Here is a 113,064-nt window from a genome sequence, read left to right on the forward strand (position 1 = left end):
GCCGAGCACTTGATCGGCCACGGCGCCACGATCGAGGCCGCCGCCCGAGCCGTCGGCTTCGAGGACGCCCGCATGCTCCGCCGCCTCCGCTCCCGCGGGGTAGACCTAGGCCCACCTTTGTTGGGGGCCTGAAGCTCCTGAGTTGGCGGGCCGATCGCGACAGGCTCGACGCAGCGGGCAGAGTGCCTGGGCGGGGTCGGCGAGAGGTAGAACATGAGCAGGGGATCGATGACCGTGCGTGCCGCACGGTGGAGTGCGACTCATCCGTGGCGAGCGATCGGCCTCTGGCTGCTGCTCGTCGTCGTCGCGGTCGGCTTGTCGGCCGCCGTTCCGAAGCAGCAGACCAAGGCCAAGGACACCTGGACCGGGCAATCAGGTGTCGCCGCCCAGCTGATCGAGCAGGCCGGACTCGCCGATCGCCCGAGCGAAACTGTCCTCCTGACAGCTCCCAACGGTCCGCTGAACAAGGCCGCCACGACGGCCGCGATCAACCAGTTGCGCCAGAAGCTGACCGCGATCGATGCCGTCGGCAAGGTTGACGAGCCGGTCTGGGCCGAGAACGGCAAGGCAGCCTTGCTTCCGATCGAGTTGAAGGGCACGCCGGACGACGCGGCCGACAACGTCGACAAGCTGATCGCCGCGACCGCCGAAGTACAGCGGGCGCATCCGGAGCTCTCGATCAACGAGACCGGCGAAGCCTCGTTGAACAAGGGCATCTGGAAGCGGGTCGGTGCGGATCTTGCCAGCGCGGAGAAGTTGAGCCTGCCGATCACGTTCGCGCTCATGTTGCTTGCCTTCGGCGCCTTGATCGCGGCCGGAATCCCTGTCCTGCTGGCGTTCTCGGCCGTCGGCGCGGCGCTCGGCTTCTACGCTCCGCTCTCGTACCTGTTCCCCGACGGCGGTTCGGTGGCGAACGTCGTACTGCTGATCGGGATGGCCGTCGGCGTCGACTACTCGCTGTTCTACCTCAAGCGCGAACGGGAAGAACGACGGCGCGGTCGCAGTACGCTCGACGCGGTGGAGATCGCGGCCGCCACCTCGGGACACTCGGTGGTCGTCTCGGGCCTGGCCGTCATCGTCTCCATGGCCGGCCTGTACGTCGCGCAGGACGCCACCTTCTCCTCGATGGCGACGGCAACGATCGTCGTCGTCGCGGTCGCCGTCCTCGGCTCGCTGACGGTGCTCCCCGCCTTGCTGGCGAAGCTCGGCCATCGCGTCGACCGGCCGCGCGTTCCGCTGCTCTGGCGGCTCAACCGGCGGATCGGCCCGGCCGGGATCAGCCGGCGGATCCTCGCGCCCGTACTGCGGTTCCCGCGCGTCGCGCTGCTGGTCGCGGTCATCGGGGTGGCGGCGCTCGCAGTACCGGCGATGGACATGAAGACCGCACCGGCTGGGCTCGACACACTGCCGCAGAGCATCCCCGAGGTACGCACGATGACGGCGTTGCAGGAGGACTTCCCGTCCCGCGGAACGTCGTACACGGTGGTGGCCAAGGCATCGAGCGGAGCGGCTGCCGCTGCGGGATTGGCGAAGCTCGAGTCGGCGGCGGTGAAGTCGGGGGAGCTGGTCGCGGTACCTGGGCAGAAGATTCGCCAGTCGGGCGGTACCGCGGTACTGAATCTGGTGTCGCCGCATAGTGAATCGAGTGCTGAGGCGAAGAATGCGTTGACCTCGCTGCGCACAAAGCTGGCTCCGGCGGCGTTGAATTCCTTGCCTGGGGCAACTTGGGCGGTCGGTGGCGAGGCGGCCTCGCAGAGCGACTACGGGCAGCACCAGCGGGACAAGCTGCCGTACGTGATCGCGTTCGTGCTCGGGCTGACCCTGGTGATGATGGCCTTCACCTTCCGGAGCCTCGCGATCGCGGTGGTGACGACGCTGCTCAATCTGGCTTCGGTGGCCGCCTGCTTCGGCGTACTGTCCCTTGTTTTCCAGCACACCTGGGCGGAGGGGTTGCTCGACTTCACTTCACCTGGGTTCGTGGTGTCGTGGATTCCGCTGTTCCTGTTCGTGATCCTGGTCGGGTTGTCGATGGACTACCACGTGTTCGTGCTGGGACGGATCCGGGAGGGCGTGGTCGAAGGGCTGTCGCCGCGCGACGCGGTCCGGAAGGGGATCACCGAGTCGGCCGGGGTGGTGACGAGCGCGGCGGCCGTGATGGTGTCGGTGTTCGCCGTCTTCGCGACGCTGGGGATGATCGAGATGAAGCAGATGGGCGTCGGGCTGGCCGTCGCCGTACTGATCGACGCGACGTTGGTCCGGATCGTGATGCTGCCGTCCATCATGGTGCTGCTGGGCCGCAAGGCTTGGTGGCCGAACAAGATTCGGACGGCTGCTCAGCCGGAGCCGGAACGCGAGCTGGTCTCGGTCTGAGCCTGGCTGCATGAAAGCAAGGGCCGGCGGAAATGTTCCGCCGGCCCTTGCCCGTTCGACGCTGCTGTCAGTGCAGCTTGTACGCCGCCGCCAGCTTGCTGATCGCGGTGCTCAAGTCGCCGGTGAGCGCCAGGTGGGCCGCGTCGGAGGTCAGCTTCGAGGTGGCCTCGTCGAGGTTCTGCCCGATCTGGTCCTGCGCGATCCAGCGGGCCGCACCGACCACGGCGTCGTCGTCCGCGAACGAGTCCACCTTGGACTTCTGCAAGAACTTCCCGGCCTGGCCGAGCGCCGCCAGCGCGCCCGGTGCCTGCGGACCTGACCAGTCCTTCACACGCAGCGCCAGCTCGAGATAGACCACCGCCGCGAGTGCCGCGGCGTCTCGGGAACCCTTGTGTAGCAGCTCCTTCTGCGCCGTCGCCAACTGCTGGCGAGCCGCCGCCTGCGTCGTCAGACCCCAACCGAACGGGTACTGCGGGTTGTAGGCCGCGTCACCGACGTTCAGCGGCTCCTGGTCGAGGGCGCGCGGCCAGGTCACCGGAAGCCGGCCGCTGAACGGGCTCTTGCCGAACAGCACATCCGCGACACCGTCGCCTTCGGTGCCCGGCAGCCAGGACGCCACCAGGGCGTCGATGTCGCCGAGCTGGTCCGCGATGACCTGCGGCCGGCCGGAGACGACCAGGACGACACACTTCATCGCCGCGCACACCTTGCTCACCGTCGCCTTGTCGGCGTCGGTCAGCCCGAGGGTGTGGCCGTTGTTGCCGACATCGCCGATGCCCTCGGCGTACGGCTTCTCGCCGACCACGACGACCCCGACGTCGTACCCGTCGGTCGGTGCCGAGGCGTCCTGGCTGAACGTTGCCGTCGGCACATTCTTCTTGATGCCGTCCAGGATCGTGGTCCCGGTCGTGGTGTTGCCGGAGGCCCCTTGCCAGGTGATGCTCCAGCCGCCCATCTGGTTGCCGAGATCGTTGGCGTTGCTGCCGGCGACGTACACCTTCTGCGTGGTTGTCAGCGGCAACAGGTTGCCGTCGTTCTTCAGCAACACCTGGGACTTGGCCGCTGCCTCGCGGGCGATCGTCCGATGCGCGGCCGACCCGACCTGGTCGAACCTGCTGGTGTCGGTGTACGGGTGCTCGAACAGGCCGAGCTTGAACTTCTGGGTGAGGATCCGGCTGACCGCGTCGTCGACTCGGGCCTGGGTGACCCGGCCGGCCGTGACCTCGGCGGTGAGACCGGCGATGAAGTCGACGTAGTTGGTCGGCACCATGATCATGTCGAGGCCGGCGTTGATCGACGTACGGATGTCGCTCGGGTAGTCGCCGGGCAGTTGGTCGATCGCCTGCCAGTCACTGATCACGAAACCGTCGAAGCCCATCCGCTGCTTCAGCACACCGTTGATCAGAGCGGCGTTGCCGTGCATCTTCACCGGGCCCTGGTCGTCACCGATGATGTCGACACTCGAGTACGACGGCATCACGGAACCCACACCGAGATCGACCGCCGTCTTGAACGGATCGAGGTGGATCGCCTCCAACTGCTGCTGGGTGACCTCGGTGACGCCCTGGTCGATCTTGTAGTTGCCGGTCGTCGACGACCCGTACGTCGTACCGCCGTCGCCCACGTAGTGCTTCGCGGTCGCCAGTACATGGTTGCTCTGGGCAAGCTCAGTGCCGTCGGCCTTGCCCTGCATGCCGGTGATGACCGTGGCCATCGCCTTCACCAAGGCCGGGTCCTCGCTGATGCCTTCGTAGGAGCGGCCCCAGCGGTCGTCGCGGACCACGCAGACGCACGGCGCGAAGTCCCAGGGCACGCCGGTCGCCCGGACCTCGGTCGCGGTCAGTTCGCCGGCCCGCCGGGACAGGTCCGGGTCGTGGGTGGCGCCCATGCCGATGTTGTGCGGCAGGATCGTCGCGCCCACCACGTTGTTGTGGCCGTGCACTGCGTCGACGCCGTAGATCAGCGGCACCTGCAGCCGGGTCGCCTGCGCATTGAGCTGGAACGTGTCGATCATTGCCGCCCACCCGGCCGGGGTGTTCGGTGTCGGCACGGAGCCACCACCGGACAGCAGCGAACCGAGCGCGTACGTCGCGATGTCGGACTTCGACTTGAGTGCGTTCCGCTCGGCCTGGGTCATCTGGCCGACCTTCTCGGCCAGGGTCATCCGGCTGAGCAGGTCCTTGACCCGGAGTTTCACCGGAAGCCTGGGGTTCAGGTACGGCAGGTCGTGTGCGTTGATGATGACCTGGGGCGTGGTGCTCGGCGCCTTCGCGCCGGTGACTGTGAGTTCGAGCGGGATCGTCTCGGCGACCTCAGGGGTGCGGTCCTTCTTGGTGACCACGCTGACGACCTGGGTGGCGCCGGACGGCGTACCGGCTGGGAAGGTGAACGTTCCCGAGACGGGGGTGTAGTCGCCGGCTCCCGCAGTACCGGTTGCGGTGCGGTAGTCGACCGTGACGGGTTCCTCCAGCGGCGTACTGCCCGTGGTTGCGACAGTCACCTTGACTTGGGCGGTGCCACCTTCTTTGACGGGGTAAACCCCGGCGTCGGTGACCACGCTCGCCTTGAGCGCCGGGTCGGCCTTGCCGTAGACCTCCACCTGGTCGATCGCGAACTCACCAGGAGTCCCGACCGGCATGGTGATGGCATAGCCCCACATCTGGGTCAGGTTCAGCACCTGGTCGATGCCGCCGACCGGCTGGTAGTCACCGCGGTAGTTGAGCTCCGCGAACGGGATCTCGACCAGGTGCCAGCCCTCCCAGTCGTCGGTGAAACTCGTGTTCCACAACTCGGACGCCTCGGCATTCGCGCCGCCGTCCTTGATCTCGAAGAAGATCCGCTTGCCGGAACCAGGCGGAAGAGGTGCCGTGTTCTGCCCGTACCACCAGAACCGGATGCCCTTGTGCGCCGACCAGTCGCCGGGGTTCTGGTCGAAAGTGACGTCGTGCGAGAAGCCGCCGTACCCACTGATGTTGTACGTCCCGTGCAGCACCTTGTCGCCCTGCGGCGCATCGGCCCTCGCCTGCAACTCCATCGTCGGCGGGTCGTCGGCGTCACTGCCCCACCCGAAGATCCCCGCGCTCGGCGGCGACGCGAACGGCTCCGCCCCCTCGAACGAGGCCAACACGATCGGATCCGGGTCATCGGCAGCCGCCTGCCCGGCGACACCGAGCGGCAGCAATCCGGTCAACAGAGCAGCAGCAGCGATCAACGCCGTACGCCGACCGGGCCGACCGGATCGTCCAGCCGTACGCCGACCGGGCCGACCGGATCGTCCAGCCGTGCTCAACCGCCCGGCCGGCGAGGGTGAGCAGGTTCGTCGGGGATGGATGGCAGTCCACCTGAGCATGGGCGACTCCTCAGTTGCAGCGCGAGCCGCACGCCCGCGTCGCGCCCGACTCTCAGCCCTCCCCGCCCCCCGGTCAAGACCCCACCGGTTCCGGAACTAGAGCGCTCTCACTCCGCAGATCCCCCACGCAGGCTCCTCCGTCGCCGGCTCCCGCCCGCCCGGGGTCGCGGCTCCTGCGTCGCCTGCTCGGTGACAGATTCCCCACGCCGGCTCCTGCGTCGCCCGGCTCCCGCCCGCCCGGGTCGCGGCTCCTCCGTCGCCGCTCGAAAGGCGTCGCGTCCGGCACGATCGTCAAAGGCTGCCGCTGTCGACGGTCCACCCGCCGGTCGCAGGGAATCCCCGCGCACCCGTCCTAGTCGTGCGCGGGAGACAAGGCGGGACTAACCGTCTACAGATAACTTTATCTGTGTACACTTAGTCCCACGGCGAGGGGAGGCTGACGGATGGCGGCGACCGCAAGAAGGCGGGCAACGGCAGACCTACCGGACACCTTCACGGCTGCCCGAGCGAGAACCTCCGGGCTGAGCCGTAGGCAACTCTATACGCTGCGTAACCATGGCTCGATCGAACCGCTTGCCAGAGGGCTGTATCGCAAGCGCGACGCCCCTGCGGCTGATCTTGACCTCATCGCGGCGGCCCGGAAGGCGCCGCTCGCCACGCTTTGTCTGACAACAGCCCTGGCTCGTCACGGTCTGACGGATGCGATTCCGGCGACCAACGACATCGCGATACCGCGCGGAACTCGGCGCCCGGCGATCAACGCGCCGATTCAATGGCATTCGTTCGACGCGGCAACCTTCGAGCTCGGAAGAGGCTCCGTCGAACTCGACGAGACCACCTCGATCGGCATCTACTCGGCCGAGCGCAGCATCGTCGACGCGTTCAGAACCCGAGGCCTCGAAGGCCACGAGCTCGGCTACGAGGCGCTCAGACGTTGGTTGAGGCGACCCGGCAGTCAGCCTGGCGAACTGCTCGACCTGGCAAATCGCCTACCTCGAGCCAGCGGGCCTTTGCGGCATGCTCTCGAGGTCCTGCTGTGAACTGGCCGACGAGGCAGAGCCGCGCCTACCTAGCCTTCACAACCTGGCCAGTTGCAGTTGACGGCCACTGACGAAGTCCTCGCGCTCTCTGCGCTAAAGGCTGCAATCGCGGTGGCGCCACGTCCGGGCGAGACGTTGTTGTCCCGCGAGAGATCTCGGCTCTGGCCGAAACCTGTCCCGTTCGGTGCCCCTGAAGTCCGTGGTTGGCCTCTGCGTTTTTACGCCAGCCATAGACAGCCCGCACCGGCGGGGAGCCGCGACGGAGGAGCGGCGGGGTGGGGCGGGTGGGTTGAGCGTCGACGTAGGAGGCGCGAAGCGGGTCGGCGGACGAGGGTTAAGCGGTGAAGACCGTGACGGTGGTGGAGGAAGGGCCGGTGCGGCGGACGTGGGTGGCGGCGCCGGGGCCGTGGATGGTGGGGGTGGTGTTGGGGGAGAGGGTGAGGACGGTGTTTTCGTCGATGGCCCAGCCTTCGCGGCCGGTGGCCAGGACTGCGTGGGTCAGGCGGTAGAGGGTGCCCCATTGGGCGGCGTGGATGTCGACGATGAAGGGGACCAGGCCGAGGCCGGGGAGGACCGTCAGGTGGTCGAGGTCTTCGGCGAGGTCGGAGTCGCAGACGTCGAGGGTTTGGTTGCCGTACAACGTTTGCCAGCCGCCGACGAGGGCCTGCTCTGCTGCGATGGCGGAGCCGGCTGAGAAACCGCAGTACGGCAGGTCGTTGGCGCGGGCCGCGTCGAGCCAGTCGGTGCCGGCGTCGACGAGAATGTCGCGGTACGCCGGGGTCAGGCCGCCGGCGACGTAGACGCCGGCCGCGTCGGTCAGGTCGGCGGGACGCGGCGGGCGGGTTGGGGACACCGGTACTACGGTGACTTCGGCGGCGCCGGCGTCCTTCAGGGTTGTTTCCCACCTGGCGATGTCGAGCTCGTCGTCGTCGAGCGCGTAGGCCACGATCGGGCCGTTGCCGCAGGCCCGGACGAACGGTTCGTGGGCAGCCCGGGCGGCGCGCCCGCCGCCGATCAGAAAGATCTCCATGACGCCGGACGATAGCCGGTCCGAAGGCGGCGATGCCGCGCCGACAGATCCCACTGACATGCCCTGGTACTGCGATAAAAGGTGCGTTTGCGCCAGCCATAGACAGCCAGCACCCGCGGAGGAGCGGCGATCGGGGGCGGGTGGCGCGAAGCGGGTCGGCGTAACGGGGCGGGCTTTGGTGGCGCGAAATAGCTGGGGGGTGTTGTGCAGGGATTCCCCTGTTGTTGGGGGTGGGGCTGGACAGGGCGGGTGGGGTGGGTGAGTGTTGGGCTCGGGTGGGGCGTGGGGTGGGGGGTCCGCTCACGGTTGCTGTCTCACCCGTCGGCCGATGCCCGTCGGCGTTGGTCCTCCGGAACGCACTGGGAGGAACTGTGAGGAAGCTTTCGTACGCGTTGGGCAGTGTGCTGCTCATCGTCCCGGCGGTGGTTGCCGCCGCTGTCCAACCCGCGTCGGCCGCGCCGAGCGCCGATGCCGCGAAGCACAGCCCGTCCAAGGTCCCCTCGCTGTTGCGTGACAGCGCCAAGGTCGCGGCCGCGGCGGCGAAGGCCAGGTCGGCCACGCCGCAGGCCCGGTCGCTCGGTGTCGACAGCGGTGGGCGGATCGGAGTACAGCTGTACTCCGCTGCGCCGGTGACCGCGGAGCAAGAGGCATCCTTGGCCTCGCTCGGCGTCTCTGTGTTGAAGAACTCCGCTGACTTCAAGCAGGTGGCCGGCGCCGACTTGCCGAGCACCGGCCTGCTTTCGACCTCGGTGCCGTACGACAAGCTCGACGCGGTCGCCGGCCTCGGCTGGGTGACGGCGATGCGACCGTCGCTGCGGCCGGCCGTCGACGTCGGGCCGGTCACCACCGAGGGTCTGCAGTTGCACAAGGCCGATGTCGCCCAGGCGCGCGGATTGACCGGGCGCGGGCAGAAGATCGGCGCGATCTCCGGCGACGTCGACCACCTGGCCGAGTCGGTGGCCCAGGGCGAACTGCCGGCCGATGTCCAGGTACTGCGGCAGGGTGACTACGACGATGACGAAGGCACCGCGATGCTGGAGATCATCCACGACCTCGCGCCGCAGGCGAAGCTCGCCTTCGCCAGCACCAGGGACACGACGGCCGACTACGTCGAGGCGTTCCACGTCCTGGCCAACGCCGGCGTGACGATGATCGCCGAAGACATCGCGCTGGACGACGACCCCGCGTTCCAGCAGGGCATCGGCGCCGCCACCGCGGAGGGGCTCGCCAAGCACGGCATCTTCGTCAGTTCGTCGGCCGGCAACCTCGGTGGGCGGCACGCCCCGCGAGTCACCGCGGTCGGGACCGGCAGCGGGCCGGACGGCGCGGTCGGACCCTTCACCGGCTGCCCGAACGCACCCGACAACGTGGTGAAGCTGCGCGGCGACGACACGACGTACAACCTCAATCTGCTGCCGGGGGCGACCGTCATGCCGACTCTGCAGTGGAGTGAGCCGCGGGCGGTGTTCCCGACCGCGGGTCAGGGCGGATTCACCGATCTCAACCTGTACCTGATGGATGCCAGTGGAACCCAATGCCTGGCTTCCAGCGCCAACGTTCAGGCTGACGGTGTCGGCGACACCATCGAGCAGTTCATCTACGAGAACACGAGCGGTGTGGCGCAGCCCGCCAAGCTGGTCGTGGATGTCCAGGGCACTTCGTCGGCGAAGAAGCCGCCGGTGCTCGATCTGCGCTGGCGCGCGCTGTCGGCCGGCGTACAGACGATCGACCCGCCGGAGCGGGCCGGTTCGATGAACCCGGACTCCAACTACCTCGGCTTCGCCACCAGCGCCGGCGCCGTCAACGCCAGCGTCTCCGTCGATCCGGCGACGACCCCGCTCGAGGCATACTCCGCGGCCGGTCCGACCCAGATCGTCACCACCACCCGCTGCCCGGGCGGTAAGCCCGGTCCGTGCAAGGGCGTCTCCGGATCGTTGCCGGTCAGCTTCCCCGCGCCGTACTGGGTGGCTTCGGACGGTGTCTCGGTGAGTGGCGTCGGGCCGTTCGGCTCAGGTACTTGTCCGACCGCGGTGCAAGGACAATGCCGCTTCTTCGGTACTTCGGCGTCGGCGCCGAGTGCGGTCGGCATAGCGGCTCTCACGCGTCAGGAGTTCGGCGGCCGGATCGCTCCGGTTCTGCTGAACGCGATCCTGGCGGCCAGAGCCGTTCATCGCGACGGAGCCGCCTTCGGAGCCGGCGTACTGAGCGCCCGCTGACCCGTCGAACTACTTCGGCCGGGGTTTTGGGCCCCCGGCCGGAGTAGTTCTTCGGATCCGGCAGGTACGGGTGTGACGGCAGGCCGGGTGCACGGCGTCAAAAGGTCTGAGATGTCTCTGTGATTCGCACAGGACGCCTGACCTGGAGGATCCGCTGTGACGCAACTGAAGGCCCGAGCCCGAACATCCGCCGTCGCGGCACTCGCCGCGGTCACGATCGTGACCGGCTCCGCCTTCGCCGCGGCACAACCGCTCGAGCCGCTGAACTGGACGCCGACACCGACCAGGAGCGGGCCGTCCGTCATCAACGACATCGATGCGAAACCGGCCGGAACGTGGGCGGTGGGCAGCGATCTGGTCGACGACTTCATGGTGCAGCGCCCGTTCATCCTGCACTGGGTCGGCGGCCAGTGGAAGAAGACCCCGCAGCCGATGCACACGAACTCGGCGTTGCAGCGCATCGCGGTCGCCGGCGCCAACGACGTCTGGGCCGTCGGCGAGGACCGCGCCGATCCCGAGCAGCCGAAGCCGCTGGTGATGCACTGGAACGGCACCGCGTGGAAGGTCGTCCCCGCACCTGCCGTGCCGACCGGCTCGTTCGACGAGGTCAAGATCGGTCCGGACGGCACGCCGTGGGTGACCGGCTGGGCCAGGATCGGCACGGAGGAGCCGGCCGTCGTCTACCGGTACGTCGCCGGCAAGTGGCAGGCGCTGAACACCGGGCTGGAAGGCGCCATCAACGGCAACACCCTGACGGTCATCTCCAGAAACGACGCCTGGATCGGCATGAACCCCGGTCTCGCCCACTTCGACGGCAAGAGCTGGAAGCTGGTCGATGCCCTGCCCGAGGACGGCTCCAAGATTCCGACCGCGCTCGCGGCGGCCGGCCCGAAGGACATCTGGCTGGTCGGCGTGGGGCACAAGGGCGGACCCGAGGGCGAGACGCCGCTGGCCATGCACTACGACGGGGTGTCCTGGAAGAGCGTGCCTACCCCGAGTGGATCTGCGCAGCTGTACGACGTGGCGCTCTGGAAGGGCCGTCCGGTCGCAGGCGGTGAGAGCTTCACGAGCTCGGGAAACATCATCACCTCGCACCCGTACGTCCTCGACTACCGGGGCGGCAGGTTCGTCAAGGCGAAGAGCCCGGTCACCGGCAGCGGCACCGTCGCCACCGTGTCGGCGGCCAATGGACGGCTCTGGGTCGGCGGCCTCATCGCTGCCACCCCGACCAGCCAGTACGCCGCCTTCGCCGCCTTCACGAGGTAGTCAGGCGCGCTCCGGTTCCGTCTCGTCGTAGGTGCTGTGGACCTGTTGCCGAGGCGGGCCGGGGCGACCTGGTGAACTGCTGAAAGGCGTCCGGGCGAGGAGCTCCGGGCGCATGTAAGGGCGCTCGGAGTGTGCGGCGTGGTGGAAGCGGACGAGCTCGGCAGCGGCGATTGTCTCGGCGCCGAGGGAGTGTTCACGATGCGCCGCGATCCAGTCGATCAGAGCGGCCGGCTCGGCGATGTCCGTGGTGAAGTGGATCAGGTTCACGTACCAGATGTCGCGGCGGCCGTAGGGGAGTTCGAGCCAGGCATCCGTGCCGAGTTCCTCGGCCAGTCGATCCAGGAAGAGGTCCACCTGGTCGTCGAGCGCTACGGCGGCAGCCATCACGGTCCTGTCGGTCAGCGTGAGTCCGACGACCTCGATCCGGGCAGGTCCGCACTCGGCGGCCGCGCGCTCCATCGCGGCTCGGTAGCGGTGGATCGCAGGTTCTTCCGGGTCGACGATCGCCCGGTACCACTCGAGTGCACGGACCGTGAGATGGGCGGACCCCGGTTGGCCGGTGTGCCAATGGCCCGGTCCCGCGAGATCCGCGGCCTCGCGGGTCAGTGCGTCGAGGTTCTGGCTGAGTACCCCGCCCGCGGCCGGCCGCAGTACGACGCTGACCGGCCACCGGCCGCCTTCCTCGGGCACCGTGTCACGACGGTGACGCCCGCTCGCGATCAGCGGTGCGGCGTCGGCGTACAGCTCGTCGAACTTGCTCGGTCGAAGGTGTGTCGGCTTGATGATCGTTCCTCCTCGGTGGCACCACTCGACCGGGTACGACGCCGCTGACGGCCGGGTGGTTCGGTGCAGGAGCCGTTGTTGACCAGGCAGTCGGGCCGCGGGTAGCGTCGTCGGCAACGTGGCAGGGGCCGCGTCGAGACTCGCCGGAAGGCTGGAAGCCACCCCCGCTTGGTCAACGGTCGAAGTGGAGTCCACAGCTCCCTTGTGGCCCGTGCGAGTCCGGGCGCGAGAGGACGCGCTGTGAGATTTCTGCCTGATAAGCCCAGTCTCGGGTTCCTTCGCAAAGAGGCCAAGGATCTGCTGGCCGCGCTTCGCGAATCGAGTCCTGATGCCTCGCTTGCCGATGCCCAGTTGGCGCTGGCCGCGGAGTACGGGATGCGGGACTGGCATGCACTCAAGTCCGAGGCCGAGCGGCGAGCCGCCGAGTTGCCCGTCGCACCCGAGGGACTTGCCGATGCGCTGGCGGCGAGCTTCGGTCTAGGGCGTATCAGCAAGCCTGCGGTGCCTGTCGCCTTCACTCCGATGGGTCGTTGCTGGTCGCTCAGTACCGATCGCGGTCGCTGGCTGGCCGTCACCGTTTATCCGTGGATCGTCGAGGCGCAGGCCGAACTCGGCGCGCAGCTTCGTGATGCGGCTGTTGCCGCCGGCATCGGTGCGCCCACTCCGGTGCGCAGTCCTGAGGGCCGGCTGATCGAATCCGTGCAGGGCCAGAACTGGCGGGTGCACGAATGGATCCAGGTCGGGCCGTCGCCGGTGGCTCCGACCCCACTGACAGTTGCCCGAGGCATCGGTTCGACGTACGGAACCCTGCATTCCTTGGCGATTCCGAGTACTGCGCCCGTCAATCCGTATCTCACGCGGCGTGGGTCCGATGCGGACTGGGAGCGGCTGGTCGAGCGGGCCTCTGGAGCCGGGAAGCCGTGGGCTGAGCAGCTGACCAGGGTCCTGCCGACGCTGTACGAGCTTCGGGCGATCGACGCCGAGATCGACAGCGAGGCGATCATCCTCTGCAACTGCAACCTGATCCCCGAGCACGTCCGCACCGGGCACAACGGCGAACTGATCGTCACCGAGTGGGACTTCGCCGGTTCGCTGACTCCCGAGCTCGAACTCGGCTCGGCGCTCACCCATTGGGCGCTGCGACCCACGATCAACCACAAGACGGTCGCGGCGTTCCGCGACGGGTACGCCGACGCAGCCGGCCATTGGCCGCAACTGAGTTTGGCGTCCTTCTCCATCGCGGTGACCGGGTACCTCAACTGGACCTACAACACCGTCTGCGAAGCCATCACCCCCGCGGACCCCGACCACGCCACCTTCGCCGACCGCGAGACCGTGGACCTGTTGACCAAGCCGATGACGCGCGCTGCCCTGGAGAAGCTCCTGACCACCCTCGACGCGTAGTACTCAAACCGACCGGCCCACCGTCGCGAAGGTGCGGCGGTAGGCCGTCGGCGTCGTGGCCAACGTCTTGGTGAAGTGCTGGCGGAGAAGAACGGGGCTGCCGAAGCCGCTGGCCGTCGCGATCTGGTCGACTGTGAGTTCGGTGGTCTCCAACAGTTCCTGGGCCCGGTGAATCCGAAGGCGGATCAGCCACTGCAACGGGAGTACTGCCTGTCTGGGCACGGAACTGACGGCTGAGGGTTCGCGTACTCATCGCGGCCTGCCCGGCGATCGAGGCGACGGTGAGCGGTTCCGTCAGATGCTCCTGCATCCAGCGCATCACAGGTTCGAGGGAGCCTTCGTCGCCGCCGACGAAAGGCGCGGTCAGGTACTGCGCTTGGCCACCGTCGCGATGCGGCGCCATCACCAGCCGGCGAGCCACGTCGGTCGCAGACGCGTACGTCGTACAGGGGATCTCCGCCGGCCGGGTCGTACGCCGCCGCGAACACCTGGCAGGCGCCGGCCAATTTCACTCCGACCGCCCCGTCGGGAGCGAGTACCGCAACGATCCGCATGGCTCGAATCTAACGAACAGCGTCTTTCAAGCCACTCCTCGGGCGCTTGGTGGGCAGGCAGGCTGAACTCCATGCGAATCGACGTGCTGGCTTTCGACGGTTTTGCCGAAGTGGACGCGCTGGCGACGTACGCCGTGTTCGCGAACGCCCGGCGTCGCGGGCTGCCGGTGGAAGCGGCGTTGGTGACAGCCGACGGCGCGACCGAGGTAACGGGTTGCTACGGCACGAAGTACGCGGATCTCGTGCCGTGGGATCCATCGTCGGCGCGGGTGCTCGCGGTGTCCGGCGGCTGGATCCGGGAGGAGATCGACCGAGGCGTAATCCCGCGACAGCCGGCCTCCTCACCGGCCGCCCGGCGACCACCCACCGGACGGACTACGAGTGGCTGGCCGAGTGGGCCGAAGTCGTCGACGCCCGCATCGTCGACGACGGCGACCTGATCACCTGCGGCAGCGGCTGGCTGGCCGGGATAGACCTCGCCTACTGGCTCCTGGAACGCGAGCTGGGCGCCACTGAACAAGTCGTCGCCATGCAACAGTGGATCGGCCGAGACCGCAAGGCACGGTCTGGAAACGCTGACCACACCAAGCCGACCAGGTCGACTGGCGAAGGGCGACGGCTTCAGGCGGATTGGCGTTCCTGGCGGCGTTTCACCAGTTCTTCGACCGGGGTGGGGAGGGTGGTCTCGAAGTCGATGAGTTTGGCCCAGGTGGGGGTGACGACGATCCGGACCATGCCGTCGACGTAGAGCGAACGGACCTCGGCCTCCCACTCGACACGTTGTTCGGCGGTCATCTCGTAGGTGGTGTTCGCTTCGAGGTACTCGGCCGGGATGCCGTCGGTGTAGTCCAGTTCGGCGCGGCCGCGGATGAGCAGGATCTTGGGCGGGTGGACCTCGGTGTCGATGGTCAGGGCGACCATCGGGTTGGTGCGGAGCGCTGTGAGTTTCGGCGCGTTCTTCGTGGTGCACATGACGATTTCCGAGCCGTTCCAGACGAACGCGATCGGTACGTTGCGGGGCGTGCCGTCCTTGGCGACGTAGGCCACTCGGGTCACGTCGCGTGCCAGCAGGTCCTGGCTGGTCGGCCGGTTCAGCACCTCGGCGATCTCGTTCGCTTGCATGGTCATCCCTTTCACTTGGTTTCCGGATCCGGCCGGCATCAGCCGAGCTGCTGGGCCAGGCCGACGATGATGCCTTCGGGCCCACGGACGTAGCAGAGCCGGATGCTGTCCTCGTACTGCGTGATCTCTCCGACGAGCTCGGCACCGTGCGGGCGCAGCCGGGTGACGACGTCCTCGATGTCGTCGACAGCGAACATGACGCGATGCATGCCGATCGTGTTGTGCGGCGGGCTCGGCGGTGTGGCGGCGAGGGCCTCGGGGGAGCGGTAGCTCGCCAGCTCCAGCCGGCTGTGACCGTCCGGGGTGCGCATCATCGCGATGTCGCAGCGGACGCCGTCGAGTCCGACACAGCGGTCCACCCAGGAGCCCTCGACCTGTCCTTGGCCTTCGAGTTCGAGGCCGAGTTCCTTGAAGAACGCGACCGCAGCGTCGAGGTCCGCCAGGACGATACCGACGTTGTCCATCCGCTGAATCGCCATAGTCATTTCTCCTGTCGTCGTGTGCCGGGTTCGCCGGGGGATTGACCAGGCTGTACCCCGGGCGCTGACCACCAGCCTTCACTGCCGACAGCTCTGCCGGTAGGTGACGATGTGGACAGTCCGAGATGACACATGTCATCGACCGGCGTGACACCGCCGGCGGCGCGCCCGGATGGGCGACGCACGCCGGAGTACGGGCGATTAAGAAGAAATGGTTGGGGAATTGAGAAGGGATTCAGTGGGTGGAGTGCTGGACCGGTTCAGGGGTGGGCCGGTTGGATGGGTGGTATGACAACACGATTCGGCATGTTCGTGCCGCAGGGCTGGAAGATGGATCTGGCGGGATTCAGTGACCCCGTCGAGCAGTGGGAGGCGATGACCGCGGTCGCCAAGAAGGCGGACGAGGGGTCGTGGGACTCGATCTGGCTGTTCGACCACTTCCACACGGTGCCGGACCCGAGCACGGAGAGCACCTTCGAGTGCTGGACCACCACGGCCGCGCTGGCGCGGGACACCAAGCGGGTGAACATCGGCCAGATGGTCGGCTGCAACGGGTACCGCAACCCCGCGCTGTACGCCAAGATCGCCTCCACCGTCGACGTCGCGAGCCACGGCCGCCTGTACGCCGGAATCGGCGCGGGCTGGTACGAGCACGAGTGGAAGGCCTACGGCTACGAGTGGCCCGAGCTCAAGGACCGGATGGGCGCGTTCCGCGAGGCCACCGAGATCATCTACAAGATGTGGACCGAGGACGAGCCGGTCTTCAACGGCAAGTACTACTCGATCGACAAGCCGATCAACGAGCCGAAGGGCGTGCGCAAGCCGCACCCGAGTCTGTGGATCGGCGGCGGCGGTCCGAACGTCACGCTGAAGCTCGTCGCGAAGTACGGCGACGCGGCGAACATCGGTGGTGGCAACCCCGAGGTGATCAAGGAGAAGGCGGCCATCCTCAAGGGGCACTGCGAGACGATCGGGCGCGACTACGACGAGATCATCAAGTCGACCGGGATCAACGCGTTCCCGATCGACAAGGGCGACGACCCGAAGCGGGCGACCGAGAAGGCGCTCGGGCCGATGGACTGGGAGCGGTTCTCCAAGGACAACCTGATCGCGACGGAGGACGAGATCGCCGGCAAGGTCGAGGCCGCCCTCGAAGCCGGCGCGGACTACATCATCTTCTACGTCCCCGGTGTCGCCTACGACCTGGACCTGGTCACCCGGATGGAGCAGATCGCCAAGCGCTTCGCCTGAACCAGCTGAAAAAGTTGGCCCGTCGACCCAACCGAAACGGGGCGGCGGGCCGGGCTTTTGTCCGGTCCTGACTGGTATCGGTCATGGCGGATGTAGGCCAGGTGAATCGATGGACCGTGGCCGGGGGCAACTGCCAGGGTCGGACCGATGGCCTCGCGCCCGACGGGGCCTCGGGAGGTTCCCCTGTGAGGTCGTCACGTTTCGCCGTCACCCTGTCCTGGGCAGTGACGGTCGGCGCCCTGCTGGCGTCGGCCGCCGTCCCAGCTCAAGCGGTGACTCCACCTGGCGCCACGCCACCAAGCGCAGGCGCCACCATCCATTCGACGCCCGGCGCGAGTACGCACCGGATCACGCTCGTCACCGGCGACGTCGCCGAGTTGACGACCACCGCTGACGGACAGCGCTCCGCGAGGCTGGTCGACGGCGGCAACTATTACCTCAGTGACGTCAAGAACGAGTTGACCCTCGTACCGGCCGCGGCCTACCCCCTGCTGGTCAGCGGCCGCCTCGACAGTCGCCTGTTCAACCTGACCGAACTGGTAGCGGACGGCTACGACGACGCCAGCACCGACAGCCTGCCGATGCTGCTCGCCGCGCCCGCCACGGCACGCAGTACGGCGAAGGCTCCCGTCGCACCGCCGGCCGCGACGACCCGCCGTACGCTGACCAGTCTCGGCACCACCGCGGTCACCGTCGCCAAAACCAAGACCAAGGACTTCTGGAGCGGCATCCAGAGCACCAGCCTTCGTAGCGCGGTCGGCAAGATCTGGCTCGACGGCCGGACCCACGCGACCCTCGACCGGTCGACGAAACAGATCGGTGCCCCGACGGCCTGGCGCGCCGGGTACGACGGCAAGGGTGTCAAGGTCGCCGTCCTCGACACCGGCTACGACGCGAACCACCCGGACCTCGCCAAGCAGGTCGTCGAATCACGAAGCTTCGTCCCCGACGAGGCCGTCCAGGACGGCCACGGCCACGGCACGCACACCGCGTCGATCGTGGCCGGCCTCGGTACGGCGTCAGCCGGCAAGCGCAAAGGTGTCGCTCCGGGCGCCAAGCTCCTGATCGGCAAGGTGCTCGACAACAGCGGCGGCGGCCTCGACTCCGAAGCCATCGCCGGGATGGAATGGGCCGTCCAGCAAGGCGCCAAGGTGATCAGCATGAGCCTCGGCGGGATGCCCTCCGACGGCACCGACCCGATGTCCGAGGCCGTCGACCGGCTCTCCGCGTCCAGCGACGCTCTCTTCGTAGTTGCCGCAGGCAACTCCGGCGCCGAGGAGACAGTCGGTACGCCGGGCGCTGCCGCGGCCGCGTTGACCGTCGGCGCAGTGGACCGCGACGACAAGCTCGCACCGTTCTCCAGCCGCGGACCCCGACTCGGCGACGGTGCCCTGAAACCCGAAGTCACCGCGCCGGGGGTCGAGATCGCCGCGGCGCGCGCCGCCGGAACCGCAGAAGGTCACGAACTCGGCGAGTACTACACAGCAATGAGCGGTACTTCGATGGCAACGCCCCACGTCGCCGGAGCGGCCGCGATTCTCGCGCAGCGCCATCCGAGCTGGACCGGCGAGCAATTGAAGGCGGCGCTGGCGGCAACCGCAGTACCGAGCCAGGGCGCAACCCCTGTGCAGCAAGGGCTGGGACGCATCGACATCCCGAAGGCACTCGAACCGGCGATCCTGCCGGACACCGCGAACCTGTTCTTCGGCAACCTGTCCTGGACCGGGACCGCACCGCCACCGGTCAGCCAGAAAGTGGCCTATAGCAACAACTCTCAGAAGTCGGTGACCATCAAGCTGACTGTCGACGCGACCTCCCCAGCAGGTGTCCACGCAGCCGTCAAGGTCACCCCGTCGAGTCTGACCATCCGGCCCGGCGGCACAGCGTCGGCCACAGTGACCCTCGATCAGAAGAAGACGAGCCCGGCCAAGTACTCCGGTGTTCTCCTCGCCAGGGCAGGCAGTACGGCGTACCGGACGGGGCTCGGATTCGCAGCGGGCGGCCGGCTGAACAGGGTGACCGTGAAGGCGCTCGACCGCTCCGGCAAGCCTGCGGCACCCACGCCGTACGGAGCGAGTGGAGTGCAGTTGTGGAACCTGGACACCGGCGGTGTGGACGCGATCGTGTTCGACGAGACCGGCAGTCGCACGCTCGACGTGCCGACCGGGCGGTACAGCGTGATGGCCTTCGTGATGGGCGGCGACGAGATCGGCTGGACCAACTCCGTCACGCTGCTCGGTGATCCGGAAGCATCCGTCGACAGTGACCGCACCTTCACTTTCGATGCGCGCAAGGCGAACAAGGTGACGGTGCGGACCCCGCAGCGAGCGGATGCGCACAGCGTCGGGATCGCCTGGCATCGCAAGGTCGCCGGCCGGGATGCCGTGCAGGGCTGGGGATTCGGCAAAGAAGTTGCCAACGGCATCTACGTGCAGAACTTCGGCAAGGTGAAGAACGGCTCGTTCCAGGTCGTCCAGCGCTGGGATCTGGCCCAGCCCAAGCTGACCGTCGACGTCACCGGTCCGGGTGGTCTCCGGTTGCCGACACCGGACGAAGGATCGGACCGGACCGTCTACGTCGGCAACGAAGAACTGTCGCTGGTCGACGCCGGCGACGGAACGCCGGCCGAACTGCAAGGCGCGAAGGGCAAGGTGGCGCTGATTCGCTGGCGCGACTGGGATCTCACCCGCGAGCAGGTGCAGGCGGCGAAGGACGCCGGCGCCAAGGCGGTGTTCATGTACAACGACCAGCCCGGCTTCTGGAGCGACGGTGCCGATGTCGGTCTTCCGCTCTATCTGCTTCGTCAGCCTGAGGGGCAGAAGCTTCTCGACCTGCTGAAGCAGAGGCCGGTCGCCCTGCGGTTGAACGGATTGCTCGACAGCACCTACCGGTACGACCTCGCGATCGGGCCGTCAGTGGTTCGGGGACCGTTGGTGTACGACTTCGCCCGGATGCGACCGGCTGCGGTGACCACTGACTTCCAACGCAACGACGCCTGGTTCCTGCATACCGATCAGCGGGTGGCTCACCTGCCCGGACTGGCGACGGGGATGACGGCGACCCGGGCGGTGACCGGGCCGGTGAAGCGCACGGATTACCTGGCGAGCGACGTACCGGGGGTCAGGTGGGACGAGAAGACGTCAGCAGGGGAGTGGAACGAGAGCGGCTTCGAGTACAGCCTGCCGAGAAGCTATCGGCCGAACGAGACTGTCACCCGCGACTGGTGGTCGTCGATCGCACGGCCGGCGATTCCGGCGGCGACCGGGAGCGAGACCGAGGGGCTGCCGGTTGCCCGGTTCGAGAACGCGGTGCGAGTGGCGATTCCGCAGTACGTCAACGGCGATCGGACCGTGTACGGCTGGGGAGACCGGGGTGACGAGACGCTGCTCAAGCTCAGCAGCAACGGCAAGGAGCTGGGCAGCAAAGACTGGTCGGTGGCGCAGTTCCCGGTGCCGGCGAAGACCGCGTGGTACGACCTGAGCCTGGACGTGAAGCGCTCCCCGGACAGCTGGGCGAAGACCTCGACCACCACGCACATGGACTGGCATTTCCTCTCACTGCCGACGAAGTCCAGGGCGGTGTTGCCGCTCGTGCAGGTGGACATCCAGCGACAAGGTCACCGGCTGATCCTCGAGCCCGGCTACCAACCCGGTGCGCACGGCCCGGGCTGGTTCAGGACCACGGCGGAAATCTCGTACGACGGTAAGACGTGGCAGCGACTCGGTGTCGGCAACCGGATCCCGGCCGCCGCGGCCGCCGTCAGCCTTCGGGTCACCGCCGTCGATCTGCTCGGCAACTCGGTCCGCCAGACCATCGAGAACGCTTGGCCGGCCGGAAAATGAGAGAAGTTCAAGTAAGCGCTTGACCATGAAAAGGGCGACGCCACGAAGCCGGGGGGAGGTGCTCCGTGGCGTCGCCACTGGCGCGCCGAGGGAGGGGTGGGGGCAGGCGCGCCGGTCAGGGGTGGTCAGTGGGTGATCAGTGCCCGAGGATGCCTCCACCGAGCAGGCCGAGCAGACCCAGCAGGGACAGGATGTTGCGGATCGCCTGGTCGACCGCGGCGGTGCCGCCGGTCTGGTAGGCCGTCACGCACTTCTGCAACTGCTCCTGGGTCGGGTGGGTGATGGTGACCTTCGACAGCTCCGACTGGCAGTACGTCGTGGCGTGGGTGAGCTGGGTCAGCGTGCTGCCGACCGTGCCCACGATCAGCCCGGCAGCCGTCTGCAGGGTGGCGACGCCCGGCTTGGTCGGGGTCGTCGTCGGAGGTGGCGTGGTCTTCGGGGGCGTCGTCGGCTTGGTCGTCGGCTTCGTGGTGCTGCCCGGCTTGCTCGGCGTGGTCGTCGTCGTGCTGCCGGGCTTCCTGGTCGGGCTCGTCGTCGGCCGGTCGCCACCGTCCTGCGTGGTGGTCGGGGTCGGCTTGACGCCACCCGGGTAGACCGGCAGATCGATCGCCTGGGGCAGGTTGTTGTCGGCCGGGGCGTCGATGGTCTGGTCGCCGATCTGGTCGCCGGCCGTGTCCACGCCCTGGCCGTCGCTCTCGGTGCCGTTGCCGACCGCGATCCAGCTGCCACCGGCGTACGCCTTGGCGATGCTGACCACCAGGTCGACATACGACTGGGAGTGGTTGTAGCGCAGGACGGCCTTGTTCAGGTCGCTCGGGTCGGACAGGTTGGTGTCACCCGAGCACAGGTAGACCGCGGTCGACATGGCCGCGTCGTCGATGTCCTGCGGGTTCTTGACGCCGTCGCCGTCCCCGTCGACACCGACCGACCGCCAGGTGCCCGGGATGAACTGCATCGGCCCGACCGCCCGGTCGAAGGCGGCGTCACCGTCGAGCTTGCCGGCGTCGGTGTCGCTGATCCGCGCCGTACTGGAGCCGTCCAGCCGGGGGCCGTAGATGCCCGGCACGGCGACGCCGCTGGTGGTCAGCGCGTTGCCGCCGAAGCGGCCGTGGTTCGACTCGACCCGGCCGATCGCGGCCACCAGGGTCCACGGCAGCTTGCAGGACGGGTCGACCTGGGTCATCACCTGCTGGGCCCGCGAGTACGCCTTCAGGGCCGCGGTCGGGATGCCGTTGCGGGACAGCCCGCCGATCACCTGGGTCGGCTGCTCACCCGGGTCGACGCCGTTGCCGACCTTGCCCGGGACGGGGATGTTGGCCGGGTCGGCGATCGCCTGGTTCGGCACCACCACCGGGCTGTTCTTGCCGAGCCCCTGGCCCAGTGCCGCCGTCGCGACCGCCGGATCGTCCGTGGCGCTGACGGTGAACGCGCACGCGAACAACGCCAGCGGCACCAGCGGCGCCATCTGGCGCCACCCACTGCTCATGGCGCGACGCTTGCCCTTCGCCATCGATGATCCCCTCCGTGACTCATCGACCTGCCCCGCCCCCACGCTGCGGACACGTCTTGTCTTCGGTCCCGGCCGCCGTCCGTCACTTCGTCTAACGTCCGTCCCGTGCGTGGGGTTACGAGCGGACGCTGACAGTGCTCGGGCGGTCACCCGGGTACCCATACTGGCGCGTAACAACGCACAAGTGAAGCCCCTGATCGCTACTGACAGCGAATCGAGTCCGTCCCCGCCCACCTGGCGCACTGGTCTGTCGGGGAGAATGGCGGCCGTGTCGAATCAGACCGAACTTTCCGCCAGCCTGTTCGAGCGAGCCTCCGCCGTCACCCCGGGGGGAGTGAATTCGCCGGTGCGGGCCTTCCGGGCCGTCGGCGGCGTGCCGCGTTTCATGGCCTCCGGTGACGGATGTCACATCACCGATGTGGACGGCAACACCTACCTGGACCTGGTCTGCTCCTGGGGCCCGATGTTGCTGGGCCACGCCCACCCCGAGGTGACGGCCGCCGTCCAAGCGGCGGTCAGCCGCGGCACGTCGTACGGGACACCGACCCAGGCCGAGGTCGAGCTCGGAGAAGAGATCGTGGCCCGTACGCCGGTGGACAAGGTGCGCCTGGTGTCCTCGGGCACCGAGGCGACCATGTCGGCGCTGCGCCTGGCCAGGGGGGCGACCGGCCGGGACAAGATCGTGAAGTTCGCCGGTTGCTACCACGGTCACGTCGACGCGCTGCTGGCCCAGGCGGGCTCCGGCGTGATCACCCTCGGCATCCCCGGTACGCCGGGAGTCACCGAGGCCACCACGGCCGACACGATCGTGCTGCCGTACAACGACCAGGCCGCCGTGAGCGCCGCCTTCGCGCAGTACGGCGACCAGATCGCCGCCGTGATCACCGAGGCCTCGCCCGGCAACATGGGCGTCGTCCCGCCGCTCGACAACTTCAACGCCTTCCTCGCCAGGACCTGCAAGGACAACGGCGCGCTGTTCATCTCCGACGAGGTGATGACCGGCTTCCGGATCACCCGGTCCGGTTGGTACGGCGTCGACGGCGTCGTGCCGGACCTGATGACGTTCGGCAAGGTGATGGGCGGCGGTTTCCCGGCCGCCGCGTTCGGCGGGCGCGCCGACATCATGAGCCACCTCGCGCCGGAGGGCTCGGTCTACCAGGCGGGCACCCTGTCCGGGAACCCGATCGCCACCACGGCCGGCCTGACCACGCTGCGGCTGGCGACCGACGACGTCTACGCCAGGCTCGACGAGACCTCCCGGACGATCCAGCGGCTGGTCGCGACCGCCCTGGACAAGGAGGGTGTGCCGCACGTCATCCAGGCCGCCGGGAACCTCTTCAGCGTCTTCTTCGTGGACTCGGAGGAGGCAAGCGGTCCGATCCGCGACTTCGCCGGGGCCGGGGCCCAGGTGCTGCCAAGGTTCGCCGCTTTCTTCCATGCCATGCTGGAGGCCGGCGTCTACCTGCCGCCGAGTGCTTTCGAGGCGTGGTTCGTGAGTGCGGCGATCGACGACGACGCGTTGGCCGCGCTCGAGACCGCACTCGCCCCGGCCGCCCGCGCGGCCGCCGCCGTACAGAACTGAAAGGGAACGGCTCAGTGACCGAAACGACGGTCGTGCACCTGATGCGTCACGGCGAGGTGCACAACCCGACCGGCGTGCTCTACGGCCGGATCCCCGACTTCCACCTCTCCGAGCTCGGCCGCAAGATGGCCGAGCGGGTCGCCGACCACGTGGCCGGCCGCGACATCGTGCACCTGGTCAGCTCGCCGCTGGAGCGGGCGCAGGAGACGATGGAGCCGATCGCGAAGGTGTTCGGGCTGACCCCGGAGATCGACGAGCGGGTGATCGAGGCGGCGAACCAGTTCGAGGGCAAGAAGTTCGGCGTCGGCGACGGCGCGCTGCGGCAGCCGAGTGCGTGGTGGCTGCTGCGGAATCCGTGGAAACCGTCCTGGGGCGAGCCGTACCAGCAGATCGTCCGCCGGATGCGGGATGCGATCGAGACCGCCCGCGAGAAGGCCGCCGGCCACGAGGCGCTGATCGTCTCCCACCAGTTGCCGATCTGGATCGTTCGGTCCGCGATCGAGAACCGCCGGATGCTGCACGACCCGCGCAAGCGGCAGTGCAGCCTGGCCAGCCTCACGTCGTTCACGTTCCACGGCGACACGATCGTCTCGGTCGGCTACGCGGAACCGGCGAAAGATCTGTTGCCGGTGAAGAACCCGAAGAAGTTCTCGGGCGGCGCGTGATGCGCAGGATTCGCCGTACGCCGCTCCTCGCCGCCGCGGTGCTGCTGGCTGTGACGGGCTGCAGTTCCGGCCAGGACGCCAGCCAGAACCGGAGCGGCCAGACCGGCTTCGTCAGCGGGTCGGGCCGGGTGTCCACGTTCGCGCCGGACAAGCGGGAGAAGGCCCCGGACTTCAAGGGCACGACGCTGGACGGCAAGGAGTGGGACTTCGCCGACCAGGCCGGCAAGGTCGTCGTGCTGAACGTGTGGGGTTCATGGTGCCCGCCGTGCCGCAAGGAAGCGCCGGACCTCAGCGCGGCGGCCAGGGAGCTCGGTTCGTCGGTGCAGTTCATCGGGCTGAACACCCGAGACCTCGACAAGGCGCCGCCGCTCAAGTTCGTCCAGGAGTTCGGTGTCCCGTTCCCGAGCATCTACGACCCGAACGGCAAGCAGTTGCTGCGGTTCCGCGGCCAGAAGATCTCGGCCAGCTCGATCCCGTCGACGCTGGTGATCGACAAGCAGGGCCGGGTCGCGGCCCGGGTGCTGGGCGCGGTCACCAAGGACACCCTCATCGGCATGGTGAAGGACGCTGAGTGACGCCGCGATGACCGACAACGCAGCAAGGATCAGCGATGGGTGAGTGGTTCGCCCAGTCGATGACGGGCTCCATGCTGGTCGCGTTGCCGATCGCCGTCCTGGCCGGCGCGATCTCGTTCTTCTCGCCCTGCGTGGTCCCGCTGCTGCCCGGCTATCTCTCCTATGTGACCGGCCTGTCGGCGGCCGAGCTCGGGTCGGAGCGGCGCGGCCGGATGCTTGCGGGGACCGGGTTGTTCGTCCTCGGCTTCTCGGCCGTCTTCATCCTGACCGGCGTACTGTTCGGTGCCGTCGGCAACGCTTTGATCGACCACCAGACGGTGATCACGCGGGTGCTGGGCGCGGGCACCGTCGTACTGGGCCTGATCTTCCTTGGTGGGTTCGGTTTTCTCCAGCGCGATCTGCGCGTGCACCGGGTGCCGGCGGTCGGGATCGCGGCCGCGCCGTTGCTCGGCGTGCTGTTCGGGTTCGGCTGGACACCTTGTATCGGCCCGACCCTCGGCACCGTGATGGGGTTGGCGACGACCGAGGGCAGTACCGCGCGCGGGGCTACCCTGGCGTTCGTGTTCAGCCTCGGGCTGGGCCTTCCGTTCATCATCGCCGCACTGGCGTTCCGGCGGATGCTCGGCGCCGTCGCCTGGGTGCGCAAGCACCAGTTGCTGGTGATCCGGATCGGCGGCGTCCTGATGATCGCCGTCGGACTACTGCTGCTGACAGGGGTATGGGATTCGATGACCGCCGACTTGAGGCAATGGGTCGCCCAGTTCGGGACGGCGGTCTGAGATGACGGAGATCAAGGACCGCGTGGTCGCGCCGTCGGAGGAACCGCCCAGCGAACCGCCCGCACTCGGCCTGCTCGGCTGGCTGCGCTGGACCTGGCGGCAGCTCACCTCGATGAAGACGGCCCTGGTGCTGCTCTTCCTGCTCGCGCTCGGTGCCGTGCCCGGATCGCTGATCCCGCAGACCGCGATCGACCCGGTCAAGGTCGCCGACTTCTTCGAGGCGCATCCCAAACTCGGTCCGTTCTACGACAAACTCGGCCTGTTCGCGGTCTACAAGTCGGCCTGGTTCTCGGCGATCTACCTGCTGTTGTTCATCTCGCTGATCGGCTGCGTGGTGCCGCGGCTGCAGGTCTACCTGAAGGCGCTGCGGGCCCGGCCGCCGAAGCCGCCGCGCAACCTCAACCGCCTGCAGGGCTACCAGAGCTTCGAGGTCGACGCCGACACCGACGTACTGGCTGCCGCCGCCACCGAACTGCGCCGCCGCCGGTTCCGGGTCGAGTCGTACGACGGTGCGCTCGGCGCCGAGCGTGGCTACCTGCGCGAAGCGGGCAACCTGCTCTTCCACTTCTCCTTGATCCTGGCACTGATCGGTGTCGCGTGGGGCGCGTTGTTCGGCTACCGCGGCACGGTTCTGGTTGTCGTGGGCAAGGGATTCGCCAACACCGTGGCGCAGTACGACGATTTCACGCCGGGCCGGGTGTTCACGCCCGACGACCTACCGCCGTTCACGCTGGACGTGAAGGACTTCGAGGCCAAGTTCCAGACCGACGGCCCACAGCGCGGGGCCGCCCGCGAGTTCAACGCGAACATCACCTACTCCGAGACGCCGGACTCGCCGGAGAAGTCGTACGACCTGCGGGTGAACCATCCGCTCAAGGTCGACGGCACCAGCGTGCACCTGCTCGGCCACGGGTACGCGCCGCGGGTGACGGTGAAGGACGGCAAGGGACAGGTCGCCTTCTCCGGACCGTCGCCGTTCCTGCCGCAGGACAGCAACTTCTCGTCCTTCGGCGTGGTCAAGGCACCCGATGCCCGACCGGTCCAGCTCGGCTTCGAAGGCTTCTTCCTGCCGACCGCCGTGATCGACCAGCGCGGACCGACGTCGGTCTTCCCCGACGACCTCAACCCGGCGCTGGTGATGACCGCGTACTACGGCCGCCCGGCCACCGAGGACGGCAAGCCGGAATCGGTGTACCAGTTGGACAAGTCGAAGCTGACCCAGTTCGGCGACGGCAAGGGCGACAAGCTCCGGTTCCAGCTCGCCCCCGGCCAGAGCATCACCCTGCCGAACGGCGCCGGCTCGCTCACCTTCGACGGTTACAGCCGCTGGGTGAAGCTGCAGATCAGCCACACGCCGGGACTGAACCTGGCGCTGGCCGGGATCTCGCTGGCCATCCTCGGCCTGATGGGCTCGCTGTTCATCCACCCCCGGCGTACCTGGGTGCGGGTGCGAACGAAGGACGGGCGTACCGTGGTCGAGGTCGCCGGGCTGGACCGGGGGCCCGAACGCGGCCTCGGTGCCGAGATCCAAGCCATCGCAGAAGTCTTGAAGAAGAAGCAGGAGCAGCCATGAGCCAGGAGACCTTCGCGCACGTCTCGAACCTGGTCATCCCGACTGCCACGGTGATCTACGTCCTGGCGATGATGGCGCACGCGATGGAGTGGGCGACCGGCCGGGCGGCCAAGGCCCCGGCCACCGCGGCGCCGGCCGAGCAGCCTGCCGAAGTGCTGGTCGGTGCGGCTTCGCCGGTCGGTGGCGCGGGAGCGGGAGAGTCTGGCTCCGGTGGCGCGGCGGCCGACGTAGTACGGGCTGGTGCCGGGGATGCTGCCGAGAAGGCTGCGGCTGCGAGCCGGGTCGGTCTGCTGCTCACCTGGCTCGGTTTCGTGCTGCACCTGGCGGGCGTGGTCACGCGTGGTCTCGCGGCGGGGCGTGTGCCGTGGGGCAACATGTACGAGTTCTCCATCACGTCGTCGCTGGCGGTCGCGGTGGTCTACCTCGCCTTCGTGCACCGCTACAAGCTGCAGTGGCTGGGACTCGGCGTCACGCTGGTGATCGCCGCCGTGCTGGGCCTGGCGACGCTGCTCCTCTACACGCCGGCCGGCCCGCTCGTGCCCGCGCTGCACTCGTACTGGCTGGTCATCCACGTCTCCGCCGCGGCGATCTCCGGCGGCGCGTTCACTGTCGGCGCACTGATCTCGATCCTCTACCTGGTGAAGTCCCGCGCCGAGCGCCGGGTGCTTGCCGGGGGCATCATGTCTCCGTCCCTCAAGCGGCTGCCGAGCGCCGAGGCGATGGACGGTACGGCGTACAAGGTGCTCGCCTTCGCCTTCCCGCTGTGGACCTTCGGTGTCCTGGTGGCCGGGCCGATCTGGGCGGAGTACGCGTGGGGCCGGTACTGGGGCTGGGACCCCAAGGAGGTCTGGGCGCTGGTCACCTGGGTCGTGTACGCCGCCTACCTGCACGCGCGGGCGACCGCCGGCTGGCGGGGACGTCCGGCGGCGACGATCGCGATCGTCGGCTGGCTCGTGTTCCTGTTCGACTTCGTCGGGGTGAACCTGCTGGTCTCCGGGCTGCACTCGTACGCCGGGGTCTGAGATGAAGGAATTCGCGATCTACACCGGGCTGCGGCTGGTCCTGTTCGCCGCATCCTTCGGGATCCTGTGGGTGGCGCTGCACAGCTGGCTCGGGATCTTCCCGCTGCTCCTGCTGGCCTTGATCGTGTCCTCGATCCTGTCGATCTTCGTCCTCCGGGCCGCCCGCGATCGCCTGGCGGCCAATATCGAACGCCGCGCGGGCCGGATTGCTTCCCGCATCGAGGCGGCCCGCTCCGCCGAGGACGACGACTGATTTCAACCATCCCGCTCAGCCGGGCCGGTTTTCGTGGTACCAGTGCTCTACTGGTACGCAGAGTGACTTAGGCCACCCTGCCTTTTCCCGAAAAATCGTTTGTGCATTCCTTCACATCAGTCTTATCGTGGTTGATGAAACGAAACCGTTTCGTTCTATCGGTATCCGATCAATCACACAGGGTGATCAACGAGCTATGCCAGACACAGCCGAAACCGGTACGCGTCAGCGGCCCAGGGTCGAAGGCGGGCGCGAGGACGAGATCCTCGACGCGACCGTCGTGGTCGTCGCCGAACTCGGCTACGACCGGTTGACCATGGACGCGGTGGCCACGGCCGCCAAGGCCAGCAAGGCCACGCTGTACCGGCGCTGGTCGACCAAGGCCGAGCTCGTGGTCGACGCGATCAGCCGGGCGAAGGGCTGCCCGGTGCCGGACGACGTCGACACCGGCAGTCTGCGCGGCGACCTGATCTCGCTGTCGTGTGAAGAGGGCGGGTTCACCTCGGAGATGCCGATGTCGGTGATGGCCGGTCTGCTGACCGCGCTGCACCGCGACGCGGATCTGCAGAAGGCCTTCAAGGAGCGCTTCCTGGCGCCCCGGCTGGCCGTCGTGAACAAGATCTACGAACGCGCCGTACGCCGGGGCGAGATCGCCGCCGACGTCGACGTCGACCTGCTCTCCCAGACCCTGCCCGCGATCATCATCCACCACGCCTTCGTGCTCGGCGTCGAGCCGACCGAGGACCTGATCCTGCGGGTCATCGACCACGTGATCCTGCCTGCGGCGCGGGGGTCGCAGGCGAGCTGACCGGTGTGGGGCCGGACTCAGCGACCAACAAGCCAGTAACACCCAAGAGGGGAAATCTCAGAATGTCAGAAGACGTCATCAAGGCTGATCCGCCCGAGGGCCGGCCGGTCGACTCGGTGGCTGAGCAGGCCGCGCACGGTCACCGCAACCTCGGCATCGCGCTCGCGCTGATCAGCATGGCGCAGCTGATGGTGGTGCTGGACGGCACCATCGTCAACATCGCCCTGCCGCACATCCAGCTCGACCTCGGCTTCACCAACGCCTCGCTGCCGTGGGTGGTCAACGCCTACGCGCTGGCCTTCGGCGGCCTGCTGCTGCTCGGCGGCCGGATCGGCGACATCCTCGGTCGCCGCAAGGTGTTCATGTTCGGCGTCGTGCTGTTCGGCGTCGCCTCCTTCCTGGGTGGTATCTCCCAGAACGAGACCCTGCTGCTCGCCAGCCGGATCCTGCAGGGCGTCGGCGCCGCCGCCGCCTCGCCGAACGCGCTGGCCCTGATCACCACGACCTTCCCGGCCGGCAAGGAGCGCAACCGCGCGATGGCCGTGTACGCCGCGATGTCGGGTGCCGGTGCCGCCGTCGGCCTGATCCTCGGTGGTCTGCTGACCGAGGCGTCCTGGCGCTGGACCTTCTTCATCAACACCCCGATCGGCCTGGTCGTCGCCTTCCTGGCGATCCGCTACCTCGGCGAGTCGGCCCGCCAGCACGGCAAGTTCGACATGCCGGGCGCCATCACCGGAACCGTCGGTCTGACCGCCCTGGTCTACGGCCTGACGCACGCCGGCCAGGACGGCTGGGGCAACTCGGTCACGCTCAGCTTCATCATCGGTGGTCTGGCGTTGATCGCCGTCTTCCTCACCATCGAGGCCCGGTCCCGGCACGCGCTGATGCCGTTCCGGATCCTGGCCAACCGGACCCGCGGCGTCAGCTTCTTCGTGATGCTGATCGTCGGTGCGGCGATGTTCTCGATGTTCTACTTCCTGGGCATCTTCGTGCAGAACATCATGGGGTACAGCGCGCTGAAGACCGGCTTCTCGTTCCTGCCGTTCAGCTTCGGCATCGTGGTCGCGGCACAGGTCGCCTCCGTTCTGGTCGCCCGGATCGACCCGCGCTGGATCGCCGGCGCCGGTTCGGCCATCGCGGCCGGTGGACTGTTCGGCTTCAACCAGCTCCAGGTGGACTCCACCTACCTGACCGGCCTGCTGCCGTACATCCTGCTGCTCTCGTTCGGCATGGGCCTGATCTTCGTGCCGCTCACGCTGACCGCCGTCAGTGGCGTGGCGGACACCGACTCGGGCGTCGGCTCCGCAGTACTGAACACCGTGCAGCAGATCGGTGGCGCGGTCGGCCTGGCGCTGCTGGGCACCGTCTCCACCAATGCGATCAAGGACAAGTTCGCGGAGCTGGCACCAGGAGTGGCGCAGGCTGCCCAGGCGTCACCTGACCAGGCCAAGCAGCTCCAGGCCCAGGCGACGGCCGTGGCAACCACGCACGGCTTCACCACAGCGTTCCTGGTGTCCGCGTTCATGTTCGTCGGCGCGGCACTGATCACGCTGGTCGGCCTCTCCGTCAAGCACAAGGACCTCGCCAACGACGGCAAGCCGGTCCACATCGGCTGACCCGTCATCACGAGCAGGGCCGCATCCCGGGGCGGGGGTGCGGCCCTTTCCTTGTACGACGCCCCGCTTCGCGCCTCCTGCGTCGGCGCTCGACCCACCCGCCCCGGGCCGCCGCTCCTGCGTCGCCGGCTCGTTGGCTGGTGCGGTTTGTCTTCTGCCGGAGGAACGCGGGCGAGCTGTGTGAAGAAGCGGATCAAGCCTTGTGACAAAGGGCTTCCCGCGCATGCTCGCCGAGAACGTCCATCGATCACCTTGGTGGCGCGACGGTGACAACTCGTACGCCTCGAGGTTGACTTTCGAACCAGACCCCGATCGCTCGCAGTAGGCCGGGGAAGTTGAGCGAGGCAACGTTAGGGCGACGGAGGAGCCCGGAGTTGGGGGGGGTGGGGAGCGGCGACGGAAGGAGCCGCGTGGGCGGGGTTCTCCTCAGCTCGTCAGTTGTTTCGCCATGACGATCTCGCGGGTGATGCCGTCGGGCATCAGGTCGCCCGGTTCGTCGGTGTCGACGTAGCCGTTGCGGACGTAGAGCGAGTGGGCCTTTTCGTTGCCTTCGACAACTGAGAGTTTGAGGGTGTGGGCGGACGCCGCGCGGGCCCAGGTTTCGATGTCGGTCATGAGTTTGTCGCCGATACCTTGGCCGCGGGCGGTGGGGGAGATCCACATCGAGATGAGGTGGGCTACGCCTTCCTCGTCCGGGGGAAGGACGCCGCTGGCCATGCCGACGGGGGTGCCGTCGAGTACGGCGATCAGGTTGTAGGAGCGCGGCAGTTCCAGCCTGGCTCGCCAGCGGTCTTCGCCGGCGTTCTCCCAATCGGCTAGCCGGGAGCCGAAGGCGGAGGGGGCGTCGGCCAAGGCGGCCAGGCGCAGGCCGCGCCAGGTCTTCCAGTCGTCCGCGGTCAGTTCATGGAGTTCGATCACGGGAGCAAGCCTCGCAGATCAGACGCCCGCCAGGCGACCGTTATTCGGCCGGCTGAGCCGGCTGGGGCTTCCGGAGCCAGTGCATCGCGGGTGGGAGCCAGTAGTACGGGATCAGCAGGGCGAACACGGCGATGCCCAAGGCCGGCACCAGAGCGCCGAGGAGTGTGCCCACGCCGTACAGGACCGGGCCCAGGTAGAAGCGGCGGGCGATGCGCTTCGCCTCAGCCGGGGTGATGCTGGGGCCGAGGAGGCGGTGGTTCCGGCGGGCGTATTCCCAGATGGCGTTGAAGGGGATGCCGCCTGCCACCAGCACTACGCCGTACAGGACGACGGAGGTCCGCTCGGATTCGCCGGTGCGGAAGGCGGCCGCGAGGACGCCGGCGCTGAACGGGATGAAGACGACCAGCATCAGCAGGACGGTGTTGAGGAACAGCAGCGTTCGGTCGGCGGTGACGATGTGGTCGAACATCGCGTGATGGTTCGCCCAGATCAGGCCGATCACCAGGAAGCTGATCACGAAGCCCAGGTACGACGGCCAGAGCTCGCCCAGCTTCGTCAGCAGGTGGCTGGTGTCCTCCGGCACCTTGATCTCGATGATCAGCAAGGTGATCGCGATCGCGAACACCCCGTCGCTGAACGCTTCCAGGCGTGCGGTTTTCACGGCCAGACCCTAACGCAGGGCGAGGCCGGTGCTCAGCGGATTTTGGAGGAGACCCAGTCCTTGACGCCGCCGAGGCCCTCGCCCATGTCGCGGAGGAGTTTGGCCAGCGGGTCCTGCGAGCGGGCGAAGGCGTCGGAGTACGACTTGGCCGCGTTCTTCGCCTCCTGCGACATCGAGGCGTCGCCGTCCTCCTGCCGCTTCGGATAGGTGCCGGAGACGATCGTGGTGTACTCGCCCTCGTCCACCCAGCGCCGCAGCTCATGTGCCCGTACTACGGCCAGCGGGTGCGTCGCCGCTTCCAGCAACAGCAGCTTGAGCACGCTGTCGCGCAGGTCGCCCGCGCTCTCGTACTCCGTGCCCTGCGCCAGGAACGCCGTGGTGTCCAGCTCTTCCAGCTGCCCACCGCTGGCCAGCTTCATCTGCACTCGCAGCGCGGCAGCAGGATCCTGTACTGCGAGCAGGCCGGCCCGGTCGCCGGACAGCTCCGCCTTGCGGGCCCACTCGTGCAGCGCGGCGATGATCGCGCGCAGGCCGAGTGCACCGATCGGCATCCAGTTCAGCGCGCCGGTGAGCCGCATCAGCCAGAACAGCAGCGACTGGTAGAGCGCGTGGCCGCTCTGGGCGTGGCCGAGCTCGTGGCCCAGCACGAACCGGAGCTCCTCGTCGTCGAGGCCCTTCACGAGGCTGCTGTTCAGCACGATGAACGGCTTGTCCATGCCGATCGTGACGGCGTTCCAGAGCGGGAAGTTGGTGATGAACAGCTCCGGCAGCTCCCGGACGTCGAGCGTGGTCGCCGCCTCGGTGTACAGCCGGTGCACCTTCGGGAACTGCCGCTCGTCGACCCGGATCGCCGACCCCAGGAACTGCAGCCGGAAGGCCCGCTCGTTGATGAGGCCGGACATCTTGCGCAGGACGAAGTCGAACCCCTTCAGCTGCCGCAGCGCGACCAGCGCACCGCGGTCGGCCGGGTGCTCCCAGGCGCGCGAGCTGATGTCGGTGAGCGTGACCCTGGTCCTGGTCGGCCGCTCGTCGTTCTCGGTCATCGTTCCCCCACAGGTCGGCGCGTGTGCGTTCCCAAGGTAGCTCGATCCGGGGTCTGGTCGAGTTTGGTCGATCTGCTCGCTGTGGTCGCGCGCTGCTCCCAGGCTGGGAGCGACAACTCTCCTACCGCCCTATGGAGGACACATGTTCAAACCAGTACTCGGTGCGGCCGTGGCTCTGGCCGCCCTGACGATAGCGCCGGCGCTGAGCGCGAGCGCAGTACAAGATCCTGCGCCGGCTCCGCAGAGCTACGAGGCGCAGCGGGCCGCAGTACCGGCTGCGAAGGCTGCGGCTGTGCGGGCTCAGGTGGCTCAGTCCGTGACTGCGCGGCCGTTGCTCCGGGTGCCGTTCCGGTGTGGTGAGACGTGGTCCGGAGCCAGCCGCGCCGGCCACAGTCCGTCGTACTACGCCGTCGACCTCAACTGGGGCTCCGGTAGCGACGACCTGGGCAAGCCGGTGAAGACCAGCGCGGCCGGGACCGTGGTGCGCTCGTCGTACGACGCCGGTGGGTACGGTAACTACATCGAGATCGCCCACGGTGACGGCTGGCACACGCTGTACGCACACCTGCAGAACCGTGGGGTGGCAGTCGGCGACCACGTGACCGACAGCCAGCAGATCGGGCACGTAGGCGGCACCGGCAACGTCACCGCGCCCCACCTGCACTACGAACAGATCAAGGACGGCGTAGTGGTGGCCGCACTCTTCGGTACCTCCACGTGGGTCGCCTACCCGGGCCCGGCCGGCTACACCCGGATCCGCGACTGCTAGAGCCAACCCGGCACGGTGGCGCTAGCCTGCTCCCATGAGTGAGGTCAACGGGGTCAGCAAGCCGCTACCGTGCCGGGAGTTCGACCGGCGCGACGACAAGGATCGGGCCTGGGTGTCCGAGGCGATCCGGATCGTCGACGCGGACGCCAATCGCAGCGCGGACACGCATCTGCACGTGTTCCCGATGCCCGACATCACCGGCGTCGACCTGTACCTCAAGGACGAGTCGGTGCACCCGACCGGCTCGCTCAAGCACCGGCTGGCCAGGTCCCTGTTCCTGTACGCGCTGTGCAACGGCTGGATCCGCGAGGGCACCACCGTGATCGAGGCGTCCAGCGGCTCGACCGCGGTCAGCGAGGCGTACTTCGCCCGCATGCTCGGCCTGCCCTTCATCGCGGTGATGCCGGCCTCGACCAGCCAGGAGAAGATCGACCTGATCGAGTTCTACGGCGGCACCTGCCACATGGTCGAGCGGTCCGGGCAGATCTACGGCGAGGCCAAGCGGCTGGCCGAGGAGACCGGCGGCCATTACATGGACCAGTTCACGTACGCCGAGCGCGCCACCGACTGGCGCGGCAACAACAACATCGCCGAGTCGATCTTCGGCCAGCTCTCCCTCGAGCACCACCCGGTCCCGACCTGGATCGTGGTCGGCGCCGGGACCGGCGGCACCTCGGCCACCATCGGGCGGTACATCCGCTACCAGCGGCACGACACCTCGGTGGCCGTGGTCGACCCGGAGAACTCGGCCTTCTTCCCGGCCTTCGAGTCCGGGGACGGCGACTTCGCGACCGGTCGGCCGTCGCGGATCGAGGGCATCGGCCGGCCGCGGGTGGAGCCGTCGTTCGTGCTCGGCGTGGTCGACCGGATGATCGCCGTACCGGATGCCGCCTCGATCGCGGCGATGCGGTTCTGCTCGAAGGTGATGGGCCGGCTGGTCGGCGGATCGACCGGGACCAACCTGTGGGGGTCGCTGCGGTTGGCGGCGGAGATGCGGCGTACCGGCGTACGCGGCAGCATCGTCACGCTGCTCTGCGACGGCGGTGAGCGCTACAGCGACACGTACTACGACGACGAGTGGCTCAAGCGCAACGGCATCGACCTCGCGCCGTACGCCGAGACGCTGGAAGGCTTCCGCGCCACCGGTCGCTGGCGCGAGCCGGTCCGCTAGCTGCCGAGCGCCAGTCCCACTGCGAGGCCGATGGCGTAGAGGAGCTCGGTCAGGCCGGTGTCCTTCAGTACGGGGATCAGTGCTGGGCCGACGGCGTCGCTGACGACCACCTTGATCGCCCGGAAGGCCAGTGGCAGAGCGATGAGTGCCAGGAGCGTCCAGGGCGTTGCCAGCGCGGAGACTGCAGCCAGTACGAACGCGAGCATGACGAGTCCTGCATAGAGCCTCCGAGACCGCGCAGCACCCAGTACTACGGCCAGCGTGCGCTTGCCGGTCACTGTGTCGGTCGGGATGTCGCGAAGGTTGTTGGCGACCAGTAGCGCGCAGGCGATCGCGCCGATGGCGACGGCACCCGCTGCAGCGGTCCAGCTGAGCTTGCCGGCCTGCACGTACGTAGTACCGAGTACTGCGACCAGCCCGAAGAACAGGAAGACGCTGACTTCACCTAGTGCGCGGTACCCGTACGGCTTCTTGCCGCCCGTGTAAAACCACGCACCGACCAGCGAAGCGGCTCCAGCGATCAGCAGCCACCAGCTGGAGGTCGCGCAGAGCACGATGCCGAGCACTGCGCCGACACCGAAGCAGATGAAGGCCGCTGTCTTCACCTGCTTGGGACTGGCGACCTTGGAGCCCACCAGGCGGAGCGGCCCGACCCGGTTCTCGTCCGTACCGCGGATGCCGTCCGAGTAGTCGTTGGCGTAGTTGACGCCGATCTGCAGCGCCAGGCCGACTCCGAGGGCCAGCAGCGCCTTCCACCAGACGAAGCCGTCGAGGTAGGCGGCAGCGCCCGTACCGACGAGCACCGGGGCGATGGCGGCAGGCAGTGTGCGCGGGCGAGCGCCTTCGATCCACTGGGCAAGGGTGGCCATGACCGACGATTCTGTCAGCCCACTGGTAAGGGGTTGCAGGCGGGACAGGCTGCGGCCGGGTCCGGGGCGCGCCGTACGCTCGGAGGGAGATGGCTACGCCGAGGGAAGGACGGAACGCGGTGTTACGGCTGGTCCCCGGCACCCCTGATGCCGTGCTGCCCGCCCTGGCGGCCGTACTGGACGGAACCGGTACGCCGTTCGCCCCGGTGCCGGCGGACGCGGCGTCGGCTGAGCGGGTCAAGCAGGCAGTTGCACCGGACGAGCCGCTGGAGTCGGACGACTGCGCAGTGATCCTGACGACCTCAGGCTCGTCGGGTGAGCCGAAGGGCGTGATGCTGTCCAGGGCCGCCCTGGTCGCCTCGGCCACGGCCACCCATGAGCGACTGGGCGGGCCGGGCCAGTGGGTGCTACCGATGAAGCCGTACTTCGTCGGTGGGCTGCAGATCCTCACGCGCTCCCTGCTCGCGGGGTACGCGCCGGTGATCGCCTGGGACCACCCGGACCTGACCGCGGCCGCTGCGACGATGACTGGGACCCGGCGGTACACAGCGATGGTTCCGACCCAGTTGGCGCGCTATCTGGAGACCTCGGCGGACGCCCTGCGGAGCTTCGACGCGATCGTGATCGGTGGTGCGTCGATGCCGGCTTCGCTGAAGGAGCGGGCCCTGGCGGCCGGAGTCGCCGCGATACCGGCGTACGGGATGACGGAGACCGGCAGCGGGTGCGTGTACGCCGGGGAGCCGCTGGCGGGGACCGCGCTGCGGCTGGAGGACGAGCGGATCCTGATCAGCGGGCCGACCCTGTTCTCCGGGTACCGGCTGCGGCCGGAGATGACCTCGGAGGTGCTGCGGGACGGCTGGTTCCGGACCCAGGATCGCGGGCGGTTCGTCGACGGGCGGCTGCAGGTGATCGGGCGGCTGGACGACGTGGTGATCTCGGGCGGCGTCAACGTCACGCTGACCGCTGTGCAAGCCCGGCTGCTCGAGCATCCCGCGGTGAAGGACGCCGTGGTGCTCGGTGTTCCCGATGTCGAGTGGGGTAGTCGGGTTGTCGCCTTTGTGGTTGGCGAGGTCGAGCTTGCCGAAGTGCGCGACTTCGTGGCGGAGGTGCTGCCGCGGACGTGGGCGCCGCGGGACGTGATCGGTCTGGCCGCGCTGCCGATGCTTGCCTCGGGCAAGGTTGACCGGCAGTCGCTGCTGGAGGGCGTGCGGTGATCACGTATGCGATCGGGCTCAAGAATCGCTTCCGGGGCATCACGGTCCGCCAAGGGATGCTGTTCGAGGGACCGGCCGGGTGGGCGGAGTGGAGTCCGTTTCTGGACTACGACGACGCTACGTGCGTTGCGTGGCTCCGGGCTGCTCGCGAAGCGGCGGTGGACGGGTGGCCCGAGCCAGTGCGTTCCGTCGTACCTGTGAACTGCACTGTGCCGGCTGTGGACCCGGAGAAGGCTGCGGAGATCGTCCGGGCTTCTGGGTGCGGCACTGCCAAGGTGAAGGTGGCTGAGCCCGGGCAGACGTTGGCGGACGACCTGGAGCGAGTCGAAGCCGTGCGGGATGCGATCGGCGACGGTCGGGTGCGGATCGACGCGAACGGTGCTTGGTCGGTCGACCAGGCGCTGCGGAGCTTGAAGGAGCTCGCGCGATTCGACCTGGAGTACGTCGAGCAGCCGTGTGCCTCGGTGCAGGACCTGGCTGCCGTCCGTCGGCGTACCGACGTACTGGTGGCTGCGGACGAGTCCATCCGGCGGGCCCAGGATCCCTTGCTGGTAAGGGAGTTGGAGGCCGCCGACATCGCAGTACTGAAGGTGCAGCCCATCGGGGGAGTGCGGGCGTGCCTGGAGATCGCCGAGCAGATCGGTCTGCCTGTGGTGGTGTCGTCGGCGCTGGAGACGTCTGTGGGCATCGCAGCGGGCGTGGCGTTGGCAGCGGCGCTGCCGGAGCTTCCGTATGCGTGCGGGCTGGCTACTGTCTCGATGTTCACCTCTGAGGTCGCTGCGCAGCCGTTGCTGCCGATAGACGGCTTCCTGCCGGTCGGCAGGGTGCAGCCCGATCCATCGTTGCTTGCGGCAGCTACTGCCGATCAAGAGATCACTGCAGCTTGGGAAGTCCGGTATGCCCGGGTCGAGAGCCTCCTGAAGGGGAGTGTGGGATGAACCCGTCCACGGCGTTTGCGACTGTGGTGGTCGACGAGCTGATCCGGTCCGGCGTACGGGAAGCCGTGCTGGCGCCGGGGTCGCGTAGTGCGCCGCTGGCGTTGGCGCTGGCCGCTGCGGACCGCGAGGGACGGCTGCGACTGCACGTACGCATCGATGAACGTACGGCGGGGTTCCTGGCGATCGGGTTGATTCGCGGCACCGGGCTGCCGGTGCCGGTGGTGACGACGTCCGGTACTGCGGTGGTCAACCTGCACCCGGCTGTTCTCGAGGCGTCGCACAGCGGGCTGCCGTTGATCGTGCTGAGCGCGGACCGACCGCCCGAGCTGCGGGGGAGCGGGGCCAACCAGACGACCGACCAGCTCAAGGTGTTCGGTTCTGCTGTGCGCCTGTTCCACGAGGTCGGTACGCCGGTGCGGGAGCTCGGGCAGGTGGCGTACTGGCGGTCGACGATCGCTCGTGCTGTGTCTGCTGCTGTCGGGGCGCGCACTGCCGATCCGGGGCCGGTGCAGCTCAACTGCGCATTGGCTGAGCCGTTGGTGCCTGGTGATGGGCCCGAGTGGCCGGAGTCGCTTGAGGGGCGGAGCGGTCCGTGGACGAGAGTTCACGCGGGCGCTGCGCAGCCGACGGCGGTCTCAGCGGGTCCGAAGACGGTTGTGGTCGCTGGTGATGGCGCGTCTCAGGCAGCGCGGCTCACTGCCGAGGCCGGGCGCTGGCCGCTCTTCGCGGAACCCTCCAGCCGGGCTCGGACGGGGCCTGCCGTGATTTCGGCGTACAGGTTGCTGTTGTCTACAGAGCTCGCCGGGGAGATCGAGCGGGTGCTGGTGTTCGGGCACCCGACGCTGTCCCGGCCGATCACGCGGTTGCTCGCTCGGCCGGACGTGGAGGTCGTTGTCGTTGCCCCGACGGGGTTGTGGCCGGATGCAGGCCGTCGCGCTGCTGCTGTGGTGACCGGGCTGGAGGTGACTGCTGCCGACGACACGGACTGGCTGGCGCGCTGGCAGCACGCGGACCAGTTGGCCCGGCCCGCTCTGGACAAGGTGCTGGCCGATGGCCTGACGGGTCCGGCCATCGCCGCGATCGTGGCGGAAGCGGTGGGAGCGGACGGCATGCTGGTCGTCGCCTCCTCGAACTCCGTGCGCGACCTGGATCTGGCGCCCGTCGTACCGATCCGCACCGTCGCGAACCGCGGCCTCGCCGGCATCGACGGCACCCTGTCGACCGCGGTGGGAGCCGCCCTGGCCAACGGCGGCGCAACCCACGCCCTGGTTGGCGACCTGGCGTTCCTGCACGACTTCAACGGCCTGGTGATCGGCCCGGACGAACCACGCCCCGCCCTGCGCATCGTCGTCGTCAACGACAACGGCGGCGGCATCTTCTCCACCCTCGAACAGGGCTCGGCATCCCACGCCACCCACTTCGACCGCGTCTTCGGCACCCCCCACAACACCAACCTCGCCGCCCTCTGCGCCGCCACCAACATCCCCCACCAGTTGGTCACCACCCAAGACGCTCTCCGCGCCGCCCTCACCCCCACAGTCGCCGGCATCACCGTCATAGAAACCCCCCTCAACCGCACCACCCACCGCCCCCTATCCACCCAACTCCAGCAAGCAGTCAGACAGTCGTAGCCGGAACGCGCGCGGGTCGTGCGGGCTGCAGGGTCGGGAGGTTGGGGAGGAGGGTGGCTAGGACTACGAGGACCAGGGAGGTGGTGACGAGGGTGGGGATGAGAGCGCCGCGGAGGGAGGAGTTGAGAGGGGCGGCGATGGTGAGGATGGTGCTGGTGCCGACGAGGGCGGTGGTGAGGCGGCGGCCGGGGCGGGCTACGGCGAGGAAAGGTAGGGACCAGACGAAGTACCAGTCGTGGGCTGTGGGGCCGAGGAGAATCACGGCCAGTAAGGCGAATCCTACGGCGCGGGCTGCGTTGTGGATGGAGGAGCGGAGGCCTAGTGCGGCGATCAGGGCCAGCGCGGTCAGCATGCCGACGAGGCGCACTAGTTGTAGGGCTTGCTTGGCTGCGGTGTTCTCGCCTAGCCAGCTCAGCAGGGCTGCTGCGCCTAGGCCGATGAGGTTGGCAATGGATAGGGGTGAGCGGACAAGGCCTGGTACGCCGAGGGCGCTAAGCCAGCCTGAGCCGACGCCTGTCAGTTCACCGATCGTTGCCAGGGTCACCACAGCGACTACTCCGGCTATGGCCAGACTGGCGAGCCGTAGTCGAGGCCGGGCCAGCGGGCTCATTACCGCGGCGATCGCGATCACCACCAGACCGCCAGGGAGCTTCACAGCTGCGGCAGCTCCCGCTAGTACCGCTGCAGTTCCCCAATGACCAGTGAGAGCCACTGCGAAGGCTGAGCACGCGATACCGAGCATGAGTACGTCGTTGTGTGCAGCACCCAGGCCATGTGTGATCAGCGCAGGGTTGGCGACCACCAGCCAGGTCGCGATCGTCGGGTCCACTCTGCAGGCGGTGGCGAGTCGCGGTACTGCCCAGGCGATCAGCACGATGCCCAGCAGCGCAAGAGCGCGGTGGGCGAGCATCAGGAGATACGGGTCGAGCGTCAGGCGCGCCAGCGCACCGCCGTACGCGAGTGGCACGGGTCCGTACGGCGCTGGAGTCGCCATCCACATCGGATCGACTGCCTCGACGATGTGGCCCGACAAGGCACCCGGCCCCACGGCGTACGGGTCGAAGCCCTTTGCTACCAGGGCTCCCTGGGCGGCGTAGCTCCAGGCATCCCTGCTGAACAGCGGAGGTGTCAGCAGCAGCGGTGCGCTCCAAGCGATCACCAACGGCGTGATGCGATGCCGTACGCCGGCCAGTACGTCGCGGCCGACCGACAGCCACGCCCACACCATTAGCCCGAGTCCGGCGACCATGAACGTCAACCCGGTCATCCGTCCGGGCAGTGTGGCTCGCAGCTCGCTGGTGATCGGCAGCGACGCTACCCAGGACGACTCCGGTACTACGGACGTCACCAGCGAGGCGGCTGCTACTACGCACGCGCCTACCGCACCACGGACCAAGGGCGAAGGCAGACGCATGGTCGCGACGCTAAGGGCCGCCGGCGACGCAGTGATGAACAACCGCTTGCGCCCGAAGAACGTCTTCGGGCGCAAGCGGCCGTAACGGCTAGGCGGATTCCTTGCGGAAGGTGCGCGCACCGACCGTCAGGCCGACGATCGTCAGCAGCACTACCCAGAAGAGCCCCCACAGCGACGAACTGCTGCCGATGTCCCCGCGGAACAGTGCACGTACGCCGTTCACCACGTGCTTGAGCGGGCTGATGTCGGACAGCCGCTGCAACCACTTCGGGCCGATCTGCATCGGCAGCAGGATGCCGGAGAGCAGCAGCAACGGCATCGCGATCCCGTTGAGCAGCGGCGCGAGTGCGTCCTCGCTCTTGGTGATGAGGGCAACGGAGTACGACAGCGACGCGAAGGTCGCGCCCAGCAGGGCAACGATCACCAGCGACAGCAGTACGCCGCCCCAAGGCGCGCGCAGGCCCATCGGGATCGACACCACCAGCAGCAGGATCGACTGCACGACGAGGACCACCACGTCACGTAGTACGCGGCCTGCCATCAGTGCCATCCGGGATGCCGGGGTGACGCGGTCCGCCTCGATCACACCGGCCCGGTACTCCGCGATCAGGCCGAAGCCGACGAACATCGCGCCGAACATGCCGAGCTGGACGATCAGGCCGGGAATGAACACCTGGTAGGCGTTGGTGGTCGCGCCCTGGCTGATCTGCGCGGTGATCGGCTTCAGCAGCGGGCCGAACAGGAACAGGTACATCAGCGGCTGGCTGAGCATCAGGATCGACCACATCGGATTGCGCAGCGACAACCGCATCGCACGGTTGAACACGATCCACGTCTCCTGCAGCGTCCTCATGCCGCGGCCTCCTTGGCGTTCTCATCCGGTACCGCGTGGTCCTCGTCGCGCAGGGAGCGGCCGGTCATCGTCAGGAACACGTCGTCCAGCGTCGGGCGGTGCACCTCGACGCCGTTCAACTCGATGCCCTGGGCATCGATCGAGCGAAGCAGACCCGGCAGGACCGAACCACCCTTGGGGATCCGGAACGCGACCACGTCGCCATCGGTCTCGATCGCCACCGCGCCGTCGAGTTCGGCGACGATCTTGGTGACCGAGGGGGCCTGTGAGGCATCGGTGAGGCTGAGTCGTACGCCGTCGCCGGAGACCTGCTGCTTCAGCTCGTCGGGGTTGCCAGAGGCAACGATCCTGCCGTGGTCGATGACCAGGATCCGGTCGCAGAGCGCGTCCGCCTCGTCGAGGTAGTGGGTGGTGAGGAAGATCGTCGCGCCCCGGTCGCGCAGGCCGCGGATGTGTTCCCAGAGGTTGGCCCGGGCCTGCGGGTCGAGGCCGGTGGTCGGCTCGTCGAGGAAGATCAGCTTCGGGTCGTGGATCAGGCCCATCACGATGTCGAGGCGGCGGCGCTGGCCGCCCGACAAGGTCTTGCACTGGCGGCGCCACAGGCCGGGCAGGTCGAGCTCGTCGAACAGGCGCCGGCCGTCGGCGATGGCCTGCTTCTTGCTCACGCCGTACAGCCGGGCGTGGTCCACGACCTCGTCGCCGGCGATCGCCTCGGGCAGGGTGGAACCGCTCTGCGGTACGTAGCCGATGCGGCGGCGGACGCCGACCGGATCGTCGGCGAGGTCGCAGCCGGCGACGGTCGCGGAGCCGCTGGTCGGCTTGATCAGAGTCGCCAGCATCCGCATCGTGGTGGTCTTGCCGGCGCCGTTCGGGCCGAGGAAGCCGACGATCTCCCCGTCGGCGACGTTCAGGTCTACCCCCTGCACGGCCTGCACCGGGCCGCGCTTGGTCTTGAAGGTGCGGACGAGTCCGCGAGCTTCGATCATCATGCTCGGTAGTCTGACCGTTCAACATTGACTAGTCAACGTTGATTAAATCCCACAGCAGTCCTGGAGTGTCAGGAGGGCGGCTCCGGGATGGTTTGCCAGTCTTCGAGCATCGCGGGGGTGGGTTGCCAGTCCGGGGGTTCGCCGGCGAAGGAGTAGGCGCCGCCTGCGACCCGGTCGTGGAAGGAGCGGGTCCACTCGAGTTCGCCGCGGTCGCGGGCGGTGGTGATGCGGAACATCTCGACCACGTGGTTCGGCGTACCGGGGTCTTCCTCGATCTGGCGTTCGGCGAAGGGCTCCGCCTTGGCGAGCTGCTCGAGCTGGACGATCCGCGACTCGAGTGCCGCCAGCACCTCGTCGCGCCGCAGCGACCACAGGAAGCTGAGCGCGGCCTGCATCTGGTCCGGCCGGAACCCGTCGACATTCCACAGCGACTTGCGCAGCAGCGTGAAGTACTCCGCCTCGCCGTCCACGGTCAGCTTGTACGACGTACGCCCGGGTTTGTTGCCGGCGCCTTCTTCCAGCTCCAGCAGCAACCCGTGCTTGGCCAGCGTGCGCAACCCGGTGTAGATCGAACCGGGGTTGATGTTGGCCCACTCCTGGACGTTCCAGGTCAGCAGTTCGCGGCGCAACTGGTAGCCGTACGCCGGCTGGAAGATCCGGACGACCCCGAGCAGCAGCAACCGCGTGGTGGACATGATCGCAGTGTAAATCGGCTGACCACGAGCCCGCGTCAGGCGTAACGTCCTTGCGCATGGAGCTGCGTGTGACGACCGATCCGGCCGAATTCCAGGCGACCACCTTCGCCTTTCTGGCAAACGACCCGGTGCTGCACACGATCATCATGAGCAACGTCGCCGAACGCGCAGCGGGCACCTACCGCCGAGAAGACGGCGTCGGGCACTACGTCTCCGTCCACGACGACAGCGGCGCAGTGATCGGTGCCGCGATGCGTACGGCGGGGCGCCCGGTCTACCTCGGCGCACTACCCGAGTCGCTGGCCGGCCCGGTGGCCGACGCCTACCTCGGCGTACTGACCGAGCTCAACGGTGTCGCAGGGGACCGCCCTGCCGCGACCGCCTTCGCGAACCGCTGGACCGATGCCCGCGACGTGACCGCCACCGAAGCCAAAGGCACCCGGCTGCACAAGCTCGGCGAGCTGACGAAGCTCGAGGCGACCGGTGGAAGCCCTCGGCCGATGACAGCGGACGACGTACAGCTGGCCGCTGAATGGGTGGCAGTCGACTTCCGCGAAGAGCTCGGCGGCGTCGATGTCGAGTGGGCCGAGCGCCACCTGAAGGACGGCACGCTGTGGTTCTGGGAGGTCGACGGTACGCCGGTGAGCATGGTCGGCCACCACCTTCCACTGTTCGGCGTCTGCCGCGTGGGGCCGGTCTACACGCCCGTCGAGTTCCGCCGCAACGGGTACGCCGGTGCGCTGACCAGCCACGTCTCCGCCAGGATCCTTGCCGAAGGCAACCATGCCTGCCTGTACACCGACCTGGCCAACCCGACCTCGAACAAGATCTACTTCCAGATCGGCTACCGCCCTGTCGCCGACTTCGTCGACCTCGTCTTCACCGCGTGAGTACGACGGTGCGCCCGACCGGCGACCCGGTCGAGTTCAAAGCCACGGTTTTTCCCTTCCTGCAAAAGGATCCGGTCCTCAACACCGCTCTGCTGAGCAATGTCGAGGGCCGGATCCAGGGCATCATGCACGACCCCGAGCCGCCGTTGTTCGTGTCGCTCCACGACGGCGACGAGGTCGTCGGCGCAGTCGTCAGTACTGCGTTGCGCGGCATCATCCTGGGCGCCCTCGCCGACGACCTGGTCCCGCCACTCGTCGACGTACTGGCCGACCTGGTCCCTGGAGCAGACTCGGTGGAAGGTACGCCGACCGCGGCACACCTCTTCGCCGAACTGTTCACCGCCCGCGTCGGCAAGAGTTTCCGTGAGCTCCGTGGCCTGCGATTGCACCAGCTCATCACCTTCGCTGAACAGAAGGCGGCCGGCACTCCCAGGCTGGCAACCGAGGCGGACCTCGAGGTCGCGGCCGAACTGTTCCACGGCTACAGCGTCGAACTCGGACACGACTCGACGCCGGCCACCGCGGACGACTGGCTCCGAGGCAGGATCGCCCTCGAACGGGTCTGGCTCTCGGAGGACCGTGACCGCGTGGTGAGCCTGGTCGGCCGGAACGCCACGATCTTCGGCGCGACCCGGGTCGGCCCGGTCTACACGCCACCGGAGTACCGCGGCCACGGCTACGCGAGCGCCTTGACCGCTCACGTCACTGACCAGATCCTCGCCACCGGCTCGAAGGCCTGCCTCTTCACCGACCGCGCCAACCCCACCTCGAACAAGATCTACGCCACCATCGGCTACCGCCCCATCGCCGACTTCGTGGGTCTCTCCTTCACCTGATGCCGACCCACCGGACGGCCTAGATCCAGCCGTGGGTGCGAGCGATCCGGGCGGCCTCGTGGCGGTTCGACGTACCGAGTTTGGCGCCCGCCGAGGAGAGGTAGTTGCGGACGGTGCCGGGGGAGAGAGCGGCCCGCTGGGCGATCTCCTCGATCGGGGCGCCGCCGGCGGCGAGTTCCAGGACATCGGCCTCGCGGGCGGTCAGCGGGTTGTCGCCGGCGCTGATGGCTTCGGCGGCGAGTTCGGGATCGACGTACCGCCCACCGGCGTGGATGGTCCGGATGACCTCGGCGAGCACCTCGGCCGACACCGTCTTGGGCAGGAATCCGCGGACGCCGGCGGCCAGCGCCTGCTTGAGATGGCCGGGCCGTCCGTGGCCGGTGACGATCAGGCTGGCGCACTCGGGCACGTCGTTCCGCAGGACGTCGGCCACGCCGATCCCGCCGAGGCCGCCGGTCGGCAGGCTCGGCATCTGCAGGTCGAGGACGGCCACGTCGGGGCGGTGGTGGCGTGCCATCGCCAGCGCCTCGTCGGCCGAGGCGGCCTGCGCGACCACGGTCAGGTCGTCCTCCAGCGAGAGCAGCGCGGCGAGCGCAGTACGGATGAGGTTCTCGTCGTCGGCGAGCAGGAGCCGGATCATGCTGTCGGCAACTGTGCTTGGAGAAGGAACCGGCCACCTGGTCGCGGCTCGGCGGTCAGCGTGCCGCCGACCTCGGCAAGGCGTTCGCGCAGACCGACCAGACCGTTGCCTGGCCCCAGGGCGGGTCGGGCAGACCGTACGCCGTCGTTCTCCATTCGGAGTACGACGTTCTGCCCGCCGGCGTCCAGTTCGATTTTGCAGGTGGTCGCGTCGCTGTGGTGGATGACGTTCGTGGTGGCTTCGCGGACCACCCAGGCCAGCGCGACCTGGGTCGTGTCCGGCAGGTTCGCGACGTCGCCGATGACGCGGCAGTTGATGCCCGCGGACCGCAGTACGGACTGTGCTCCGGCCAGTTCAGAGCTGAGATCCGTACTCCGGTACGCGTCGACCACTGCGCGCATCTCCCGGAGGGACTCGTGGGCGATCCGGCGGACCGCGAGCATCTGCTCGGCCGCGTCCTCGTCGCCTCGCTCGGCCAGCCGGGCTGCCAGTTCGCTCTGGACTGCCACCAGCGACAGATTGCGGCCGAGGGTGTCGTGCAGATCGCGGGAGAACCGCAGCCGTTCCTCGGCGACTGCGAGCTGGGTCGAGATCGCGCGGGAACGGTCGAGTTCCCAGCCCATCCCGAGCATCCAGGCAGAGAGGCGGCCGGTGAGGGCCGCGATGCCAACGCCGTACACGTAGACGAACGCTGCCGCTGTGTCCTCGAGGAGACCTGCCATGACTGCGCCGACGGCGACCAGGCCGACGTACAGCATGAACGGCCGAAGCGGCGAGAGCGCCAACGTCAGCAACCCACCGAACAACAGAAGTGCCACAGCGTGCTCGGGGAAGACCGCGACGCCGAGAACGGTCAGGCCGACGGCTGTGGCCAGCAGACGCTTGCTGGGGCCTTGGCGATGCAGGTAGGCGCTGAGCGTTGCTCGCATCAGTAGCAGGGCCACGACGGTGTACGGCACTGACAGCAGCACGAACAGGGCAGTGCGAAGTCCGGAGGTCGACCGGCTGTCGCTGAAGGCGATCAGCAAGGCGTAGAGGGGAGCGGCGCCGATCACGAAGTACAGCGGCCAGCGCAGGCTGATGTCGAAGCGCTCAGCCCTGCTGCGCCTACTCCACCACCCTGAGACGGACACCATGAGGTCAGCCTGTCATGGGGTCATCGCCGGGGCTCCCAGCGGAACCAGCGGCGAGTCGCCAGGCCGCCGAGGACTATCCACCCGAACAGAACGAGAACACTCGGTACTGCGGTTGCAAAGGAGCTCGCGAAGCCGACTGTGTGCCCGTCCGTGGTGGTGCCCGACAGGCCGAGCCGCAGTAGGTCCACTACCGGGGTGAGTGGGAGCAGACGGCTCAGCTGCTCGAGTGGGTGAGGCAGGTCGGACAGCGGGAAGTAGAGGCCGCTCAGAGTGAGCGGGATGACCAGCATCGGAGTGGTGGTCACCTGGGCAAGCTCTACGGTCGGGGTCAGAGCTGTGCTCGCTGCGGCCAGGAGCACGAACACCGCCGTGCCCAGGAAGATCGCGGTGATCACCAGTAAGAAGTTGACCGGTGCGGTGACGTCGAACAGCGCGGCGGCGATGACAGTGGTCAGTACGATTTGCGCCCACGCGACTGCCACTGCGGGCGTTGCTGTACCGGCGAGGAGTTCGAAGTCGGTCGGCTCGCCGGTGCGCAGGCGTTTGAGTACCAGCTCCTCCCTCCGGGCGACGAGCGTTGTCACCAGGTGGTAGTAGACGAACAGGTTCAGCGACACGGCTGTCACCGCTGTGATCACAGCAGCCCCGGTGCTGCTCCCGATCGCCCCAGCCAGCTCAGGTGACGTCGGAACTGCCAGTACCGTGCCTAGCGGCAAGGCCAGCGCGATCACGACGGCCAGCCCGTTGCGTCGCAGTAGCAGGCCCTCCGCGCGGCCCAGCGCGGCGATCCTTCGGAGACCGGCCGAAACCGACCTGCGCCAGGGTGCCACTCCGGCCGGCTCTGATGCTGCCGCCGTCATGCCGCTACCTCCTGGCCGTCACCGGACTCGGCGATGGCGAGGAACGCTTCCTCGAGTGAGGCCGGGCGCGCGGTGAGATCGTGCAGCTTGAGGCCTTCGCTGCCTGCCCACCGCAGTACGGATTCGAGGGTCTGCTGGAGATCCTCTGTGGTGAGGACGGCCTGGCTTCCGTCGACGGTGACGGTGGCGCCCGCGAGTTCCGGGAACGGCGTACCGGTGGGCAGGCTGAAAGTGATCCGGGCCGGTCTGGTCGCCGCGATCTCGGTCGGGGTGCCCAGGGCAACGATGCGGCCGCGGTGCAGGATCGCCAGCCGGTCGGCCAGTTCGGCGGCCTCGGCGAGATAGTGGGTGGTCAGCAGAATCGTCGTACCGGTGGCCAGCAGGCGATCGATCAGGTGCCAGACGTGCCGCCTGCTCTGGGGATCGAGGCCTGCGGTGGGTTCGTCCAGGAACAGCACTTCCGGCTGTCCCATGATCGCGAGCGCCAGGCCGAGCTTCTTCCGTTCACCGCCCGACAGCTGCCGGACGCGGACCCGCTCGCGGCCGGTCAGGCCGGCTTGGTCGAGGGCGTCCCCGACCGGACGCGGCCTCGACACCGTACGGGCCCAGGTGGTCGCGGTCTCGCCGACTGTCAGGTCCATCGGAAAGCCGGCATCCTGGAGCAGGATGCCGACCCTCGATCGGACGAATCGCCTTTCCCGGAAGGGATCCCGGCCCAGCAGTCGAACCGACCCGGAGGTCGGCGCGGCCAGCCCTTCGAGCACTTCCAGGGTCGACGTCTTACCGGCGCCGTTGGTGCCGAGCAACGCGAACAGTTCACCTCGCCGGACCGACAGGTCAACCCCGCGGACGGCGTCGAACCCGGTCCTGCCACCGTAGCGGCGGGTCAACCGCTCGGCCCTGATCACCGCTGAATCGTCCATACCCACCAGCCTGCGGGCACCGCGCCTTCGCGAGGCGTGAACCCGTCACCAGTAGTGGTGACAAATGTCAGTTGCCAGGCTTCACGGTGCCCTTCTGAGCGATCTCCAGCACGCGGCACAACTATTCAGTGTGCGACGTAGGAGCTCGCGGGTGCGCGGATCGAGGGGCAGCGGGGAGGTGGGTTGCGCGAGGTTTTCTGCGTGCGACGGGGGAGCGCGCGTGTGCGCGGGTTCAGGGTCAGCTGGGAGGTGGGTTGGGCGAGGTTTTCTGCGTACGACGGGGGAGCGCGCGTGTGTGCGGGTTCAGGGTCAGCTGGGAGGTGGGGTCGGCGGTACGACGCTTTCAGCGGGCGACGCAAGAGCGCGCGTTCCCGAGGGTCTGGGGGGCACCTGAAAGCGGCTCGGCGGCACAACGTATTCAGCGTGCGACGCAGGAGCGCGCGTCTGCCGGGCGACCGGGCTGCTTGGGGGACGAGCCCCTGGGGACAACGCATTTGAGCGGGCGACGGAGGAGCCCGCGACCCGGGTGGGTGGGAGCTGGAGTCGAGGGAGCGACGTAGGAGCGAACGGAGGCGACCGCGTGGGGGTTAGTTGATCTCGACCGACTCGGCCGGCTTGAGAGCGACGTACGGTTTGTTGCCCTGGGTGCCTATCCAGCGTTCGCCCATGGTGAGGCCGATCTCGCTGAGGAGGGCGTCGTGGATGCCGATGGTCTGCTTTGCGCCGACCTCGCGGACGTAGTCGATCGCGTTCGGGAGGGAGAACCACGGGCCGGAGATCGGGACGAGGTTGGTGTGGACCTCGCGGTCGGGCTTGGTGAAGGAGTCGCCGGGGTGGTAGACGGCGTCCTCGATCAGGTAGCCGACGTTCTGGCACGGAACGCCCAGCTCCGGCAGGATGATCGCGTGGTCGTTGCCGTAGGCACTGATCTGGAACCCGGCCGCCTCGAACGACTCTCCACCCGAGACCACCGTCACCCGATCGCCGAGCTCCGCGCCGTCCTTGGAAAGCTCCGCGGCGACACCGGCGTTCGTCCAGATCGGCACGTCCAACGCCCGGACGCGGTCGGCGTCGAGGTGGTCGAAGTGCTCGTGGGTGACCAGGATCGCGTCGATGCCCTCGAACGCCTCGTCCTCGGCCCAGATGCCCGGATCGACCAGCAAGTCCTTGCCGTCCTTGGAGAGCCGGACGCAAGCGTGCTTGTACTTCGTGAGCTTCATGAGTCAGTCCCCCAGTGCGTCGCGCATCGGAACCAGTTTGGCGATCGTCTCGGCGAGTTCGGCCTCGGGGTCGGAACCGGCGACGATGCCGGCGCCGGCGAAGATCCGCATCCGGGTCGGGTCGGCGGGGTCCGCCTGGCCGCAGCGCAGCGCGATGCACCACTCGCCGTCGCCGCCGGCGTCCATCCAGCCGACCGGTCCGGAGAAGCGGCCGCGCGACATCCCCTCGATCTTGCCGATCAGGTCGCGCGCGGTGTCGGTCGGCGTACCGCAGATCGCGGCCGACGGGTGCAGTGCAGCGGCAAGCCCGAGCGCAGAGGCGCCGTTCGCGGCAACCCCGGCGACGTCCGAAGCGAGATGCATCACATTCGGCAGGTGCAGCACGAACGGGGTCTCGGGCACGTTCATCGACTTGCAGTGTGGCTTCAAGGCGTCGGCGACGGACCGTACGGCGTACTCGTGCTCCTCCAGGTCCTTGCTCGACCGGGCCAGTGACGCGGCCAGCGCCAGGTCGTGCGCGTCGTCACCGGTACGCCGGATGGTGCCGGCCAGGACGCGCGAGGTGATCAGGCCCTTCTCGCGCCGGACCAGCAGTTCGGGGGTGGCGCCGATCAGGCCGTCGACGGAGAACGTCCAGCAGTTCGGGTACGCCGCGGCGAGGCGGCGCAACGGCCAGCGCAGGTCGATCGGTTTCTCGGCGAGCGCGATCAGGTCGCGGGCCAGCACCACCTTGTCGAGCGCGCCGGTGGTGATCCGGCTCACCGCGTCGGCGACGATCCCGGACCATTCGGTACCCGATCGCGAGCCGTCGGCGAAGGCGACGAGGCCGACCGGATCCGGCTCGTGCGTGGTCAGTGAAGGCGGAGCGGCCAGTGAGCTGGCCGGTGAGATCGTGGTCACCCAGGTGGTGCTGCCGCGGCGGCCGACGATCACTTCGGGGACGACGAGTTCGCTGGGATCGTCGTCGGTGAAGCCGAACGAACCGAAGCAGAGCAGGCCGGAACCCGGTACGCCGACCTCGTCGCGGATCACCGCGTGGCCGACCAGTTCCTGCCACCAGGACTGGGCCTGGGCGAATCGGTTGCTACCGGCAACGTCCAGTCGCGCGGCCACGCCCCAGCCGACGTGACCGTCGCCGCGGCGTACCCAGGCCAGGCCGCCCTCGTCGGGCAAGTGGTCCATCAACCGGTCCGCGACGCCGTCGGCCGGCTGACTGCGGACCACCAGCTGCGGTGCCGGGAGACGGCCGGGTGGAACCGGGTCAGACAAACTCACGGCAACACTCCTCGCTCGCGCTCCGGCCCCGGGTCGCGACGGCCGGCCGACTCATCAGTGATGCACTCACGGCATGCAAGCGTATGCCTCTCCTGTGTCCAGCGAATTTCGACGCCTGTCCCCGCCGTGATCAACTAGACAAGTGAACCGCGCAGATCTCACGAAACAACCGCAGGCTGTGGCCGCGATGTTCGACAACGTGGCTGAGGGCTACGACCGGACGAACGCGGTGGCCACGATGGGGCTGGAGAAGTTGTACTGGCGGCCGCAGACGCTGGCGGAGATCGCGCCGCGGAAGGGGATGAAGATCCTCGATCTGGCGGCGGGTACCGGTGCTTCCAGTGTGCGGCTGCGGGAGGCGGGCGCCGAGGTGGTGTCCTGCGACTTCTCGGTCGGGATGCTGCGGGTCGGCAAACGCCGGTACCCCGAGCTCGACCTGATCGCGGGCGACGCGCTGCGGCTGCCGTTCGCGGACGAGACTTTCGACCTGGTGACGATCTCCTGGGCGCTGCGGAACGTGAACGACGTCACGGTCGCGCTCAAGGAGATGCTCCGGGTGACGAAGCCGGGCGGCCGGCTGGTGGTGCTGGAGAACTCGCACCCGACCTGGAAGCCGTTCCGGGTGGCCTACCTGGAGTACATGATGCGCGCGGTCCCGGTGGTCGCGAAGGCGGTCTCCACGAACCCGGAAGCGTACGTCTACCTGGCCGAATCCGTGCGCGCCTGGCCTGGTCAGGCGCCCCTCGCCACTACGATCGAGGCCTCCGGCTGGACCGACGTGCAGTGGCGCAACCTGACCGGGGGCCTGGTCGCGATCCACCGCGCCGTCAAGCCGCTGGGACAGACCACCTGAGCCACTGGTCCGTAGTACCCGAAGGGCTGAATTACGCAAGGAGAAGGGTGCGTAAATCGCCTGCCGGTAAGGGATTCCGGGCCGGTTTCGTGTCGGAGTCAGGCAGTCCTAGACTGTCGGGTGACCAGGCCTCGTGAATCCCTTCACGAGTAAGCAGCCCCCCAACTTCCAGGCCGGGATGAGATGAGTCAGAGCACGTCGCCACGGCAGGCCGAGACCGCGGATGTGATCGTCGTCGGTGCCGGGCCGGCCGGCTCGTCGGCCGCCTACCATCTGGCCAACGCCGGGCTGGACGTCCTACTGCTGGAGAAGACCGCGTTCCCGCGCGAGAAGGTCTGCGGTGACGGGCTCACCCCGCGCGGCACCAAGCAGCTGATCAACATGGGCATCGACATCTCGCCCGAGGCCGGCTGGATCCAGAACTACGGTCTGCGGATCCGCGGCGCCGGGCACACCCTGCAGCTGGACTGGCCCGACCTGGCCAGCCACCCGAACTACGGCCTGACCCGCAACCGGATGGACTTCGACGACCTGCTCGCCCGTCAGGCGGTCAAGGCCGGCGCCCGGTTGCGCGAGCGGACCAACGTCGTCGGCCCGGTGCTCGACGACAAGGGCTTCATCGTCGGCGTCAAGGCCAAGCCGGTGGACGACAACGGCCGGCGTGACGGGGACGACATCGAGTTCCGCGCGCCGCTGGTGATGGCCGCCGACGGCAACTCGTCGCGACTGAGCGTCTCGATGGGACTGCACAAGCGCGACGACCGGCCGATGGGCGTCGCCGTACGGACCTACTTCACCAGCCCGCGGCACGACGACGACTACCTCGAGTCCTGGCTGGAGCTGTGGGCGGACGACCCGGAGCACCCGGGCCAGCGGCAACTGCTGCCCGGCTACGGCTGGATCTTCGGGATGGGCGACGGCACCGTCAACGTCGGCCTCGGCATCCTGAACACCTCGGACGCCTTCGGCAAGGTGGACTACTCGGACCTGCTCAAGCAGTGGCTGAAGAACACGCCGGATGAATGGCAGTTCCGCGACGAGTTCCAGACCATCCCGATCCGCGGTGCCGCGCTGCCGATGGGTTTCAACCGGCAGCCGCACTACACCCGCGGCCTGATGCTGCTGGGCGACGCGGGCGGCATGGTCAACCCGTTCAACGGCGAGGGCATCCCGTACGCGATGGAGTCCGGGTCGTTCGCCGCCGAGGTCGCCGCGCAGGCGTTGCACCGGCAGCCTAGCCAGCGCGAGCGCGCCCTGTCGGCGTACCCGAAGGCGCTCAAGCAGGAGTACGGCGGCTACTACACCCTCGGCCGGGTCTTCGTGAAGCTGATCGGAAATCCGGAGGTGATGCGGCTGTGCACGAAGTACGGTCTGCCGCGCACCACCTTGATGAAGTTCACCCTGAAACTCCTGGCCAACCTCACCGATCCGCGCGACGGCGACGTGATGGACAAGATCATCAACGGGCTGACGAAGGTCGCGCCCGCCGCCTGAAAGCGGTGGGGCGAGTGACGTGAGCCACAGCGTTACTGATAACACAGTGCAGGCGAAACAACCACGCAGTACGTGGCAGCAGCAGGTCCATAGCCGGCAGTACGGACGCAAGTAAGGAGGGAGCAGCAGCCGATGCACCCTTACGTACCGATCCTGATTCTCGGGATCCTCGCGACGATCTTCGTGGCGGGCACCCTGGTGACGAGCTTCCTCGTCGGCCCGAAGCGCTACAACCGGGCCAAGCTCGACTCCTACGAGTGCGGGATCGAACCGACCCCGCAGCCGGTCGGTGGCGGGCGGTTCCCGGTGAAGTACTACATCACCGCGATGCTCTTCATCGTGTTCGACATCGAGATCATCTTTCTCTACCCGTGGGCGGTGGCCTTCGACCAGATGGCGCTGTTCGGGTTGGTCGAGATGGTCATCTTCATCGCAACCGTCTTCGTCGCGTACGCCTATGTCTGGCGCCGCGGCGGGCTTGAATGGGACTGACCAATGGGTGTTGAGGAACAGCTTCCGGCCGGCGTACTGCTGACGACCATCGAGGGTCTGTCGGGATACATGCGCAAGGCATCGTTGTGGCCGGCAACCTTCGGGCTGGCCTGCTGCGCGATCGAGATGATGACCACGGGCGCGCCCCGCTACGACGCGGCCCGGTTCGGCATGGAGGTCTTCCGGGCCTCGCCGCGCCAGGCCGACCTGATGATCGTGGCCGGCCGGGTGAGCCAGAAGATGGCCCCGGTCCTGCGCCAGATCTACGACCAGATGCCGAACCCGAAGTGGGTACTGGCGATGGGTGTCTGCGCGTCGTCGGGCGGCATGTTCAACAACTACGCCATCGTGCAGGGCGTGGACCACGTCGTACCGGTCGACATGTACCTGCCCGGCTGCCCGCCGCGGCCGGAGATGCTGCTGGACGCGTTCCTGAAGCTGCACGACGACATCCAGCACGGCAAGCTCGGCGCCAACAAGAAGGCGCTGCAGGCCGAGCAGGAGACCGCGGCGCTGAGCGCCGCGCCGACGCTTGAGATGAAGGGGCTGCTCAGGTGAGCGACCACCAACCAGAGAACTTGCCGGCGACGACGGCGGCCGGCGACGCTCAGACGCCGGCGGCCGAGGTGGTCGACCAGCGCGAGGGCATGTTCGGCGTCCGCGGTACCGGTGACACCTCCGGCTTCGGCCGGCTGCGTCGCCAGGTCGCGCTGCCGGGCGGATCGGCCAAGCCGTACGGCGGCTGGTTCGACGGCGCCACCGAGCGACTCGTCGGCCTGGTCGGCGACGACGCGATCGAGAAGGTCGTGGTCGACCGCGGCGAGCTGACCCTGCACGTCGCCCGCGAGCGGCTGGTCGAGGTCGCCCAGCACCTGCGCGACGACGAGGCGCTGCGGTTCGAGTTCTGCTCCGGCGTCAACGGTGTGCACTACCCGAACGAGACCGGCCGCGAACTGCACGCGGTCTACCACCTGTTCTCGATCACCCACAACCGGCGGATCCGGCTGGAGGTGTCGGTGTCCGACGCGGACCCGCACATCCCGTCGGTGGTCTCGGTCTACCCGGCCAACGACTGGCACGAGCGGGAGACCTGGGACTTCTTCGGCATCATCTTCGACGGGCACCCGGCACTGACCCGGATCCAGATGCCCGACGACTGGCCGGGGCACCCGCAGCGCAAGGACTACCCGCTCGGCGGCATCGACGTCGAGTACAAGGGCGCCGTCATCCCGCCGCCCGACACGCGGAGGTCTTACAACTGATGACCGATACACACACCGCCGACCCGTACGCGCAGGGTCGCGACACCACCGAGGGCAAGGTCTTCACCGTCACCGGTCAGGACTGGGACTCGGTCGTGTCCGGCCTCGGCGACGAGCCCGAAGAGCGCATCGTCGTCAACATGGGCCCGCAGCACCCGTCCACGCACGGCGTGCTCCGGCTCATTCTCGAGATCGAGGGCGAGACGGTGACCGAGGCCCGCTGCGGCATCGGTTACCTGCACACCGGGATCGAGAAGAACATGGAGTTCCGGTCCTGGACCCAGGGCGTCACGTTCGCCACCCGGATGGACTACCTGTCGCCGTTCTACAACGAGACGGCGTACTGCCTCGCGGTCGAGCGGCTGCTCGGCATCGAGGACCAGATCCCGGAGAAGGCGAACGTGATGCGGGTGCTCCTGATGGAGCTGAACCGCATCTCGAGCCACCTGGTCTGCATCGCCACCGGTGGGATGGAGATCGGCGCGCTGACCGTGATGACGATCGGGTTCCGCGAGCGGGAGATGACGCTGGACCTGTTCGAGCTGATCACCGGCCTGCGGATGAACCACGCGTTCATCCGGCCGGGCGGCGTCGCCCAGGACCTGCCGGCCGGTGCGCTGGACAAGATCCGGGAGTACATCACCTGGATGAACAAGCACCTGCCGGAGTACGCCGAACTCTGCAACGCGAACCCGATCTTCAAGGCCCGCCTGCAGGACGTCGGCTACCTCGACCTGACCGGGTGCATGGCGCTCGGCATCTCCGGACCGCCGCTGCGCGCGACCGGGTACGGGCTGGACCTGCGCAAGACCCAGCCGTACTGCGGTTACGAGACCTACGACTTCGACGTACCGACCTGGGACACCGCCGACTCGTACGGGCGCTTCCGGGTCCGGCTGCAGGAGATGCACGAGTCGCTGAAGATCGTCGAGCAGTGCGCCGACCGCCTCGCCAAGATGGAGGGCGAGCCGGTGATGGTGGCCGACAAGAAGATCGGCTGGCCGAGCCAGCTGGCCGTCGGCAACGACGGGATGGGCAACTCGCTCGACCACATCAAGCACATCATGGGCGAGTCGATGGAAGCGTTGATCCATCACTTCAAGCTGGTCACCGAGGGCTTCCGGGTGCCGGCCGGCCAGGCCTACGTGGCGATCGAGTCGCCGCGCGGCGAGCTCGGCTGCCACCTGGTCTCCGACGGCGGCACCAAGCCGTACCGGGCGCACTTCCGTGACCCGTCCTTCTGCAACCTGCAGGCGATGCCGATCCTGTGTGAGGGTTCACAGGTCGCCGACGTGATCGTCGCCGTCGCCAGCCTTGACCCGGTGATGGGTGGAGTGGACCGCTAAATGGCCGAGAACCACACGACAGCGACGAACAAGACCGTGCCGTACAGCACGGGCGACTCGAAGATCACCGAGACGACGATCGCCGAGCTGCGCGAGCTGGCGGGCCGGTACCCGGTCGCTCGCTCGGCCCTGCTGCCGATGCTGCACCTGGTGCAGTCGGTCGAGGGCCGGATCACCCCCGAGGGCATCGAGGCCTGCGCCGACGTGCTCGGGCTGACCGGCGCCGAGGTGTCGGCGGTGGCGACCTTCTACACGATGTACAAGCGCCGCCCGGTCGGCGACTACCACGTCGGGGTCTGCACCAACACGCTCTGCGCGGTGATGGGCGGCGACCTGATCTTCGAGCGGCTGAAGAACCACCTCGACGTCGGCAACGACGAGACCACCGAGGACGGCAAGATCACCCTCGAGCACCTCGAGTGCAACGCCGCCTGCGACTACGCGCCGGTGATGATGGTGAACTGGGAGTTCTTCGACGACATGACGCCGGAATCGGCCACCCAGTTGGTGGACGACCTGCGCGAAGGCACCGAGGTGAAGTCGCCGCGCGGTGCGACGATCTGCACCTGGCGGGAAGCCGAGCGCGTGCTGGCCGGCTTCCCCGACGGCCGCGCCGACGAGGGCCCGACCGGCGGCAAGGCCACCCTGGCCGGGCTGCGGCTTGCTCGCGAACGCAACTGGACCGCGCCGGCGTCGAACCACAGCGGCGGTTCGCCCGAGTTGCGCGACACGGTCTCCCCGGAGGCCGCGCAGGGTCCGCGGCCGGGCGACCAGCCGGGCAAGGAATCAGGCACCGGATCCCCGGCGACTCCCGACTCGCGGAAAGAGGACTGATCACCGTGCTGACCCCGGTACTGTCCGACAACTGGGACCAGATCCGCTCCTGGCAGCTGGCGTCGTACCAGCGCTCCGGCGGTTACGACGCGCTGAAGACCGCGCTGCGGATGCAGCCGGCCGACGTCGTCACCGCGGTGAAGGACTCCGGCCTGCGCGGCCGTGGCGGTGCGGGCTTCCCGACCGGGATGAAGTGGTCCTTCATCCCGCAGGACAACCCGAAGCCGAAGTACCTCGTCGTGAACGCGGACGAGTCCGAGCCGGGCACCTGCAAGGACATCCCGCTGATGCTCGCCTCGCCGCACACGCTGGTCGAGGGTGTCATCATCTCCGCCTACGCGATCCGCGCGTCGACGGCCTTCATCTATGTCCGCGGTGAGGTGCTGCACGTCGTACGCCGTTTGCAGCAGGCCGTGGAAGAGGCGAAGGCCGCCGGCTTCATCGGCACCGACATCCTCGGCACCGGCTACGACCTCGACGTGATCGTGCACGCCGGCGCCGGCGCCTACATCTGTGGCGAGGAGACGGCACTGCTCGACTCGCTCGAAGGTCGTCGCGGTCAACCCCGGCTGCGTCCTCCGTTCCCGGCGGTGGCCGGCCTGTACGGCTGCCCCACTGTCATCAACAACGTCGAGTCGATCGCTTCGGTTCCCGCGATCATCAACAACGGCCCGGACTGGTTCGCCTCGATGGGCACCGAGAAGTCCAAGGGCATGACGCTGTACTCGCTGTCCGGCCACGTCACCCGGCCCGGCCAGTACGAGGCGCCGCTCGGCATCACGCTGCGCCAGCTGCTCGACCTGGCCGGCGGGGTCCGCGAGGGCCACACGCTGAAGTTCTGGACGCCGGGTGGTTCGTCCACCCCGCTGCTGACCGACGAGCACCTCGACGTGCCGCTGGACTACGAAAGCGTCGGCGCGGCCGGCTCGATGCTCGGTACCAAGGCGCTGCAGATCTTCGACGACACCACCTGCGTGGTCCGGTCGGTGCTGCGCTGGACCGAGTTCTACAAGCACGAGTCCTGTGGCAAGTGCACGCCGTGCCGCGAGGGCACCTGGTGGCTGGTCCAGATCCTGGAGCGGATGGAGGCCGGCAAGGGCAGCGAGGAGGACCTCGAGACCCTGCTCGACCTCAGCGACAACATCACCGGCCGGTCGTTCTGCGCCCTGGCCGACGGTGCGACCGCGCCGATCACCAGCTCGATCCAGCACTTCAAGGACGAGTACCTCGCGCACTTCACCAACGGTGGCTGTCCCTTCGACCCGATGGCGTCCACCCTCTTCGCGACCGCTGGAGCAAGCGCATGACCATCCAAGCGAATCCGCCGGCCGGGGCCGAGGTCGAAAAGGTCGACCTGATCACGGTCACCATCGACGACATCGAGGTGAAGGTCCCGAAGAACACCCTGCTGATCCGGGCGGCGGAGCAGATCGGCATCCAGATCCCGCGGTTCTGCGATCACCCGCTGCTCGACCCGGTCGGCGCCTGCCGGCAGTGTCTGGTGGAGATCACCGACGCGGGTAACGGCCGGGGCATGCCGAAGCCGCAGGCGTCCTGCACGATCACCGTCGCCGACGGCATGGTCGTCCGGACCCAGGTGACGTCGCCGGTCGCGGACAAGGCCCAGCACGGGATCATGGAGTTCCTGCTGATCAACCACCCGCTGGACTGCCCGGTCTGCGACAAGGGTGGCGAGTGCCCGCTGCAGAACCAGGCGATGACGAACGGCGCCGGTGAGAGCCGCTTCAACGCGGTCAAGCGGACCTTCCCGAAGCCGATCAACATCTCCGCCGAGGTGCTGCTGGACCGCGAGCGCTGTGTGCTCTGCGCCCGCTGCACCCGGTTCTCCGAGCAGATCGCCGGTGACCCGTTCATCGCGCTGATCGAGCGCGGCGCGCTGCAGCAGGTCGGCATCTACGAGAAGGAGCCGTTCGAGAGCTACTTCTCCGGCAACACGATCCAGATCTGCCCGGTCGGTGCGCTCACCAGCGCGGCGTACCGGTTCCGGTCCCGGCCGTTCGACCTGGTGTCGGTGCCGTCGGTGGCCGAGCACGACGCCTCGGGTTCGGCGATCCGGGTCGACTACCGGCGCGGCAAGGTGATGCGCCGGCTGGCCGGTGACGACCCCGAGGTGAACGAGGAGTGGATCTCCGACCGTGACCGGTTCGCGTTCAACTACGCGTCCACCGGTGACCGGCTGACCCACCCGCTGATCCGCGAGGACGGCGAACTGCGGCCGGCTTCCTGGCCGGAGGCGCTCACCTTCGCGGCGCAGAAGCTGACCGCCGCGCGCGGCAACGCCGCAGTACTGACCGGTGGTCGCCTGACGCTGGAGGACGCCTACGCGTACTCGAAGTTCGCGCGGGTCGCCCTCGGCACCAACGACATCGACTTCCGGGCCCGGCCGCACTCCGCCGAGGAGGCCGACTTCCTGGCCGCCGCGGTGGCCGGCACCGGTCTCGGTACGACGTTCGCCGACCTCGAGCGGGCCGGTTCGGTGCTGCTCGTCGGATTCGAGCCGGAAGAGGAAGCGCCGGCCGTGTTCCTGCGGCTGCGCAAGGGTGTCCGCAACACCGGCACCAAGGTCTTCACCGTGGCCTCACTCGCGTCGCGGGGGATCGAGAAGCTCTCCGCCGTCGTCGTCCAGGCTTCGCCGGGCACCGAGGCCGCCGTACTGGGCGACCTTCGCAACACCGGTGAGGCCGGTGCCGCGGCGCACGCCTCGCTCGGTGCCGACTCGGTCATCATCGTCGGCGAGCGGCTCGCGACCGCGCCCGGTGCGTACTCCGCGGCGCTGCGACTCGCGCTCGACACGGGCGCGCAACTGGTCTGGATCCCGCGTCGTGCGGGTGACCGGGGTGCGCTCGAGGCCGGCTGCCTGCCGGGTCTGCTGCCGGGCGGTCGCCTGGTCGGCGACGCGGCGGCACGGGTCGACCTGCAGGCCGCCTGGAACGTCGAGAGCCTGCCGAGTACCGCGGGCCGGGACACCGGCGAGATCCTCGAGGCAGCCGGATCGCTGCAGGCGCTGGTCGTCGCGGGCGTCGAGATCGACGACCTGCCGGACCCGGCGGCGGCGCTGGCCGCTCTCGAGGCCGCGCCGTTCGTGGTCAGCTTCGAGGTCCGCACCTCGCAGGTCACCGAGCACGCCGACGTCGTCTTCCCGGTCGTACCGCCGGCCGAGAAGGACGGCACCTTCGTGAACTGGGAGGGCCGCGAGCGGTCGTTCCCGGTGGTGCTGAAGGTGCCGGTCGCGATGCCGGACGTGCGCGCACTGGCCGCGCTGGCACAGGAGATGGACTCGTCGCTCGGGTTCAGCACTCCGGCCGGGGCGAAGAAGGAGTTCGACGAACTCGGCCGCTGGGACGGTACCCGGGCCGGCGAACCGACGTACCAGGCCGGTCCGGCGCTCGGGGCGTTCGACTCGACCCGGCTCGCCACCTGGCGGATGCTGATCGACGACAGCCGCAGCAACGACGGCGAGCCGCACCTGGTCGCCACCGCGCGCAAGCCGGTGGCCAAGATCTCGTTGACCACGGCCCACCGGGTCGGGGTCGCCGACGGTGACGAACTGGTGGTCTCGACCGATGCCGGCTCGATCCGGCTGCCGGTCGTGATCACCGCGATGGCCGACAACGTGGTCTGGCTGCCGACCAACTCGGCCGACAGCCACGTCCGCCGGTCGTTGCACGCAGACCATGGCTCGATCGTGACGATCGCCGGAGGGAACGCATGAGTCTCATCCCCCTTGCAGCGCCGGCCGACGCCGGCGTCGGCCACGATCCCTGGTGGGTCGTGGGCATCAAGGTGCTGCTGATCTTCGTCTTCCTGGTCGTGCTGACCCTGTTCAACATCTGGCTGGAACGCCGGGTGGTGGCCCGGATGCAGCACCGGATCGGCCCGAACGTGCACGGCCCGTTCGGTCTGCTCCAGTCGCTGGCCGACGGTATGAAGCTGATGTTCAAGGAAGACCTGATGCCGAAGGGCGTGGACAAGTTCGTCTACGTCGCGGCGCCGGTGATCGTCTCGATCCCGGCCTTCCTGACCTTCGCGGTGATCCCGTTCGGGCCGACGGTGAAGATTCCGTTCACCGACACCTATACCCGGCTGCAGCTCACCGACCTGCCGGTCTCGGTGCTGTACGTGATGGCGATCGCCTCGATCGGCATCTACGGCATCGTGCTCGGCGGCTGGTCCTCCAACTCGACGTACTCGCTGCTCGGTGGTCTGCGCTCCAGCGCCCAGATGATCTCCTACGAGGTCGCGATGGGCCTGGCGCTGGTGACCGTGTTCCTGTTCGCCGGCTCGATGTCCACCTCGGAGATCGTCGCGGCGCAGGGGTCGCACCAGACGCTGCACCTGTTCGGCGCGGACATCCCGGTGCCGGGCTGGTACGCGTTCCTGCTCTTCCCGTCCTTCGTGATCTACGTGATCTCGATGATCGGTGAGACGAACCGGGCACCGTTCGACCTGCCGGAGGCCGAAGGCGAGCTGGTGGCCGGCTTCCTGACCGAGTACTCGTCGATGAAGTACGCGATGTTCTTCCTGGCCGAGTACATCAACATGGCGACCGTGTCGGCGCTGGCGACCACGCTGTTCCTGGGTGGCTGGCGGGCCCCCTGGCCGATCTCGATCTGGGACGGCGCGAACTCCGGCTACTGGCCGGTGCTGTGGTTCGTCGGCAAGATGATGTGCTTCATCTTCTTCTACATCTGGTTGCGCGGAACGCTGCCGCGACTGCGCTACGACCAGTTCATGAAGCTCGGCTGGAAGGTCCTGATCCCGATCTCGCTGGGCTGGATCCTGCTGGTCGCGACGGTGCGCGCGGTCAGCCGCGAGTCCAGCGGCTCCACCCAGCGCAGCTACCTGCTGGTGGTCGCCGGGATCATCCTGCTGTTCGCGATCGTCCCGATGTTCCTGCCGCAGAAGAAGACCGAGAAGACCGAGCCGGTCACCGAGGCCGAGTTCGACGCCTTCGCCGGCGGCTTCCCGGTCCCACCACCTCTCGTCGATTCCAAGAGCGAGACAGATGTTCGCAGCAAGGAAGGCAGCCGTGGCTAGCGTCAAAGAGTCCCTCTGGGACCCCGTAGCCGGGTTCGGCGTCACCTTCCGGACGATGTTCCGCAAGGTGTTCACCGAGCAGTACCCGTTCGAGAAGAAGCCGACCGCGCCGCGGTTCCACGGCAGGCACCAGCTGAACCGCTGGCCCGACGGGCTGGAGAAGTGCATCGGCTGTGAGCTGTGCGCGTGGGCCTGCCCCGCGGACGCCATCTACGTCGAGGGTGCGGACAACACCGAGGGCGGGCGGATGTCGCCCGGCGAGCGGTACGGCCGGGTGTACCAGATCAACTACCTGCGCTGCATCCTCTGCGGACTCTGCATCGAGGCCTGCCCGACCCGGGCGCTGACGATGACGAACGAGTACGAGCTGGCCGACCGCACCCGCGAGTCCCTCATCTACGAGAAGAAGGACCTGCTGGCGCCGCTCCTGCCGGGGATGGAGGAGCCGCCGCACGAGATGCAGCTGGGCAAGTCCCAGACCGACTACTACCTCGGTCTGACCGGCTCGGCCGTCGTACCGCAGAGCGCCTCGGTCCACCCGGAGAGCTCGCTCAAGGGTGGTGTCGACCAGTGATGGTTCCTCTCGTCACCGGCGGCCAGGTCGCCTTCTGGATGCTGGCGCCGATCATGGTGCTGGCCGCGATCGCGATGATCCTGGTCCGTAAGGCGGTGCACTCGGCGTTGCTGCTGGCAACGGTGATGATCTGCCTGGCCGTCCAGTACGCCGCCCAGGACGCACCGTTCCTGTTCGCCGTCCAGATCATCGTCTACACCGGCGCGATCCTGATGCTGTTCCTGTTCGTGCTGATGCTGGTCGGCGTGGACGCCTCCGACTCGCTGGTCGAGACGATCAAGGGCCAGCGGCTGTGGGCCGGCATCGGCTTCCTCGGTATCGCGGTGCTGCTGATCTTCGCGACCGGCAACTCGTACTACGGGGACCCGGTCGGACTCGGCAACGCCCAGCCCGACGGCAACCCGAAGGGCATCGCGCAACTGCTGTTCGGCAAGTACGTGTTCGCCTTCGAGGTCACCTCGGCCCTGCTGATCACGGCGGCGCTCGGCGCGATGATGCTGGCGCACCGCGAGCGGCTGACCAAGAAGCTGACCCAGCGCGACCACGCCGAGGAGCGGATCCGCAAGTACGCCGAACTCGGCGTCCACCCCGGCCCGCTGCCGACCCCCGGCGTACTGGCCCGGCACAACGCCGTCGACACCCCGGCCCTGCTGCCGGACGGGTCGATCGCACCGACCTCGGTTTCGCGGGTGCTGCAGGCACGTGGCACGGTGTTCCCCGAGACGGAGGAGCGCGAGGAGCTCGAGACGGTCCGCAGGATCGCCGACGGCGACGCGGGCGACGAGGTCCCGGCCGAGCCCACCGGCACGGACCTGACCGGATTCGGCGAAGGAGACAAGCTGTGAAGACCGAGCCGTACATCGTGCTCTCGGCGATGTTGTTCAGTATCGGCGCGCTCGGCGTGCTGGTCCGGCGGAACGCGATCGTCGTCTTCATGTGTGTCGAGCTGATGCTGAACGCGACGAACCTCGCGTTCGTCAGCTTCGCCCGCCAGCACGGCAACCTCGACGGCCAGATCGCCGCCTTCTTCGTGATGGTGGTGGCGGCGGCCGAGGTCGTGATCGGGCTGGCGATCATCATGGCCATCTTCCGCACCCGTCGCTCGGCCTCGGTCGACGACGCCAACCTGCTGAAGTACTGAGGTAATCACCGATGAGTCATGAGCTGACGTGGCTGCTGGTCGCGATCCCGGCGGTCTCCGCGGCGATCCTGCTGGTTGGTGGCAAGGCCACCAACGGCTGGGGTCACCTGCTGGGGACCGCGGCGTCGCTGGCGTCCTTCGTCTGCGGGGTCCTGCTGTTCTTCCAGATGCAGGGCAAGTCCGGCGAGGAGCGGTCCGAGACGGTCCGGCTGTTCGAGTGGTTCTCGGTCGGCAGTATCAAGGTGGATGTGACGCTGCTGGTCGACCAGCTGTCCATCCTCTTCGTGCTGCTGATCACCGGTGTCGGATCGCTGATCCACATCTACTCGATCGGCTACATGTCGCACGACCCGCGGCGGCGCCGCTTCTTCGGGTACCTGAACCTGTTCATCGCCTCGATGCTGCTGCTGGTGCTGGCCGCGGACTACCTGCTGGTGTTCGTCGGCTGGGAAGGCGTCGGCCTGGCGTCGTACCTGCTGATCGGTTTCTGGCAGCACAAGCACTCGGCCGCGACCGCCGCGAAGAAGGCGTTCGTGGTGAACCGGGTCGGTGACATCGGCCTGTCGCTCGCGGTGATGAGCATGTGGGCGCTGTTCGGCTCCTCGGCCTTCGCCAGTGTCAACGCCGGCGCCCAGGGGATGTCGAAGACGTGGGCCACGCTGGTCGGCCTGATGCTGCTGCTGGCGGCCTGCGGTAAGTCCGCGCAGGTGCCGCTGCAGTCCTGGCTGCTCGACGCGATGGAGGGCCCGACCCCGGTGTCGGCCCTGATCCACGCGGCGACCATGGTCACCGCGGGCGTTTACCTGGTGGTCCGCTCGCACGCGATCTACGCGGTCACCGAGTCGGCCTCCACCGCGGTGGTCATCGTCGGAACGGTCACCGCGCTCGCCGGTGCGATCATCGGTTGCGCCAAGGACGACATCAAGAAGGCGCTGGCCGGTTCGACGATGAGCCAGATCGGCTACATGATGCTCGCCGCCGGCCTCGGCCCGGTCGGGTACGTGTTCGCGATCTTCCACCTGCTCACGCACGGCTTCTTCAAGGCCAACATGTTCCTCGGTGCCGGCTCGGTGATGCACGGCATGAACGACGACGTGAACATGCGCCACTACGGCGGCCTGGCGAAGTACATGAAGGTCACCTTCGTCACCTTCGCCTTCGGCTACCTGGCGATCCTCGGCATCCCGCCGTTCGCCGGCTTCTTCAGCAAGGACAAGATCATCGAGGCCGCGTTCGCGGACAACATCGTGATCGGTCTGTGCGCGCTGCTCGGCGCCGGGATCACCGCGTTCTACATGACCCGGGTGATGCTGATGACGTTCTTCGGCGAGAAGCGCTGGGAGAAGGACGTGCACCCGCACGAGTCGCCGGCCGTGATGACGGTCCCGCTGATGATCCTGGCGGCGCTGTCGCTCGGTGGCGGTGCGCTGTACTTCGCCGGTCACTGGATCGTCGACTGGCTGGAGCCGGTCGTCGGTCACGAGGAGGAGCACGCTCCGGTCAGCGCGCTGGTGATGACGCTGATCACCCTCGCGGTCGTTGCCATCGGCATCGTCATCGCGGTGCTGCTGTACCGCCGCGACATCCCGCGCGAGGCGCCCGTCCGGGTCTCGCCGGTCACCACCTTCGCCCGCCGTGATCTCTTCGGCGACGCGCTGAACGAGGCAGTCCTGATGCGCCCGGGTCAGTACCTCACCCGGACGCTGGTCTGGCTCGACAACCGTGGCGTGGACGGCCTGGTCAACGGCCTGGCCGCGCTCTTCGGTGGACTGTCCGGCCGGCTGCGCCGGTTCCAGACGGGCTTCGTCCGTTCCTACGCACTCAGCATGGTCTTCGGCGCCGCATTCGTGGTCGTCGCCCTCCTCGCGGTGAGGTTGTCGTGAACATCGGTTGGCTGACCCTGACACTGCTCCTGCCGTTCGTGGGAGCCCTGGCCACGATGGCCGTGCCGAAGTCGAAGGCCCTGCTGGCCAAGCAGGTCGCGCTCGGCTTCGCGCTGGCGACGCTGGTGCTGACGATCGTGATCGCGATCGGCTACCACCGCAACGGCCCGGCCGACTACGCCGAGGACGTCACCTGGATCAAGGCGTTCGGCGCGCACTACGCGCTCGGCCTGGACGGCGTCGGGATCGTGCTGGTGGTGCTCACCGCGCTGCTCACCCCGATCGTGCTGCTCGCCTCCTGGAACGACGCGAAGACCGGTCGCTGGAGTGAGAAGTCCTTCTTCGCCTGGGTGCTCGGCCTGGAGATGCTGTCGATCGGCGTGTTCGCCGCCACCGACGTGTTCCTGTTCTACGTGCTGTTCGAGGCCACGCTGATCCCGATGTACTTCCTGATCGGTGGCTTCGGCGGCGCGCAGCGCTCGTACGCCGCGGTGAAGTTCCTGCTCTACTCGCTGCTCGGCGGACTGCTGATGCTGGCCTCCGTGGTCGGCCTGTACGTCGTCTCGGCCAAGCACGGCGACCCGTCGTACCTGCTGGCCGATCTGGTCAAGGTCGACATGAGCCAGAACACCGAGCGCTGGCTGTTCCTCGGCTTCTTCTTCGCCTTCGCGGTGAAGGCGCCGATGGTGCCGTTCCACACCTGGCTGCCGGACGCCGCCGCCGAGGCGACGCCGGGTACGTCGGTGCTGCTGGTCGGCATCCTGGACAAGATCGGCACCTTCGGGATGATCCGGTTCTGCCTGGGCCTGTTCCCGGAGGCCTCGAAGTGGGCCACCCCGGTGGTCCTGGTGCTCGCCCTGATCAGCGTGCTGTACGGCGCGTTGGTGGCGATCGGGCAGACCGACATCAAGCGGCTGATCGCGTACACCTCGATCTCGCACTTCGGCTTCATCGTGATGGGCATCTTCGCGCTCACCTCGCAGGGCCTGACCGGATCGACGCTGTACATGTTCAACCACGGTCTCTCCACCGCGGCCCTGTTCCTGGTGGCCGGCTACCTGATCTCGCGGCGCGGTTCGGCCCGGATCGCCGACTACGGCGGCGTCGAGAAGGTGGCTCCGGTCCTGGCCGGCACCTTCCTGTTCGCCGGGCTGTCCAGCCTGGCGCTGCCGGGGCTGTCGCCGTTCATCTCCGAGTTCATGGTGCTGGCCGGAACGTTCAGCAAGCACAAGGTGATCGCGGTGATCGCGGTCCTCGGCATCGTGCTGGCCGCGCTCTACATCCTGATCATGTACCAACGCCTGATGACCGGTCCGGTCCGGGACGGCATCGAGAAGCTCAAGGACCTGAACTACCGCGAGGTGTTCGCGATCGCGCCGCTGGTGGTGCTGATCATCGGCTTCGGCGTCTACCCCAAGCCGGTGGTCGACATCATCAAGCCGGCGGTCGAGTCGACGATGCAGCAGATGGGCGTCACCGACAAGGCCCCGCAGGTTCCCGTGACGGAGGGACAGAAGTGAGTGCAGTACTCATGCCGCTGGTAGCGCAGGCGTTGCCGCTGGCGGACTTCGTCAAGCCGAAGATCGAGTACAACGAGCTGGCTCCGCTGCTCGTCGTGTTCGGTGCGGCGTGTGTCGGCGTCGTCGCGGAGGCGTTCCTGCCGCGGGCTTACCGTCACCTGGTCCAGGTCGCGCTCGCGATCGTCGCGCTGCTCGCGGCCGGCGTACTGACCGGGATCCTGATGCACGACAAGAAGTCTCTGGTCGCCGCGCAGGGTGCCATCTCGGTGGACGGCCCGGCGCTGTTCACCTGGATCATCCTGCTCGCGCTGACGCTGATCAGCGTGCTGCTGTTCGCCGAGCGATCCATCGACGGTGGCCTGTCCGCCTTCGCCGGCCAGGCTGCCGCAGTACCGGGCAGTGAGGCCGAGCGGGAGGGCACCGCGGCCAAGGTCGAGCACAGCGAGATCTTCCCGCTGACGCTGTTCGCGGTCGGCGGCATGATGCTGTTCGCCTCGGCGAACGACCTGCTGGTGCTGTTCGTCGCGCTCGAGGTCTTCTCGCTGCCGCTCTATCTGCTCTGTGGTTTGGCGCGCCGTCGCCGGCTGATCTCGCAGGAAGCCGCGATGAAGTACTTCCTGCTCGGCGCGTTCGCCTCGGCCTTCCTGCTCTACGGCATCGCCCTGCTCTACGGGTACGCCGGAACGATGTCCCTTCCCGGCATCGCCGACGCGCTGGCCACCAAGACCGGCGGCGACGCGATCCTGCTCGCCGGTACCGGCCTGATCGGGGTCGGCCTGCTGTTCAAGGTCGGCGCGGTCCCGTTCCACTCCTGGACGCCGGACGTCTACCAGGGCGCCCCGACGCCGATCACCGGCTTCATGGCGGCCTGCACCAAGATCGCCGCGTTCATCGGGCTGATGCGCGTCTTCTACGTCGCACTCGGTGGAACTCGCTGGGACTGGGCGCCGATGATGTGGGTCGTCGCCATCCTCACCATGGTGGTCGGCTCGATCGTCGCGATCACCCAGACCGACGTGAAGCGGATGCTCGCCTACTCGTCGATCGCGCACGCAGGCTTCCTGCTGACCGCGTTCGTCGGCCTGGCGCAGAGCGGCTCGGGCGTCACCAGCGGGATCACCTCGACGCAGGCGGTGCTGTTCTACCTGGTCTGCTACGGCTTCCCGACCATCGGCGCCTTCGCGCTGGTGACACTGGTTCGCGACGCGGGCGGCGAAGCGACTCACCTGTCGCGCTGGGCCGGGCTGGGCAAGAAGTCGCCGCTGCTGGCCGGCATCTTCGCCTTCTTCCTGCTCGGTTTCGCGGGTATCCCGTTGACCGCCGGCTTCACCGGCAAGTGGGCCGTGTTCACCGCAGCCTGGACCGGTGGCGCTTGGCCGCTGGTCGTGGTCGCGGTGCTCTGCAGCCTGGTCGCCGCGTTCTTCTACGTTCGCGTGATCGTGCTGATGTTCTTCTCGGACCTGCCGGCCGACAGCCCCGACGTGGCGCTGCCCGGGTGGCAGACCACGACCGCTGTCGCCCTGGGGCTCGCGGCCACCGTAGTACTGGGCCTGGTGCCCGGGCCGGTGCTCGACCTGGCCTCCCGCGCGGGTGAGTTCATCCGGTGAGCACATCGCCTGCTGAGAGCCTGGGGTTCGAGTTCGTCGACGCGGCGCTCGAATCCCGGGTTCGTGCTGGGCTGGAGGCCGTCGAGCGCGCGCTCCGCGACTCCTCCCAGTCCGAGGCTGCCTTCGTGACCGAGGCCGCCCAGCACGTGATGGCCGCCGGCGGCAAGCGGTTCCGCCCGCTGCTGGTGCTGCTCGCCGCCGAGTTCGGTCCGTCGCCTTCGGCTACCGAGGTGGTGGACTCGGCCGTCGTGGTGGAGCTCACGCACGTGGCGACGCTGTACCACGACGACGTGATGGACGAGGCCGCGCTGCGCCGCGGCGCGTCCACCGCGAACGCGCGCTGGGACAACTCGGTCGCGATCCTCACGGGGGACTGGCTGTTTGCCCGGGCCTCCGATCTGGTCGCCTCGCTCGGGCCGGAAGCGGTCCGCATCCAGGCGCGAACCTTCGGCCGGCTGGTCGAGGGGCAGATCCGCGAGACGCTCGGCGTGACCGAGGGACAGGATCCCCTCGCGCACTACCTGTCGGTGGTCGCCGACAAGACCGGCTCGCTGATCGCTACGTCGGCGCTCTTCGGTGCTCGGTTCGCCGGCGCGTCCGAGGAGATCCAGGAGACCCTGCGAGCTTTCGGCGAGGAGATCGGCGCCGCTTTCCAGCTCGCCGACGACATCCTCGACGTCACCTCGGAGTCGGGCCAGTCCGGCAAGACTCCCGGCACCGACCTGCGCGAAGGCGTACCCACCCTGCCGGTCCTCATCTTCCGCGCCCAGGCCGACTCCACGGACCCGGTCGACGCCCGGCTGCTCGAATTGCTCGACTCCGACCTCACCGACGACGCCCGGCTCGCCGAAACCCTCGCCGTACTGCGCGAGCACCCGTCGCTGCGCCAAGCCGAAGACGACGTACGCCGCCGAGCCGACGAGGCCCGCAAGCTACTCGAAGACCTCCCCGTAGGCTCAGCCCGCACAGCCCTCGAGTCCCTCTGCGACTTGGTCGTCACCCGCTCGGTCTAAAACCTTCTCGTACGACGGACGCCCACGCGGGCTCCTCCGTCGCCCGCTCCCCACCCCCCAGCTACGGGGCTCCTCCGTCGCCCCTGCGCTGCCATTTGTTGCCAAGGGAAGGCGATATCGGGCGAGCCCTGGGCCCGGTCGGCGGTTGCCCGGCACGAGTCGGCGAACGCCCGAGACGGGGCGGCGGGGTGCCCGGGACGAGTCGGCGAACGCCCGGGCCGGGTCTCAAGCGAGTGCAGGACGCGCGCGCCGGGAAGGCGGCTGGCGAACGCCCGGGCCGGGTCTCGAGCGAGCGCCGGACGTACGCGCCGGGAAGGGGTCTGGCGAACGCTCTCGTATGAGTCGGAGCGCGCGACAAGATTCGGGCGGACGTCCGAGACGGTCGGTCGATCGGCGGCGGGAAGTGGCGCCGGAGGAACGCCGACGGGGCTTGGGCAGTACCTGGCTCGAAGGCCCGCCGCCAGTCGCTTGCGGGCGGTCAGTTCGGATGAGGTCCGAAGGTGATGGCAGCTAGGTGGTTTGCTTCGGTGCGGTTGAGGATTGTTGCCGTGGTCGCTCCGGGCACTGCTTGGCTGGGATCGGCTGCGGCCAGGTCTCGTAGTGTGGGCCAGCGGCGGGTGTGGGTGGTCATGCTGGCTGGGTGTACGACTCGGGCGCGGGCGTGTTGGCCGAGGCGAGCTACGGCTGGTGGTACGTCGAGCAGGATGAGGTGGAGCGGCCGATTTGAGCGTTGGGCGGCTCGGCCGATCAGGTGTCTTGCCCACGGGCGGGTTGCGCAGTCGTGGATGACGAGCGGGCCTTGGGTGCGGATGGCTCGTAGTACGAGCAGGTAGTAGGTCAGGTGCACGAGCGGGCGCCAGACGGCGTACGGGATCGGGCGGAGTACTGGCATCCAGCGATCCCGGAGGCGTTCGGAGTCGAGGACACGAACGGTGCCGGGATCGCGGAAAAGCCTTCTGAGCAAGGTGCTTTTGCCGGCACCGGGGATACCGGCCACGACGACGATCGAGTTTTCGGGGTAGCGCAGTTCGGTCGTGCCCAGGTTTTGGCGGGCACTCGGTGGCATGAGCAGAACAGTCACGGGAGCCTCCCTCGGCCTTTCCCAGAACAACGGGAGGGCCGATGGGAGGCGTTCCGTGATTGCCGCTCAGCGCGCTAAGAAGTCGATGAGAATCGGCTGAGGACTAGCGGCTGGTCCAGGCAGGGCTGTTGACGTAGTGGTTGTCGTAGAGATCACTGGTCGCCGCCAGTTCGGCCGGGTCGGTCTCGCCGCGGTACACGCCTTCGAGCAGGCGGTAGTAGTCGAAGCGCGGCTTGGCGTGCGTGAGAACGAAGAGCACCTCGGCGTCCGTAGTACCGGCTGCTTCGAAGGCGTGTGCGGTGTTCGGCGGTACTACGAGGAAGTCGCCGTGGTGCAGCGTGATCAGGTCCTCGCCGGTGAGAACGCGGAGACTGCCGTTGAGAACGAAGAACAGTTCGGAGGCCTCCTTGTGCAGGTGCGGGGGAGCTCCTTCCTTGCCTGGCTTGAAGATCGAGCGGTGGCTGGTGAGGTGGCCGCCCGTCGCGGGGGTGTCGGCGAGCAGGGTGACACCGCTGGCTTCGAGTACTTCGGCATCGGTCGAGCGAACGAGAACGGTCATGGCTTTCTCCTTTGTTGTGGATGGCAAATGTCCAGAATTAGAGCGTGAAGCGGTCGCGTTTTCCCCGTCGAGCTCAGGACTTGAGGTTGGCGAACCAGTGCCGGGTGTTGTCGGCGCTGTCGGGGTAGGTGGACTCGACCTGGGCGACGATGTCGGCGATGGTCTGGCTCGCCAGTTCGCGCCGGTAGGTGAGCTCGGCCTTGCGCATGGCCTGGGAGACCAGGCAGGTCTTGCGGTAGTCGGCCTTCGGGTCGGCGCCCGGGCCGGCGTGCAGAATCTCGGTGCATCTGAAGGCGTCGTCGGCGCCGTCGATCGCGATCACGACGTCGAGCAAGGTGATCTTGTCCGGCCGCCGAGCCAGCTGGAAGCCGCCCTTGGGCCCCGAGGTGGAGCTGAGGATGCCGGCTTTCGCGAGGGCCTGAAGCTGCTTGTTGAGGTAGGCGGCCGGCAAGTCGTAGAACGCAGCGAGCCGCTTCGCGGTGACAGCCTCGCCCGGGATGAAGCACAGATTCACGCAACTGTGCAACGCCCACTCCACGCCCTCGTTCATCTTCATAATCTGGACATTACACATCCAGAATAAGAACCGCAAGTCATCTCGGAGTCGTGGTGGGGCGACGCAGCTAACACGGCGTTCTTCCAACTAGCACACTGTGTTAGTCAGACGGCGGTGGCGGCTACTTGTTCTGGGGCTGGGCGGCGGCGGGCGGCCAGGCCGGTGGTGGTGAAGATGGCGAGGGCCAGCCAGACGAGGGCGAAGCCGGCCCAGCGCATGGGGGACATGGCTTCGTGGAAGATCAGGACCCCGACGGCGAACTGCATGATCGGGGCGATGTAGTTGAGCAGGCCCAGGGTGGTCATCGAGACCCGGGTTGCTGCCGAGCCGAAGAGGAGGAGCGGTATCGCGGTCACCGGGCCGGACAGTACGGCGATCGCCAGGTAGCCGGGTCCGTGATGGCTCACCGTGCTGTTGCCCTGGATCGCCAGCACGACAAGGGTGATCACAGCGAGCGGGGCGACGGTGGCCGATTCGATCGCCATTCCCTCGATCGCGCCGGCGTCGGCCTGCTTCTTGGTCAGCCCGTAGAAGCCGAACGAGAAGGTCAGCACGATCGCCACCCACGGCGGCCGGCCGTTCTCGATGGTCAGCCCGACCACCGCGATGAAGGCGACCCCGAGCGCGATCCACTGCCCGACTCGGAGGCGTTCGTGCAGGATGACGACGCCGAGCAGCACAGTGAACAGTGGCGTGATGAAGTAGCCGAGTGACGTCTCGACCACGCGACCGTGGTTGACGCCCCAGATGTAGGCGCCCCAGTTGACCGAGATCAGTACCGCGGCCCCCATCAACGCCCAGCGGCTGCGCGGATTCCGGAGCAACTCACGGACCCGCCCGAAGCGGCGGGTCGCGATCACCAGGGCGACGATCGTGAGCATCGCCCAGACGATCCGGTGGGCCAGGATCTCGACCGCGCCCGACCGGTCGAAGAGTTTCCAGTACAGCGGAAAAAGCCCCCACAGCAGATAGCTGATGACCCCGTACACGAGGCCTTTCCGCTGTTCTGGCACGGTCGCGAGTCTAGCCCCGGCGTCATTGGTGTCCAAGGAGTTTGCTCATGACGTGAGATGGGCTGGCGTGATGAGGTTGGATAGAGGGGTGAACACGAGGAGGCTCGCGTGGCTGTGAGGACCGGTTTGGTCTCGGTGACGTTCCGGCAGTTGGCGGTCGAGGAGGTCGTCGAGGTGGCCGACCAGGCGGGGCTGGCGGCGATCGAGTGGGGTGGCGACGTGCACGTCCCGCTCGGCGATCTGCCGGCCGCCCGGAAGGCGCGGGCGCTCTGCGAGGACCGTGGCCTGGCGATCGCGGCGTACGGGTCGTACCTACGGGCCGGCAGCGTCGACCGCGAAGAGATCCGTACTGCGGTCACTACCGCCGTCGAGCTGGGAGCACCGCGGATCCGCGTCTGGGCAGGCACGGTCGGTACGGCGGAAGCCGGCGTGGGCGACCGGATGGCGGTGACCCGCGGGCTGGCGGAGCTCGCCGACGTGGCCGCCGGGTCCGGGATCGAGATCGCAATGGAGTTCCACCGCAACACGCTCACCGACGAGGTGGACTCGACCATCACGTTGCTGCTGGATGTCGGCGCGCCCAACCTCACGACGTACTGGCAACCGCCGGTGGATCTCGACGACGCGGAGTGCCTGCAGCAACTCGAGGCGCTGATGCCCTGGCTGAGCACGGTGCACGTCTTCTCCTGGTGGCCGTCGAACAACCGGCTCCCGCTGGCGGCCCGCGAATCGCTGTGGCGTCCCGTCCTCGACCGGCTCGCCGCCGAGCCGCGCGAGATCAACGCGCTGCTCGAGTTCGTCGCCGACGACTCGGTCAGCCAGCTCACCACCGACGCCGCGGACCTGCACTCCTGGGTCTGAGGCCGGCCCACGGGCGATAGCATGGCGGGTCCCCGCAGTGGGTTCACCGGCAATGTGCAGGAGACATGGCTCAGTACGCGTTACTCATCCTTCCGTCGACCAATCGGGTGTACGCCGAATCGTCCACCGAGCTGACGATGGCCGAGCTGGCCCTGTTCGGCCGGACCGCGCTCGAGACGCCGGTCCACGACATCGCCCGTACGACGATCGGCGGCGTCCCGTATGTCACCTTCGAGGCCGACGACCTCGCCGAGGCCGACGCGGCCAAGCTGGCCAACCTGTCGTCGATCTACGCGCTGTTCCGCTTCGACGGGAAGCTGCTGGAGCCCGTCCACCTGCAGTCCCTGGACCGGCTCGACAGCGACCTGATCACCATTCCGAAGTACCAGGGCAAGACCAATGAGCTGTTCACCAAGCTGCTCCTCAACGTCACGCTGCTGTCGTCGGACTTCGCCGGTGACCTGCTGGAGCGCAAGTTCTCGGTGATCGACCCGCTGTGCGGCCGCGGTACGACGATGAACCAGGCGCTGATGTACGGGTTCGACGCGGCCGGGGTCGACGTCGATCGCAAGGATTTCGAGGCGTACGGGACCTTCGTGCAGACCTGGCTCAAGCGCAAGCGGCTCAAGCACGAGGCCGAGGTGATCCGGGTCCGGCGCGACGGCCGGGTCGCGGCGCATCGGTTGCAGGTGTCGTTCGGGCTCACCAAGGAGGACTGGAAGGCGGGCGACAAGCTGAATCTCAGCTACGTCAACGCCGACACCACCAAGGCCCTGGACTTCTACAAGCCCGGCAGCTTCGACCTGGTGGTGACCGACGCGCCGTACGGCGTGCAGCACGGCAGCCGTACTGCGGAGAGCGGGTTGCACCGCAGCCCGATCGACCTGCTGAAAGCGGCTGCTCCGGTCTGGGCGAGGCTGTTGCGACGAGGCGGCGCACTCGGCATCGCCTGGAACACCAACGTCGCCAAGCGCGACGCGGCGATCGAGATCCTGGCCGCCGCCGGACTCGAGCCGCTCGACGACCCGCCGTACCAGGACTTCGTCCACCGCGTCGACCAGGCCATCGTCCGCGACATCCTGGTCGCCCGCCGCCCTTCGTAGCCCGCGGATCCACTCAGTCGGCGGGCAGGTAGAGACCGATCACCAAGCTGCCCCGGCTGGGACTGTCACCGACCGGCCGGGCCTCGACCTGCCCGGCGGCTTGGGCTTCGACCGCGACCGACTTCAGCCCGGCCAGCGGTCCGTCGCCCGGTCCGACCGTGAAGGTCTGACCTCCCGACACCCCGGCGATCTCGAACGTGTGCAGTTCAGGCACGTCAACCGTTCCGAAGACCACGATGAACGGCTTGAACGCCGGCGTCTGGACGGTGACGCCCTGCTGGGTCTGGGACTTGGCGAACTCGGTGGTCATGCTGTCGGCCCAGCGGTAGAGGTGCCCCTGGTGCTCGATGACGGCAGGAAAGGAGACGTCCGGGCTCGTGAAGATCGGCCGGTCGTCCGAGCGGCTGTAGATGCCGATGCCGACCTGCTGGTCGGGTGACGCAGACGGTATGCCGTTCAGGTCGACGATCTCGGCGGTGATGACGGCCGGCCTGGTCGGATCGGCGAACATCCTCTTCGCGGTGAGCCGGGCGGTCACGATCGACCCGGGGTCCGTGACCGGGAACGAACTGCAGTCCTCGGTCGTGATCACCCGGCCGTCGATGCGCAGGACAACCTTCCGGCCGTCCTCGCCCCGAGCGATCGGGCGGCTGCAGAACACCCGGACGTCGACCTGCCGGTCGCCTGGAATCCAGCGCAGACTGGCAGATGCCTGGCCGACCTTGCCGACCGTCGCGGCCTGCAGGGCGCCCCCGGCGACCTCGGCGCGGTAGCGGATCCCGTACTGGACGTGGTCCTTGCCCGAGGTCTTGGGTGCCCGGCTCGGCAGGCCGTCCGAGGGTTCGGTCGGCCGCACTGACGGACTGGAGGCGGGGGGTGCGTCGGTGACGATCCGGAGGCCGTTGCTCAGAGCAACTACGGCGACGACTGCGACGATCGCAGTACCGGCAGCGGTGGCTGCGACGCGGCGCCGTCGAAGCTGGGCCCTGCGCCGTCGTACCGCGGCCAGCGGGACCGGTTGGGTCGGGTCGATCTCCGCGGCCTGGTCGTGCAGGTGATCCCGCAGGTCGTTGAGGCTCATGACTGCTCCCTGGTGGCGTCGAGGAGGGCGGGGTCGATCCGGAGTTTGGCCAGCGCGCGACTGGTCTGGCTCTTCACCGTGCCGACCGAACAGCCGAGGATCCGGGCAGCTTCGGCTTCCGTCAGGTCCTCGTAGAACCGGAGCACGATGACGGCCCGCATCTTTCGCGGCAGCCGGCGCAGTGCCTCACCGAGGTCGGTGCGGTCGTCGGCGCCGGTGTGATCGGTGGTCGAGGTGTGTGGTAGCTCGGCGGTGGGGTACTCGCCGTTCCAGCGCCGGCGCCACCAGGATGTGTAGGTGTTCACCAGCGTGCGGTGCACGTACGGCGCCGGGTCGTCGATCCGCCGCCAGACGGGCCAGCATTTCGCCAGCGTCGTCTGCAACAGGTCCTCGGCGAGTGCCCGGTCCTGGGTCAGCAAGTACGCCGTCCGCAGCAACGCGGCATAGCGAGCCACGACGAAGTCCTCGAACTCCACGCCCTCGCTCATCTCTTCCACCACGATCTCCACACCACCTACCAGCGGTCACACCCCCGAAAAGGTTGCATCAGTCCTTTGGCATGACCATCCGGGGCATGGGATTGGTTGCCTGTTCGTCGAAAAGTTTCTGGTGAGCTCTGGTCAGCGGTAGATAATGACGCAATCCTGGCCGGTGACCACGCGTTCCGCCCCTCGCGTCCCCGGAGGTAGATCATGCAGCTCAGCAGTAGGAGACTCCCCAGGATCGTCGCCGTCCTGGCTCTGTTCGCGGCGATGCTCGCGACCAGCATCACCACCTCGATCGTCACCGCGACCAAGGCCCACGCCGACGGTTGCTACACCTGGAGCCGCACGCTGAGCGAAGGTGCCAGCGGCGAAGACGTCCGGCAGTTGCAGATCCGGGTCGCCGGCTATCCGGCGTACGGCGGTCATATCGCCACCGACGGCGCCTTCGGGCCGGCCACCAAGGCGGCGGTGCAGCGGTTCCAGTCCGCGTACGGGCTGGGCGCGGACGGCGTCGCCGGTCCCGCGACGTTCAGCAAGATCTACGCGCTGCAGGACGACGACTGCACGCCGATCCACTTCACCTACGCCGAGCTCGACGACGGCTGCGGCGGCAGCGGGTACGACGGTGGGCCGCTGTCCGAGGCGGCCACCAAGGCGAACGCCCTGCAGACCATGTGGCAGTTGGAGGCTCTCCGGCACGCACTCGGTGATGTGGCGATCAACATCAGCAGTGGCTTCCGGAGCATCCCGTGCAACAACTCGGTCGGTGGCGCAAGCAACAGCCAGCACCTGTACGGCCGGTCCGCCGACCTGACCGGATCGCCGTCCCTGTGCACGTTGGCCAAACAAGCGCGTTACCACGGTTTCGGCGGGATCTTCGGCCCCGGCTACCCCGATCACAACGACCACACCCACGTGGACATCCGCACCACGAACTCCTGGTCCGCGCCCAACTGCGGCATCTGAACAAGGAGCGCCGGTACTACGGGGTGCCGGCGCTCCGGATCAGCTGGGTGAGGGTGATCCCGGCGGCGCGATCCAGATGCTCCGCGGTCAGCCCCGCGGCCCGCGCGCCGAGGACGTCGAGGTCGAAGTTGTCGCCGATCATCAACGTCTCGGCAGGCTCGACCCCGAGTGCCTCGCAGGTCAACCGGTACGCCTCGACGGCGGGCTTGCTGTACCCGAGGCTCTGCGAGGTGCAGACCACGTCGACCAGGTCCGCCAGCCCGATCTGCTCGAGCTTGGCGTTCTGCTGCGGCGTGCTGCCGTTGGTGAGTACGCCGATCCGCCATCCGTTGCTCCGGGCAACTTCCATCGCCGGCCGCGCGTCGTCGAAGGCGGCCCAGTTCCGGCGGTACCAGGCAAGGTAGCCCTCGAACGCCGCGTCCTGCTCGTCCTCGGTGCCGGGAACCGGTCGCCCGAGCAGCGGCAGAAACTCCCGCAGTCTCGCTCTGCGCTGGCCTTGGTGGGTGAACGTACCGGCCAGCCACGCTTCGAAGCTGCGATGCTCGATCTCGAACCACTGCGCCAGCAACTCGTCCGACGGCGTGCCGTCGAGCTCGGACACCCAGGCATGAACGGCCTTGGTGGCCGACGTGGTGTGGTCGAACAGTGTGTCGTCGAGGTCGAAGAGGACGGCCTTCATGCGGCTCGCACCGAGTCGCGGTTCAGCTCGCGGTGGTTGGCGTAACCCGACAGGGCGAGCGTGAGATCGAGCTCGGCCAGCAGACAACGCAGTACGTGCTCGACTCCTGCCTGTCCCGCGAGTGCCAGGCCGTACAGGTACGGACGGCCGAGCAGGATCGCCTTCGCTCCCAGGGCGAGCGCCTTGGCAGCGTCGGAGCCGGTCCGCACCCCCGAGTCGAAGAGCACGGTGACCTGCTCGCCGACCGAGTCCGCGATCGCGGGCAGCGCGTCGAGGGCCGCGATCGCACCGTCGACCTGGCGGCCGCCGTGGTTCGACACCACGATGCCGTCGACGCCGTGCTCGGCCGCGAGCTTGGCGTCGTCGACGGACGTGATGCCCTTGAGCACGATCGGGCCGTCCCAGTTGTCGCGGAGGAACGACAACTCGTCCCAGCCCAGCCCGACGTTGGGGAACATCTGTGCCCAGTGCATGACTGCCGCGGTCGGGTCTTCCGCGATCGGCTTGGCCAGCTTCGCCTGGAACGCGGGGTCGCTGAAGTAGTTCGCCAGTCCCTCGCCCTTGAGGAACGGCAGGAAGCCGCGATCCAGGTCGGCGGGCCGCCAGCCGATCGTGCCGGTGTCGAGGGTGAGCAGCAGGACGGAGTACCCGTTGCTCTTCGCCCGCTGCAGGAAGCTGAGGCAGACGTCCTTGTCGGTCGGCCAGTACAGCTGGTACCACTTGCTGTCCGCCTCGATCTGCTCGAACGAGTGGCTGGCCTGCGTCGAGTGTGTGTAGGTCAAGCCGAGTGCACTGGCGGCTCTTGCCGTCGCCAGCTCACCGTCGGGATGGGCCAGCGTCTGGACGCCGATCGGCGCGATCACCACCGGCGCGGGCATCTTCGTGCCGAGGATCGTGCAGGACAGGTCCCGCTCGGTGCTGCCGCGCAGCATCCTCGGGACCAGCCGCCACCGGTCGAAAGCGGCCAGGTTGGCGCGGGCGGTCGAACCGCTGCCCGCGCTCGGGACGATGTAGCCCATCGCCTCGGCCGACAGGTTCGCCGCCGCCTGGGACTCCAGCCGGGACAGGTCGGTGGTGATCTCCGGCCTGGTGTTCTGGAACATCCCCTGCACGTAGATGCTCAACTGGTGATCGCCGTAGTTGGCCATGGCGGGATGTTTTCATGGATCCCCGCCGACCCCCAATGCCCGGGCGACCGGCATGACATCCGTCAGGCGCAGGTCAGGACGGACGGCATCCGCTGCGTGGCACACCTTCGCCGAAGGTAGAGGCAGTCGACGAAAGCGAAGGAGCAAGAGATGAAGCGGCGGTTCTGGCCGGCGATCGGGTTGTTCTTCCTGGCGCCGTTGGTGGCGGAGTACCTGCTCGGGAACCTGCCGATCACCGCCCTGTTCGCACTGGTCGGCCTGGCCGGCCTGTACGGCGGTGGCGCGGTGTTGATCCGCGAGTTCGTGCGGCGACGGGGCTGGGGCTACCCGAGCATCCTGGTGCTCGCGCTTGCGTACGGCGTACTGGAGGAAGGGGTGACCACGCAGTCGCTGTTCAATCCGAATTACGCGGATCTGCGACTGCTCGACTCCGGTCATATCGGCTTTCTCGGCATGGGCGCGCCCTGGACGCTGATGGTGCTGACCTTGCACACGGTGTGGAGCATCACGGTTCCGATCGTGCTGGTGGAAGCGGTGTCCAAGCGGCCCCGTGAACCCTGGCTGGGCAAGGTCGGGCTCGCGGTCATGAGCGTGCTGTTCGTCCTGGGAGTCGCTGCGACGACGCTGATCCAGTTGAAGAACGACCCGTTCGTGGCATCGCCCGCGCAGTTCACCGGGGTCGCCTTGGTGTTCTTCGCGCTGATCGGCCTGGCGGCGAAACTCGGATCCGACGTGTCGCGCCGCGGGCCCGGAGGGGTGCCCGCGGTGTGGCTCGTCGGGTTGATCTCCTTGGCCGTCACGTCAGCCTTCATGCTCGTGAGCGACCTGGACCTGCCGGGCTGGCCGACTGCAGCGATCTATGTCGTCGGCTGGGTGGTTGCGAGTCTCCTTGTCTTGTTCTGGTCGCGGCGTGAAGCGTGGACCCGGCAGCATGTCCTCGCACTGGCGAGTGGGGCGCTGCTCACCTATGCCTGGCACGCCTTTCCCGAGTCGCCGGTGTTCGACGCCTCGAAGACGGTCGACCTGATCGGGAACGCGGTGTTCGCGGCGCTGGCCCTGGTCCTGCTGTGGTTCGCCTGGCGACGGGTGGCAGTCGTCACACCCGCGGCTGGTACGACGGCCGGCGCTCCGACGGTGGATGAGACAATCAGGCGTGACGAGTTCAGTGACTCCTGACAGCCGGCTGGCTTCGCGGCATGTCGGGCCGGCCCTGCTGGCCTTGGCGATCGGTGGTTTCGCGATCGGGACCACCGAGTTCGTCACGATGGGCCTGCTGCCGCAGATCGCCGACGGGGTGCACATCTCGATCCCGACCGCCGGGCACGTCGTCTCGGCGTACGCGATCGGCGTGGTCGTCGGCGCTCCACTGATCGCCGCCCTCGGCGCCCGGACCGGCCGCAAACGCCTGCTGCTCGGGCTGATGGCGATATTTGTCCTCGGCAACGTTCTCTCGGCGGTCGCGGGTAGTTACCAGCTTCTGATGGCAGCTCGGTTCCTGACCGGCCTGCCGCACGGCGCGTTCTTCGGGATCGGGGCCGTCGTCGGCGCGTCCATGGTGCCGGCGAACCGGCGGGCCTGGGCGGTCTCGATGATCATGGTCGGCCTGCCGGTGGCGAACATCATCGGCGTCCCGCTGACCACGCTGCTCGGTCAGCGGGTCGGCTGGCAGATCCCGTTCCTCGCGGTCGGCGTACTCGGTCTGCTCACGCTGGTCGCGGTCTGGTTCTGGGTCACGCCGCAACCGGTCGGCAACGACGTCAACGTCCGCAGCGAGTTGAGCGCGCTGGCCAAACCGCAGGTCTGGATGGCCCTGCTGGTCGGCATGGTCGGCTTCGGCGGCATGTTCGCGACGTACTCGTTCATCACGCCGACGATGACGGAGCTGGCCGGCTTCAGCGAGGCCGCGGTGACGATCGTGCTGGCCGTGTACGGCGTCGGCATGACCGGGGGCACCCTGGTCGGCGGCCGGCTCGCCGACCGCGCGCTGATGCCCAGCCTGTACGGCGGATTGGTCGCCGTCACCGTCGTTCTCGGTACCTTCGGCTGGCTCGCGCAGTCCAAGGTCGGCGCCCTGGTCGGGGTGTTCGCGATGGGGTTCAGCGCGAGCATCCTGATTCCGGCGCTGCAGACCCGGTTGATGGATGTCGCGCACGAGGGCCAGTCGCTGGCGGCCTCGCTGAACCACTCGACGCTGAACGTCGCGAACGCACTCGGCGCCTGGCTCGGCAGCGTCGTACTGGCCGCCGGCTACGGCTACGAATGGCCGAGCCGGGTCGGCGCCGCGCTGGCCGTGGCGGGTCTCGTCCTTGCCCTGATTTCAGGCTGGATGGACCGCCGGAAGGCCACCACGACCGCAGGATCTCAGGCCCTCTGACGCTCGGCCCGCAGCTGGATCAGCTCCTCGACCGCGCTCGGCAGCGTCGTCTCGAAGACGATCAGCTTCGCCCAGGTCGGCGTCACGACGACCCTGACCATGCCGTCGTGGTAAAGCAATCGCACCTCCGTGTCCATCGGCAGGGCCACCATCGGGTTCTGCTTCAGGGCATGCAGTTCAGGGCGTTCTTCGGCGTACTCACGACGATCTCCGCGCCGTTCCAGGCGAAGATGATCGGAACGTTGCGAGCAACTCCTGACTCGCCGGCCGGAGATGACAGATGTCATCGGTGGCTGTGGACGGGTGCATCTACCGCGGCCGGGTCCGCACCGGTCAGGCTGGCGCGGAAGGAGGGCAGATGGCGACTGTGCTGGACTTCCAGCGGCCGCGGAGCGTCCTGCGGTCTGCCGACGGCATAGCGTATGGAGCTGTGACTCCGGACCGGGCAGTGGACCGAGTGGCGTACTCCGACCTGCTGGTCCGCTTCATCGCCGTCGCCCCGCTGCTCGCCTCGGCCCTGATCGCCGTCGTCCAGCTGACGAATCTCACCGGCAGCCCGGCCAGAACCCTGATCGTCGTTGCCCTCGGCAGCTGTCTGGTGGTGCCGAACCTGCACCATCTGTGGGCTCTGGGGCACGCCGAACGGCCGCGAGCAGGACGTTGGACCCTCGCCTTCATGTTCGTCGCCTACCCAGCCGGGCTGACGCTGGGGTTCAGCTGGACGTTGATGGGCGTGCAGCTGCTGGTGTCGGCGGTGATCGTCCTGCCGCGTCCCTGGTCGGTAGCGGTCGGATTCGGCGTGGGGATCGGGATGCTGGTCGTCAGCCAGCTGTTCGACCAGACCGCCAATCCGCTCTGGCTCATCGTTGTCGTCCTCAACCGGGCGGGAGCGTGCTTGGTGCTGGCCTGGTTCTCCGCCGCTCTGCGCCAGCTCCTGGCAGCCCGAGAGGATCTGGCCACCCAGGCCGTACTCCGTGAGCGCATCCGCATCGACGCGGAGCTGGCCGCGACCGTCGGCACAGCCCTTGGTTCCATTGCCGTCAGCGGCGCGGCCATCACCCGGCTTGCCGACTCGGAATCGAAGCTCGCGGCGAAGCAGCTCCGCACACTCGTCGACGGTTCGCGGCAGACCTTGGCCGAGACCCGCCGGCTGGTCCGCGCCTATCAGCGCGGCTCGCTGGGCGCGGAACTCGACACCGCGGTGGCGCTGCTGGGCGCAGCCGGGATCCGGGTCCGGCTCGTACTTCCCGGCGGAGATCTGACCGCGGCGGCAGACGAAACCTTCGCGGCGTCTCTCCGTGCGGTCGTCGACCGACTCCTCCACGACGGTTCGGTCCGCAGTTGCCGGCTCACTGTGGTCCGCTCGGTCGGGGACCAACGGCTGGTGCTCCAGGCCGAGGCTTCGGACGAGGTGACGCCAGCATGACACCGGACTCCTTGCAGTGGATCACCCGCCGTGCCTCCTGGGCGATGCTGGGCCTTCATCTGGCCGTCGTCGTGCTACCGCTGGTCCTGGTGACCACCGGTGGGGCTGCCGATCACAGCGCCCGGCAGATCGCGTTCGCAGTACCGGCGCTGACGGTCTTCGCCATCCTTCACCTGCGCCATGTCCGGGCCGCCGCCCGGGGCTCGCGGCCGAGGGGATGGCCTTGGTCGTTGATCGCTCTGGCCGCCCTCGCGTACCTGCCGCTGAACTGGATCGGAGGCGACTGGGCCGCCACCGGGCTTCTGCTGACCGCGTCGGCGATGCTGCTGCTTCCCGGGCACTGGCGGTTCTCCGTCGGTTTCGCGGTTCCGTTCGCCATAGGTACCGCGTGGAACATCCTGCTGGCCTTCGGCTATCTGGGGGCTGATCAAGGCGACCCGTCCGGCAGCAACGACAACGAGGTGGTGGTCGCGGTCTACTGGGTGGGCATCCAGTGCGTCTTCATCTTCGCCCTGTACGGCGTGGTCCGGCTGGTCGTGCTGGTGAACGAGCTGTACGAGACGCGGTCCGAGCTGGCGCAGTCGGCGGTCGACCGGGAGCGGATCCGGCTGTCGCGGGATCTGCACGATCTGCTGGGTCAGAGTCTGTCGGCGATCTCACTGAAGGGAGACCTGGCGATCCGGCTGCTGCCGATCGACCCGGCCGGCGCGCGGACCGAGATCGTCAGCCTGACCGAGGTGGCCCGCACCGCGCTGCGCGACGTACGGGCTATCACGAGAGACGAACACCAGGTAACGCTGCGAGACGAGATCGCCGCGGCGGCCGCGTTGCTCGCCGCGGCCGGGGTGGATGCGCGGATCGAGGACGGTGGGTACGAGTTGCCGTCGCCGGTCGAGCGCGTGCTGGCGTGGGCGGTACGGGAGGGGACCACGAATCTGCTGCGGCACAGCGACGCGTCGTACTGCGTGATCAAGCTGACCCTCGTCGACGGACAGGTCTCGCTGGAGATGGTGAACGACGGCGTACGGTCGGCGGTGAGTGCGGACGGCAGCGGGATCGCCGGGTTGCACGAGCGCGCGGCGGCGCTGGGTGGACATGTGAGTACGCAGACGGCCGGGAACACCTTCCGGTTGTCCGTCAGCCTGGAGGTCAGATGATCAGGGTCCTCATCGCCGAGGACATGCACATGATCCGCGGCGCGCTGGTGGCCCTGCTGTCCTTGGAGGAGGACATGGAGGTCGTGGCGGAGCTGGATCGCGGCGACGAGATCGTCGCCGCGGCGTTGCGGACGCAGCCCGATGTGGCGGTGCTGGACATCGACCTGCCGGGCGTCGACGGACTGACCGCGGCCGGAGAACTGCACGAGAAGTTGCCGTCAGCAAGGATCTTGGTGCTCACCGGATTGAGTCAGCCGGGCGTACTGCTGCGGGCTCTGCAGGCCCACGTTCGCGGGTTCATCGTGAAGGACGCGCCGGCCGAGACGCTGGCCGACGGCGTACGACGGGTTCACGCGGGGGAGCGGGTCATCGACCCGGATCTGATCGCGGCCGCCCTCGAAACCGGCACCAGCCCGCTCACCGCCCGGGAGGCCGACGTACTGCGAGCTGCCGAGTCAGGGCTGCCGACCGATCAGATCGCGAGCCGGCTGTCGCTGTCGTCCGCGACGGTGCGCAACTACCTGTCCAACGCCATCACCAAGGTGGGTGCGCACAACCGGCTGGACGCGATCAGGATCGCGCGCAACGCCGGCTGGCTGTAGGTCCTTGGGGAATCAGGGGTGTTCCGGAGGCCCGCGCTTCGGCGAGTTGGTTGAATCAGGGTATGGCGACCATGGTGTTGAGCGGGGCCGATGTGGTGCGGCGGCGTGGGCTGCGGCAGATGCGGTTGGTGGCGCTGTCCTTGCTGGTGCTCGCCGCCGTCATCTACGTCCTCACCCTGCATCACGACGGTGCGTGGGGATACGTGAACTCGGCGGCCGAGGCGGCGATGGTCGGCGCGCTGGCCGACTGGTTCGCCGTCACCGCGCTGTTCCGGCACCCGCTCGGGCTGCCGATCCCGCACACCGCGATCGTGCCGACCCGCAAGGACAGCCTGGCGGAGAGCCTGGAGCAGTTCGTCACCGAGAACTTCCTGTCCGAGGCCGTCGTCGCCGAGAAGATGCGCACCGCCGAAGTCGGCCGCCGGGTCGGCGAATGGCTTGCCACCGGCAACCATGCCGAACGGATCGTCGAGGAAGGCGCCCGCACGATCGGCGCCGCCTTGCCGAAGCTCGGTGATGCCGACGTCACGGCGTTCGTCCAGGGTTCGCTGCTACCGCGCTTCGCGAAGGAGCCGCTGAGCCCGATCGCGGGCCACTTCCTCAAGTCGGTCGTCGACGACGGCGCTCACCACGCCCTGTTCGAACTGCTGATGGTCGAGGCGTACGACTGGCTGCTGGAGAACCGCGACACTCTTGCCGAAGTCGTCGGGCCGCGCGCACCTCGCTGGTCACCGCGCTGGGTGGACGCGCTCGTGATCGACCGGATCCACCGCGAGGCACTCAGCTGGCTGGCCGGCGTACGGGACGATCCGCACCACCCCGCCCGCAAGGCCGTCGACCGCCTCCTCGACCAACTCGCCGACGACCTCCAGCACGACCCCGAGATGATGGAACGCTTCGAGGCGTTCAAGCGCCGGATGCTCACCCACCCCGACATGGGCACCAGCCTGACCGCCGTCTGGGACGCGGCCCGTACGGCGTTGATCGACGCGATCGCCGACCCCAACGGCCACCTCCGCCAACGCGGCGCCCAACTCATCAAGGACCTCGGTCACCGCCTGCAGACCGACGACACCCTCCGCGCCCGCATCGACACCCGAGCCTCCGAGGCCGTCACCTACATCATCCGCACCTACGGCACCGAGATCGTCTCGATCATCTCCGACACCATCGAACGCTGGGACGGCCGGGAAGCCGCCGACCGCATCGAACTCCACGTAGGCCGAGACCTCCAGTTCATCCGCATCAACGGCACCGTCGTAGGCGCCCTGGTAGGCCTGACAATCCACACCCTCACCCAACTGCTCTGAGGTAGCACATGTGCTATTTTGGCTGGTATGGATGCCTTGGGACTGCGCGAGCTACGCCAGAACGCGAGTGACCTGGTCCGCCGGGCCGAAGCCGGCGAGCACCTGGTGATCACCGTGTCCGGCCGGCCGGCGGCTGTGCTCGGACCCGCCGAACGAGACTACTGGCGACGGTACGACGAGGTCGCCGAAGTTCTGAGCGTCCGGTCCGACGACGACTGGACCGCAGACCGTGAACTGGTCGACCACGCCCTGCGGGACCCCTGGGAGAACCAGTGAGGGCCGTCCTCGACACCAGCGTCCTGATCGGCGGTCTCGCGGAACCGATCGATGCCGAGCTGGCGATCAGCGCAGTCAGCCTGGCCGAGCTGCATTTCGGCGTCCTGATCGCAAAGACGCCGCAAGTCCGCGCGGCACGATTGCGCCGCGTCGCGTCTATCGAGCGTGCCTTCGAGCCACTTCCGGTCACGGATGCCGTCGCCCGGACATATGGCGCCTTGGCGGCGGCCGTTGTAGCTGCTGGTCGTCATCCCCGGAGTCGATCCCTCGATCTACTCATCGCGGCCACCGCCGCCACCCACGACGCCGTGCTCTACACCTGCAATCCCAAGGACTTTTACGGGCTCGACGAACACCTCGAGGTCGTCGCTGTCTGACGACCCGGACCTGAGGATCGCGCACTGCTGCGGCACCTTCACCGGGACGCCGACAGCAACCACCAGCCGAGCCGCGGCGGGGGAGCGGCGGCTCGGGGTGGTGGGAGCTGCGTGGGGCGTTAGTTGACGGTCCAGGTGTCGGTGCCGGTTAGGAGGGATTGGAGGTCGCCGGTGCCCTGGGACTCCTTGGAGGTGGTGACCTGTTGGCGGACCAGGTCGTCGTAGGCCGGGCGGTCTACGGAGCGGAAGACGCCGATGGGGGCCCGGTGGAGGACGCCGGCGTCGGTGAGGCGGGAGAGGGCGAAGGCGTACGCCGGGTCGTCGGCGTGGGCGTCGTGGATGACCAGGTCGGCCTCGCCGCCGGGCAGTGAGGCGACTTCGCGGACCGCGAGGGAGGCGAAGCCGTCGCGGACGACGCCGAGGCGGCCGTCGGTGCCGAAGCGGATGGGTTCGCCGTGGACCAGCGGGATGATCGCGTCGTCGCGGGTCTCGGGGTTCTTGAAGGCGTCGAAGGCGTTGTCGTTGAAGATCGGGCAGTTCTGGTAGATCTCGACGATCGCCGTACCGCGGTGGGCCGCGGCCTGCCGCAGTACGTCGGTCAGGTGTTTGCGGTCCGAGTCGATGGTGCGCGCCACGAAGGTCGCCTCCGCGCCGAGCGCCAGCGAGACCGGGTTGAACGGGTTGTCGACCGAACCCATCGGCGTCGACTTCGTCACCTTGCCCGGCTCCGAGGTCGGCGAGTACTGGCCCTTGGTCAACCCGTAGATCCGGTTGTTGAACAGCAGGATCTTCAGGTTCACGTTGCGCCGCAGCGTGTGGATCAGGTGGTTGCCGCCGATCGACAGCGCGTCGCCGTCGCCCGTGACGACCCAGACGCTCAGGTCCGGCCGCGCCACCGCGAGCCCGGTCGCGATCGCCGGCGCGCGGCCGTGGATCGAGTGCATGCCGTACGTCGACAGGTAATACGGGAACCGTGAGGAGCAGCCGATCCCGGAGACCATCGCGACGTTCTCGCGCTTGATCCCCAGCTCCGGCAGAAACCCTTGAAAAGCAGCCAGTACTGCGTAGTCGCCGCATCCCGGGCACCACCGGACCTCCTGGTCCGACACGTACTCCTTGCGGTTCTGCGGCTCGTCGGCGGCGGGAACTCCCCTCAGACCGGGCAGCCCCAGATCGATCGAGGTCATCGTGCTCCCTCCGGGTTCAGGTGGCCGTTCGCGGACGGATGGCCGTTGTGGCCGTTGTGAGCGATCGGATCGTGCAGGGCCTCGCCGTGGGTGACAGCAGCCGCGTCGGCGCCGAGGTGACGCGCGTCGTCGTCGATCCCCTCGGTCTCCTCGACCAGGTTGCCGATCACCTCGGCGAGTTCGGCCGCGCCGAGCGGCATGCCGCGGACCTGTGCGTAAGACACCACGTCGACCAGGTACTTCGCCCGCAACAGCATCGCGAGCTGCCCGAGGTTCATCTCCGGCACGAGCACCTTGTCGTAAGAGCGAAGGATGTCGCCCAGGTTCGGCGGGAAGGGGTTCAGGTGCCGCAGGTGCGCCTGCGCGATCTTCCCGCCCACCTTGCGAACGCGCCGGCAGGCAGCACCGATCGGCCCGTACGTCGAACCCCAGCCGAGCACCAGCACCTTCGCCGTACCGTCGGGGTCGTCCACCTCCAGCGGCGGGACGGTGATGCCGTCGACCTTGGCCTGGCGGGTGCGGACCATCAGGTCGTGGTTGGCCGGGTCGTAGGAGATGTTGCCGGTCTTGTCCTCCTTCTCCAGACCACCGATGCGGTGATCGAGCCCCGCCGTACCGGGAACGGCCCAGGCACGCGCCAGGGTCTCCGGATCGCGCAGGTAGGGAAGGTAGACCGGCTCACCCTTGTCGTTGGTCGCGTTGGGCGACGTCGTGAAGTTGGGGTCGATCGTCGGCAGGTTCTCGATCACCGGGATCTGCCACGGCTCGGAGCCGTTCGCGAGGTAGCCGTCGGACAGCACGATCACCGGCGTGCGGTAGGTGACGGCGATCCGGGTCGCCTCGATCGCGATCGCGAAGCAGTCCGCGGGGGACTGGGCCGCGACCACCGGCAGCGGGGCCTCGCCGTTGCGGCCGAACATCACCTGCAGCAGGTCGGCCTGCTCGGTCTTGGTCGGCATACCGGTCGACGGGCCGGCCCGCTGGATGTCGCACACCACCAGCGGCAGTTCGAGCATCACGCCGAGGCCGATCGTCTCCGACTTCAGGCTGATCCCCGGACCGGACGACGTGGTGACACCGAGCGCGCCGCCGAACGAGGCGCCCAGCGCCGCGCCGACACCGGCGATCTCGTCCTCGGCCTGGATCGTCGTCACGTCGAACCGCTTCAGCTTCGACAGCTCGTGCAGGACGTCGGACGCCGGGGTGATCGGGTAGGCGCCGAGCACCAGCGGCATCCCGGCTCGCTGAGCGCCCGCCACCAGGCCGTACGCCAGCGCGAGGTTGCCCGAGATGTTGCGGTACTGACCGGTCGCCATCGGCGCGGGCTTCACCTCGTAGCGGACCGAGAACTCCTCGGCCGTCTCGCCGAAGTTGTAGCCGGCCCGGAAGGCCGCGATGTTCGCGTCCCGGATGTCCGGCTTGCCGGCGAACTTGGACTCGAGGAAGTCGATCGTCGACTCGACCGGCCGCTGGAACAGCCAGGACACCAGGCCGAGCGCGTACATGTTCTTCGCCCGGGACGCGTCCTTGCGGGTCAGCCCGAACTCCTTGACCGACTCCACGGTCATCCCGGTCAGGTTCAGCGGTACGACGTGGTACGCGTCGAGCTCGCCGGTCTCCAGCGGGTTCTCGTCGTACCCGATCCGCTTCAGGTTGCGCGCGGTGAAGTCCGCGGTGTCGATGATCAGGGTGGAACCGCGCGGTACGTCGCGCAGGTTCGCCTTGAGCGCGGCGGGGTTCATCGCGATCAGCACATCGGGCGCATCACCGGGCGTGAGGATGTCGTGGTCGGCGAAGTGCAACTGGAACGACGACACTCCCGGCAGAGTCCCGGCTGGTGCCCGGATCTCGGCTGGGAAGTTCGGCAACGTCGACAGATCGTTGCCGAACGATGCCGTTTCCGCTGTGAATCGGTCCCCCGTGAGCTGCATCCCGTCACCGGAGTCACCGGCGAACCGGATCACCACGCGGTCGAGCTGCCTGACCTCGATGGTCACTGTTCTGTTCATCTCCAAGTCGAGCTTGGGCCGGCCGGAGCTCTCGTGGAGTCAGCCGATCCCCCCGGGTAAGGGCGATACCCCCATATTAGTTCGCCCTTAGTACGGAACCATGCGAAACCTCGTGCAGTCCACAGCCTGGGATCAACCGATGCCCACCGGCCCGGCAGTGGTTTGATGCGCCCTTCGCGGTCCCGCCTCCAGCGCGTACTACGTGCGTGGGCCTGGCCGGCCTGAGGTCACTGCGAGCAGTCGCTCGCTTGCCTTCTGCAGTCAATGCGTGCAGGGTGTCGTCATGAATTCGTGATCTACCCCGGGATCCACCCGGGCTCGAGGAGTTTCGCCATGGGCCTTCGCCCGATCGCCGCCGGCCTGATCACCGCGGCCCTGCTGACCGCACCGCTGACCGCCTGCGGTGCGACCCCGTTACCGGCCGAGAGTTCGCTCTCGCTCCAACGCAGCCAGGTGGCCACACAGGCCGCGGCTCCGGTCCGGACCGTGAAGATCACCAGCCTTCGGACGACCGACTACACCAAAGGCACGCTGACCGTCGCGGGCACGCTCACGCCGGCGCCGGCAGCCGGTTCCCGGATCGCCTTCCAGCGCTGGTCGGCGACCGCGGGCTGGCAGGAGATCGGCCACGCGAGCTCGTCCGGCACCCAGGTGACGATCTCGGTGAACCAGCCCGGCTCGATCCGGACCTACCGGCTGGCGATCGGCCCACAGGCGCCGTACGCCGCTGCCGCTTCTGCGCCGACTGGCTTCTACCACTACGTCTGGCGGGGCATCTACAAGAAGCCGCTGCTGGCCACCGGCGGCAAGGGACACCCGCAGTACAACGTGGTCCCACCGTCCGAGGCGCCGCGCCGGGCCGAGGCGGAACTGCTCGCCGACAAGGGCGGCGTGGTCTGGGGTGACATCAACAGCGCGGGCTGCACGTGGGTGAAGAACTGGCTCGGCAACATCACGGACGGCACGATCCGCGCGTCGCTGCTGAACGGCAGCACGGTGCTGGGCACTCTCGACCAGGCTCAGGAGACCGAAGGCTGGCTGAACCGGAAGATCACCGGCGTCACCCGCCTGCGTCTGCAGGTCGCCGACGTGAGATCCGGCTACGGCCCGCAGGTCGCCACCGACTCGATGCTGCTCTGCACCAACTGACAGGTCGTACGAACTAAAGTGGACCAGGTGTCAGAGGCCTACGGAGTTGTCGCGGCGATCCTCGTGCTGGGGCTCGGCGGCCTGATCGGTGCGTTCGCGCTGAACCGTGCCCTCACCGTCACCTACCCGACCGCGGAGAAACTCAAGACGTACGAGTCGGGCGTGGACCCGGTCGGCGAAGGCTGGGCGCAGGTTCACATCCGCTACTACCTCTACGCCTACCTGTACGTCATCTTCGCCGTCGACGCGGTCTACCTCTTCCCCTGGGCGGGCGTCTACGCGGCCCTGGGTCTCTCGTCGCTGGTCGAGATGTTCGTCTTCCTCGCTTTCGTCACCGTCGGCCTGCTCTATGCCTACCGCAAAGGCGTCCTCACCTGGACCTGACGGCGGTGACTGTGAGTCACCTGCCTCCGCAGGGAACTATCGTTGCTTGCTCACCCTGAGTGATTGCTTCCGACAACAATATCGATCAGATGCCTTGTTATGTCACGGATTGCAATTGGGGCATCGCCAATTCGTCAGAACAAGGTTATGGTGATTACTCGGGGACACGGGGCGAATACGGGGTGGTGAGGCATGTCTTGGCAACTCTGGGTATTGATTGGACTGGCTGTCGCGGGCGTGGTCGGGATTTTCGCGTGGCGGCTTCGGCACGCTCAAGAAGTCTTCGACCGGATCGTCCGGCAGACCGATCCAGCCGCTGACGAGGTCGCACGCCGCCGCCTCGCCCGCACACCGGCCCCACGCCGCATCGTCGGTCACCTGCCCCACATAGCAGTCCACTCCCGCCGCCACCACTAACACCGGCTCGCACGGCACAGACGCCGGCGCGGCTGTCCGGGGGTAGTGGGTCAGGTGTCGAGGAGGCCGTCGCGGCGGGCTACGGCGGCGGCTTCGGTGCGGGAGCGGACGCCGAGTTTGGCGAGGATGTTGGAGACGTGCACGCTGACCGTCTTCTCGCTGATGTAGAGCTCGCGGGCCAACTGCCGATTCGTCCGGCCTTCGGCCAGCAACGCAAGCACCTCGGTCTCACGAGCGGTCAACGCCGCAGGTCCTTCTCCTGCCTCTGCCCCGCCGAGTTCGTCGAGCAGCGGTTTGGCGCCCAGCGCCCGCGCCACCTCGGCCGCGAGTTGAGCCTGCTCGTGCGCCTCGGTGATCCGCCCGCCCGCACGCAGAGCCGCCGACAGATGGACCCGTGAGCGTGCCTGCTCGAAGACATAGCCGTAGCCGAAGGCGTCGACCGTCCGCTGCCAGGTCGCGACGTGCTCATCGGCCGACGGCGGATCGATCCCCGCCAGCCACCGCAGCCGCTCCCACTCCGCCTCCAGCCTGGCCAGCCAAGCGATCCCCTCGACCCCGAGCACGCGCCCGGGCGGCAAGCCCTTCTCCGCTGTCGCCTGCCCGTCGGCCAGCAGTTCCGCGCCGCGCGCGACCAACTCAGCAGCGGCAGTCGGTTCACTCACCACCCGCTGGCACAGCAACTGCAGGCCGAGTGCGGAGAACCGGATCTTCGCCATGAACCACTCGGTCTGGAACACCTCGGCGCACAACGCGGACACGTCGGCGATCAGCTTCTCCGCCTCGGCGACCTGATCCAGCGCACGATAGGCATCCACCGCGGGCTGCAGTCCGATGATCGGCAGCATCACATCGAGCGACCACCACTTGCGCAGCCGCTCCAGGTCCTCGGCGACCGCGGTGTCGCCGCGGCCGCCTCGCACAGCCAGGGCCACTCCTCGCAACGACGCCTCGGCCGCCACCGGTGTCATCGTGTCGACCCGGGCCGTCTCGGCAGCGCCGTCCCAGTCGCCCAGGATGAACTGGGTCAACGCCAGCATCCGGCGAGCGTCGAACCCATAGGCGGCCCACTGACGCCCGAGCTCACCTGCCCGGTGCCACGCGTTCTCCATGGAAGCCCTGGCGTTGATCAGGTCGCCCTGCTCGTACTGCGTCGAGCCGAGCAGGAACCTGCTGCGTACTTCGGCCGCCGAGTCGCCGGCCAGCTGAGCCCGTACGGCGGCTTCCTCCAACTGCTTCACCGCGATGACGGGATCACCGGCCTGGCGGCGCAGCAGAGCGAGGGTGATCCCGGCGTCGCCGGCCGCGGCCTCCTGACCGATCTCGCGGGCGATCTGGACCGCCTCGAGCGCCCAGCGCTCCGCCTCCATCGGCCGGCCCAGCTGGTAGCAGACATTCGCGTACAGCGAGACGACCTGGGCCTTGAAGACGCTCGCCGGCTCGTCGGAGGTCAGCCGCAACGCCTGCGACACAGCCTCGTGCGCTTCCTGGTCATGGTCGATGTAGAGCGCGATCTCGGCCAGCGGGATCAAGAGCTGAGCCCGCTGCAGGCGCGGTGCGTCGGCCGGCAGCTCGGCCAGGGCCTTGCGGAGCAGCTTCAAGGCCCGAGGTTGCTGGGCCGACAACGCGGCCGCCCTTGCTGTCTCGACGATCAGCCAGGTCTTGTCGATGCTGGCGTCCCCGGCCGCGTTGGGATAGAGCTCGAGCGCCATCTCGTAGTGCTTCAGCGCTTCCTGCGGGGCCGCGACCGAGATCGCCTCCTGCCCGGCCCGCACCCGCGCTTCGAAGGCGGTCGCCAGATCGTGGGAGCGGGTGGCGTGCCCGGCCAGCTCGGCCGCAGTACCGGCGACCGTCTGGTCTTTCAGTGCTTTCGCGTACGCCGCGTGTTGGCGCACCCGCTCGCCGGGGAGCAGGTCGTCGTAGACCGCCTCGGCCAGCAGCGCGTGGCGGAAGTAGTAGCTCGCGTTGCCCGGGTGCTCGATGATGTGCGCGTCGATGAGCTCCCGGAGCGCGGCGTCCAGCTCCCGATCGGGTAGGCCGGCCACCGAGGTCAGCAGGGTGTGCGGAACCCGGCGCCCGGCGACAGCGATCACGCGGGCCACCTGGCGGGCGTCGTCCGACAGCGGGTCGAGCCGGACCAGGAGGAGATCGGCCAGATCCGGCGGTACGGCGTCGGCGTCACCCATCGACGCGGCGGCGACCAGCTCCTCGGTGAAGAAGGCGTTCCCGCCGGCGCGCTCGAGGATTCGGCGTACCTCCACCTCGGACAGCGGCTCGGTGGTCAGCTCGTTGAGGAGCGTCAGCGACTCGTCGGCGTCCAGCGGAGCCACGTTCACCCGGCGGACCCGCGGGATGCGGGACCACTCGGCGATCGGGCGGCGGAGCGGGTGCCGCCGGTGCAGGTCGTCGCTGCGGTAGGAGATCACCAGCGCGAGTCGCTGCGAGGTGAGCCGGGTGAGCAGGAAACCGATCAGGTCCCGGGTCGAGTCGTCGGCCCAGTGCGCGTCCTCGATGATCACCAGCAGCGGCTCGCTCGTCGACAGCGCGGTGAAGGCTCCGAGCACCGCGTCGAAGAGCGCGGCGCGGTCCAGTTGACCTTCCTGCGGAACGGCCGGGGCGCCGATCAGCCGGTGCGTGGGCAGCAGCCGGCCGATCGCCGGGAAGTTGTTCAGCACGCTGTCGACCACGTCCGGTCGTTCACCGGCCAGCCGGCCGAAGATCTCGGTGAAGGCCAGATACGGCAGGCCGGCGTCGCCGAAGTCGGTGCAGTGCCCGACCAGGACACCGAACCCGCGCTCGTGAGCGCCGGTGGCGACCTCGTCCAGCAGGCGGGTCTTGCCGACGCCGGCGTCGCCGGACAGCAGAACGGCGCCGGCGCGACGCGTTTTGGCGTCGTCGACGGCGCTGAGCAGGGCGACCATCTCGGTCGAGCGGCCGACGAGAGGTGTCGAGTTCCAGGGCACGACGTCCATCTTCGCCCCTGGAGCCGACACAATTCGACGGCATCCCGTCCGCGCGGCGTCCGCGGCCGCACCAACGACTGTCCGGACAGCTGTTCCGGCACCTGTTTTCCGCCCGGCGCCCGGAGAAAGAACACCGTCCCCGACCTGAGCTATCTGGTCGGGGACGGTGGTCACGGCGTTCATGCGGCGTGAGTGGGTCGCAGGGCCCGGCGCGCGTGCCGCGGTTCGGGCTTAGGGGCCCGCTCCTGGCTCTCGGTGCGGGCGGTGGCCCGGAACTCGCGCTTGGTCCGTTCGCGTCGGTAGGCGGTCTCCGCCTGGATCGATTGCGTGGTGATGAACATGGTTGCCTCCCCTCAGGCGTTCTTGGTGAACAGGTGGACGAGGTGCCGGCGGGCTCCGGTACGGCGAGCCGTCCGGCCGTAGTCGCGGGCGAGACGCTCGCGGCGGTAGCTGACCTCGGCCTTGACGCTGTCGGTGGTGAACATTTCTTGTGCCTCCTGGTTGTTTCGGCTCCTTGCCGATGCCCCTAATCTGCTCGCCTGAGGAGGACCCGCACATCGGACTTCCTCCCTATCCCCGCCCCTAGGCGCTCACTAGGGAGTCCTCGTCAACCGGGTTCACCCCCTAGGACCCCCTCCGGTACGCCGTACGCCAACCACCCGGTGAGGCTCGGGAACGCGCGGCGTGGTGAGGAGGAAACGTGGCAGCGTGGTGGGGCCGGGACGCGGAGGCGTGGTGGGCTGGGAACGCGAAACCGCGGTGAGGCCCGGAACACGGCAGCGCGGCCGGGTTCCGGTGGGAACCTCGGCCGCGCTGGGGATGGGTGGGGGTGGGGGTGGACGGGCGCTCACATCGCGTGCCGGGCCTGGACCGCCGGGCGGCAGACCGGTTGCGGAGTGGCCTTCGGGGCGGGCTTCTTCTGGAACCAGAGCGGGCGCTGGAAGTCCCGCTTGATCCGCTCCTGACGGTAGGCGATCTCCGCGTCGAGGTACTGCGACGAGTAGAACAACATCATGGTGTCCTCCGGGAGCTGGTCGATGCGACGACTCTGCTCGCCTGAGGAGTACGGGCACATCCGCACAACTCCCTATCCAGCGCCCTAGGTCCGTCGGGGCCTCCCTAGTGCGCCCTTAGGAACCCCTCCAGCCCCGCTCGCGACGGCCCGGTAGCCGGTCCTCGGCGCGTGACCGCAAGAGCCGCCGCCGCATTGGCCCACCGAGCGGCCTCGGCCGGTTCCTTGCCCTCGGCAATCCCCGCCAGGAACGCCCCCGAATGAGCATCCCCGGCCCCGTTCAGATCCACCGCCTCCACCGCGAACCCGGCCACGCTCACAACCTCGCCCTGTACTCCGAGTAGGCACCCAGCGCGTCCCACCCGCACCAACACCCTGCCCGCACCGAGTTCGGAGCTCCTTCCCGCTCTCGCCATCAGAGCTCTGGCCGCTTCGGTGGGGTCGTTCGAGCCGGTCATCGCCTGTGCTTCGGTGGAATTGCAGCTGAGCCAATCGGCCCGGGCGAGGACGGGTTCGAGGGTGGTTGAGGGGATGTCGGCAACCAACGGACCGGGATCGAAGAAGACCTGGACGCCGGCCGGGATCGTCGGCAGCCAGCGGATCAAGGCGTCTCGGTTCGCGTCGTGGAGCAGGCTGTAGCCGGAGAGATACACCAGGTCGTCGAGCCCCGGCTGAAAGAGATCGGTACTGCGCAGCGTCGCCTCCGCGCCGGGGCTGGTGACGAAGGTGCGTTCGCCGGAGGAATCGACGAGGGTGACCACGAAGCCGGTGTCCAGGCCGGTTCTTGCCGGCAGCAACCAGTCGATCCCCTCGGCGAGCAGGGCGGCCCGCGCCCGATCGCCGAAAGGTCCGGTGCCGAGCGCACCGGCGTACAGGGTGGTCAGGCCGAGGCGGGCGGCGGCGGCCATGACGTTGAAGCCGCCGCCGGGCGAGGTCGTCGTACTGGAGGCGATGACGTCACCGCCGCGGGCCGGAAGGTCGCCGACGGTGAGGACCAGGTCGACGACGACGTTGCCGAGGTGGACCAGTCTCATGCGTCGCGTACTTCGAGGAGCCGGCGGGCCAGGTCGTCCAGCCGCAGGTTGTTGACCAGGGCAACGGTTTGCCGGGCGTCGGCCGGGAAGGCCTCGACGCCGTGGCAGGCGCCGGCGATCGCGCCGGCGATGGCGGCGATGGTGTCGGTGTCGCCGCCGAGCGAGGCGGCCAGCCGGCAGACCAGCCATGGATCGTCGGGGTAAGCGGCGAGGACGGCGAAGGCAGCCGGTACGGACTCCTGGCTGGCGAGGCTGGTGCCGACCAGTTCGTACACCAGTGCGGACACGGCGCCCGGCCGAGGAGGGGTAGTACCAGGCGCCGTGTCGATCAGGGGAGTGTCGATGAGAGAGGTGGTGACCGGGGGCTGGCCGACCAGGGATGAGGTGACCAGGGAGGTGGCCCATCGGATGCGGGTGGCGACGTCTGCGCCGGCTGTCCAGTGGCCGTGGTCGGCCGCGTCGGAAGCGGCCCGGATCGCGATGGGAATCGCTTCAGCGACGGTGGCGCCGTCGATGCCGGCGCTGACCGCTGCCGCGACGGCTGCTGCGGCCGACAGGGCGAGACCGGTGTTGTGGGTCGCCGCGCTCGCCGCGAGCACGCGATCGAGCAGCAGACCGTCAGAGCCGAGCGAGGTTGCGATGCCGACGGGGGCGATGCGCATCGCGGCGCCGTTGGTCGTGCCGAAGCGGCCGGTCTCGGTGATGTCGGTGCCGGCGAGCAGTTCGTCGATTGCACGCTTGGTGGAAGGGCCGAGGAGGTCGAGCGAGCCGCGGGCGCGCATCGAGTCTTCCCAGGCCAGGAGCCTGCGTGCCAGTTCGTGGCCGTCGATCTTGCCGCGGGAGGAGACCACCAGTTCGCCGAGGAGGATCGCCTGTTCGGTGTCGTCGGTGATCGCGCCGGCAGGCATGCCCGCCGCCAGTGGCTGGTCGTCGGGCGCCGGATGAAAGCCGTCGAGCAGTTCGCCGTACCGCTCGACGATGAGGGCCCTGGGCAACGATTGGGTCGGCATGCCGAGGGCGTCGCCGATCGCCAGACCGTAAAGGGCACCGGCGGCGCGCGCCGTACGGGTAGGGGTCACTGGGTGGTTCCGGTGTAGGTGTGGCTGAGTTCGAAGTGCTGCGGATCCAGCAGGCTGTCGACCTGCTCGGCGAAGCGGTCGTCGGCGGTCCAGCTCGTTCGGCGGGTGTGCAGGAACCAGGTGCCGGGCGGTCGCTGCAGCAAGGCGGCCTCTTCGGCGTCGAGAGGGCGGCCGCGGAGGCGTTGCCGGCCGTGGTCGAGGTGGAGACCGGCGTGCCCGAGGGTCGCGATGATCGAGTCGTTCAGCAGTCCGCGCGACGGCAGGTCGCGGAGCTCGCCGATCGCGGGGATGCGGCTGCGTTCGATCGAGATCGGTTCGCCGCCGATGATCACCCGGAGCCGCTCGATCACGATCAGGTCGGGCGATTCCAGGCCGACCCGCTCGGTCAGCACCGGGTCCTGCACGAGCGCGAGCCGTAGTACGCGGACCTGGGTCTCGACGCCTTGGGCTGCCAGGGCGTGCGTCCAGCCGAGCCGGTCGTCGAGAGGGCGGCCGTCGAACAGGACGAACGACCCCTTGCCGGTCCGGGTGGTGATCAGCCCGTCCTCGTTCAGTACGGCGAGCGCCGAGCGGACCGTGTTCCGGCTGACGGCGAACCGTTTGGCCAGCTCGACCTCGCCCGGCAGTTGGTCCCCGTGCCCGACCCGGCCGGAGCGGATCTCCCGGGCCAGGATCGACGCGATCCGCTCGTGTTTGAGGTTCACGCCACGGATCACTGCTGCCCCGCGCGGTTCACCAGCTCGTCGACCGTGACGACCTCGAGCATGGGGGAGTAGAGGCGCATCAGATCGATCGCCTTGCGGTGGCTGGCCTCGTCCACTCCGGCGCACGCGTCCTCGACCACCTGTACTGCGACGCCCGCATCGACCGCGGCCAGGGCAGTCGTGAGCACGCAGCAGTCCGTGGTCACCCCACTGAGCACGAGGTGCCCATTGGCGGCTGCCGCGAGTTCAGGACCCCACTTGCCGAAGGTCGTCTTGTCGAGCGTCGGGGCACCGCGGAACTCGTCGACCAGCTGGTAGGCGTACGAATCGGGCGGCTGGAGCGCGAACGGCCACTGTTCGTAGTACGGGATCCACGAGCCGGTCGGGTGCTCGGGCGCGATGAAACGGGTGAAGACGACGTCCTCGCCGAACAGCTCGACCAGTCGCTGGGTCGGTTTCACCACCCGCTGGAAGTCCGGCGTGGCCCAGCCGCTCTCGGGTTCGGCGAAGATGCGTTGCAGGTCGATGACCGCGAGCACCATCAGGCCGTCACCTCCTGTGCTTGGACGGTACGACGCCCGGCCGCCAGCTGGACGACGAAGGCGACGACCAGCGCGAACAACACGCCCAGATTGGCGAAGGCCCAGTTCCCCTGCTTGCCGCCGAGTCCGAGCGGGCCGAGCAGATAACCCTGCCAGGTCAGCCAGTGCGCGCCGGCGTTGGTGACCAGGCCCCAGCCGATCGCGGTCGTCACCACGATGATTGCTATCGGCAACCAGCGGATGTCGCCGTACCGGCCGGTGCGGTCGAACAGGTCGGCCTCGGCGTAGTCGCGGCGGCGGCTCGCGATGTCGGCGAGCATGATGCCGCACCAGGCCGCGACCGGGACGCCGAGCGTGATCAGGAAGCCGGTGAACTGGCCGAGGAACTCGTCGCCGAAGAACACCACGTAGACGGTGCCGGCGATCATGATGACTCCGTCGACGAAGGCCGCGACGTACCGCGGTACCGGCAGGCCGACCGAGAGCAGCGCGAGCCCGGACGAATAGATGTCCAGGACGGCACCGCCGACCAGGCCGAGGACGGCGACGATCACGAACGGCACCAGGAACCACGTCGGCAGCGCCTCGGCGAGAGCGCCGATCGGGTCCGCGGCGATCGCGGCTGACAGGTCCGTCGACGAACCGGCGAGCAGCAGGCCGAAGACCAGCAGCACGATCGGCGCGAGCGACGAGCCGAACGTTGTCCACCCGACCACGCCGGCACTGGACGACGAGCGCGGCAGGTACCGCGAGTAGTCGGCCGCCATGTTCACCCAGCCGAGGCCGAATCCGGTCATCAGGAAGACCAGCGCGCCGATCACCGCCTGGGTCGAGCCGTTCGGCAGGTCGCTCACCTTGCTCCAGCTCACCTGGTCCGCGACGAGCACGATGTAGACGACGGTGAGCACGCCGGTGACGATGGTGATGACCGTCTGCATCCGCATGATCAGGTCGAAACCGAGCACGCCGCCGGCAACGATCAAGGTGCCCACGACAACGAGCGCGATCACCTTGGTGATCCCGCCGCCGCCCCAGCCGAGCCGCTCGAACACGGTCGCCGTCGCGAGCGTGGCGAGGATGGTCAGCACGGTTTCCCAGCCGACCGTCAGCAGCCAGGAGATGAGCGAGGGCAGTTTGTTGCCCCGTACGCCGAAAGCCGCGCGGCTCAGCACCATGGTCGGAGCGGACCCGCGCTTGCCGGCCAGCGCGATCAGGCCGCAGAGCAGGAACGAGAAGACGATCCCGGCCAGCCCTGCGATCACGGCCTGCCAGAACGAGATGCCGAAGCCGAGCGCGAACGCCCCGTAGCTCAGCCCGAGCACCGACACGTTGGCGCCGAACCACGGCCAGAACAGCTGACTCGGCCTGCCTTTGCGGTCCGCGTCGTCGATGACGTTCAACCCGTTGAGCTCCACCTGCAGAGCCCGCACCTCGCCCGGCTCGACCTGCACCTGATCGGTCATCGGCTCTCCATCGCTCATCCCGGAATGAACCTGTTCAGTCCTGTTCAATCAAGCTACGACGCTGCCCTGTCCCGGTCAAGAAGATTTGAGCTGGAGGCTGCTGTCCTCCCGCACCGACTTCCCCGGGCGGACCATGATGGGCCCATGCCGAACAGTGCTGCTGTAGACGGGTTCTCGTTGGCGTACGACCGGGACGGTGAAGGGCCTGCCGTGGTGTTGCTGCACGGCTGGCCGGGGGATCGGACGGACTACCGGCTGCTGGCGCCGATGCTGGTGGAGCAGGGGTGCGAGGTCGTCGTACCCGATCTGCGGGGGTTCGGGGAGTCGGACAAGCACGAGGCCGACGCGGCGACGCAGTACGGGGTTGCTGGGCAGGCGCGGAGTGTCTTGGGGTTGATCGAGGAGTTGGGGCTCGAGCGGCCGGTGCTGGCCGGGTACGACGTCGGCAGCCGGATCGCGCAGGCGATCGCGCGGAGCCGGCCCGACGCGATCCGTGGGCTGGTGGTGGCGCCGCCGTTGCCGGGGATCGGGAAGCGGGTGTTCTCGGAGCACGCGCAAGCGGAGTTCTGGTACCAGGCCTTCCACAAGTTGCCGCTGATCGAGGAACTGGTCGACGGGAACGCCGACGCGGTACGGGCTTATCTGCGGCACTTCTGGACGCATTGGTCGGGGCCCGGGTTCGAGCCGTCGCTGGACCACTTGGTGGAGGTCTACTCGGCTCCCGGCGCTTTCACGGCGTCGATCAACTGGTATCGGGCGGGAGCCGGGTCGGTCGCGACGTCGGCTGCCGAGACGGCGCCGGCGCGGTACGACCGGATCGGCGTACCGACGGTTGTGTTGTGGCCCGAGTTCGACCCGCTGTTCCCGCGGGCGTGGTCGGACCGGCTGGACGACTTCTTCAGCGACGAGCGGCTCCGGTTCGTCGACGGGGTCGGGCACTACGCGCCGCTGGAATACCCGGAGATCCTCGCGGAGGAGATTGTCGGACTAGGCTGAGCCCATGCCTGACAGTCCGGTCCATCTGCCGACGCCGACCGTCCGGCCGGCGGTCGGTGCGCTGGCGAAACTGGCGCCCGAGCCGGTCCGGTACCTGCTCAACTGGGGCCGCAAGTACTCGCTCTGGGTGTTCAACTTCGGGCTGGCCTGCTGTGCGATCGAGTTCATCGCGGCCTCGATGGGGCGGCACGACTTCATCCGGCTCGGCGTCATCCCGTTCGCACCCGGGCCGCGGCAGGCCGATCTGATGGTGGTGTCCGGCACGGTGACGGACAAGATGGCGCCGGCGATCAAGCGGCTCTACGACCAGATGCCAGAGCCGAAGTACGTGATCTCGTTCGGCTCGTGTTCGAACTCGGGCGGACCGTACTGGGATTCGTACTGCGTGACGAAGGGCGTCGACCAGATCATCCCGGTGGACGTCTACGTGCCGGGCTGCCCGCCGCGGCCGGAGGCGTTGCTGCAGGGGATTCTCAAGCTGCAGGAGAAGATCGCCGGCGAGAACGTCACCAGCCGGTACGAACCGTCGGCCGGCGCACTGACCCGCGGCCTCGTCGCCCCTGGCCAGGGCTCTTCCATCGCTCCGGACGCCTCGAGTGCCTCGGGCTTGGGGGCTTCTGAGTCCGGTGGTACTTCGGGTTCCGCGCGTGACGGGGTGGGCTCGGAGTGAGCGACGAGGTGCTTGCCGCGTTGAGCGCGGCGGGGATCGAGGCGACTGCCTCCGACAGTTTCGGCCCGCAGGCGTACGACGTACCGGCTGCTGCGTGGGTCGCGGCACATGAGGTACTGCGGGACGAGGTCGGGCTGACCTTCTTCGACTTCCTGACCGCGAGCGACGAGCTGGGTGACGGGTTTCGGGTGGTCACGCACCTGGCCGACTTCTGGGGCGGTTCGCACGTCGAGCACCTGATGGTGCGGACGCTGGTCCCGCGGGCGACGCCGCAGCTCGCGTCGCTGGCCGAGGTGTACGCCGGCGCGAACTGGCACGAGCGCGAGACGGCCGAGATGTTCGGCATCACCTTCGACGGGCACCCGAACCTCGTCCCGCTCCTCCTCCCCGACGGCTTCGAGGGCAACCCGTTGCGCAAGGAGTTCGTCCTCGCCTCCCGCGTCGCCAAGCCGTGGCCGGGCGCCAAGGAACCAGGCGAATCCGACCACGCCCCCACCTCCAAACCAGGCGCCCCCAGCCGCCGTCGCACCCTCCCACCCGGCGTCCCCGACCCCGAATCCTGGGGCCCCCGCCCACCCGGCACCCCAGACCCAGACCCGCTCGCTCCGGCCTTGGCAGCCTCCACCCCCGCCCGCCCCCGCCGAGCCGCCGGCGAACGCCGCACCCGCACAGCATCCCCACCAGCCGACGCGTCCTCCCCACCGGCCGACGCGTCCTCCGCACCGGCCGACGCGCCTTCTCCGCCAGCCGACGCGCCTTCTCCGCCGGCGGAGGCGTCCGCTCCGCCAGCCGACAGGCTCGCCCCACCCGCCGACGCGTCCACTCCGCCAGCCGTCCCACCCGCCGACGATCCGTCCGACCGCGGTAGCGAAACTCCGGACGCCTAGGCCGGGCTCCACAGCCGAGCGCGTAGCCGCCCGCGATTCACGGGGTCAGTTGGAAGGCGGTGGCGTGTTCTTGGGCCCAGGTGCGGTAAGTGAGGGCCGGGCGGCTGAGGAGGGTGGGGACTGTGGGGCTGACTGGTTCCGGGTTGGTGACCAGGGAAGCCCAGTAGGCGACCGAGGTTTCGGCGAGGGTGGGGTCGGCGCCGAGGGCGAGCATGGCCTGGCGGGCTTCGGCTGGGGTCTGTTCCTCGATGCGCATTGGTTTGCCGGTGACCTCGCTGAGGATGGTGATCTGCTGGGTCTGGGTGAGCACCTCGGGACCGGTCAGCACATATTTCTGGCCGATGTGTTTGTCGTCCAGCAACGTGACGACCGCGACCGCGGCGATGTCGCGCTCGTGGATCAGCGACCGCCCGGCCTCGGGCGACGCAACCCGTACGACGTCTCCGCGGCGGAACTCGGCTGCCCAGCCGAGCGTGTTGACCGCGAAACCACCAGCGCGCAGGTACGTCCAGTCCGAGCCGACCAGCAGGTCCTCGATCTGCCCCCAGACTCCGTTCGCGGCCGGCGGTCGATCGTCGCGCACGCTCATCGAGGACAAGTAGACGACCCGCGAGACCTGCTCGGTCAGGGCCGCGACCACGGGCCGTGCACCTTCGGCGCTGAACGACGGCCACAGAAAGAACGCAGCATCCACCCCGGTCGCGGCCCGCTCGACAGCCGCCTCGTCGGTGATGTCGCCCTGCACAACCTCAACAGCCTCGGGCAGCGCGGCACCCGCCGGATTGCGAACCAGCGCGCGCACCGTAGTACCGGCTTCCAGCAGGCCCTGTACTACGTGGCGCCCGACGCGCCCGGTCGCTCCGGTGACGAGGATCGTGGTCATTCCAGCTCCTTCAGACGGTTGTTTCTCCACACCCTGCGACCTCAACATTGGTTCAGGTCAAGCCGGACTCGGTAGGGTTCGGTCATGCTCGAGTTCGTGGTGCGGGTCGTCGGCGTGCTGGTCGCGTTCCTGGTGACGCCGTTGCTGGTCGGCCAGGCCGAGCACAAGGTGATGGCGCACATGCAGTCGCGGCTCGGGCCGATGTACGCCGGTGCGTTCCACGGCTGGGCGCAGCTCGTCGCCGACGGGGTGAAGTTCGTCCAGAAGGAGAGCGTGACCCCGGCCGCCGCGGACCGGCGGGTCTTCGAGTGGGCGCCGATCGTCGCGATCCTGCCGTACATGGCGGCGATGGCCGCGATCCCGATCGCGCCCGGCGTCGTCGGCGCGGATCTCGACTCCGGCCTGTTCTTCGTCCTCGCGGTGATGTCCGTCGGCGTGCTCGGCTCGCTGATGGCCGGCTGGGCCAGCGGCAACAAGTACAGCCTCCTCGGCGGCCTCCGCGTCGCGGCCCAGCTGATGAGCTACGAGTTGCCGTTCGTGCTGTCGGCAGCCAGCGTCGCGGTGGCCGCGGGCACGCTCAGCCTGAGCGGCATCGTCCACCAGTGGAACCCGTGGTGGATCCTCTGGCAGCTGCCCGGCCTGATCGTGTTCTTCATCGCCGGCCTCGCCGAGTTGCAGCGGCCGCCGTTCGACATGCCGGTCGCCGACTCGGAGGTGATCTTCGGTCCCTACACGGAGTACACCGGACTCCGCTTCGCCATGTTCTTGCTCGCCGAGTACGCCGGGATCGTGGTGCTGGCCGGCCTGACCACAGTGCTGTTCCTCGGCGGCTGGAGCGGTCCCGGACCGGACGGCCTCGGCTGGGTCTGGACCGCGATCAAGGTCGCCCTGGTCTCCCTCGTCGTCATCTGGGTCCGGGTCGCCTTCCCCCGCATGCGCGCCGACCAACTCCAGAAACTGGCCTGGCAGGGCCTCGTCCCCTTGGCCCTGCTCCAACTGGCCCTCACCGGCATCGGCGTCGCAGTCTTCTACTGAGTCCCACGACGCACTACGACGCCGCCGGTACTACGGCGTCGCCAGCGCCTCGGTCGGCGCGAGCCGTGACGCGCGGATCGCCGGGTAGAGGCCGGCCAGGCCGCCGATCACCAAGGTCGACGCGAAGCCGCCGAGCAACGCCCACACCGGGATCACCGTCAGCCAGTTCTGGTACGCCGCGTACCCGGCGGTGACTCCGCTGCCCAGCACAGCTCCACCAGCACCGCCCAACGCGGACAACAGCAACGACTCGGTCAGGAACTGCGTCCGCACCTGCCCCCGGGTAGCGCCCAGGGATCGCCGCAGGCCGATCTCGGCCCGGCGCTCGAGCACGGAGATCACCATGATGTTGGCAACGCCGACCCCGCCGACGAGCAGTGCGACCGCACCGAGTCCGAGCAGCAGCCCGGTGAACGCCTCACCAGCGGCCTGCTTCGCCGCGAGCGCATCGGACGGACGCGACACCTCGACCTCGTTCGGCGCCTCGGGGTTCGCGGTAGCCCCGAGGACCGAGCGGACCGCGTCGACCTGGGAGTCGCGGGACCGGGTGTAGATCCTGGTCGGGTGGCCGTCGAAGCCGAGGGTCGAGTCTGCCGCCGGCCAGCCGATCAGCGCGGCGCTGTCGAGTTCGGGAGCGAGCGCGGCCGGCTGGAGGATTCCGATCACGGTGAACCAGCGGTTGCCGATCAGCACCTGGGTGTCCGGCCGGCTGATCCCGAGCCGTTCGGCCGCGGCGGAGCCGAGCACGGTCGCCGGGTACCTGCCGGTCGCCGCGTCGAGCCAGCGGCCGCTGCGAAGGGTGCCGCCGACCGTGGTGAGCAGGTCGACGCGGGCGGCGTACGGGACGATTCCGTTGGTTTCGACCGCGGGGATCCGGTCGGTGCGGTAGACGTTCCTGTCGTCCACGCGGCCGATCGCGGACTGCTCCAGGACCGGGCCGATCCGGCCGACCATCGCCTCGGCGGTCAGCGGCAACTGCGCCTGTGATCCGGTCAGCGTCGTGCCGGGAGTGACGGTCAGCAGATTGGTGCCGAGGGCATCGAGGGTGTTGTTCAGCTCTGCCTGCGAGGACGAGGAGATGCCGACCACGGAGACCATCGCGCCGATCCCGATCGCGATCCCCAGTGCGGACAGGAACGCTCGCAGGGGCCGCGTCCTCAGCCCCACCGCGCCGACGCGTACGACATCTCCTGCCCAGAGCCGGGCTGGACGCAAGACCTCGTGCGGCCTCACCTCAGCCGCCGCCATCAGGCGGCCTCGGGAAGCAGGTGGCCGTCACGCATGGCGAGCCGGCGGGGGAGCGAGGCGGCGATGTCGCGATCATGGGTGATGACGACGACCGTCGTACCGGCGGTGTTGAGGTCGCGGAGCAGTTGCATCACGCCGGCACCGGACACCGAGTCGAGTGCGCCGGTCGGCTCGTCCGCGAGAAGCAGCGCGGGGTCGCCCGCGACAGCGCGGGCGACGGCGACCCGTTGGCGCTCGCCGCCGGAGAGTTCGTGCGGTCGGTGGTGCAGTCGATGTCCTAGACCGACGCGTTCCAGCGCGGCCTCGGCCCGGCGACGTCGTTCGCCCCGGCGCAGACCGGAGTACAGCAACCCGTCCGCGACGTTGTCCAGGGCCCGTACGCCGGCCGCCAGGTGGAACTGCTGGAACACGAAGCCGATCCGGCTCGCCCGCAAGGCCGACAAACCGGCGTCGGACAGCCGCGCCACGTCGTACCGGTCGATCCGCACCCGGCCGGTGGTCGGTCGGTCCAGTGTGCCGAGCACGTTCAGCATCGTCGACTTGCCGGACCCGGACGGTCCGACGATCGCGACCAGTTCGCCCGTCTCGATCCGCAACGACACACCCGCCAGCGCGCTGACCCCGCCCGGATAGGTCTTGGTCACGTCGGTCAGCTCGATCACTTCGGCACCCCCACTTTGATTCCGGCGGCGATCCCGGCGCCGCTGATCTCGACCCGTCCTCCCGCGAACATCCCGGTCTTCACCGGCACGTACCGCGAACCGTCGGCGCCGACGACCTCGACGCCGAAACCGCCCTCCTGCAACGCGAGCAGCGCGGCGACCGGGACGGTCAGGACGTTCTTCCGCTCCGAGGCCGTGAACTCCACAGCGACCGAGGCGGGCGCCGGCGCCTTCTGGTTGCTGATGGCAACAAGTACTTCGAACTTCGTCGTCGGCTCCTGTTCCGGCGCGGTGGCCGGGACGATCTTGGTGGACACCTCGTCGATCCGGCCCGCGACCGTACTGTCGTCGGGCAAGGTGGCCGACACCCTGGCGCCCCGCTTCGCCAGCCGCTGATCGGCCGCGTCGAGTTCGACGGTGACAGCCTTGGTCGTGCCGGAGTAGCTCAACACCGGCTGTCCGGGCGCGATCGGCGCGCCCTGTGAGGCCGCGAGGCTGTCCACCCGCACCGGGCCGTCGGTGAAGACGACCTGGCCGAGTTCGACCGCCCCTGTCTCGTCGAAGCCGCGGTCGTCCTGCCACTCCTCGACCGCGTCGGCCGTGGCCGACGTGTACTCGTCGTCCACCGTGAACCCGGTGTAGCCCAGATTCTTGAGGTTCTGCTCGAGTTGCAGGACATCTGGCCCCTCGCTGCCGACTGCAAGCCGCCGGTACGCCGGCAGGCCGCCGTACATGATGCTGGTGGGTTCGTTGTTCACCTTGTAGAGCGCCTGGCCGCGGCTGAGCGCCTGGCCGGTCTCAGGGAGCCAGGTGATCGTGCCGGGCCTGCGGCTGACCGCGGACGTCGTGGTGCCGTAGCCCAATTCGCCGTCGACGGTCTCGCTGTCGGTGAGGGTCTGGCGGGTCACCTCGGCCGTCTTGGGCGGCAGAGCAGCGGTGTCCTTGTCCGCGGCCTGACTGCTGTCCGACCGGCTGAGCAGAACGGCTGTCAACGCGCCACCGGCTGCGAGCGCCACTACGACCAGTACTGCGCGCCGCGGCATCACTTGCCCGCCAGGATGGGCTGACAGGTCTCCTGCGCCTTCTGCAGATCCGGGTCGTCCGCGGTCGCCTTGTCGATCACGATCCCGCGCTGACCCGGCTTCGGGTCCGGGAACTTCTCGACGCCGTTCTTCCGCATGCACTCCGCGAACTTCCGCCCGTTCTCCTCCGCCTGAGGGTTGGCATTGTTCGATCCGTCGGCCTGCGGGTCGTACTGCTTGCAGGCCTCCATGGCTTTGTCGACGTCCTCCTTGCGGATCCCGCTACTGGGGTCGAGCTTGAGCTGGATGCCCTTGCCCGGTTCGGGATCCTTGACGTCGATCCCGTTCTCGCGCAGGCATTGGGCGAACTTCACGCCCTTCTCGTCCTGGCTCAGGCTCGCCGGCGCACTGCTCGGGCCGGTCGCCGCCTGGCTGCCGTTGCCCGAGGCCACCTGCTTGTCCTCGGCCCCGGACCCGCAACCGGTCAGGGTCATGGCCAGGACGATCGCGGCCAGGGCGCCGAGGGTGTGCTGTCGCTTCACGGTGTCTCCTTCTGAGTTGGCTGACCTGCCCCAGCCAAGGGGGACCGGCGTTTCCCTGGCGTTTCCACTGGTCGCTAACGCGGAGGAAACACCGCGGTCGGCGATCATGGGAGAACCGAGGAGAGGGGGCGGTCGAATGCGGGTACTGGTGGCCGAGGACGAACCGTTGCTCGCGGCAGCGATCGCGGAGTGGCTGCGCGACGAGGCGCACGCTGTCGACCTGGCCGCCGACGGCTCGGCCGCGCTCGAACGGCTGACGGTCAACGAGTACGACGTACTGGTGCTGGACCGGGATCTCCCGCGCGTCCACGGGGACGACGTCTGCCGTGAACTGGTGGCGTCCGGGTCGACCACCCGGGTACTGATGCTGACGGCCGCGGCGGCGATCAACGATCGGGTGGAAGGGCTCGGACTCGGTGCCGACGACTACCTGACCAAGCCGTTCGCGTTCGCCGAACTGGCTGCTCGCGTGCAGGCACTGGGCCGCCGAAGCCGCCCCGCCGATCCACCGGTACTACGGCGTAGCGGGCTGACGTTGGATCCGGCTCGGCACGAGGTGTTCCGGGACGGCCGCTATGTGCCGCTGGCGAAGAAGGAGTTCGCCGTACTGGCCGAGCTGCTGCGGGCCGACGGGGCCACGGTGTCTGCTGAGCAGTTGCTGGAGAAGGCCTGGGACGAGCATGTCGATCCGTTCACCGGCGCTGTGCGACTGACGATCCTCAAGCTCCGCCGCAAACTCGGCGAGCCCGCGGTGGTCGAAACCGTCACGGGAGTGGGGTACCGGATCCCGTGAAGCATCTGTCCCTTCGCGCCCGGCTGACCCTGATCTACGGCGGGCTGTTCATGGTGGCCGGCGTGCTGCTGCTCGGCCTGACCTACGCGCTCTTCAGCCAGCAGCTCTCGTCGGACCATCGGGTGATCGTCAAGGGCACCTACCTGACGCCCGCTCCGAGCGGCGCGACGCCGGCCAAGCAGCCACAGAAGGAGCTGGTCGTCCTCAACAGCGCGGGTGACGTCCTGACCGGACCTGACGCCGAGCGGGTGATGAACGAGCAGCGCGACCAGTTGCGGTCGGCCGCCACGAAGTCCTTGCTGACTCAAGGCGGGATCGCGCTCCTGCTGGTCGGCGGTCTGGCGGCCGGCTCCGGCTGGCTGGTGGCGGGGCGGGTGCTCGCGCCGCTTTATCGCGTCACCGATACGGCCCGCCGGATCGCGACGGCACCGGCCGCCGGACGTGGGCTGCACGAGCGGATCGCGCTCAGCGGGCCGGACGACGAGGTGAAGAATCTCGCCGACGCGTTCGACACGATGGTGGAGCGGCTGGACCACTCCTTCGACGGGCAGCGCCGGTTCGTCGCGAACGCCTCCCACGAACTTCGGACGCCGCTCACCGTCGGCCGGGCGCTGGTGGAGGTCGCCATGCACCGGCGATCGGCCTCGGAGGATGTGAAGCAGTTGGGCGAGAGTCTGCTGGCGATCAACCACCGGCACGAGCAGTTGATCAGCGGCCTGCTGATCCTCGCCGATTCGGAGAAGGAGCTGACGGACCGCTACCCGGTGAACCTGGCCGATGTGGTCGGGCACGTGGTGGCCCAGTCCGCCAGCGAGGCGGGCGCCGCCGACGTCGAAGTACGGGCTGATCCGGGGGATGGGCCGACGTCGGGGGACGCGTTGTTGCTCGAACGGCTGGTGCACAACCTGGTCGAGAACGCGATCCGGCACAACCAGGCCGGCGGGTGGGTCGAGGTCAGCAGCCGGCGTACGGCCGATCAGGTGGAGGTCGAGGTGGCGAACAGCGGGGCCGACATCCCGCCGTACGAGGTGGAAGGGTTGTTCAAGCCGTTTCATCGGCTGAACGACGACCGGCTGGTCTCGGCGAAGGGCGCCGGGCTGGGGTTGTCGATCGTCCGGTCCGTGGCCGAGGCGCACGGTGGATCGGTCAAGGCCCGGGCGCGTGAGGGTGGTGGACTGGTGGTGGTCGTGACGTTGCCTGTCGATCCGGGGTGAACCCGTTCGTGTAGTGGGTGGGACCGAATCTCTGGAGGACCTCATGAAGAAGTACCTGCTCAGCATCTATCAGCCGGACGGCCCGCCGCCGGAGCCGGCGGTGCTCGAACCGATCATGAAGAACCTGACCAGCCTGGCCGACGAGCTCCGCGCGGCCGGGGCCTGGGTGATGGACGCGGGGCTCCATCCGCCGGAGTCGGCGACCGTACTGCGTGCCGCGGGTGACGAGTTGCTCGTCACGGACGGCCCGTTCACCGAGGGCAAGGAGCACCTCGGCGGGTTCATGATCATCCAGGCCGAGGACCTCGACGAGGCGCTGGACTGGGCCCGCCGACTCGCCCGGATCCTCGAGCCGCTGTCGATCGAAATCAGACCCGTCGTCTGATGCATCCTTCTACAGCGGACATCGCGGGTGTCTTCCGGGCCGAGCACGGGCGCGCGGTCGCCGTACTGGCCCGGGTGTTCGGCGACCTGGACATCGCGGAGGACGCAGTACAGGAAGCGTTCGCGGCGGCTGTGGAGAAGTGGCCGGACGCCGGGCTGCCGCCGAGTCCGGCCGGGTGGATCATCATGACCGCACGGAATCGCGCGATCGACCGGTTGCGGCGCGAGGCGTCGCGGGAGGACAAGCACGCGCAGGCGGCATTGCTGCATGCCCAGGACGAGCCGCTGGAGGAGGGCGTTGTGCGTGACGACCGACTGCGATTGATCTTCACCTGCTGCCACCCGGCGCTCGCCTTGAACGTCCGCGTGGCCTTGACGTTGCGGTTGCTCGGCGGCCTCACCACTGCGGAGATCGCCCGTGCGTTTTTGGTGCCTGAAGCAACGATGGCGCAGCGGCTGGTGCGGGCGAAGGCGAAGATCCGTACGGCGGGGATCCCGTACCGGGTGCCCTACGAGGCTGATCTGCCGGAGCGGGTGCGCGGCGTACTGGCTGTCGTCTACCTGATCTTCAACGAGGGGTACGCCGCTTCGTCGGGCGACGAGCTGATCCGCTCCGAGCTCTG

109 protein-coding genes and 1 pseudogene (2 of these 110 cut by a window edge) are annotated in these 113,064 nt (G+C 68.4%); 63 read left to right on the forward strand and 47 right to left on the reverse strand.

The annotated features are described in order from the left end of the window. Both EV138_RS20970 and EV138_RS20975 read left to right on the forward strand, forming a co-directional pair. Nucleotides 1–132, forward strand: the end of a protein-coding gene (locus EV138_RS20970) for a GlxA family transcriptional regulator (protein WP_133980551.1). 807 nt of this gene lie to the left of the window's left edge; only the last 132 of its 939 coding nucleotides appear in the window; its start codon lies off the left edge, out of view; it ends in the stop codon at nt 130–132. Nucleotides 133–228: 96 nt separating this feature from the next. Beyond that, on the forward strand, nt 229–2,370 hold the full coding sequence (locus EV138_RS20975; protein ID WP_133980552.1) for an MMPL family transporter: 2,142 nt from the start codon (nt 229–231) through the stop codon (nt 2,368–2,370). 67 nt (nt 2,371–2,437) lie between these two features. On the opposite strand, the gene EV138_RS20980 is transcribed toward EV138_RS20975, so the two are convergent. Beyond that, on the reverse strand, nt 2,438–5,560 hold the full coding sequence (locus EV138_RS20980; protein ID WP_238158265.1) for a glycoside hydrolase family 3 N-terminal domain-containing protein: 3,123 nt from the start codon (nt 5,558–5,560) through the stop codon (nt 2,438–2,440). 602 nt (nt 5,561–6,162) lie between these two features. On the opposite strand from EV138_RS20980, the gene EV138_RS20985 reads away from it, so the two are divergent. Further along, complete coding sequence (locus EV138_RS20985; protein WP_133980553.1) at nt 6,163–6,759, forward strand: type IV toxin-antitoxin system AbiEi family antitoxin domain-containing protein; 597 nt, start codon at nt 6,163–6,165, stop codon at nt 6,757–6,759. 334 nt (nt 6,760–7,093) lie between these two features. Here the strand turns inward: EV138_RS20985 and EV138_RS20990 are convergent, their stop codons facing one another. After that, on the reverse strand, nt 7,094–7,789 hold the full coding sequence (locus tag EV138_RS20990) for a Type 1 glutamine amidotransferase-like domain-containing protein (protein WP_166678647.1): 696 nt from the start codon (nt 7,787–7,789) through the stop codon (nt 7,094–7,096). Between the two features lie 371 nt (nt 7,790–8,160). On the opposite strand from EV138_RS20990, the gene EV138_RS20995 reads away from it, so the two are divergent. After that, nucleotides 8,161–10,005, forward strand: a complete 1,845-nt coding sequence (locus EV138_RS20995) for a S8/S53 family peptidase (RefSeq protein ID WP_133980555.1) — start codon at nt 8,161–8,163, stop codon at nt 10,003–10,005. A gap of 156 nt (nt 10,006–10,161) precedes the next feature. Then, nucleotides 10,162–11,271: a hypothetical protein gene (locus tag EV138_RS21000; RefSeq protein ID WP_133980556.1), complete on the forward strand. Its 1,110-nt coding sequence runs from the start codon at nt 10,162–10,164 to the stop codon at nt 11,269–11,271. Here EV138_RS21000 and EV138_RS21005 read toward each other — a convergent pair whose 3' ends face one another. Beyond that, nucleotides 11,272–12,216: a hypothetical protein gene (locus tag EV138_RS21005; protein WP_133980557.1), complete on the reverse strand. Its 945-nt coding sequence runs from the start codon at nt 12,214–12,216 to the stop codon at nt 11,272–11,274. 78 nt (nt 12,217–12,294) lie between these two features. Here EV138_RS21005 and EV138_RS21010 point away from each other — a divergent pair, with 78 nt between their 5' ends. After that, on the forward strand, nt 12,295–13,458 hold the full coding sequence (locus EV138_RS21010; protein WP_133980558.1) for an aminoglycoside phosphotransferase/kinase family protein: 1,164 nt from the start codon (nt 12,295–12,297) through the stop codon (nt 13,456–13,458). A gap of 3 nt (nt 13,459–13,461) precedes the next feature. On the opposite strand, the gene EV138_RS38130 is transcribed toward EV138_RS21010, so the two are convergent. Both EV138_RS38130 and EV138_RS38620 read right to left on the reverse strand, forming a co-directional pair. Next, nucleotides 13,462–13,680, reverse strand: coding sequence for a helix-turn-helix domain-containing protein (locus tag EV138_RS38130; RefSeq protein WP_238158266.1), 219 nt, complete (start codon nt 13,678–13,680; stop codon nt 13,462–13,464). A gap of 25 nt (nt 13,681–13,705) precedes the next feature. After that, a pseudogene (locus EV138_RS38620) lies at nt 13,706–13,861 on the reverse strand (AraC family transcriptional regulator); the annotation flags it as partial. A 222-nt stretch (nt 13,862–14,083) separates the two neighbouring features. On the opposite strand from EV138_RS38620, the gene EV138_RS21020 reads away from it, so the two are divergent. Beyond that, a complete protein-coding gene (locus tag EV138_RS21020) occupies nt 14,084–14,452 on the forward strand; it encodes a hypothetical protein (protein WP_166678648.1) in 369 nt (122 codons plus the stop codon). A 181-nt stretch (nt 14,453–14,633) separates the two neighbouring features. On the opposite strand, the gene EV138_RS21025 is transcribed toward EV138_RS21020, so the two are convergent. Together EV138_RS21025 and EV138_RS21030 are read right to left on the reverse strand one after the other, a co-directional pair. Then, complete coding sequence (locus EV138_RS21025; protein ID WP_238158267.1) at nt 14,634–15,140, reverse strand: pyridoxamine 5'-phosphate oxidase family protein; 507 nt, start codon at nt 15,138–15,140, stop codon at nt 14,634–14,636. A 32-nt stretch (nt 15,141–15,172) separates the two neighbouring features. Further along, a complete protein-coding gene (locus EV138_RS21030; RefSeq protein ID WP_133980559.1) occupies nt 15,173–15,613 on the reverse strand; it encodes a VOC family protein in 441 nt (146 codons plus the stop codon). Nucleotides 15,614–15,901: 288 nt separating this feature from the next. Between EV138_RS21030 and EV138_RS21035 the strand changes: the two genes are divergently transcribed. Next, on the forward strand, nt 15,902–16,864 hold the full coding sequence (locus EV138_RS21035) for an LLM class F420-dependent oxidoreductase (protein ID WP_133980560.1): 963 nt from the start codon (nt 15,902–15,904) through the stop codon (nt 16,862–16,864). A gap of 185 nt (nt 16,865–17,049) precedes the next feature. Continuing rightward, nucleotides 17,050–20,706, forward strand: a complete 3,657-nt coding sequence (locus tag EV138_RS21040; protein ID WP_133980561.1) for a S8 family peptidase — start codon at nt 17,050–17,052, stop codon at nt 20,704–20,706. A gap of 136 nt (nt 20,707–20,842) precedes the next feature. On the opposite strand, the gene EV138_RS21045 is transcribed toward EV138_RS21040, so the two are convergent. After that, nucleotides 20,843–22,216, reverse strand: a complete 1,374-nt coding sequence (locus EV138_RS21045) for a lytic murein transglycosylase (RefSeq protein WP_133980562.1) — start codon at nt 22,214–22,216, stop codon at nt 20,843–20,845. A gap of 259 nt (nt 22,217–22,475) precedes the next feature. Here EV138_RS21045 and hemL point away from each other — a divergent pair, with 259 nt between their 5' ends. The 9 genes from hemL (at nt 22,476) to EV138_RS21090 (ending at nt 31,089) form a co-directional block, all read left to right on the forward strand. Continuing rightward, nucleotides 22,476–23,798, forward strand: coding sequence for a glutamate-1-semialdehyde 2,1-aminomutase (hemL, locus tag EV138_RS21050; protein WP_133980563.1), 1,323 nt, complete (start codon nt 22,476–22,478; stop codon nt 23,796–23,798). A gap of 41 nt (nt 23,799–23,839) precedes the next feature. Then, a complete protein-coding gene (locus EV138_RS21055; RefSeq protein WP_238158439.1) occupies nt 23,840–24,463 on the forward strand; it encodes a histidine phosphatase family protein in 624 nt (207 codons plus the stop codon). Beyond that, a complete protein-coding gene (locus tag EV138_RS21060) occupies nt 24,463–25,038 on the forward strand; it encodes a TlpA family protein disulfide reductase (RefSeq protein WP_133982038.1) in 576 nt (191 codons plus the stop codon). Before EV138_RS21055 ends, EV138_RS21060 begins: the two co-directional genes overlap by 1 nt. Nucleotides 25,039–25,073: 35 nt before the next feature. Beyond that, on the forward strand, nt 25,074–25,817 hold the full coding sequence (locus EV138_RS21065) for a cytochrome c biogenesis CcdA family protein (RefSeq protein ID WP_133980565.1): 744 nt from the start codon (nt 25,074–25,076) through the stop codon (nt 25,815–25,817). Between the two features lies 1 nt (nt 25,818). Continuing rightward, on the forward strand, nt 25,819–27,390 hold the full coding sequence (gene resB, locus EV138_RS21070) for a cytochrome c biogenesis protein ResB (RefSeq protein ID WP_133980566.1): 1,572 nt from the start codon (nt 25,819–25,821) through the stop codon (nt 27,388–27,390). Next, nucleotides 27,387–28,412 (forward strand): c-type cytochrome biogenesis protein CcsB, encoded by a 1,026-nt coding sequence (gene ccsB, locus EV138_RS21075; RefSeq protein WP_133980567.1) that lies wholly within the window; start codon nt 27,387–27,389, stop codon nt 28,410–28,412. The genes resB and ccsB overlap by 4 nt, the downstream gene beginning before the upstream one ends. 1 nt (nt 28,413) lies before the next feature. Next, complete coding sequence (locus EV138_RS21080) at nt 28,414–28,665, forward strand: DUF4229 domain-containing protein (protein ID WP_133980568.1); 252 nt, start codon at nt 28,414–28,416, stop codon at nt 28,663–28,665. A gap of 196 nt (nt 28,666–28,861) precedes the next feature. Continuing rightward, nucleotides 28,862–29,473 carry a TetR-like C-terminal domain-containing protein gene (locus tag EV138_RS21085; protein ID WP_133980569.1) on the forward strand — a complete coding sequence of 204 codons (612 nt, stop codon included), beginning with the start codon at nt 28,862–28,864 and terminating at the stop codon, nt 29,471–29,473. Nucleotides 29,474–29,535: 62 nt separating this feature from the next. Then, the gene (locus EV138_RS21090) at nt 29,536–31,089 is read left to right on the forward strand and encodes an MFS transporter (protein WP_133980570.1); all 1,554 of its coding nucleotides are present in this window, start codon (nt 29,536–29,538) and stop codon (nt 31,087–31,089) included. Nucleotides 31,090–31,515: 426 nt separating this feature from the next. Here EV138_RS21090 and EV138_RS21095 read toward each other — a convergent pair whose 3' ends face one another. Genes EV138_RS21095 through EV138_RS21105 form a run of 3 tightly spaced genes read right to left on the reverse strand, consistent with a single transcriptional unit; the run spans nt 31,516 to nt 33,711 of the window. Continuing rightward, complete coding sequence (locus EV138_RS21095) at nt 31,516–32,007, reverse strand: GNAT family N-acetyltransferase (protein ID WP_133980571.1); 492 nt, start codon at nt 32,005–32,007, stop codon at nt 31,516–31,518. A gap of 40 nt (nt 32,008–32,047) precedes the next feature. Then, nucleotides 32,048–32,668 (reverse strand): TMEM175 family protein, encoded by a 621-nt coding sequence (locus EV138_RS21100; protein WP_202866780.1) that lies wholly within the window; start codon nt 32,666–32,668, stop codon nt 32,048–32,050. A gap of 32 nt (nt 32,669–32,700) precedes the next feature. Continuing rightward, nucleotides 32,701–33,711: a M48 family metallopeptidase gene (locus EV138_RS21105; protein ID WP_133980573.1), complete on the reverse strand. Its 1,011-nt coding sequence runs from the start codon at nt 33,709–33,711 to the stop codon at nt 32,701–32,703. 142 nt (nt 33,712–33,853) lie between these two features. Here EV138_RS21105 and EV138_RS21110 point away from each other — a divergent pair, with 142 nt between their 5' ends. Beyond that, on the forward strand, nt 33,854–34,480 hold the full coding sequence (locus EV138_RS21110) for a M23 family metallopeptidase (protein ID WP_133980574.1): 627 nt from the start codon (nt 33,854–33,856) through the stop codon (nt 34,478–34,480). Between the two features lie 34 nt (nt 34,481–34,514). Next, a complete protein-coding gene (gene cds1 / locus EV138_RS21115; protein WP_133980575.1) occupies nt 34,515–35,651 on the forward strand; it encodes an L-cysteine desulfhydrase Cds1 in 1,137 nt (378 codons plus the stop codon). Here the strand turns inward: cds1 and EV138_RS21120 are convergent. Further along, nucleotides 35,648–36,520 (reverse strand): 1,4-dihydroxy-2-naphthoate polyprenyltransferase, encoded by an 873-nt coding sequence (locus EV138_RS21120; protein ID WP_133980576.1) that lies wholly within the window; start codon nt 36,518–36,520, stop codon nt 35,648–35,650. The two genes, cds1 and EV138_RS21120, sit on opposite strands and share 4 nt — an antisense overlap. Before the next feature lie 89 nt (nt 36,521–36,609). Here EV138_RS21120 and menE point away from each other — a divergent pair, with 89 nt between their 5' ends. The 3 genes from menE to menD are packed head-to-tail and all read left to right on the forward strand — an operon-like array spanning nt 36,610 to nt 40,303. Beyond that, nucleotides 36,610–37,734: an o-succinylbenzoate--CoA ligase gene (menE, locus tag EV138_RS21125; protein WP_133980577.1), complete on the forward strand. Its 1,125-nt coding sequence runs from the start codon at nt 36,610–36,612 to the stop codon at nt 37,732–37,734. Continuing rightward, a complete protein-coding gene (locus tag EV138_RS21130; RefSeq protein WP_133980578.1) occupies nt 37,731–38,672 on the forward strand; it encodes an o-succinylbenzoate synthase in 942 nt (313 codons plus the stop codon). Before menE ends, EV138_RS21130 begins: the two co-directional genes overlap by 4 nt. After that, nucleotides 38,669–40,303, forward strand: coding sequence for a 2-succinyl-5-enolpyruvyl-6-hydroxy-3-cyclohexene-1-carboxylic-acid synthase (menD, locus tag EV138_RS21135; protein WP_133980579.1), 1,635 nt, complete (start codon nt 38,669–38,671; stop codon nt 40,301–40,303). Before EV138_RS21130 ends, menD begins: the two co-directional genes overlap by 4 nt. On the opposite strand, the gene mptB is transcribed toward menD, so the two are convergent. The 4 genes from mptB to EV138_RS21155 all read right to left on the reverse strand — a co-directional run bounded on the left by mptB (nt 40,290) and on the right by EV138_RS21155 (nt 44,254). Next, nucleotides 40,290–41,717, reverse strand: a complete 1,428-nt coding sequence (mptB, locus tag EV138_RS21140) for a polyprenol phosphomannose-dependent alpha 1,6 mannosyltransferase MptB (RefSeq protein ID WP_133980580.1) — start codon at nt 41,715–41,717, stop codon at nt 40,290–40,292. The genes menD and mptB overlap by 14 nt on opposite strands. A gap of 88 nt (nt 41,718–41,805) precedes the next feature. Continuing rightward, a complete protein-coding gene (locus tag EV138_RS21145) occupies nt 41,806–42,570 on the reverse strand; it encodes an ABC transporter permease (RefSeq protein WP_133980581.1) in 765 nt (254 codons plus the stop codon). After that, entirely contained in the window at nt 42,567–43,559 is a 993-nt protein-coding gene (locus EV138_RS21150; RefSeq protein WP_202866781.1) for an ABC transporter ATP-binding protein, read from the reverse strand. The genes EV138_RS21145 and EV138_RS21150 overlap by 4 nt, the downstream gene beginning before the upstream one ends. Before the next feature lie 68 nt (nt 43,560–43,627). Further along, nucleotides 43,628–44,254 (reverse strand): PadR family transcriptional regulator, encoded by a 627-nt coding sequence (locus EV138_RS21155; RefSeq protein ID WP_133980582.1) that lies wholly within the window; start codon nt 44,252–44,254, stop codon nt 43,628–43,630. Nucleotides 44,255–44,310: 56 nt separating this feature from the next. Between EV138_RS21155 and EV138_RS21160 the strand changes: the two genes are divergently transcribed. Beyond that, on the forward strand, nt 44,311–45,144 hold the full coding sequence (locus tag EV138_RS21160; RefSeq protein WP_133980583.1) for a GNAT family N-acetyltransferase: 834 nt from the start codon (nt 44,311–44,313) through the stop codon (nt 45,142–45,144). Then, nucleotides 45,141–45,980 (forward strand): GNAT family N-acetyltransferase, encoded by an 840-nt coding sequence (locus EV138_RS21165; RefSeq protein ID WP_133980584.1) that lies wholly within the window; start codon nt 45,141–45,143, stop codon nt 45,978–45,980. Before EV138_RS21160 ends, EV138_RS21165 begins: the two co-directional genes overlap by 4 nt. A 19-nt stretch (nt 45,981–45,999) precedes the next feature. Here the strand turns inward: EV138_RS21165 and EV138_RS21170 are convergent, their stop codons facing one another. From EV138_RS21170 to EV138_RS21195, 6 genes are all read right to left on the reverse strand, one after another. Then, a complete protein-coding gene (locus tag EV138_RS21170) occupies nt 46,000–46,620 on the reverse strand; it encodes a response regulator transcription factor (RefSeq protein WP_133980585.1) in 621 nt (206 codons plus the stop codon). Continuing rightward, complete coding sequence (locus EV138_RS21175; RefSeq protein WP_202866782.1) at nt 46,617–47,756, reverse strand: sensor histidine kinase; 1,140 nt, start codon at nt 47,754–47,756, stop codon at nt 46,617–46,619. Before EV138_RS21175 ends, EV138_RS21170 begins: the two co-directional genes overlap by 4 nt. A gap of 20 nt (nt 47,757–47,776) precedes the next feature. After that, nucleotides 47,777–48,616: an ABC transporter permease gene (locus tag EV138_RS21180; protein ID WP_133980586.1), complete on the reverse strand. Its 840-nt coding sequence runs from the start codon at nt 48,614–48,616 to the stop codon at nt 47,777–47,779. Then, on the reverse strand, nt 48,613–49,539 hold the full coding sequence (locus EV138_RS21185; protein ID WP_133980587.1) for an ABC transporter ATP-binding protein: 927 nt from the start codon (nt 49,537–49,539) through the stop codon (nt 48,613–48,615). Before EV138_RS21185 ends, EV138_RS21180 begins: the two co-directional genes overlap by 4 nt. A 587-nt stretch (nt 49,540–50,126) precedes the next feature. Continuing rightward, nucleotides 50,127–50,759, reverse strand: coding sequence for an MBL fold metallo-hydrolase (locus tag EV138_RS21190; RefSeq protein ID WP_133980588.1), 633 nt, complete (start codon nt 50,757–50,759; stop codon nt 50,127–50,129). Nucleotides 50,760–50,762: 3 nt separating this feature from the next. Next, a complete protein-coding gene (locus EV138_RS21195) occupies nt 50,763–52,034 on the reverse strand; it encodes an isochorismate synthase (protein WP_133980589.1) in 1,272 nt (423 codons plus the stop codon). 142 nt (nt 52,035–52,176) lie between these two features. Between EV138_RS21195 and EV138_RS21200 the strand changes: the two genes are divergently transcribed. The 17 genes from EV138_RS21200 (at nt 52,177) to EV138_RS21280 (ending at nt 71,111) form a co-directional block, all read left to right on the forward strand. Further along, on the forward strand, nt 52,177–52,887 hold the full coding sequence (locus EV138_RS21200; RefSeq protein ID WP_133980590.1) for a demethylmenaquinone methyltransferase: 711 nt from the start codon (nt 52,177–52,179) through the stop codon (nt 52,885–52,887). Nucleotides 52,888–53,070: 183 nt separating this feature from the next. Then, on the forward strand, nt 53,071–54,381 hold the full coding sequence (locus EV138_RS21205; RefSeq protein WP_133980591.1) for a geranylgeranyl reductase family protein: 1,311 nt from the start codon (nt 53,071–53,073) through the stop codon (nt 54,379–54,381). Between the two features lie 132 nt (nt 54,382–54,513). Further along, a complete protein-coding gene (locus tag EV138_RS21210) occupies nt 54,514–54,873 on the forward strand; it encodes an NADH-quinone oxidoreductase subunit A (protein WP_112248987.1) in 360 nt (119 codons plus the stop codon). A gap of 3 nt (nt 54,874–54,876) precedes the next feature. After that, nucleotides 54,877–55,431, forward strand: coding sequence for a NuoB/complex I 20 kDa subunit family protein (locus EV138_RS21215; protein WP_133980592.1), 555 nt, complete (start codon nt 54,877–54,879; stop codon nt 55,429–55,431). Further along, nucleotides 55,428–56,135 (forward strand): NADH-quinone oxidoreductase subunit C, encoded by a 708-nt coding sequence (locus EV138_RS21220; protein ID WP_133980593.1) that lies wholly within the window; start codon nt 55,428–55,430, stop codon nt 56,133–56,135. Before EV138_RS21215 ends, EV138_RS21220 begins: the two co-directional genes overlap by 4 nt. Continuing rightward, nucleotides 56,135–57,481 carry an NADH-quinone oxidoreductase subunit D gene (locus tag EV138_RS21225; RefSeq protein WP_133980594.1) on the forward strand — a complete coding sequence of 449 codons (1,347 nt, stop codon included), beginning with the start codon at nt 56,135–56,137 and terminating at the stop codon, nt 57,479–57,481. The genes EV138_RS21220 and EV138_RS21225 overlap by 1 nt, the downstream gene beginning before the upstream one ends. After that, on the forward strand, nt 57,482–58,315 hold the full coding sequence (nuoE, locus tag EV138_RS21230) for an NADH-quinone oxidoreductase subunit NuoE (protein ID WP_166678649.1): 834 nt from the start codon (nt 57,482–57,484) through the stop codon (nt 58,313–58,315). Beyond that, the gene (gene nuoF / locus EV138_RS21235; RefSeq protein ID WP_202866930.1) at nt 58,312–59,622 is read left to right on the forward strand and encodes an NADH-quinone oxidoreductase subunit NuoF; all 1,311 of its coding nucleotides are present in this window, start codon (nt 58,312–58,314) and stop codon (nt 59,620–59,622) included. The genes nuoE and nuoF overlap by 4 nt, the downstream gene beginning before the upstream one ends. Then, nucleotides 59,619–62,048 (forward strand): NADH-quinone oxidoreductase subunit G, encoded by a 2,430-nt coding sequence (locus EV138_RS21240; protein ID WP_133980595.1) that lies wholly within the window; start codon nt 59,619–59,621, stop codon nt 62,046–62,048. Before nuoF ends, EV138_RS21240 begins: the two co-directional genes overlap by 4 nt. Beyond that, entirely contained in the window at nt 62,045–63,373 is a 1,329-nt protein-coding gene (nuoH, locus tag EV138_RS21245; protein WP_133980596.1) for an NADH-quinone oxidoreductase subunit NuoH, read from the forward strand. The genes EV138_RS21240 and nuoH overlap by 4 nt, the downstream gene beginning before the upstream one ends. Further along, entirely contained in the window at nt 63,342–63,947 is a 606-nt protein-coding gene (gene nuoI / locus EV138_RS21250) for an NADH-quinone oxidoreductase subunit NuoI (RefSeq protein WP_166678650.1), read from the forward strand. The genes nuoH and nuoI overlap by 32 nt, the downstream gene beginning before the upstream one ends. Beyond that, complete coding sequence (locus EV138_RS21255; protein WP_112248995.1) at nt 63,947–64,792, forward strand: NADH-quinone oxidoreductase subunit J; 846 nt, start codon at nt 63,947–63,949, stop codon at nt 64,790–64,792. Before nuoI ends, EV138_RS21255 begins: the two co-directional genes overlap by 1 nt. After that, nucleotides 64,789–65,088, forward strand: a complete 300-nt coding sequence (nuoK, locus tag EV138_RS21260) for an NADH-quinone oxidoreductase subunit NuoK (protein WP_112248996.1) — start codon at nt 64,789–64,791, stop codon at nt 65,086–65,088. The genes EV138_RS21255 and nuoK overlap by 4 nt, the downstream gene beginning before the upstream one ends. Nucleotides 65,089–65,099: 11 nt before the next feature. Further along, on the forward strand, nt 65,100–66,971 hold the full coding sequence (gene nuoL / locus EV138_RS21265) for an NADH-quinone oxidoreductase subunit L (RefSeq protein WP_133980598.1): 1,872 nt from the start codon (nt 65,100–65,102) through the stop codon (nt 66,969–66,971). Further along, a complete protein-coding gene (locus tag EV138_RS21270) occupies nt 66,968–68,491 on the forward strand; it encodes an NADH-quinone oxidoreductase subunit M (RefSeq protein WP_112248998.1) in 1,524 nt (507 codons plus the stop codon). Before nuoL ends, EV138_RS21270 begins: the two co-directional genes overlap by 4 nt. A gap of 11 nt (nt 68,492–68,502) precedes the next feature. Next, the gene (gene nuoN, locus EV138_RS21275) at nt 68,503–70,098 is read left to right on the forward strand and encodes an NADH-quinone oxidoreductase subunit NuoN (RefSeq protein ID WP_112249094.1); all 1,596 of its coding nucleotides are present in this window, start codon (nt 68,503–68,505) and stop codon (nt 70,096–70,098) included. Nucleotides 70,099–70,118: 20 nt separating this feature from the next. Continuing rightward, a complete protein-coding gene (locus EV138_RS21280; RefSeq protein ID WP_202866931.1) occupies nt 70,119–71,111 on the forward strand; it encodes a polyprenyl synthetase family protein in 993 nt (330 codons plus the stop codon). A 478-nt stretch (nt 71,112–71,589) separates the two neighbouring features. On the opposite strand, the gene EV138_RS21285 is transcribed toward EV138_RS21280, so the two are convergent. The 4 genes from EV138_RS21285 to rarD all read right to left on the reverse strand — a co-directional run bounded on the left by EV138_RS21285 (nt 71,590) and on the right by rarD (nt 74,320). Continuing rightward, nucleotides 71,590–72,192 carry an AAA family ATPase gene (locus EV138_RS21285; RefSeq protein ID WP_133980600.1) on the reverse strand — a complete coding sequence of 201 codons (603 nt, stop codon included), beginning with the start codon at nt 72,190–72,192 and terminating at the stop codon, nt 71,590–71,592. 103 nt (nt 72,193–72,295) lie between these two features. Continuing rightward, nucleotides 72,296–72,751 carry a cupin domain-containing protein gene (locus EV138_RS21290; RefSeq protein ID WP_133980601.1) on the reverse strand — a complete coding sequence of 152 codons (456 nt, stop codon included), beginning with the start codon at nt 72,749–72,751 and terminating at the stop codon, nt 72,296–72,298. Nucleotides 72,752–72,824: 73 nt separating this feature from the next. Continuing rightward, nucleotides 72,825–73,307, reverse strand: a complete 483-nt coding sequence (locus tag EV138_RS21295) for an RrF2 family transcriptional regulator (RefSeq protein ID WP_133980602.1) — start codon at nt 73,305–73,307, stop codon at nt 72,825–72,827. 104 nt (nt 73,308–73,411) lie between these two features. After that, nucleotides 73,412–74,320, reverse strand: a complete 909-nt coding sequence (gene rarD, locus EV138_RS21300; RefSeq protein ID WP_133980603.1) for an EamA family transporter RarD — start codon at nt 74,318–74,320, stop codon at nt 73,412–73,414. 108 nt (nt 74,321–74,428) lie between these two features. Here rarD and EV138_RS21305 point away from each other — a divergent pair, with 108 nt between their 5' ends. Both EV138_RS21305 and EV138_RS21310 read left to right on the forward strand, forming a co-directional pair. Beyond that, nucleotides 74,429–75,181, forward strand: a complete 753-nt coding sequence (locus EV138_RS21305; RefSeq protein WP_112249003.1) for a sugar phosphate isomerase/epimerase family protein — start codon at nt 74,429–74,431, stop codon at nt 75,179–75,181. Between the two features lie 65 nt (nt 75,182–75,246). Beyond that, nucleotides 75,247–76,284, forward strand: a complete 1,038-nt coding sequence (locus tag EV138_RS21310) for a TRM11 family SAM-dependent methyltransferase (protein ID WP_133980604.1) — start codon at nt 75,247–75,249, stop codon at nt 76,282–76,284. A 13-nt stretch (nt 76,285–76,297) separates the two neighbouring features. Here EV138_RS21310 and EV138_RS21315 read toward each other — a convergent pair whose 3' ends face one another. Beyond that, the gene (locus tag EV138_RS21315) at nt 76,298–77,365 is read right to left on the reverse strand and encodes a hypothetical protein (protein WP_133980605.1); all 1,068 of its coding nucleotides are present in this window, start codon (nt 77,363–77,365) and stop codon (nt 76,298–76,300) included. After that, nucleotides 77,362–77,874, reverse strand: a complete 513-nt coding sequence (locus EV138_RS21320; RefSeq protein WP_369410810.1) for a SigE family RNA polymerase sigma factor — start codon at nt 77,872–77,874, stop codon at nt 77,362–77,364. The genes EV138_RS21315 and EV138_RS21320 overlap by 4 nt, the downstream gene beginning before the upstream one ends. A gap of 183 nt (nt 77,875–78,057) precedes the next feature. Between EV138_RS21320 and EV138_RS21325 the strand changes: the two genes are divergently transcribed. Next, nucleotides 78,058–78,816: a D-Ala-D-Ala carboxypeptidase family metallohydrolase gene (locus EV138_RS21325; RefSeq protein WP_133980606.1), complete on the forward strand. Its 759-nt coding sequence runs from the start codon at nt 78,058–78,060 to the stop codon at nt 78,814–78,816. A 16-nt stretch (nt 78,817–78,832) separates the two neighbouring features. Here EV138_RS21325 and EV138_RS21330 read toward each other — a convergent pair whose 3' ends face one another. Both EV138_RS21330 and EV138_RS21335 read right to left on the reverse strand, forming a co-directional pair. Next, entirely contained in the window at nt 78,833–79,495 is a 663-nt protein-coding gene (locus tag EV138_RS21330) for an HAD family hydrolase (RefSeq protein ID WP_133980607.1), read from the reverse strand. Continuing rightward, nucleotides 79,492–80,643 (reverse strand): alpha-hydroxy-acid oxidizing protein, encoded by a 1,152-nt coding sequence (locus tag EV138_RS21335; protein ID WP_133980608.1) that lies wholly within the window; start codon nt 80,641–80,643, stop codon nt 79,492–79,494. The genes EV138_RS21330 and EV138_RS21335 overlap by 4 nt, the downstream gene beginning before the upstream one ends. Nucleotides 80,644–80,793: 150 nt before the next feature. Here EV138_RS21335 and EV138_RS21340 point away from each other — a divergent pair, with 150 nt between their 5' ends. Both EV138_RS21340 and EV138_RS21345 read left to right on the forward strand, forming a co-directional pair. Beyond that, nucleotides 80,794–81,819 (forward strand): hypothetical protein, encoded by a 1,026-nt coding sequence (locus EV138_RS21340; protein WP_133980609.1) that lies wholly within the window; start codon nt 80,794–80,796, stop codon nt 81,817–81,819. Beyond that, on the forward strand, nt 81,797–83,017 hold the full coding sequence (locus tag EV138_RS21345) for an MFS transporter (protein ID WP_238158268.1): 1,221 nt from the start codon (nt 81,797–81,799) through the stop codon (nt 83,015–83,017). The genes EV138_RS21340 and EV138_RS21345 overlap by 23 nt, the downstream gene beginning before the upstream one ends. Here EV138_RS21345 and EV138_RS21350 read toward each other — a convergent pair. Next, a complete protein-coding gene (locus tag EV138_RS21350; protein WP_202866783.1) occupies nt 83,005–83,304 on the reverse strand; it encodes a hypothetical protein in 300 nt (99 codons plus the stop codon). The two genes, EV138_RS21345 and EV138_RS21350, sit on opposite strands and share 13 nt — an antisense overlap. 71 nt (nt 83,305–83,375) lie before the next feature. Between EV138_RS21350 and EV138_RS21355 the strand changes: the two genes are divergently transcribed. From EV138_RS21355 to EV138_RS21380, 6 genes are all read left to right on the forward strand, one after another. After that, a complete protein-coding gene (locus tag EV138_RS21355; RefSeq protein WP_133980611.1) occupies nt 83,376–84,443 on the forward strand; it encodes a sensor histidine kinase in 1,068 nt (355 codons plus the stop codon). Then, entirely contained in the window at nt 84,440–85,600 is a 1,161-nt protein-coding gene (locus EV138_RS21360) for a sensor histidine kinase (RefSeq protein ID WP_133980612.1), read from the forward strand. The genes EV138_RS21355 and EV138_RS21360 overlap by 4 nt, the downstream gene beginning before the upstream one ends. Then, nucleotides 85,597–86,202, forward strand: coding sequence for a response regulator transcription factor (locus EV138_RS21365; protein WP_133980613.1), 606 nt, complete (start codon nt 85,597–85,599; stop codon nt 86,200–86,202). The genes EV138_RS21360 and EV138_RS21365 overlap by 4 nt, the downstream gene beginning before the upstream one ends. Before the next feature lie 62 nt (nt 86,203–86,264). Continuing rightward, nucleotides 86,265–87,512, forward strand: coding sequence for a DUF445 domain-containing protein (locus EV138_RS21370; RefSeq protein ID WP_133980614.1), 1,248 nt, complete (start codon nt 86,265–86,267; stop codon nt 87,510–87,512). Between the two features lie 27 nt (nt 87,513–87,539). After that, nucleotides 87,540–87,788, forward strand: a complete 249-nt coding sequence (locus EV138_RS21375; RefSeq protein ID WP_133980615.1) for a type II toxin-antitoxin system Phd/YefM family antitoxin — start codon at nt 87,540–87,542, stop codon at nt 87,786–87,788. Continuing rightward, nucleotides 87,785–88,165 carry a type II toxin-antitoxin system VapC family toxin gene (locus EV138_RS21380; protein WP_133980616.1) on the forward strand — a complete coding sequence of 127 codons (381 nt, stop codon included), beginning with the start codon at nt 87,785–87,787 and terminating at the stop codon, nt 88,163–88,165. Before EV138_RS21375 ends, EV138_RS21380 begins: the two co-directional genes overlap by 4 nt. 119 nt (nt 88,166–88,284) lie before the next feature. On the opposite strand, the gene EV138_RS21385 is transcribed toward EV138_RS21380, so the two are convergent. Next, nucleotides 88,285–89,352 (reverse strand): 2-oxoacid:ferredoxin oxidoreductase subunit beta, encoded by a 1,068-nt coding sequence (locus tag EV138_RS21385; RefSeq protein WP_133980617.1) that lies wholly within the window; start codon nt 89,350–89,352, stop codon nt 88,285–88,287. Beyond that, complete coding sequence (locus EV138_RS21390) at nt 89,349–91,361, reverse strand: 2-oxoacid:acceptor oxidoreductase subunit alpha (protein WP_238158269.1); 2,013 nt, start codon at nt 91,359–91,361, stop codon at nt 89,349–89,351. The genes EV138_RS21385 and EV138_RS21390 overlap by 4 nt, the downstream gene beginning before the upstream one ends. A gap of 333 nt (nt 91,362–91,694) precedes the next feature. Here EV138_RS21390 and EV138_RS21395 point away from each other — a divergent pair, with 333 nt between their 5' ends. After that, nucleotides 91,695–92,510: a hypothetical protein gene (locus EV138_RS21395; protein WP_133980618.1), complete on the forward strand. Its 816-nt coding sequence runs from the start codon at nt 91,695–91,697 to the stop codon at nt 92,508–92,510. A 27-nt stretch (nt 92,511–92,537) separates the two neighbouring features. Next, complete coding sequence (locus EV138_RS21400) at nt 92,538–92,894, forward strand: NADH-quinone oxidoreductase subunit A (RefSeq protein ID WP_238158270.1); 357 nt, start codon at nt 92,538–92,540, stop codon at nt 92,892–92,894. 467 nt (nt 92,895–93,361) lie between these two features. On the opposite strand, the gene EV138_RS38490 is transcribed toward EV138_RS21400, so the two are convergent. The 9 genes from EV138_RS38490 to EV138_RS21435 form a co-directional block, all read right to left on the reverse strand. Then, nucleotides 93,362–96,280, reverse strand: a complete 2,919-nt coding sequence (locus EV138_RS38490) for a helix-turn-helix transcriptional regulator (RefSeq protein ID WP_133980620.1) — start codon at nt 96,278–96,280, stop codon at nt 93,362–93,364. Nucleotides 96,281–96,450: 170 nt separating this feature from the next. After that, complete coding sequence (locus EV138_RS37350; RefSeq protein WP_166678651.1) at nt 96,451–96,612, reverse strand: hypothetical protein; 162 nt, start codon at nt 96,610–96,612, stop codon at nt 96,451–96,453. A 12-nt stretch (nt 96,613–96,624) separates the two neighbouring features. Next, on the reverse strand, nt 96,625–96,756 hold the full coding sequence (locus EV138_RS38410) for a hypothetical protein (protein WP_255513716.1): 132 nt from the start codon (nt 96,754–96,756) through the stop codon (nt 96,625–96,627). A gap of 362 nt (nt 96,757–97,118) precedes the next feature. After that, nucleotides 97,119–97,346, reverse strand: a complete 228-nt coding sequence (locus EV138_RS21410; RefSeq protein ID WP_133980621.1) for a hypothetical protein — start codon at nt 97,344–97,346, stop codon at nt 97,119–97,121. Nucleotides 97,347–97,390: 44 nt separating this feature from the next. Further along, entirely contained in the window at nt 97,391–98,317 is a 927-nt protein-coding gene (locus EV138_RS21415) for a PfkB family carbohydrate kinase (protein ID WP_133980622.1), read from the reverse strand. Then, nucleotides 98,314–99,396: an ADP-ribosylglycohydrolase family protein gene (locus tag EV138_RS21420; RefSeq protein ID WP_133980623.1), complete on the reverse strand. Its 1,083-nt coding sequence runs from the start codon at nt 99,394–99,396 to the stop codon at nt 98,314–98,316. Before EV138_RS21420 ends, EV138_RS21415 begins: the two co-directional genes overlap by 4 nt. Continuing rightward, nucleotides 99,393–100,100 carry a GntR family transcriptional regulator gene (locus EV138_RS21425; protein WP_133980624.1) on the reverse strand — a complete coding sequence of 236 codons (708 nt, stop codon included), beginning with the start codon at nt 100,098–100,100 and terminating at the stop codon, nt 99,393–99,395. The genes EV138_RS21420 and EV138_RS21425 overlap by 4 nt, the downstream gene beginning before the upstream one ends. Before the next feature lie 8 nt (nt 100,101–100,108). Continuing rightward, a complete protein-coding gene (locus tag EV138_RS21430) occupies nt 100,109–100,642 on the reverse strand; it encodes a cysteine hydrolase family protein (protein ID WP_133980625.1) in 534 nt (177 codons plus the stop codon). Further along, a complete protein-coding gene (locus tag EV138_RS21435) occupies nt 100,642–102,105 on the reverse strand; it encodes a purine-cytosine permease family protein (RefSeq protein WP_133980626.1) in 1,464 nt (487 codons plus the stop codon). The genes EV138_RS21430 and EV138_RS21435 overlap by 1 nt, the downstream gene beginning before the upstream one ends. Nucleotides 102,106–102,249: 144 nt before the next feature. Here EV138_RS21435 and EV138_RS21440 point away from each other — a divergent pair, with 144 nt between their 5' ends. The 3 genes from EV138_RS21440 to EV138_RS38495 are packed head-to-tail and all read left to right on the forward strand — an operon-like array spanning nt 102,250 to nt 104,658. Beyond that, entirely contained in the window at nt 102,250–103,101 is an 852-nt protein-coding gene (locus EV138_RS21440) for an alpha/beta fold hydrolase (protein ID WP_133980627.1), read from the forward strand. A 4-nt stretch (nt 103,102–103,105) separates the two neighbouring features. Then, nucleotides 103,106–103,771 (forward strand): NADH-quinone oxidoreductase subunit B, encoded by a 666-nt coding sequence (locus tag EV138_RS21445; RefSeq protein ID WP_133980628.1) that lies wholly within the window; start codon nt 103,106–103,108, stop codon nt 103,769–103,771. Then, nucleotides 103,768–104,658 (forward strand): NADH-quinone oxidoreductase subunit C, encoded by an 891-nt coding sequence (locus EV138_RS38495; RefSeq protein WP_305000174.1) that lies wholly within the window; start codon nt 103,768–103,770, stop codon nt 104,656–104,658. The genes EV138_RS21445 and EV138_RS38495 overlap by 4 nt, the downstream gene beginning before the upstream one ends. Before the next feature lie 37 nt (nt 104,659–104,695). Here the strand turns inward: EV138_RS38495 and EV138_RS21455 are convergent, their stop codons facing one another. After that, a complete protein-coding gene (locus EV138_RS21455; protein WP_133980629.1) occupies nt 104,696–105,541 on the reverse strand; it encodes an SDR family oxidoreductase in 846 nt (281 codons plus the stop codon). A gap of 84 nt (nt 105,542–105,625) precedes the next feature. Between EV138_RS21455 and EV138_RS21460 the strand changes: the two genes are divergently transcribed. Beyond that, nucleotides 105,626–106,576, forward strand: coding sequence for a complex I subunit 1/NuoH family protein (locus EV138_RS21460; RefSeq protein ID WP_133980630.1), 951 nt, complete (start codon nt 105,626–105,628; stop codon nt 106,574–106,576). Between the two features lie 30 nt (nt 106,577–106,606). Here EV138_RS21460 and EV138_RS21465 read toward each other — a convergent pair whose 3' ends face one another. Genes EV138_RS21465 through EV138_RS21480 form a run of 4 tightly spaced genes read right to left on the reverse strand, consistent with a single transcriptional unit; the run spans nt 106,607 to nt 110,050 of the window. Further along, nucleotides 106,607–107,824: an ABC transporter permease gene (locus EV138_RS21465; RefSeq protein ID WP_133980631.1), complete on the reverse strand. Its 1,218-nt coding sequence runs from the start codon at nt 107,822–107,824 to the stop codon at nt 106,607–106,609. Continuing rightward, on the reverse strand, nt 107,824–108,486 hold the full coding sequence (locus tag EV138_RS21470) for an ABC transporter ATP-binding protein (protein ID WP_133980632.1): 663 nt from the start codon (nt 108,484–108,486) through the stop codon (nt 107,824–107,826). Before EV138_RS21470 ends, EV138_RS21465 begins: the two co-directional genes overlap by 1 nt. Further along, a complete protein-coding gene (locus EV138_RS21475; protein WP_133982044.1) occupies nt 108,483–109,529 on the reverse strand; it encodes an efflux RND transporter periplasmic adaptor subunit in 1,047 nt (348 codons plus the stop codon). The genes EV138_RS21470 and EV138_RS21475 overlap by 4 nt, the downstream gene beginning before the upstream one ends. Next, on the reverse strand, nt 109,529–110,050 hold the full coding sequence (locus EV138_RS21480; RefSeq protein ID WP_202866784.1) for a hypothetical protein: 522 nt from the start codon (nt 110,048–110,050) through the stop codon (nt 109,529–109,531). The genes EV138_RS21475 and EV138_RS21480 overlap by 1 nt, the downstream gene beginning before the upstream one ends. A 136-nt stretch (nt 110,051–110,186) precedes the next feature. Here EV138_RS21480 and EV138_RS21485 point away from each other — a divergent pair, with 136 nt between their 5' ends. The 4 genes in view from EV138_RS21485 to EV138_RS21500 are tightly spaced (at most 43 nt apart) and all read left to right on the forward strand, a layout consistent with a single transcriptional unit that may run on beyond the window. Then, nucleotides 110,187–110,843 carry a response regulator transcription factor gene (locus EV138_RS21485; RefSeq protein WP_133980633.1) on the forward strand — a complete coding sequence of 219 codons (657 nt, stop codon included), beginning with the start codon at nt 110,187–110,189 and terminating at the stop codon, nt 110,841–110,843. Next, complete coding sequence (locus tag EV138_RS21490) at nt 110,840–112,057, forward strand: sensor histidine kinase (RefSeq protein ID WP_238158271.1); 1,218 nt, start codon at nt 110,840–110,842, stop codon at nt 112,055–112,057. The genes EV138_RS21485 and EV138_RS21490 overlap by 4 nt, the downstream gene beginning before the upstream one ends. A 43-nt stretch (nt 112,058–112,100) precedes the next feature. Beyond that, the gene (locus EV138_RS21495) at nt 112,101–112,442 is read left to right on the forward strand and encodes a YciI family protein (protein WP_133980634.1); all 342 of its coding nucleotides are present in this window, start codon (nt 112,101–112,103) and stop codon (nt 112,440–112,442) included. Beyond that, a protein-coding gene (locus EV138_RS21500; protein ID WP_133980635.1) for an RNA polymerase sigma factor crosses the window boundary here: on the forward strand, nt 112,442–113,064 show its 5' portion. 598 nt of this gene lie beyond the right edge of the window; the window shows 623 of its 1,221 coding nt (coding positions 1–623); the start codon lies at nt 112,442–112,444; its stop codon lies beyond the right edge, outside the window. Before EV138_RS21495 ends, EV138_RS21500 begins: the two co-directional genes overlap by 1 nt.

Source organism: Kribbella voronezhensis (assembly GCF_004365175.1).
GTDB lineage: Bacteria > Actinomycetota > Actinomycetes > Propionibacteriales > Kribbellaceae > Kribbella > Kribbella voronezhensis.

Bases quoted from the DNA above. Each gene is read 5' to 3' on its own strand.
- EV138_RS21045 (WP_133980562.1), bottom strand. From the start codon at position 22,216: ATGGCGAAGGGCAAGCGTCGCGCCATGAGCAGTGGGTGGCGCCAGATG.
- EV138_RS20975 (WP_133980552.1), top strand. From the start codon at position 229: ATGACCGTGCGTGCCGCACGGTGGAGTGCGACTCATCCGTGGCGAGCG.
- EV138_RS21325 (WP_133980606.1), top strand. From the start codon at position 78,058: ATGCAGCTCAGCAGTAGGAGACTCCCCAGGATCGTCGCCGTCCTGGCT.
- EV138_RS21340 (WP_133980609.1), top strand. From the start codon at position 80,794: ATGAAGCGGCGGTTCTGGCCGGCGATCGGGTTGTTCTTCCTGGCGCCG.
- EV138_RS21390 (WP_238158269.1), bottom strand. From the start codon at position 91,361: ATGAACAGAACAGTGACCATCGAGGTCAGGCAGCTCGACCGCGTGGTG.
- EV138_RS21020 (WP_166678648.1), top strand. From the start codon at position 14,084: ATGCGAATCGACGTGCTGGCTTTCGACGGTTTTGCCGAAGTGGACGCG.
- EV138_RS21430 (WP_133980625.1), bottom strand. From the start codon at position 100,642: ATGGTGCTCGCGGTCATCGACCTGCAACGCATCTTCGCCGAACCCGAG.
- EV138_RS21060 (WP_133982038.1), top strand. From the start codon at position 24,463: ATGCGCAGGATTCGCCGTACGCCGCTCCTCGCCGCCGCGGTGCTGCTG.
- EV138_RS21180 (WP_133980586.1), bottom strand. From the start codon at position 48,616: ATGACGGCGGCAGCATCAGAGCCGGCCGGAGTGGCACCCTGGCGCAGG.
- EV138_RS21495 (WP_133980634.1), top strand. From the start codon at position 112,101: ATGAAGAAGTACCTGCTCAGCATCTATCAGCCGGACGGCCCGCCGCCG.
- EV138_RS21240 (WP_133980595.1), top strand. From the start codon at position 59,619: ATGACCATCCAAGCGAATCCGCCGGCCGGGGCCGAGGTCGAAAAGGTC.
- EV138_RS21215 (WP_133980592.1), top strand. From the start codon at position 54,877: ATGGGTGTTGAGGAACAGCTTCCGGCCGGCGTACTGCTGACGACCATC.
- EV138_RS21105 (WP_133980573.1), bottom strand. From the start codon at position 33,711: ATGACCGAGAACGACGAGCGGCCGACCAGGACCAGGGTCACGCTCACC.
- EV138_RS21445 (WP_133980628.1), top strand. From the start codon at position 103,106: ATGCCTGACAGTCCGGTCCATCTGCCGACGCCGACCGTCCGGCCGGCG.
- EV138_RS21365 (WP_133980613.1), top strand. From the start codon at position 85,597: ATGATCAGGGTCCTCATCGCCGAGGACATGCACATGATCCGCGGCGCG.
- EV138_RS21150 (WP_202866781.1), bottom strand. From the start codon at position 43,559: ATGATGATCGAAGCTCGCGGACTCGTCCGCACCTTCAAGACCAAGCGC.
- cds1 (WP_133980575.1), top strand. From the start codon at position 34,515: ATGAGTGAGGTCAACGGGGTCAGCAAGCCGCTACCGTGCCGGGAGTTC.
- nuoI (WP_166678650.1), top strand. From the start codon at position 63,342: ATGTTCGCAGCAAGGAAGGCAGCCGTGGCTAGCGTCAAAGAGTCCCTC.
- EV138_RS21435 (WP_133980626.1), bottom strand. From the start codon at position 102,105: ATGACCGATCAGGTGCAGGTCGAGCCGGGCGAGGTGCGGGCTCTGCAG.
- EV138_RS21415 (WP_133980622.1), bottom strand. From the start codon at position 98,317: ATGAGACTGGTCCACCTCGGCAACGTCGTCGTCGACCTGGTCCTCACC.
- nuoL (WP_133980598.1), top strand. From the start codon at position 65,100: ATGAGTCATGAGCTGACGTGGCTGCTGGTCGCGATCCCGGCGGTCTCC.
- EV138_RS21210 (WP_112248987.1), top strand. From the start codon at position 54,514: ATGCACCCTTACGTACCGATCCTGATTCTCGGGATCCTCGCGACGATC.
- EV138_RS21440 (WP_133980627.1), top strand. From the start codon at position 102,250: ATGCCGAACAGTGCTGCTGTAGACGGGTTCTCGTTGGCGTACGACCGG.
- EV138_RS21455 (WP_133980629.1), bottom strand. From the start codon at position 105,541: ATGACCACGATCCTCGTCACCGGAGCGACCGGGCGCGTCGGGCGCCAC.
- EV138_RS21355 (WP_133980611.1), top strand. From the start codon at position 83,376: ATGGCGACTGTGCTGGACTTCCAGCGGCCGCGGAGCGTCCTGCGGTCT.
- EV138_RS21465 (WP_133980631.1), bottom strand. From the start codon at position 107,824: ATGGCGGCGGCTGAGGTGAGGCCGCACGAGGTCTTGCGTCCAGCCCGG.
- EV138_RS21295 (WP_133980602.1), bottom strand. From the start codon at position 73,307: ATGAAGATGAACGAGGGCGTGGAGTGGGCGTTGCACAGTTGCGTGAAT.
- EV138_RS21385 (WP_133980617.1), bottom strand. From the start codon at position 89,352: ATGACCTCGATCGATCTGGGGCTGCCCGGTCTGAGGGGAGTTCCCGCC.
- EV138_RS21080 (WP_133980568.1), top strand. From the start codon at position 28,414: ATGAAGGAATTCGCGATCTACACCGGGCTGCGGCTGGTCCTGTTCGCC.
- EV138_RS21225 (WP_133980594.1), top strand. From the start codon at position 56,135: ATGACCGATACACACACCGCCGACCCGTACGCGCAGGGTCGCGACACC.
- EV138_RS21120 (WP_133980576.1), bottom strand. From the start codon at position 36,520: ATGGCCACCCTTGCCCAGTGGATCGAAGGCGCTCGCCCGCGCACACTG.
- EV138_RS21475 (WP_133982044.1), bottom strand. From the start codon at position 109,529: ATGCCGCGGCGCGCAGTACTGGTCGTAGTGGCGCTCGCAGCCGGTGGC.
- EV138_RS21170 (WP_133980585.1), bottom strand. From the start codon at position 46,620: ATGATCCGGCTCCTGCTCGCCGACGACGAGAACCTCATCCGTACTGCG.
- EV138_RS21410 (WP_133980621.1), bottom strand. From the start codon at position 97,346: ATGTGCCCGTACTCCTCAGGCGAGCAGAGTCGTCGCATCGACCAGCTC.
- EV138_RS21205 (WP_133980591.1), top strand. From the start codon at position 53,071: ATGAGTCAGAGCACGTCGCCACGGCAGGCCGAGACCGCGGATGTGATC.
- EV138_RS21330 (WP_133980607.1), bottom strand. From the start codon at position 79,495: ATGAAGGCCGTCCTCTTCGACCTCGACGACACACTGTTCGACCACACC.
- EV138_RS20990 (WP_166678647.1), bottom strand. From the start codon at position 7,789: ATGGAGATCTTTCTGATCGGCGGCGGGCGCGCCGCCCGGGCTGCCCAC.
- nuoH (WP_133980596.1), top strand. From the start codon at position 62,045: ATGAGTCTCATCCCCCTTGCAGCGCCGGCCGACGCCGGCGTCGGCCAC.
- mptB (WP_133980580.1), bottom strand. From the start codon at position 41,717: ATGCGTCTGCCTTCGCCCTTGGTCCGTGGTGCGGTAGGCGCGTGCGTA.
- EV138_RS21350 (WP_202866783.1), bottom strand. From the start codon at position 83,304: ATGACATCTGTCATCTCCGGCCGGCGAGTCAGGAGTTGCTCGCAACGT.
- EV138_RS38490 (WP_133980620.1), bottom strand. From the start codon at position 96,280: ATGGACGTCGTGCCCTGGAACTCGACACCTCTCGTCGGCCGCTCGACC.
- EV138_RS21185 (WP_133980587.1), bottom strand. From the start codon at position 49,539: ATGGACGATTCAGCGGTGATCAGGGCCGAGCGGTTGACCCGCCGCTAC.
- EV138_RS21370 (WP_133980614.1), top strand. From the start codon at position 86,265: ATGGCGACCATGGTGTTGAGCGGGGCCGATGTGGTGCGGCGGCGTGGG.
- EV138_RS20985 (WP_133980553.1), top strand. From the start codon at position 6,163: ATGGCGGCGACCGCAAGAAGGCGGGCAACGGCAGACCTACCGGACACC.
- menD (WP_133980579.1), top strand. From the start codon at position 38,669: ATGAACCCGTCCACGGCGTTTGCGACTGTGGTGGTCGACGAGCTGATC.
- EV138_RS21110 (WP_133980574.1), top strand. From the start codon at position 33,854: ATGTTCAAACCAGTACTCGGTGCGGCCGTGGCTCTGGCCGCCCTGACG.
- EV138_RS21155 (WP_133980582.1), bottom strand. From the start codon at position 44,254: ATGTCCACCACGCGGTTGCTGCTGCTCGGGGTCGTCCGGATCTTCCAG.
- EV138_RS21460 (WP_133980630.1), top strand. From the start codon at position 105,626: ATGCTCGAGTTCGTGGTGCGGGTCGTCGGCGTGCTGGTCGCGTTCCTG.
- EV138_RS21395 (WP_133980618.1), top strand. From the start codon at position 91,695: ATGGGCCTTCGCCCGATCGCCGCCGGCCTGATCACCGCGGCCCTGCTG.
- EV138_RS38410 (WP_255513716.1), bottom strand. From the start codon at position 96,756: ATGTTCACCACCGACAGCGTCAAGGCCGAGGTCAGCTACCGCCGCGAG.
- EV138_RS21175 (WP_202866782.1), bottom strand. From the start codon at position 47,756: ATGGTGTCCGTCTCAGGGTGGTGGAGTAGGCGCAGCAGGGCTGAGCGC.
- EV138_RS21035 (WP_133980560.1), top strand. From the start codon at position 15,902: ATGACAACACGATTCGGCATGTTCGTGCCGCAGGGCTGGAAGATGGAT.
- EV138_RS21290 (WP_133980601.1), bottom strand. From the start codon at position 72,751: ATGACCGTTCTCGTTCGCTCGACCGATGCCGAAGTACTCGAAGCCAGC.
- EV138_RS21085 (WP_133980569.1), top strand. From the start codon at position 28,862: ATGCCAGACACAGCCGAAACCGGTACGCGTCAGCGGCCCAGGGTCGAA.
- hemL (WP_133980563.1), top strand. From the start codon at position 22,476: ATGGCGGCCGTGTCGAATCAGACCGAACTTTCCGCCAGCCTGTTCGAG.
- EV138_RS21310 (WP_133980604.1), top strand. From the start codon at position 75,247: ATGGCTCAGTACGCGTTACTCATCCTTCCGTCGACCAATCGGGTGTAC.
- EV138_RS21145 (WP_133980581.1), bottom strand. From the start codon at position 42,570: ATGAGGACGCTGCAGGAGACGTGGATCGTGTTCAACCGTGCGATGCGG.
- EV138_RS21065 (WP_133980565.1), top strand. From the start codon at position 25,074: ATGGGTGAGTGGTTCGCCCAGTCGATGACGGGCTCCATGCTGGTCGCG.
- EV138_RS21160 (WP_133980583.1), top strand. From the start codon at position 44,311: ATGGAGCTGCGTGTGACGACCGATCCGGCCGAATTCCAGGCGACCACC.
- EV138_RS21030 (WP_133980559.1), bottom strand. From the start codon at position 15,613: ATGGCGATTCAGCGGATGGACAACGTCGGTATCGTCCTGGCGGACCTC.
- EV138_RS21375 (WP_133980615.1), top strand. From the start codon at position 87,540: ATGGATGCCTTGGGACTGCGCGAGCTACGCCAGAACGCGAGTGACCTG.
- EV138_RS21190 (WP_133980588.1), bottom strand. From the start codon at position 50,759: ATGAAGCTCACGAAGTACAAGCACGCTTGCGTCCGGCTCTCCAAGGAC.
- EV138_RS21315 (WP_133980605.1), bottom strand. From the start codon at position 77,365: ATGAGCCTCAACGACCTGCGGGATCACCTGCACGACCAGGCCGCGGAG.
- ccsB (WP_133980567.1), top strand. From the start codon at position 27,387: ATGAGCCAGGAGACCTTCGCGCACGTCTCGAACCTGGTCATCCCGACT.
- EV138_RS21090 (WP_133980570.1), top strand. From the start codon at position 29,536: ATGTCAGAAGACGTCATCAAGGCTGATCCGCCCGAGGGCCGGCCGGTC.
- EV138_RS37350 (WP_166678651.1), bottom strand. From the start codon at position 96,612: ATGTTCATCACCACGCAATCGATCCAGGCGGAGACCGCCTACCGACGC.
- EV138_RS21255 (WP_112248995.1), top strand. From the start codon at position 63,947: ATGGTTCCTCTCGTCACCGGCGGCCAGGTCGCCTTCTGGATGCTGGCG.
- nuoN (WP_112249094.1), top strand. From the start codon at position 68,503: ATGCCGCTGGTAGCGCAGGCGTTGCCGCTGGCGGACTTCGTCAAGCCG.
- EV138_RS21360 (WP_133980612.1), top strand. From the start codon at position 84,440: ATGACACCGGACTCCTTGCAGTGGATCACCCGCCGTGCCTCCTGGGCG.
- menE (WP_133980577.1), top strand. From the start codon at position 36,610: ATGGCTACGCCGAGGGAAGGACGGAACGCGGTGTTACGGCTGGTCCCC.
- resB (WP_133980566.1), top strand. From the start codon at position 25,819: ATGACGGAGATCAAGGACCGCGTGGTCGCGCCGTCGGAGGAACCGCCC.
- EV138_RS21335 (WP_133980608.1), bottom strand. From the start codon at position 80,643: ATGGCCAACTACGGCGATCACCAGTTGAGCATCTACGTGCAGGGGATG.
- EV138_RS21055 (WP_238158439.1), top strand. From the start codon at position 23,840: ATGCGTCACGGCGAGGTGCACAACCCGACCGGCGTGCTCTACGGCCGG.
- EV138_RS21025 (WP_238158267.1), bottom strand. From the start codon at position 15,140: ATGACCATGCAAGCGAACGAGATCGCCGAGGTGCTGAACCGGCCGACC.
- nuoE (WP_166678649.1), top strand. From the start codon at position 57,482: ATGGCCGAGAACCACACGACAGCGACGAACAAGACCGTGCCGTACAGC.
- EV138_RS21485 (WP_133980633.1), top strand. From the start codon at position 110,187: ATGCGGGTACTGGTGGCCGAGGACGAACCGTTGCTCGCGGCAGCGATC.